Annotated in this window: 101 protein-coding genes, 1 other RNA gene and 7 pseudogenes (2 of these 109 only partly in view); 65 read left to right on the forward strand and 44 right to left on the reverse strand. The window is 60.0% G+C overall.

What is annotated here, in order from left to right:
- On the forward strand, positions 1-1,551 hold the 3' portion of the coding sequence (locus ACN19L_RS19600; protein WP_426491148.1) for a thiamine pyrophosphate-dependent enzyme. The gene continues 873 nt to the left of window position 1, outside the view; only the last 1,551 of its 2,424 coding nucleotides appear in the window; the start codon falls outside the window, past its left edge; its stop codon occupies positions 1,549-1,551.
- 82 nt (positions 1,552-1,633) lie between these two features.
- Here the strand turns inward: ACN19L_RS19600 and ACN19L_RS19605 are convergent, their stop codons facing one another.
- Positions 1,634-2,182 (reverse strand): hypothetical protein, encoded by a 549-nt coding sequence (locus ACN19L_RS19605; protein ID WP_426491149.1) that lies wholly within the window; start codon positions 2,180-2,182, stop codon positions 1,634-1,636.
- A gap of 117 nt (positions 2,183-2,299) precedes the next feature.
- On the opposite strand from ACN19L_RS19605, the gene ACN19L_RS19610 reads away from it, so the two are divergent.
- Positions 2,300-3,301, forward strand: coding sequence for an acyl transferase (locus tag ACN19L_RS19610; RefSeq protein ID WP_426491150.1), 1,002 nt, complete (start codon positions 2,300-2,302; stop codon positions 3,299-3,301).
- Positions 3,302-3,400: 99 nt separating this feature from the next.
- On the opposite strand, the gene ACN19L_RS19615 is transcribed toward ACN19L_RS19610, so the two are convergent.
- The 4 genes from ACN19L_RS19615 to rnpB form a co-directional block, all read right to left on the reverse strand.
- Positions 3,401-3,901, reverse strand: a complete 501-nt coding sequence (locus tag ACN19L_RS19615; RefSeq protein ID WP_426491151.1) for a YetF domain-containing protein — start codon at positions 3,899-3,901, stop codon at positions 3,401-3,403.
- Between the two features lie 69 nt (positions 3,902-3,970).
- Entirely contained in the window at positions 3,971-5,149 is a 1,179-nt protein-coding gene (locus tag ACN19L_RS19620; RefSeq protein ID WP_426491152.1) for a sigma-54-dependent transcriptional regulator, read from the reverse strand.
- Positions 5,150-5,364: 215 nt separating this feature from the next.
- Positions 5,365-8,001, reverse strand: coding sequence for a cellulase family glycosylhydrolase (locus ACN19L_RS19625; RefSeq protein WP_426491153.1), 2,637 nt, complete (start codon positions 7,999-8,001; stop codon positions 5,365-5,367).
- Between the two features lie 284 nt (positions 8,002-8,285).
- Positions 8,286-8,733: RNase P RNA component class A (gene rnpB / locus ACN19L_RS19630), an RNA gene on the reverse strand.
- 212 nt (positions 8,734-8,945) lie between these two features.
- Here rnpB and ACN19L_RS19635 point away from each other — a divergent pair.
- Positions 8,946-9,239 (forward strand): hypothetical protein, encoded by a 294-nt coding sequence (locus tag ACN19L_RS19635; RefSeq protein WP_426491154.1) that lies wholly within the window; start codon positions 8,946-8,948, stop codon positions 9,237-9,239.
- Here ACN19L_RS19635 and ACN19L_RS19640 read toward each other — a convergent pair whose 3' ends face one another.
- From ACN19L_RS19640 to ACN19L_RS19655, 4 genes are all read right to left on the reverse strand, one after another.
- Positions 9,240-11,102 carry a M1 family metallopeptidase gene (locus ACN19L_RS19640; RefSeq protein ID WP_426491155.1) on the reverse strand — a complete coding sequence of 621 codons (1,863 nt, stop codon included), beginning with the start codon at positions 11,100-11,102 and terminating at the stop codon, positions 9,240-9,242. It lies immediately after the preceding gene.
- 8 nt (positions 11,103-11,110) lie between these two features.
- A complete protein-coding gene (locus ACN19L_RS19645) occupies positions 11,111-11,614 on the reverse strand; it encodes a hypothetical protein (protein WP_426491156.1) in 504 nt (167 codons plus the stop codon).
- Between the two features lie 76 nt (positions 11,615-11,690).
- On the reverse strand, positions 11,691-12,806 hold the full coding sequence (locus ACN19L_RS19650; RefSeq protein WP_426491157.1) for a Smr/MutS family protein: 1,116 nt from the start codon (positions 12,804-12,806) through the stop codon (positions 11,691-11,693).
- 104 nt (positions 12,807-12,910) lie between these two features.
- Positions 12,911-13,855, reverse strand: coding sequence for a DUF2279 domain-containing protein (locus ACN19L_RS19655; protein ID WP_426491158.1), 945 nt, complete (start codon positions 13,853-13,855; stop codon positions 12,911-12,913).
- 233 nt (positions 13,856-14,088) lie between these two features.
- Here ACN19L_RS19655 and ACN19L_RS19660 point away from each other — a divergent pair, with 233 nt between their 5' ends.
- Positions 14,089-16,983: an alpha-amylase family glycosyl hydrolase gene (locus ACN19L_RS19660; protein ID WP_426491159.1), complete on the forward strand. Its 2,895-nt coding sequence runs from the start codon at positions 14,089-14,091 to the stop codon at positions 16,981-16,983.
- A 116-nt stretch (positions 16,984-17,099) separates the two neighbouring features.
- Here the strand turns inward: ACN19L_RS19660 and ACN19L_RS19665 are convergent, their stop codons facing one another.
- Positions 17,100-17,948 (reverse strand): N-acetylglucosamine kinase, encoded by an 849-nt coding sequence (locus tag ACN19L_RS19665; protein WP_426491160.1) that lies wholly within the window; start codon positions 17,946-17,948, stop codon positions 17,100-17,102.
- Between the two features lie 295 nt (positions 17,949-18,243).
- Here ACN19L_RS19665 and ACN19L_RS19670 point away from each other — a divergent pair, with 295 nt between their 5' ends.
- Positions 18,244-19,332, forward strand: a complete 1,089-nt coding sequence (locus tag ACN19L_RS19670) for a T9SS type A sorting domain-containing protein (RefSeq protein ID WP_426491161.1) — start codon at positions 18,244-18,246, stop codon at positions 19,330-19,332.
- Between the two features lie 303 nt (positions 19,333-19,635).
- On the opposite strand, the gene ACN19L_RS19675 is transcribed toward ACN19L_RS19670, so the two are convergent.
- The 3 genes from ACN19L_RS19675 to ACN19L_RS19685 all read right to left on the reverse strand — a co-directional run bounded on the left by ACN19L_RS19675 (position 19,636) and on the right by ACN19L_RS19685 (position 25,434).
- A complete protein-coding gene (locus ACN19L_RS19675; RefSeq protein ID WP_426491162.1) occupies positions 19,636-20,679 on the reverse strand; it encodes a SusE domain-containing protein in 1,044 nt (347 codons plus the stop codon).
- Positions 20,680-20,764: 85 nt separating this feature from the next.
- Complete coding sequence (locus ACN19L_RS19680; protein ID WP_426491163.1) at positions 20,765-22,408, reverse strand: RagB/SusD family nutrient uptake outer membrane protein; 1,644 nt, start codon at positions 22,406-22,408, stop codon at positions 20,765-20,767.
- An 11-nt stretch (positions 22,409-22,419) separates the two neighbouring features.
- Positions 22,420-25,434: a SusC/RagA family TonB-linked outer membrane protein gene (locus tag ACN19L_RS19685; protein WP_426491164.1), complete on the reverse strand. Its 3,015-nt coding sequence runs from the start codon at positions 25,432-25,434 to the stop codon at positions 22,420-22,422.
- Positions 25,435-26,380: 946 nt separating this feature from the next.
- On the opposite strand from ACN19L_RS19685, the gene ACN19L_RS19690 reads away from it, so the two are divergent.
- From ACN19L_RS19690 to phhA, 15 genes are all read left to right on the forward strand, one after another.
- A complete protein-coding gene (locus ACN19L_RS19690; protein WP_426491165.1) occupies positions 26,381-27,802 on the forward strand; it encodes an alpha/beta hydrolase-fold protein in 1,422 nt (473 codons plus the stop codon).
- 270 nt (positions 27,803-28,072) lie between these two features.
- Positions 28,073-29,488 (forward strand): anthranilate synthase component I family protein, encoded by a 1,416-nt coding sequence (locus ACN19L_RS19695; RefSeq protein ID WP_426491166.1) that lies wholly within the window; start codon positions 28,073-28,075, stop codon positions 29,486-29,488.
- A 115-nt stretch (positions 29,489-29,603) separates the two neighbouring features.
- The gene (locus ACN19L_RS19700; protein ID WP_426491167.1) at positions 29,604-30,170 is read left to right on the forward strand and encodes an anthranilate synthase component II; all 567 of its coding nucleotides are present in this window, start codon (positions 29,604-29,606) and stop codon (positions 30,168-30,170) included.
- A gap of 169 nt (positions 30,171-30,339) precedes the next feature.
- Complete coding sequence (gene trpD / locus ACN19L_RS19705; RefSeq protein WP_426491168.1) at positions 30,340-31,332, forward strand: anthranilate phosphoribosyltransferase; 993 nt, start codon at positions 30,340-30,342, stop codon at positions 31,330-31,332.
- Positions 31,333-31,440: 108 nt separating this feature from the next.
- Positions 31,441-32,253, forward strand: coding sequence for an indole-3-glycerol phosphate synthase TrpC (trpC, locus tag ACN19L_RS19710; protein ID WP_426491169.1), 813 nt, complete (start codon positions 31,441-31,443; stop codon positions 32,251-32,253).
- Between the two features lie 168 nt (positions 32,254-32,421).
- A complete protein-coding gene (locus ACN19L_RS19715) occupies positions 32,422-33,057 on the forward strand; it encodes a phosphoribosylanthranilate isomerase (protein WP_426491170.1) in 636 nt (211 codons plus the stop codon).
- 53 nt (positions 33,058-33,110) lie between these two features.
- On the forward strand, positions 33,111-34,019 hold the full coding sequence (locus ACN19L_RS19720) for an ABC transporter substrate-binding protein (protein ID WP_426491171.1): 909 nt from the start codon (positions 33,111-33,113) through the stop codon (positions 34,017-34,019).
- A gap of 84 nt (positions 34,020-34,103) precedes the next feature.
- The gene (gene trpB / locus ACN19L_RS19725; protein WP_426491172.1) at positions 34,104-35,300 is read left to right on the forward strand and encodes a tryptophan synthase subunit beta; all 1,197 of its coding nucleotides are present in this window, start codon (positions 34,104-34,106) and stop codon (positions 35,298-35,300) included.
- Between the two features lie 144 nt (positions 35,301-35,444).
- Positions 35,445-36,227: a tryptophan synthase subunit alpha gene (gene trpA / locus ACN19L_RS19730; RefSeq protein ID WP_426491173.1), complete on the forward strand. Its 783-nt coding sequence runs from the start codon at positions 35,445-35,447 to the stop codon at positions 36,225-36,227.
- Between the two features lie 104 nt (positions 36,228-36,331).
- Complete coding sequence (gene aroF, locus ACN19L_RS19735) at positions 36,332-37,345, forward strand: 3-deoxy-7-phosphoheptulonate synthase (RefSeq protein WP_426491174.1); 1,014 nt, start codon at positions 36,332-36,334, stop codon at positions 37,343-37,345.
- Positions 37,346-37,537: 192 nt separating this feature from the next.
- Complete coding sequence (locus ACN19L_RS19740) at positions 37,538-38,158, forward strand: hypothetical protein (protein WP_426491175.1); 621 nt, start codon at positions 37,538-37,540, stop codon at positions 38,156-38,158.
- Positions 38,044-38,901 (forward strand): helix-turn-helix domain-containing protein, encoded by an 858-nt coding sequence (locus ACN19L_RS19745; protein WP_426491176.1) that lies wholly within the window; start codon positions 38,044-38,046, stop codon positions 38,899-38,901. Before ACN19L_RS19740 ends, ACN19L_RS19745 begins: the two co-directional genes overlap by 115 nt.
- A 269-nt stretch (positions 38,902-39,170) precedes the next feature.
- Complete coding sequence (locus ACN19L_RS19750) at positions 39,171-39,557, forward strand: hypothetical protein (protein WP_426491177.1); 387 nt, start codon at positions 39,171-39,173, stop codon at positions 39,555-39,557.
- Positions 39,558-39,931: 374 nt separating this feature from the next.
- Positions 39,932-40,681, forward strand: coding sequence for a phenylalanine 4-monooxygenase (locus ACN19L_RS19755; RefSeq protein ID WP_426493604.1), 750 nt, complete (start codon positions 39,932-39,934; stop codon positions 40,679-40,681).
- A gap of 315 nt (positions 40,682-40,996) precedes the next feature.
- Positions 40,997-41,755 (forward strand): phenylalanine 4-monooxygenase, encoded by a 759-nt coding sequence (phhA, locus tag ACN19L_RS19760; RefSeq protein WP_426491178.1) that lies wholly within the window; start codon positions 40,997-40,999, stop codon positions 41,753-41,755.
- A gap of 76 nt (positions 41,756-41,831) precedes the next feature.
- Here phhA and ACN19L_RS19765 read toward each other — a convergent pair whose 3' ends face one another.
- The 4 genes from ACN19L_RS19765 to ACN19L_RS19780 all read right to left on the reverse strand — a co-directional run bounded on the left by ACN19L_RS19765 (position 41,832) and on the right by ACN19L_RS19780 (position 45,734).
- Positions 41,832-42,317: a DUF962 domain-containing protein gene (locus tag ACN19L_RS19765; protein WP_426491179.1), complete on the reverse strand. Its 486-nt coding sequence runs from the start codon at positions 42,315-42,317 to the stop codon at positions 41,832-41,834.
- Positions 42,318-42,636: 319 nt separating this feature from the next.
- Positions 42,637-43,500, reverse strand: coding sequence for a dienelactone hydrolase family protein (locus ACN19L_RS19770; protein WP_426491180.1), 864 nt, complete (start codon positions 43,498-43,500; stop codon positions 42,637-42,639).
- Between the two features lie 112 nt (positions 43,501-43,612).
- Positions 43,613-44,929 carry an ABC1 kinase family protein gene (locus ACN19L_RS19775; RefSeq protein WP_426491181.1) on the reverse strand — a complete coding sequence of 439 codons (1,317 nt, stop codon included), beginning with the start codon at positions 44,927-44,929 and terminating at the stop codon, positions 43,613-43,615.
- 139 nt (positions 44,930-45,068) lie between these two features.
- Positions 45,069-45,734: a TetR family transcriptional regulator C-terminal domain-containing protein gene (locus tag ACN19L_RS19780; protein WP_426491182.1), complete on the reverse strand. Its 666-nt coding sequence runs from the start codon at positions 45,732-45,734 to the stop codon at positions 45,069-45,071.
- Between the two features lie 214 nt (positions 45,735-45,948).
- On the opposite strand from ACN19L_RS19780, the gene ACN19L_RS19785 reads away from it, so the two are divergent.
- On the forward strand, positions 45,949-48,018 hold the full coding sequence (locus ACN19L_RS19785) for a T9SS type A sorting domain-containing protein (RefSeq protein WP_426491183.1): 2,070 nt from the start codon (positions 45,949-45,951) through the stop codon (positions 48,016-48,018).
- 103 nt (positions 48,019-48,121) lie between these two features.
- Here ACN19L_RS19785 and ACN19L_RS19790 read toward each other — a convergent pair whose 3' ends face one another.
- Positions 48,122-48,835 (reverse strand): SDR family NAD(P)-dependent oxidoreductase, encoded by a 714-nt coding sequence (locus ACN19L_RS19790; RefSeq protein ID WP_426491184.1) that lies wholly within the window; start codon positions 48,833-48,835, stop codon positions 48,122-48,124.
- 161 nt (positions 48,836-48,996) lie between these two features.
- Between ACN19L_RS19790 and rhuM the strand changes: the two genes are divergently transcribed.
- From rhuM to ACN19L_RS19805, 3 genes and pseudogenes are all read left to right on the forward strand, one after another.
- Entirely contained in the window at positions 48,997-49,911 is a 915-nt protein-coding gene (gene rhuM, locus ACN19L_RS19795; RefSeq protein WP_426491185.1) for a RhuM family protein, read from the forward strand.
- Positions 49,912-50,285: 374 nt separating this feature from the next.
- Positions 50,286-53,734, forward strand: a pseudogene (locus ACN19L_RS19800) (pyruvate carboxylase).
- 65 nt (positions 53,735-53,799) lie between these two features.
- Complete coding sequence (locus ACN19L_RS19805; protein WP_426491186.1) at positions 53,800-54,510, forward strand: hypothetical protein; 711 nt, start codon at positions 53,800-53,802, stop codon at positions 54,508-54,510.
- Between the two features lie 117 nt (positions 54,511-54,627).
- Here ACN19L_RS19805 and ACN19L_RS19810 read toward each other — a convergent pair whose 3' ends face one another.
- Positions 54,628-55,071 carry an META domain-containing protein gene (locus ACN19L_RS19810; protein ID WP_426491187.1) on the reverse strand — a complete coding sequence of 148 codons (444 nt, stop codon included), beginning with the start codon at positions 55,069-55,071 and terminating at the stop codon, positions 54,628-54,630.
- Between the two features lie 195 nt (positions 55,072-55,266).
- Between ACN19L_RS19810 and ACN19L_RS19815 the strand changes: the two genes are divergently transcribed.
- From ACN19L_RS19815 to ACN19L_RS19890, 16 genes and pseudogenes are all read left to right on the forward strand, one after another.
- The gene (locus ACN19L_RS19815; protein ID WP_426491188.1) at positions 55,267-56,100 is read left to right on the forward strand and encodes a M28 family peptidase; all 834 of its coding nucleotides are present in this window, start codon (positions 55,267-55,269) and stop codon (positions 56,098-56,100) included.
- 19 nt (positions 56,101-56,119) lie between these two features.
- Positions 56,120-56,509, forward strand: coding sequence for a M28 family peptidase (locus tag ACN19L_RS19820; protein ID WP_426491189.1), 390 nt, complete (start codon positions 56,120-56,122; stop codon positions 56,507-56,509).
- A 131-nt stretch (positions 56,510-56,640) separates the two neighbouring features.
- Positions 56,641-57,591 carry a formylglycine-generating enzyme family protein gene (locus tag ACN19L_RS19825; protein WP_426491190.1) on the forward strand — a complete coding sequence of 317 codons (951 nt, stop codon included), beginning with the start codon at positions 56,641-56,643 and terminating at the stop codon, positions 57,589-57,591.
- Between the two features lie 99 nt (positions 57,592-57,690).
- Positions 57,691-60,234 (forward strand): DNA topoisomerase 3, encoded by a 2,544-nt coding sequence (locus tag ACN19L_RS19830; protein ID WP_426491191.1) that lies wholly within the window; start codon positions 57,691-57,693, stop codon positions 60,232-60,234.
- 54 nt (positions 60,235-60,288) lie between these two features.
- Positions 60,289-61,254, forward strand: coding sequence for a hypothetical protein (locus ACN19L_RS19835; protein ID WP_426491192.1), 966 nt, complete (start codon positions 60,289-60,291; stop codon positions 61,252-61,254).
- A gap of 54 nt (positions 61,255-61,308) precedes the next feature.
- Positions 61,309-61,422 (forward strand): DUF2905 family protein, encoded by a 114-nt coding sequence (locus tag ACN19L_RS19840; RefSeq protein ID WP_426493605.1) that lies wholly within the window; start codon positions 61,309-61,311, stop codon positions 61,420-61,422.
- Positions 61,383-61,805, forward strand: a pseudogene (locus ACN19L_RS19845) (altronate dehydratase); the annotation flags it as partial. The gene ACN19L_RS19840 and the pseudogene ACN19L_RS19845, both read left to right, overlap by 40 nt.
- 181 nt (positions 61,806-61,986) lie before the next feature.
- Positions 61,987-62,541, forward strand: a pseudogene (locus tag ACN19L_RS19850) (glucuronate isomerase); the annotation flags it as partial.
- A gap of 54 nt (positions 62,542-62,595) precedes the next feature.
- Positions 62,596-63,129 carry a glucuronate isomerase gene (locus ACN19L_RS19855; protein ID WP_426493606.1) on the forward strand — a complete coding sequence of 178 codons (534 nt, stop codon included), beginning with the start codon at positions 62,596-62,598 and terminating at the stop codon, positions 63,127-63,129.
- A 135-nt stretch (positions 63,130-63,264) separates the two neighbouring features.
- A complete protein-coding gene (locus tag ACN19L_RS19860; protein WP_426491193.1) occupies positions 63,265-64,275 on the forward strand; it encodes a PfkB family carbohydrate kinase in 1,011 nt (336 codons plus the stop codon).
- Positions 64,276-64,374: 99 nt separating this feature from the next.
- Positions 64,375-65,034: a bifunctional 4-hydroxy-2-oxoglutarate aldolase/2-dehydro-3-deoxy-phosphogluconate aldolase gene (locus ACN19L_RS19865; protein ID WP_426491194.1), complete on the forward strand. Its 660-nt coding sequence runs from the start codon at positions 64,375-64,377 to the stop codon at positions 65,032-65,034.
- Positions 65,035-65,274: 240 nt separating this feature from the next.
- A complete protein-coding gene (locus tag ACN19L_RS19870; RefSeq protein ID WP_426491195.1) occupies positions 65,275-66,171 on the forward strand; it encodes an MFS transporter in 897 nt (298 codons plus the stop codon).
- Complete coding sequence (locus tag ACN19L_RS19875; protein ID WP_426491196.1) at positions 66,135-66,563, forward strand: hypothetical protein; 429 nt, start codon at positions 66,135-66,137, stop codon at positions 66,561-66,563. Before ACN19L_RS19870 ends, ACN19L_RS19875 begins: the two co-directional genes overlap by 37 nt.
- Before the next feature lie 303 nt (positions 66,564-66,866).
- Positions 66,867-67,914 (forward strand): annotated as a pseudogene (gene fbp, locus ACN19L_RS19880) (class 1 fructose-bisphosphatase).
- Between the two features lie 95 nt (positions 67,915-68,009).
- A complete protein-coding gene (locus ACN19L_RS19885; protein WP_426491197.1) occupies positions 68,010-68,285 on the forward strand; it encodes a hypothetical protein in 276 nt (91 codons plus the stop codon).
- A complete protein-coding gene (locus ACN19L_RS19890; RefSeq protein WP_426491198.1) occupies positions 68,266-69,549 on the forward strand; it encodes an aldehyde dehydrogenase family protein in 1,284 nt (427 codons plus the stop codon). Before ACN19L_RS19885 ends, ACN19L_RS19890 begins: the two co-directional genes overlap by 20 nt.
- Before the next feature lie 116 nt (positions 69,550-69,665).
- Here the strand turns inward: ACN19L_RS19890 and ACN19L_RS19895 are convergent, their stop codons facing one another.
- From ACN19L_RS19895 to ACN19L_RS19905, 3 genes are all read right to left on the reverse strand, one after another.
- The gene (locus tag ACN19L_RS19895) at positions 69,666-71,519 is read right to left on the reverse strand and encodes a prolipoprotein diacylglyceryl transferase family protein (protein ID WP_426491199.1); all 1,854 of its coding nucleotides are present in this window, start codon (positions 71,517-71,519) and stop codon (positions 69,666-69,668) included.
- A gap of 358 nt (positions 71,520-71,877) precedes the next feature.
- Positions 71,878-73,386, reverse strand: a complete 1,509-nt coding sequence (locus tag ACN19L_RS19900) for an SDR family oxidoreductase (RefSeq protein WP_426491200.1) — start codon at positions 73,384-73,386, stop codon at positions 71,878-71,880.
- A gap of 70 nt (positions 73,387-73,456) precedes the next feature.
- Positions 73,457-74,068: a sce7726 family protein gene (locus tag ACN19L_RS19905; protein WP_426491201.1), complete on the reverse strand. Its 612-nt coding sequence runs from the start codon at positions 74,066-74,068 to the stop codon at positions 73,457-73,459.
- A 372-nt stretch (positions 74,069-74,440) separates the two neighbouring features.
- Between ACN19L_RS19905 and ACN19L_RS19910 the strand changes: the two genes are divergently transcribed.
- Entirely contained in the window at positions 74,441-76,093 is a 1,653-nt protein-coding gene (locus ACN19L_RS19910; RefSeq protein WP_426491202.1) for an ArnT family glycosyltransferase, read from the forward strand.
- Between the two features lie 273 nt (positions 76,094-76,366).
- On the opposite strand, the gene lysA is transcribed toward ACN19L_RS19910, so the two are convergent.
- Together lysA and ACN19L_RS19920 are read right to left on the reverse strand one after the other, a co-directional pair.
- Positions 76,367-77,512, reverse strand: a complete 1,146-nt coding sequence (gene lysA, locus ACN19L_RS19915) for a diaminopimelate decarboxylase (protein WP_426493607.1) — start codon at positions 77,510-77,512, stop codon at positions 76,367-76,369.
- A 50-nt stretch (positions 77,513-77,562) separates the two neighbouring features.
- Positions 77,563-78,900 (reverse strand): aspartate kinase, encoded by a 1,338-nt coding sequence (locus ACN19L_RS19920; RefSeq protein ID WP_226267644.1) that lies wholly within the window; start codon positions 78,898-78,900, stop codon positions 77,563-77,565.
- 56 nt (positions 78,901-78,956) lie between these two features.
- Between ACN19L_RS19920 and ACN19L_RS19925 the strand changes: the two genes are divergently transcribed.
- On the forward strand, positions 78,957-79,313 hold the full coding sequence (locus ACN19L_RS19925; protein WP_426491203.1) for a hypothetical protein: 357 nt from the start codon (positions 78,957-78,959) through the stop codon (positions 79,311-79,313).
- Positions 79,314-79,355: 42 nt separating this feature from the next.
- Here ACN19L_RS19925 and ACN19L_RS19930 read toward each other — a convergent pair whose 3' ends face one another.
- The 17 genes and pseudogenes from ACN19L_RS19930 to yiaA all read right to left on the reverse strand — a co-directional run bounded on the left by ACN19L_RS19930 (position 79,356) and on the right by yiaA (position 93,559).
- Positions 79,356-79,865, reverse strand: coding sequence for a hypothetical protein (locus ACN19L_RS19930; protein WP_426491204.1), 510 nt, complete (start codon positions 79,863-79,865; stop codon positions 79,356-79,358).
- Positions 79,866-79,932: 67 nt separating this feature from the next.
- A complete protein-coding gene (locus tag ACN19L_RS19935) occupies positions 79,933-80,769 on the reverse strand; it encodes a slipin family protein (RefSeq protein ID WP_426491205.1) in 837 nt (278 codons plus the stop codon).
- A 169-nt stretch (positions 80,770-80,938) separates the two neighbouring features.
- Positions 80,939-81,354 (reverse strand): annotated as a pseudogene (locus ACN19L_RS19940) (DUF5958 family protein).
- Between the two features lie 12 nt (positions 81,355-81,366).
- Positions 81,367-81,846, reverse strand: coding sequence for a hypothetical protein (locus ACN19L_RS19945; RefSeq protein WP_426491206.1), 480 nt, complete (start codon positions 81,844-81,846; stop codon positions 81,367-81,369).
- A 414-nt stretch (positions 81,847-82,260) separates the two neighbouring features.
- Entirely contained in the window at positions 82,261-83,619 is a 1,359-nt protein-coding gene (locus ACN19L_RS19950) for a M28 family metallopeptidase (RefSeq protein ID WP_426491207.1), read from the reverse strand.
- A gap of 212 nt (positions 83,620-83,831) precedes the next feature.
- Positions 83,832-85,097: a beta-ketoacyl synthase N-terminal-like domain-containing protein gene (locus ACN19L_RS19955; RefSeq protein WP_426491208.1), complete on the reverse strand. Its 1,266-nt coding sequence runs from the start codon at positions 85,095-85,097 to the stop codon at positions 83,832-83,834.
- The gene (gene bioA / locus ACN19L_RS19960; RefSeq protein ID WP_426491209.1) at positions 85,090-86,214 is read right to left on the reverse strand and encodes an adenosylmethionine--8-amino-7-oxononanoate transaminase; all 1,125 of its coding nucleotides are present in this window, start codon (positions 86,212-86,214) and stop codon (positions 85,090-85,092) included. The genes ACN19L_RS19955 and bioA overlap by 8 nt, the downstream gene beginning before the upstream one ends.
- Positions 86,215-86,665: 451 nt before the next feature.
- Entirely contained in the window at positions 86,666-87,286 is a 621-nt protein-coding gene (gene bioD, locus ACN19L_RS19965; protein WP_426491210.1) for a dethiobiotin synthase, read from the reverse strand.
- Between the two features lie 118 nt (positions 87,287-87,404).
- Positions 87,405-88,196 (reverse strand): methyltransferase domain-containing protein, encoded by a 792-nt coding sequence (locus tag ACN19L_RS19970; RefSeq protein WP_426491211.1) that lies wholly within the window; start codon positions 88,194-88,196, stop codon positions 87,405-87,407.
- 250 nt (positions 88,197-88,446) lie between these two features.
- Entirely contained in the window at positions 88,447-88,932 is a 486-nt protein-coding gene (locus tag ACN19L_RS19975; protein ID WP_426491212.1) for an aminotransferase class I/II-fold pyridoxal phosphate-dependent enzyme, read from the reverse strand.
- A complete protein-coding gene (locus ACN19L_RS19980; RefSeq protein ID WP_426491213.1) occupies positions 88,842-89,585 on the reverse strand; it encodes an aminotransferase class I/II-fold pyridoxal phosphate-dependent enzyme in 744 nt (247 codons plus the stop codon). The genes ACN19L_RS19975 and ACN19L_RS19980 overlap by 91 nt, the downstream gene beginning before the upstream one ends.
- Complete coding sequence (locus ACN19L_RS19985; RefSeq protein ID WP_426491214.1) at positions 89,585-90,064, reverse strand: hypothetical protein; 480 nt, start codon at positions 90,062-90,064, stop codon at positions 89,585-89,587. The genes ACN19L_RS19980 and ACN19L_RS19985 overlap by 1 nt, the downstream gene beginning before the upstream one ends.
- Positions 90,065-90,306: 242 nt before the next feature.
- Positions 90,307-90,570 carry a hypothetical protein gene (locus ACN19L_RS19990; protein ID WP_426491215.1) on the reverse strand — a complete coding sequence of 88 codons (264 nt, stop codon included), beginning with the start codon at positions 90,568-90,570 and terminating at the stop codon, positions 90,307-90,309.
- Positions 90,571-90,579: 9 nt separating this feature from the next.
- Complete coding sequence (bioB, locus tag ACN19L_RS19995; protein ID WP_426491216.1) at positions 90,580-91,608, reverse strand: biotin synthase BioB; 1,029 nt, start codon at positions 91,606-91,608, stop codon at positions 90,580-90,582.
- Positions 91,609-91,727: 119 nt separating this feature from the next.
- Positions 91,728-92,471 (reverse strand): hypothetical protein, encoded by a 744-nt coding sequence (locus ACN19L_RS20000; protein ID WP_426491217.1) that lies wholly within the window; start codon positions 92,469-92,471, stop codon positions 91,728-91,730.
- A gap of 10 nt (positions 92,472-92,481) precedes the next feature.
- On the reverse strand, positions 92,482-93,012 hold the full coding sequence (locus ACN19L_RS20005) for a sugar O-acetyltransferase (protein WP_426491218.1): 531 nt from the start codon (positions 93,010-93,012) through the stop codon (positions 92,482-92,484).
- Positions 93,013-93,136: 124 nt separating this feature from the next.
- Positions 93,137-93,559 (reverse strand): inner membrane protein YiaA, encoded by a 423-nt coding sequence (gene yiaA / locus ACN19L_RS20010; protein ID WP_426491219.1) that lies wholly within the window; start codon positions 93,557-93,559, stop codon positions 93,137-93,139.
- 326 nt (positions 93,560-93,885) lie between these two features.
- Between yiaA and ACN19L_RS20015 the strand changes: the two genes are divergently transcribed.
- The 14 genes and pseudogenes from ACN19L_RS20015 to ACN19L_RS20080 all read left to right on the forward strand — a co-directional run bounded on the left by ACN19L_RS20015 (position 93,886) and on the right by ACN19L_RS20080 (position 103,882).
- Entirely contained in the window at positions 93,886-94,203 is a 318-nt protein-coding gene (locus ACN19L_RS20015; protein WP_073285643.1) for a DUF4134 domain-containing protein, read from the forward strand.
- An 88-nt stretch (positions 94,204-94,291) separates the two neighbouring features.
- Entirely contained in the window at positions 94,292-94,546 is a 255-nt protein-coding gene (locus tag ACN19L_RS20020; protein WP_426491220.1) for a DUF4133 domain-containing protein, read from the forward strand.
- Between the two features lie 58 nt (positions 94,547-94,604).
- Complete coding sequence (locus ACN19L_RS20025) at positions 94,605-95,117, forward strand: DUF3875 domain-containing protein (RefSeq protein WP_426493608.1); 513 nt, start codon at positions 94,605-94,607, stop codon at positions 95,115-95,117.
- Positions 95,065-95,790, forward strand: a pseudogene (locus ACN19L_RS20030) (TraG family conjugative transposon ATPase); the annotation flags it as partial. The gene ACN19L_RS20025 and the pseudogene ACN19L_RS20030, both read left to right, overlap by 53 nt.
- Before the next feature lie 82 nt (positions 95,791-95,872).
- Positions 95,873-97,052, forward strand: a pseudogene (locus ACN19L_RS20035) (TraG family conjugative transposon ATPase).
- 301 nt (positions 97,053-97,353) lie between these two features.
- The gene (locus ACN19L_RS20040; protein WP_426491221.1) at positions 97,354-97,731 is read left to right on the forward strand and encodes a hypothetical protein; all 378 of its coding nucleotides are present in this window, start codon (positions 97,354-97,356) and stop codon (positions 97,729-97,731) included.
- A gap of 29 nt (positions 97,732-97,760) precedes the next feature.
- Positions 97,761-98,402 (forward strand): hypothetical protein, encoded by a 642-nt coding sequence (locus tag ACN19L_RS20045; RefSeq protein ID WP_426491222.1) that lies wholly within the window; start codon positions 97,761-97,763, stop codon positions 98,400-98,402.
- Between the two features lie 36 nt (positions 98,403-98,438).
- Positions 98,439-98,768 (forward strand): hypothetical protein, encoded by a 330-nt coding sequence (locus ACN19L_RS20050; RefSeq protein ID WP_426491223.1) that lies wholly within the window; start codon positions 98,439-98,441, stop codon positions 98,766-98,768.
- Positions 98,769-98,798: 30 nt separating this feature from the next.
- Positions 98,799-99,887, forward strand: coding sequence for a hypothetical protein (locus ACN19L_RS20055; protein WP_426491224.1), 1,089 nt, complete (start codon positions 98,799-98,801; stop codon positions 99,885-99,887).
- 39 nt (positions 99,888-99,926) lie between these two features.
- Entirely contained in the window at positions 99,927-100,541 is a 615-nt protein-coding gene (traK, locus tag ACN19L_RS20060; protein WP_354580995.1) for a conjugative transposon protein TraK, read from the forward strand.
- A gap of 10 nt (positions 100,542-100,551) precedes the next feature.
- The gene (gene traM, locus ACN19L_RS20065) at positions 100,552-101,748 is read left to right on the forward strand and encodes a conjugative transposon protein TraM (RefSeq protein ID WP_426491225.1); all 1,197 of its coding nucleotides are present in this window, start codon (positions 100,552-100,554) and stop codon (positions 101,746-101,748) included.
- Between the two features lie 6 nt (positions 101,749-101,754).
- Entirely contained in the window at positions 101,755-102,234 is a 480-nt protein-coding gene (locus tag ACN19L_RS20070; protein WP_426491226.1) for a DUF4138 domain-containing protein, read from the forward strand.
- Positions 102,197-102,910, forward strand: coding sequence for a conjugative transposon protein TraN (traN, locus tag ACN19L_RS20075; RefSeq protein WP_426491227.1), 714 nt, complete (start codon positions 102,197-102,199; stop codon positions 102,908-102,910). Before ACN19L_RS20070 ends, traN begins: the two co-directional genes overlap by 38 nt.
- 222 nt (positions 102,911-103,132) lie before the next feature.
- Positions 103,133-103,882, forward strand: coding sequence for a type IV toxin-antitoxin system AbiEi family antitoxin domain-containing protein (locus ACN19L_RS20080; protein ID WP_426491228.1), 750 nt, complete (start codon positions 103,133-103,135; stop codon positions 103,880-103,882).
- A 69-nt stretch (positions 103,883-103,951) separates the two neighbouring features.
- Here ACN19L_RS20080 and ACN19L_RS20085 read toward each other — a convergent pair whose 3' ends face one another.
- From ACN19L_RS20085 to ACN19L_RS20095, 3 genes are all read right to left on the reverse strand, one after another.
- Positions 103,952-104,473 (reverse strand): hypothetical protein, encoded by a 522-nt coding sequence (locus tag ACN19L_RS20085; RefSeq protein WP_426491229.1) that lies wholly within the window; start codon positions 104,471-104,473, stop codon positions 103,952-103,954.
- Between the two features lie 167 nt (positions 104,474-104,640).
- Positions 104,641-105,165 carry a hypothetical protein gene (locus ACN19L_RS20090; protein WP_426491230.1) on the reverse strand — a complete coding sequence of 175 codons (525 nt, stop codon included), beginning with the start codon at positions 105,163-105,165 and terminating at the stop codon, positions 104,641-104,643.
- 157 nt (positions 105,166-105,322) lie between these two features.
- A complete protein-coding gene (locus tag ACN19L_RS20095; protein WP_426491231.1) occupies positions 105,323-105,460 on the reverse strand; it encodes a hypothetical protein in 138 nt (45 codons plus the stop codon).
- A gap of 706 nt (positions 105,461-106,166) precedes the next feature.
- On the opposite strand from ACN19L_RS20095, the gene ACN19L_RS20100 reads away from it, so the two are divergent.
- The 9 genes from ACN19L_RS20100 to ACN19L_RS20140 all read left to right on the forward strand — a co-directional run.
- Complete coding sequence (locus ACN19L_RS20100; protein WP_426491232.1) at positions 106,167-106,619, forward strand: helix-turn-helix domain-containing protein; 453 nt, start codon at positions 106,167-106,169, stop codon at positions 106,617-106,619.
- A gap of 2 nt (positions 106,620-106,621) precedes the next feature.
- Positions 106,622-107,179 carry a HipA N-terminal domain-containing protein gene (locus ACN19L_RS20105; protein ID WP_426491233.1) on the forward strand — a complete coding sequence of 186 codons (558 nt, stop codon included), beginning with the start codon at positions 106,622-106,624 and terminating at the stop codon, positions 107,177-107,179.
- Complete coding sequence (locus ACN19L_RS20110; RefSeq protein ID WP_426491234.1) at positions 107,176-107,934, forward strand: type II toxin-antitoxin system HipA family toxin; 759 nt, start codon at positions 107,176-107,178, stop codon at positions 107,932-107,934. The genes ACN19L_RS20105 and ACN19L_RS20110 overlap by 4 nt, the downstream gene beginning before the upstream one ends.
- A gap of 10 nt (positions 107,935-107,944) precedes the next feature.
- Positions 107,945-109,315: a DUF262 domain-containing protein gene (locus ACN19L_RS20115; RefSeq protein WP_426491235.1), complete on the forward strand. Its 1,371-nt coding sequence runs from the start codon at positions 107,945-107,947 to the stop codon at positions 109,313-109,315.
- Positions 109,316-109,323: 8 nt separating this feature from the next.
- On the forward strand, positions 109,324-111,249 hold the full coding sequence (locus tag ACN19L_RS20120; RefSeq protein WP_426491236.1) for a DUF262 domain-containing protein: 1,926 nt from the start codon (positions 109,324-109,326) through the stop codon (positions 111,247-111,249).
- 381 nt (positions 111,250-111,630) lie between these two features.
- Positions 111,631-111,900, forward strand: a complete 270-nt coding sequence (locus ACN19L_RS20125; RefSeq protein ID WP_426491237.1) for a hypothetical protein — start codon at positions 111,631-111,633, stop codon at positions 111,898-111,900.
- Positions 111,901-111,918: 18 nt separating this feature from the next.
- Complete coding sequence (locus ACN19L_RS20130; RefSeq protein ID WP_426491238.1) at positions 111,919-113,697, forward strand: hypothetical protein; 1,779 nt, start codon at positions 111,919-111,921, stop codon at positions 113,695-113,697.
- Between the two features lie 747 nt (positions 113,698-114,444).
- Entirely contained in the window at positions 114,445-114,909 is a 465-nt protein-coding gene (locus tag ACN19L_RS20135; RefSeq protein WP_426491239.1) for a hypothetical protein, read from the forward strand.
- Between the two features lie 81 nt (positions 114,910-114,990).
- Positions 114,991-115,343, forward strand: partial view of a hypothetical protein gene (locus ACN19L_RS20140; protein ID WP_426491240.1) — the 5' portion only. Its footprint extends 313 nt past the window's final position; the window shows 353 of its 666 coding nt (coding positions 1-353); its start codon is at positions 114,991-114,993; its stop codon lies beyond the right edge, outside the window.

Raw genomic sequence — 115,343 nt, forward strand, 5'->3', positions numbered from 1 at the left:
ACCCAGCCCCAGGGCCACAGCACCAGCGGCTCGCACGAGCGGTACAAAAGCAAAGACCGCCTGAGCTGGGAAGAGCAGCACGACTGCCTGCGCAAGCTGCGCGAGTGGCTGCTGGTGGAAGGCCACGCCGCCGAGCAGGAGCTCGACCAGATTGAAGCCGAAGCTAAAGAAACCGTGAAGCAGGCCCGCACCGCCGCCTGGAACGAGTTCTTCAACCCCATCAAGCAGGAAGCCGCCGAGGTAGTGGAGCTGCTGAACCGGTTAGTGAAGGAAAACGGGGGCGAAAACCAGCTGCACGAGTTGGTGGAGGCCCTGGCCCACAACCCGGCCCCCATCCGCGCCGATCTGGTACGCACCGTACGCCGCGCCCTGCGCCAGGTGCGCGGGCAGCGCAGCGGAGCCCGCCGTGAGCTGCAGAACTGGCTGGAGCAGGCCCTGGCCGAAAACGCCGACCGCTACAACTCCTACCTGTTCAGCCAAAGCGAAGAGGCCATTGGCAACATTGAAGAAGTGAAAGCCACCTTCGCTGCTGATGCTCCGCAGGTAGACGGCCGGGAGGTGCTGCAGGCCTGCTTCGACGCCAATTTCCAGCGCGACCCGCGCATTTTCGCCATTGGCGAGGACGTGGGCCGCATCGGCGACGTAAACCAGGCGTTTGCCGGCCTCCAGGAGAAATTCGGGGAGTTGCGCGTGACGGATACCGGCATCCGGGAGTGCACCATTGTGGGGCAGGGCATTGGGGCGGCCATGCGCGGGCTGCGCCCCATCACCGAAATCCAGTACCTCGACTACCTGCTGTACGCCATCCAGATTCTCTCTGACGACGTGGCCTGCCTGCAGTACCGCACCAAAGGCGGCCAGAAGGCGCCGCTGATTGTGCGCACCCGCGGCCACCGCCTCGAAGGCATCTGGCACTCAGGTTCTCCCATTCAGATGATTCTGGGCTCCATTCGGGGCATGCACCTGTGCGTACCCCGCAACATGACGCAGGCCGCTGGTTTCTACAACACGCTGCTGCGCTCCGATGAGCCGGCCATTGTGATTGAGTGCCTCAACGGCTACCGCCTCAAGGAGCGGATTCCGCAGAACGTGGGCGAGTTTACGCTGCCCCTGGGCCAGCCCGAAACCCTGAAAAAGGGCGACGACCTGACCATCGTTACCTACGGCTCCATGTGCCGCATTGTGCTGGACGCCGCCAAGCAGCTGGAGGAAGTAGGTATCAACGTGGAGGTAATCGACGTGCAGACCTTGCTCCCCTTCGACGTGGACCACGTAGTAGCCGACTCGCTGCAGCGCACCAACCGCGTGCTGTTTGCCGATGAGGACGTGCCCGGCGGTGCCACTGCCTACATGATGCAGCAGGTACTGGATGAGCAGCAGGCCTACCGCTTCCTCGATTCCCAGCCGCGTTGCCTTTCGGCCCAGGCTCACCGCCCGCCCTACGGCTCCGATGGGGATTACTTCAGCAAGCCTAACGCCGAGGACGTATTCGATGCCGTGTACGAAATCATGCAGGAAGCCGACCCCAAGCGGTTTCCGGCTATCTACTAGAGTAAGGCCGGGTACGGAAACGGGCAACGACTAATCAGAAACCTTGCTGATAAGTCGTTGCCCGTCCCTGTGCATGCGGTGGTTAGCGCGTCAGAACAAATGAGTTGGTGAATACCTCGTTGCTCTGCTGCAAAGCCCGGTCCTGAATCTTGATGCGGAAGCGCATTGTTGCGCCGGGTTGCAGAGACGGAACCTGGAGCCGGTAAAGGGCCAGGCCGTATTCAATGTTTCCTTCGATGGGGGCCTTCTTATCTCCCTGCTCGGCGGGTGCCAACCGCTTAAAACGGCCGCTCAGGCCGGGCAGTGAGGTAGTGAAGGGGTCGTCTACAAACTCGTTGTTTGCGTTGCGAATCTGAAGAATGCAGAAGTACGTGTAGTTGCGCAGATTTTGCGGGGAGTTGGGTATTTCCTCTTCCGGATTCAACCCCAGGTCCCCGTCGCCATCTTTGTAGCTAACGTTGATGACCAGCGAGTCGCGCGTACCGCGGGCATTATTGATGAACTGCTGCTTCAGCGTTTTGAACTCAATTTCGGGCGTTTCCGGGTAGTCGGGCGGAGAGATGCAGGAAGCCACGCCCACGCCAGCGGCCGCGAGCAATAAGGCGTAACGAAGCGTAGGAAGTATGGACATACAGTGCCAGATAAATCAGCCGGGCCAGTCAGCCCCAACAGTCGGGAAGGTACAACATCTGAACGAACGAAGCGCGGGCCGCATTGTTCTACCTTTCGCTAACCTTTACCGCCCCGAATGAGTTTCCGCGCCCTTCATCTGCAACAGCTCCCCTCGCTCACCTCTGCAACAGCCCCCGCGGCGGCTCTGGCCCTGTTCCGCTACCAGGCCCGGCGCTGCGCACCTTATGCGGCTTACCTGGCGGCGCTGGGCTGTCAGCCGGAGCGGGTGCAGCAGCTGACGGATATTCCGTTTCTGCCCATCGAGTTCTTTAAAACCCAGGACGTGCGCACCGATGCTGCCGAGTGGAGCCCGCAGGAAACGTTCCTGAGCAGCGGCACTACCCGCCAGAGCCGTAGCCAGCACCAGGTGCGCGACCGGCAGCTGTACCGGCAGCACGCGGCCCGCATCTTCGAGCAGTTCTATGGCCCGCTCACCGGCTGGACGTTTCTGGCGCTGCTGCCCTCGTATCTGGAGCAGGGCAACTCCTCCCTGGTGGCAATGGTGGAGTACTTTTCCCAACAATCAGGACAGAAGCAGCCGGCTTTTTTTCTGCGCGACCATGACGCTTTGCTGGCGGCACTGGCGCAGGCAAAACTGGAGTCCGGCCGCCGGGTGCTGCTGCTGGGCGTGAGCTACGCCTTGCTGGATTTTGCCGCCGCCTACGCCGGCTGGCCCGAGCTGCACGGCCTTACGGTGCTGGAAACCGGCGGCATGAAGGGCCGCCGCCGCGAGATGATCCGGGAGGAGCTGCACGCCGAGCTGCAGCAGGCCTTTGGGCCGGCCGGCATTCACTCCGAGTACGGCATGACGGAGCTGCTGGGCCAGGCCTACAGCTTCGGCGACGGGCGGTTTCACGCGCCGCCCCAGCTGCGGGTGCTGCTGCGCGACCCGTCCGACCCATTCTCGGTGTCAGAAACCCGCGCGGCCGGGGCCCTCAACGTCATTGACCTGGCCAATGTGGACAGCTGCGCCTTCATTGAAACCAAGGACCTGGCCCGCCTGCACCCCGACGGCTCCTTTGAAGTGCTGGGCCGGCTGGATAATTCCGACGTGCGCGGCTGCAACCAGATGGTATGAATCATGGAGGCAGATAAGAGGATGCTACCGATTCATTCTCTCAGCTAATCTGACATCAAGAAGGATCTGCGGTATCCACACCATCTGCATCATCTGTGCTTAGCTTTTCTTCACCACCGTAATCACGCCGTCGTGCTCCAGGCGTACTTTTTCCACTTGGCTGAGGTCGTCGGTACTGGCGGCGGCCCGGACGCCGGCGCGCAGCTCCGGCTCGCTCACGCTGGCCCGGCGCAGCTCGTGCTGGTGAATAGTAGTGCCCTCAGCCAGTACCGAGTCGGAGCCTTTCACCAGCCGGCGTAGGGTGGGTGAGAAGTACAGCGCGTAAGCTAGGGCCCGGTGCACGGCTACCAGCGCGGCGGCCGCCACAAAGGTGATACCCATAGGCGCATCGGCAATGATGACGCGGCTGAGCAATGCCCCGAACATAAACTTCACTACCATGTCCAGGGCACTGTTGCCGCCGAAGGTGCGTCGGCCCGAGAGCCGCAGCAGCACCAGGGCCACCAGAAATACCAGCACTGCCCGGGCGCAGGTCTGGGCTACCGTAATGGTGGCGGCCGTGGCCTGCATACCGAGTAATTTATCGAAGAATGCTTCCATAGATACGTAAAATGCCGGCCCGGGCGGGTCGGCATTTTACGTACGCAGGTGGCGGTGGTAGTGGCTGAATTACTTGCCGGCAAAGGCCCGGGCGTCGGACTCCGTAATGGTGTCGTCGCTCATAATCACGAGGCGCTCCACCACGTTGCGCAGCTCCCGGATGTTGCCGCGCCAGTCGAGGTTTTGCAGATACTTCAGGGCCGCGGCATCCACTTTCTTGGGTTTGTTGCCGTAGTCCTGGGCAATGTCTTTGAGGAACTTCTCGATGAGGGCCGGGATGTCGTCGCGCCGGTCGTTGAGGGCGGGCACCTGAATCAGGATGACGGACAGGCGGTGGTAGAGGTCCTCGCGGAAGTTTTTGTCGGCAATTTCCTGGAGCAGATTCTTGTTGGTGGCGGCCAGCACGCGCACGTTCACCGAAATTTCCTTTTCGCCGCCCACGCGGGTAATCTTGTTTTCCTGCAGGGCCCGCAGCACCTTGGCCTGGGCCGAGAGGCTCATGTCGCCGATTTCGTCCAGGAACAGCGTGCCGCCGTCGGCCTGCTCGAACTTGCCGATGCGCTGCTTCACGGCCGAGGTGAACGAGCCTTTCTCGTGCCCGAACAGCTCCGACTCAATCAGCTCCGAGGGAATGGCGGCGCAGTTCACTTCCACCAGCGGGCCACTGGCGCGGTTGCTGAGCTCGTGCAGCTGCCGGGCCACCATTTCCTTGCCCGCCCCGTTGGGCCCAGTGATGAGCACGCGGGCATCGGTGGGGGCTACCTTCTCAATGGCCTTGCGCACGGCCGACAGCGCCTCGGAGTCGCCAATCATTTCCGAGTTCTTGGCCAGCTTTTTCTTGAGCGTCTTGTTCTCGGTGCTGAGCTTGGTGGTTTCGGTGGCGAGCTTGCTGTGGTCGAGGGCGTTGCGCACGGTTACCAGCAGGCGGTTCAGGTCTGGGGGCTTTTGCAGGAAATCGTAGGCTCCCTTTTTGGTAGCGTCCACGGCCATTTCTACGTTGCCGTGGGCCGATACCATGATGAACGTGGCACCGGGGGCCAGAATCCTGGCCCGCTCCAGCACCTCAATGCCGTCCATCTTGGGCATTTTCACGTCGCAGAGCACCACGTCGTACTTATCCCTGATAAGCATATCCAGGCCGCTGGGGCCGTCCTCGGCCTGGTCTACCTGGTAGCTCTCGTATTCCAGAATTTCTTTCAGCGTGTGCCGAATGGCCTTTTCGTCGTCGATAATGAGAATGCGGGGCATAGAAAAGAGGGAGGTGTAGAATGCGAAAGGTACAAAACGTGCCGTCGAATTGCAGGGTTGAGTGAGCCGAGCATTCCGGCTAACGATACCCTGATGAACGTCCTGCTGAGCTTGCCGAAGCATCTCTACCGTTTCGTCTGATTTATTCAACGAAGCGGTAGAGATGCTTCGGCAAGCTCAGCAGGACGTGCTTTCTACATAGGTCCTCATTAAGCCTACCGCAGCTCCACCGATTCAACATCCAGATACGGCCGCTCCGAGGTGGCTGACGCGGCGGCGGGAGCCAGCAGAATCTGCAAGACCTCCGCCTGGGCCAGCGGCAGGGTGGCGGGGCCGTCGGCGCGGAACGTCATCGGCAGAAAGCTGGGGTAGGGGCGCGGCAGCAGCACCTGCTGCGCTGGCCGGAACGCCGTCAGCGGCACCCGAATCTCCTGCAGCTCCGGTCCGACGGTCACTTCCGTGGCGTAGGCCGCCGCGTCGCGGGTAGTAAGAACGAGGCGGACCGGGCCGGCCCCGCCGCCGCGGCGGGCGCGTAGTACCAGCTCCCGGAAGTTGCCGGTCTCAGTGGCCCGCGCCGCCAGCCGGTCGCCGAAGTAGGCCCGCAGAAAAGCCACCGGGGCCTGCGGATCGAAGAAGGCCGGGGGGCTGGCGGGCGTAGGCGCCTGGAGCAGGCGCAGGGCCAGCCGGCCGCTGCCAGTGGTCACGTAATCGGTCCAGCCAGAACCGTTGACGCCGCCGGTTTCTACCCGCTGCTGGTCCTGGGCCGCCTCAAACAAGGGCAATGGGGCTCCGGTCGGTACAATAGGGGTTTCCCAATGGTCCTGGGGCGCGTAGTCCCAGTCGCGGGGGCTACCGGCAAAGCCGCCGGGGAAGGTGGTGGTTTGTTGGCTATGCTTCACCACCACCCAGTAGCGCAGCAGCCCGGGGTAAAGCAGCTCGGCGGGCACGGTGGCCTCGGCGGAGGTGAGCGTGGGGCGGCGCATGGGTATCGTGCGCGTCGGGCCGTAAAAATGCTGGGCAATCAGCAGCACCGAATCGGTAGGTTCCGCGCCGGCCACGGTGGCCCGCAGCACAACGGGCCGGCCGGCGAGCAGCTGCGCGGGCGGCGTGTGCATCACCTGAGTAGGTAAATTCGTAGCGGCCGGGGCCACGAATTCGCCCAGCTTGATAGCGCCCAGCTGAGTTTGTGCCGTGTAGGCCGCCGTGCTTTTGCCCCGGGCTGCTACCACGTACGCGCCCGGCCGCAGCGCCACCGTGCCGCCGCTGGCCTGGCCCTGAAACGCGTTGCCCTCATTCAATCCGCGGACTGTGAAATCAGTGCCTAAGCCCGGCAGCGCGAGGCGCAGGGGCTGGGTGTTCCAGCTGATGCGCGTAACGGGCTGGCGCAGGGAGGTTTTGGCAAACGGGTCGCGCACCGGAATGGCATCGGGCATCACCTCCAGCCGCCACACGCCGGGGGCCAGCCGGTCGAGGAAATAAGCCCCCGTGCCCTGGTACTGCACCAGCGGGGAGGAGCCGGTGCCGGCCACGCGGCGCAAAGCGGCGGGCTTGCGCGGGGCGGTAGTGGTGGTGCTGGTATAGTAGAACTCCTCGGGCGTATTCAGCTCGCTCAGGCCGTTGCGGTAGCTCACCCGGAAGTCCTCGAAGGTGGAATCCTGGGGGTACGTGGCGAAGGGCTGATTGCGCTTTACCCGCCGGAACACCTGGCCCGCAATCAGCAGGCTGATGGCCTTGGCGGGCGTGTAGGCCATATTCAGGTAGTGCGTCTGGTATTCGGTGTTGGCGTAGGCCAGGGCCAGCGGGTCGTAGGCAAACTGGGTGGCCCACTGGAAGCCGGCGCTACGGAAGCTGCGGGCCATCAGCGGGTACATCACTGGCTGCAGAATATCAGCCGACTCAAACTCGTACACCAGCCGAGGCTTGCCGGCAAAGCGCGGGTCTTGGGCGTACGGAATCGGGTACTGCTGCACCAGTGGCAGCAGGTTGCCGCGCAACGTGTGCCCATTCACCAGCGCCGACGGGTACCACTGAAACGTAAAACCCTGCACCGGGCTGCCCAGAATGGCGTTGGCCACGGCCGGGCTTTCGGCCAGGTTGTAGAAGATGGGTTTCTTATAGCCCGTGGCGCGCATGGCCGCCACCATGCGTTGCACAAACTCGCTCACTTCGGCCTCGGGCTGGCGGTAGTGGGGCTCGTTGCACACCTCGTAGGCAATGATGTCAGGGTCGTCGCGCAGGAGCAGGCCTGTGTACTGGTTGCGGTGGTTGAGGAACTGGCGCAGGTAGTTTTCCTGGGCCCGCACGGCGCGCGGGTTATTGTAGGCCCGGGCCTTGGGGTAGATGGCCGAGAAGCCGGTCTGGGCCGTATCGGGCTCGGGGTAGCCGTTGCCCCAGTAGGCAATGGGCGTCAGCACGGTCTTGATGCCGCGCTGCTTGAGCCGCTGCAAGAGGTAATCGAGCAGGCGCAGGTGCTCATTCTCCAGCACGTTGCCCAAGGTGTCACTGATTTCCACGTCCCAGACGTGCACCCGGAACGCATCAATACCCAGCCGGGAGAGGTGGTACACGTCCTGGTCGATGCCCTGCTCGGGCGACACGCCCAAACGGCGGTGGGCCCGGTAGGAGTGAGCGAAGGGCGTGGTGTAGTTGACACCGAACAGGGCCACTTCTTCCTTCGAGCCCTGCCAGCGCAATACCCCGGCCGCATCCACGTACACGTCGGCGGTTTTGGGCAGGGCTTTCTGGGCGAAGGCGGGCAGGGAAATCAGCAGCGCCAGCAGCCAGCCGAAGCTAGCCAGTGCCAGCGGCCAGCGGCGGGGGGCGCTGGGTAACACTCGTGTCAGATCAGACATTATGCAAACGTTTGTGTATGCGAAATAACACTATTTAACCCGATTTTCGGGATACTATAAATTAGAGGTGGGTTTAATTCCCCTCCTTGGAAAGGAGGGGCTAGGGGTGGTTGATAGTCGTTGAACGGCGTTTAGGGCTAGCTCTAGAATCGTTCTGACACTCATCAACCACCCTTAGCCCCTCCTTTCCAAGGAGGGGAATTAAACCTGGCTTTAGCCTACAATCGGAAACCGGCAGCAACCGAAACGGCCGCCGCACCCGAAGATGCGGCGGCCGTTTGAAGTGGCGTGATGAGTCTGTAAGCCGGGTTTTGTCCGCCCGCCCGAAAGCACGCGGCCCCACCATTTATCTAGGCCCGAACTCGCGCGCGGGCTCCATCAACCTACCCGCCAGCGCCGGACGAGCCGCCCGGTGCGCCCCCGAAGGGCCGCGTACTGGCTTATTTGGTCTTTCAACCCCTGAGGTTTACCCAGCCGGCGTGGTCACCCAGCCGCTGGTGCGCTCTTACCGCACCTTTTCACCCTTACCAAAGGTGAAATTGTGAAGTGGTGAGATTGTGAAATTCACAACTTCACCTTTCACAACTTCGCCATCTGGCGGTACTTTTCTGTGGCACTGGCTGTCCTGAGAAGCTTTACGCCGCCCAGTCCTTCCCGTTAGGAAGCAGGGTGCTCTGCGTTGCCCGGACTTTCCTCGTCGCCTTGCAGCGCCGCGGTGGGGCGACCCATCACTGCGGGCAAAGGTAAGATTTTTGAAGTAGGGTGACAGGACTAATGATTGTATGTATCATATTCACATGAGACAGGATAGCACTTCATGATAAAGCTAAAGTGATATTAGCCTTTACTTATTTCTTTTGATATAGCTTAATAATAGAATTCTATCTGACCTTTGAAATGCTTGAAATATTTATCTTTTTTCAGCTGATAGACGGGTAAGCAGAATGGTTGACAAGCATGATTTAATAGAAGCTGCAAGTAAATTGGTGCAAGAGTTTCATGTTATTGAAGCGAATCTTGCCAAATCTCAGCAAGGCTCAGATGGTGTTATTCATTCAGTTACCATCACACTTAGCAAGTTGCTTTATGCAGTTAGCAACAATCTGGTTATAGACAGATCTATTAAAGATGGACTTGACCAATGTTGTGTAGTTGCAGTAAGAGTGTTTGAAGGATCGGGAATTGATGATGATTTGTTCAGGATAAGAGACTTGGCAAGCAAATATCAACCGAGCTAATTACTTCCCCTCCCACACATTATCCTTCGGGTAGCTGTCGGGTACGAGGGTGGCACCCAGCTTCATCTGCTTCACGGCTTTGGCGGTGGTTAGGGGCACGGTTACGGTTTTTGCGCCTTGCTCCCACACGGCTATGGTGCGGTGCAGCTTCTCGGTGGAGTTGTCCTGGTAGGTTACGGTGAGGTCCACGGGGACGGGTTTGGTGCCTTTGGCTTCTACTACTACATCATAGCCAACTGGCGTTTTGGTTACCTGCTGGATGGCCAGGTCGGGGTAGCCGCCGTCGAAGAACCAGCGCTGCCAGAACCAGTTGAGGTTGCGGCCGGCCCCGGCGTTCATCGAGTTGAAGAAGTCGTAGGGCATGGGGTGCTTGCCGTTCCACTGGCGGATGTAGGTGTGCAGGGCCTTCGTGAACAGCTCGTCGCCCAGCAAATCTTTCACGTAGAGGTAGCCCAGACCCGGCTTGGGGTAGGAGTTGAGGAAGAACGGCGTGCCCGTCTGCTGGGTGCTGAGCGTAACGATGGGCAGGTCCACCTCGGTATCGGCGGCGGCGGCGTAGGGGGCAATGCCGTAGTCATCGTCGAGCTTGGGGTCGATAATGCCCGAAATCAGCCACTCGCCGATGGTGGCCCAGCCCTCATCCATCCAGCCGTACTTGGTTTCGTTGATGCCCATGTAGAACGGGAACATCGTGTGGAAAATCTCGTGGTCGGTGAGCGTAATGGCGTCCTCGCGGGTGCTGGTGGGGTTGTCGTTCACCATCATCGGGTACTCCATCTGGTCCAGCCCGTCGAAGATGGTTTCGTGCGGGTAGGGGAAGGGCCATTTGGGGAAGGTGTAGCTCATGGCCTCCACCGTTTTGCGGGCGAAGTGAATTACCTCTTCGTAGTCCTTGTGCTCGGGGTTGTACACGGCATCCACGCGGGTGCGGCGCTTGGTGGCGGGGTCCACCACCAGGCTGCTGGCCTGCCACACGTAGTGGTCGGTGGTGGCGAAGGCGAAGTCCGTCACGTTTTTGGCCTCGAAGTGCCAGGTATTCTGGGCGGCGGGGGCCGTCAGGTCGCGGGCTTTGAGGTCGGCCGTGGTGATGATGGGGGTGATGCCGTCCTTGGTTTCGGCTTCGCGCAGGCGCTGGGCGTACTTCTTGCCCAGCACTTTGTCGGCGTTGGTCAGGTCGCCGGTGGCCCACACCACAAAGTGGCGGGGCACGGTTACGTCCACTGAAAAGTTGGCGAAGTCGTTGTAGAACTCCTGGCTGCCGATGTAGGGGTGGCGGTTCCAGCCGTCGATGTCGTCATAGACGGCCACGCGGGGGAAGAAATAGGCCACAAAATCAGCGCCCGGTTCTACCTCCCCGGTGCGCATGTGAGAGCCTTTGTTGAGTGTGTAGGAGTAGCTGACGGAAATCTGGGCGGTCTGCCTGGCCCCGATGGCCCGGCGCAGCGGCACCGTCAGATTAGTGAAATCGGCCTTGAGCTTGGCCACGTCCACGGGCTGGCCGTTGATGGTCAGCTTCTCCAGCTTCATGCCCTCGCCCACATCCTCGGGGCTCATGCCGCTGGCCCGGGGGGCACCTTTCTTGTAGAGGTTGGGGTAGAGCTTAAACCACAGCTGCCGCAGCGAATCGGGGCTTTGGTTGTGGTAGGCAATATCCACGGTGCCCTTCACCAGCCGCGTGGTGGGGTCGAAACTGACTTTGATGGCGTAATCGGCCGAGTTCTGCCAGTAGTTGGGGCCGGGCTGGCCGGTTTCCGAGCGGGTGCCTTTGGCATATGTGGCCTTCAGGTTGCGCGGTACGGGCAGCTGCTGAGCCGCTAAGACGAGGGGGAGGAGAGAAGCGGCGAGAAGCGCGGGGAATTTCATGCGGAAAGTTATTGCCAAAGATGTTGAAGTTTATGCCAGATGCGTTGCTGAAGACTGTCTGGCATTTCACGCGCGTGACGTCGCAAAGCGGCTTCAACTACTTGATATCTTCTGTGCTTTTCGGCCATAGTGTCAACAGACAGAACATAATCTGCTGGGCCACACCTTACCAATTTTAAGTCAAGCGGAGTAATACGGTGTTTGCCGTTTATGAAATACACAAAGGAACTATGAGAGCGGTTCTGTTGGTAAATAGAAACCAACCCTATAAGATTCGCGGATGTGGCTGTTGGGTAGAATCTGTAGGCCTTTATATAATTACCCTGTTTCCACTCGCCGCACCTGTCACTATTCTGCTGTCCTACAAATCGTTTGAGTCGCCAATGTTGAATCTGATTAAGCCCAAGCTGTCTTGGAGAAACTGCGGAACGATAATATCCATTTGTACATCCGGCAAGAGCATAACTCAACACTGCAAAAGATGCCAAGACGCATAAAAGACGAATAAACATGAGGGGATATTATTAACTCTGCCCCGGAAAGCTACTAACCAATAGCTTTCCGGGGCAGAGTTAATTTCAGCTAAATCTATTTCAACCGCACCAGCGTGGCGCCGTAGCCAAACTTCTCCTTGCGGGAGTCCTCGAAGAACTTGATGTCCCGGTTGCGGCTGAGCAGCTTGTGCAGCTCCTTGCGCAGGGTACCGTTGCCGGAGCCGTGGATGAAGATGATTTCGTGCATGTTGGTGGCCAAAGCGCGGCTCAGGGTGTCCTCGAAGGCTTCGAGCTGAAGCTTGAGGATGGCCGTGTTGCTCAGGCCCTCGGCTCCTTCCGGCATCAGGGCTTCCAGGTGCAGGTCCACCTCGTGGGGCGGGGCTACAATGGCTTTGGTGGGCTCGGGGGCCGGGGCCACGGCGGCAGGCTTGGCGGGGGCGTTGCCGCTGAGCTGGGCTTTGAGCGTTTCGGCCAGCTTTTCGGGGGCAATAACTGCCGGGGCAGCGGGCTTCTCGTCCAGCTGAAACAAATACGCCTCACGCTGCAGCACCGGCACGTTGGGCTGGCGGCTGGTGTAGAAGCTGGCCGCCTTGAATTGCAGCCGCTTGGTGAGCAGCTCGTAGGCTTCGGCGCCGTTCAGCTGGAAGGGCAGCAGCTGCACCACGGCCGCTGGCCACTGGTCGAAATCCTTGAGGTGCCAGTGGCCCAGCGGGGCGCTAACGGTTTTGGCGGCCAGCTTCTCGCCCTTCAACCCCCGGTATTTACCCTGACGCTCCTCCCCAAAGGTATAGAGCACGTCCCGGTCGGTATGGTTCACCAGGTGCAGGGCTAGCAGCTCCGGCGACTGGTGCGTAAGAGCCAGGTAAAGGCCTTTCTGCACCGGCGGAGCCACGGTTTTATCGGCTTTCACCGGGGCGGGGCCTTCGGTCTTGACGGGGGCAGGAGTGGGGGCCAGCTTGCCCGAGGCTTTGGCGGCCCGGGCCGCGTGGGCCGCGCCGGTAGCGGCAGCTTTCTTCTCGGAGGCTACGGCAGCGGCGCTCTGCCCAAAGGCTTTGGTTTCCTCGGCGGCTACTACCACCACTTCGCGGCGCAGCACCGGAATGGTGAAATCATTATCAATGGCTACTTCCACCAGCTCGTCGCTGAGCAGGCGGGTAACAATGCCTTCTTCGCGCCCGGTGAGCAGGCGTACACGGTCTCCAACGTTCATATCAACTAACTAAAAAATGCGGGTGGAAAGGAAAACAAAGGTAGCGGGCAAAACGGGCCCGCGCTGAAACAGGCTGTACGGGGTTTGCCGATGGGCGGATTAGGTTAGTAGTACAACCCGTGCGCCACAAAACCACGCCGCGGATTCCATTCCAGAGCGGGGGCGGGCAGGTGGAAGATGCTCGCCACGTAAAACACCCGTTTCAGCAGCTTGCTGCGGGTCGGGATGCGGCGCAGGTCCACATCGAAGCTGAGATAGTACTGCCGGTAGGGGCGCAGACCCAGGGCCGCGTTGGCGTCGACATCGTTATACACCATCTGCTGAGCGCCGTAACCGACGGCTGGCTGCAGCCAGCGGGGCCAGCGCGAAGTGGCGGGCAGCCAGGCCCCCACGTCGGCGCAGAGCCAGTAGGTCTGCCCATTGTAGTCCTTCAGGTGCTTTTCGGCCAGGCTGCGGCCCAGTACGTTGGGGCGCAGGGCCGAGTAGCGGGTAGTGTGAAAGGAGTATTTGGGCATGAGGCGGACCTCGCCCCAGGCCAGCTGCTGCCCGATTAAACCGGCCGAGCCCAGGAAGTTCGCGGCCAGATCGGTGGCTGAGGCTCCGTACTGCGGGTCGCGGCCGTCGAGCAATTCAATGGGGCTTTGCAGCAGAAAGCCCACGAAGCCTCCGTACCAGGTAGCGCGACGGTCGGGCACGCCGGCCCAGCGCAGCATGTCCACGGCACCCCGGCTTTCGTGAAACGCGCCCCAGAAGTGGCCCGCTTTATCCATCTGCTTCCACTCGTGCGAGTCATCAAACCAGTGAAACCGGCTTCGCTCCCCCGTGTACCAGCCCTGGCTGAGTAAGTACATCGTGGCTGAGTAGGATACTACCAGCCCACCCGCCAGCACCGGCAATCGGTGGTTGAAGCGGGAAGCCGGCAGTAGCGTATCGGTGGGAGCCAAGGCCGGCGTAGTGGAGGGCACGCCGGTAGCCCGCGCCACCGTAGGGGCCTGGGCCTGCGCGGTAGCCAGTGAAAGCAGCGTAGCCAGCAAAAAGCAAATACGCAACCCGGGCTGCCGTGCGGAAAAAAGAGGGCCAGACAACAAATCCACGCGGGAGGCTCAATGAAATTAAAACGCGCTTAAATCTACGAGAAAAGCCGCTATTGACTTGGCAGTACGTGAGTACTTACCGTATCTTTAATGCCCTCTTGCGCCCGTAACAGCTGTTCAGTTTGTGAAGCGGTCAATGGAGCATCAAAGATGAGTATCCATTTTTTAAATTCCCAACTTCTTTTTTCATGAAAGCACTTCGACTTATTCTGAGTCTGGTGGCAATACTGGCCGCAGGGCCGGTTTTGCGGGCGCAGGTGGTAACCACGCAGCCCTCGCCCTTCCAGGCCAGCCAAGCGGTTACTATCACCTATAACGCCACCCAGGGCAACGCAGCACTAGCCAACTTTACCGGCGACGTGTATATCTGGACCGGCGTAGTGACGGATAGCCCCACCGGCACGCAGTGGACCAGTGTCAAGAGCCCCAGCTTCAACCAAGCTGATCCCGCCGCGAAAATGACGCGGGTAAGTGCCAACGTGTACTCCATCACCTTTACGCCCAACACCTATTACCCCATTCCGGCGGGCGCTACCATCTACCGTCTGGCGATGATTTTCAAGAACGCCGATGGTAGCCTAGTAGGACGCGGACCTAACGGTGACATCTACGTGGATGTGGCCCAGAATCAGTTCGACCTGCGGTTTACCAGCCCCTCGGGCCCCGGTGCCACGTCGGTGCCGCTGAACACACCCACCACCGTTACCGGTACCTCAGCTGTGCCTGCCACGCTCACCCTGTCGTTGAACGGCACCCAAATTGCCCAGCAGACCAACACCACCAGCATCAGCACCAGCGTAACGCTCACTCAGGCCGGAGCCAATACGGTGCGCCTGACGGCTACCAATGGTACTGCCACGGCCTCCGCTGACCTCGTACTGCAAACCCGGGCGGCTGTGACGCTAGCTGCTCTGCCCGCTGGTGCCAAGCGCGACGGCGTAACGTACATCAATAACGGTACCTCGGCCATTCTCAGCCTCACGGCCCCCAACAAGCAGTTTATCCACGCCATTGGAGAGTTCAACAATTGGACGGCCAACGACGCTTCCTACATGAAGCGTACCCCCAACGCGGCCGGCACTGCTGCCGATAACTCGGTGGACGGCCGCTGGTGGATTCAGATTGATGGTCTGACGCCCGGGCAGGAATACGCCTACCAGTTTCAGGTAGAGGGTGGCCTGCGTGTGCCCGACCCCTTCACCGAAAAGGTGCTCGACCCTAACAACGACCAGTATATCACGGCGGCTACCTATCCAAACCTGAAGGCCTATCCCTCCGGGCGGACTACGGGCATTGTATCGGTACTGCAGAGCAATGCTCCGAGCTACACGTTCCAGACCACCAATTTCCAGCGTCCCAAGAAAGAGGACATGGTGGTGTACGAACTGCTCCCGCGTGACTTTATCGCCCGCCACGACTATAAAACGCTGGTGGATACGCTGGCCTATTTGCAGCGGCTGGGCGTAAATGTTATTGAACTGATGCCGGTGAATGAGTTTGAGGGCAACGAAAGCTGGGGCTACAATACCTCGTTCTATTTCGCTCCCGATAAATATTACGGCCCCAAAAACGACCTGAAGCGCTTTATTGACGAGTGCCACCGCCGGGGAATGGCCGTAGTGCTGGACATGGTGCTCAACCAATCATTCGGGCAGAGCCCCATGGTGCAGATGTACTTTGAGGATGGCAACCCCTCCACCGCCAACCCCTGGTTCAACCGCACCGCCACCCACCCCTTCAACGTGGGGTACGACTTCAACCACGAAAGCGCCTTCACCCGCTACTTCAGCAAGCGCGTAATGGAGTTTTGGTTGAAAGAGTACAACATTGACGGCTACCGCTTTGACCTCAGCAAAGGCTTTACCCAGAAAGTGACTACCGATGCCGGCGCCTGGAGCCAGTACGACCAGTCGCGCGTGAACATCTGGAAGGACTACCGGGACTTTTTGGTGAGCGTGGACCCTACTTCTTATTCCATTCTGGAGCACTTGGGCAACAACGACGAGGAAAAAGTACTGTCGGATATGGGCCTGATGCTGTGGGGCAAGATGACAGATGCCTACAACGAAGGCACTATGGGCTACAACGAGAACGGTAAATCAAACTTCAGCTACGGCTACTATGGCACCACAGCTCAGGGTGGCCGCGGCTGGAGCGCCCCCAACCTGATTACCTACATGGAAAGCCACGACGAGGAGCGGCTGATGTACAAGAACCTCGCCTTCGGCAACGTGGCCGGTAATTACTCAGTAAAAAGTCTGCCTACGGCTCTGGCCCGGCAGGAGCTGGCTGCCGCTTTCTTTTTCCCGGTGCCTGGCCCGAAAATGATCTGGCAGTTCGGTGAAGTGGGATACGATAAATCTATCTTCTCCTGCCCCGATGGCACTATTCCACAGCCGTACCCCAAGGATGACTGCAAGCTGAGCAACAAGGCCCCGGAGTGGACCTACTATCAGAACACCGGCCGCCGCCGCCTTTACGACGTGTACCGTAGCCTGATTACGCTCAAAACCCAGGAGCCCGCGTTTGAAAATCCAGCCAGCTTCACCCAGAATCTGGGCGGCGCGGTAAAGACTATGCACCTCACTGACCCCCGTCTGAACGTCACCATCGTGGGCAACTTTGGCGTGCAGACGGCTACGGTAGTACCCAACTTCCAGGCTGCCGGCACGTGGTATGACTATCTGACTGGCCAGACCCTCACCGTGGCAGACCCCGCCACTCCGCTCACACTGGCTCCCGGCCAGTATGCGGTGTACACCTCCCGCCGCATTGCTGTTCCGGCTGGCACCGTGCTGAGCAGCAAGGCTCGTCGCGAGGCTCTGGCTCTGCAGCTGGCCGCTGCGCCTAACCCAGCCGCCACCGCTGCCCAGCTGCGCTACACGCTGCCCCAGGCCGGCAACGTGCAGATTACGGTAACCAATCTGCTGGGGGCCACCGTGCAGACACTGCCCGCCACCCGCCAAACCGCCGGCGACAAACAGGTGGATCTGCCCCTTGGTAATCTGAGCAACGGCGTTTACCTCGTGCGCCTCACTGCCGGTGAACAGCAGCAAACCATTCGCCTGGTAGTGCAACACTAAGCTGAAGCTGTAACCAACGGCAAACAAAAGCGGCCGCCCCATGTGGGGCGGCCGCTTTTGTTTAGGCTGAAAATAAAGTAGAACCAATTACCTGGCTGCTTCAGTTGGTGTGATGCCTATTTCAGCTTGGTTTCGTGGTAGGAAACTAGGTCATCGATAGGGGAGCGGATGATTTTGCCCACTTCCATATTGTGGCTGCGGGCCACTTGGGTAAGCGCGTCGCGGAAGTTGTAGCCCACCGAGCCCACACAGTTGAATGTATAGTTCTGGTAGTCAGGATAGTGCCGCACAATGTTGTCAAAGAAGGTCTCGAACCCTTGCAGCACAATTTCGCGGCAGTAGCTGATATTGTTGTGGTCGTAGGTGAACTTGGCGAAGCTTGCCAAGAAGCGGTTGGGAAGGGGCTGGTTGTAGAGGCGGTCCAGAATTTCGTCGCGGGTGAACTTGAACTCCTCCTGGAAAATCTCCTGCAACCCATCAGGCAGCAGGCCGCGCAGATAGTCGCGCAACAGGCGCTTGCCAATGAAGGAGCCTGAGCCCTCATCACCGAGGAAGTAGCCCAACGAGTCTACATTGTAAGTAATCTTCTCCCCATCGTACAGGCAGGAGTTGGTACCGGTGCCTAAAATGGCGGCAAACCCAGGCTTATCGCCCAACAGCGCGTGCGCGGCCGCCAGCAGATCCTCGGCCACGAATACGTTGGCGTTCGGAAAAATCTCGCGCATGGCGGCAGCTACCCGCTCGGCTTTTTCGGCATTGTGCACGCCGGCCCCATAGTAGTACACCTTACTTACTTCCTGCCGGGGTAGGGTATCGGGCAGGTTCTTATCGAGCGAAGCGGCAATGGCTGCAGTTCCCATAAAATCGGGGTTGTAGCCTTCGGTATTAAAGTACACCCGGTTACCGGTGTCATCGAGCTGGCACCAGTTGCTCTTGGTCGAGCCGCCATCAGCAATTAGAATCATACGGAATCAGAAAAGAGAAAATGAAATGTTTCTTACCACTTGTGAGCGGCAGAGCACGCAAGATCCGGAGTTATCCGTAACCACGCACGAAAATTATCTAACAATATAAAGTACGACTCGGCTTCGTAACCATCATAGCGCAAAGTAGGATATGCTATGGTCGAAAAATGTGAGTGAGTGCTTAATATATTCATAACTACTGCTCGTTTCGCAACGTATATTTTGTACTTTGACTCAGCTGTAGACCTGTAGGTAATCAGCAGTATTTTTCACCCTATAATTTTTTTTCAGTCTTATGAAAAGACCCTTTACTCTGGCTGCCCTTGGCCTTCTAACTGCTGCCTCATTCTCGGCCAGTGCGCAGATTGTCCTTGATGGTAAAGTAGCTGCCACTGAAATTGGTACCGGTACCAACCGGTACCAGTTGGCCAGCACATACACCGGTACCCACTCGGTAACTGGTAAAGGCTTGCAGTCCTTGTATGTCGGTGCCAGTAGCACGAAGCTTTACGTGATGATTGTAGGTTCAGCCGAAACAGCGGCTGACTATCCAGGCTACGTCCTCTACCTGAACGTACCCGGTAAAAACGGCGTAGCTGCCGGCACGCAACTTAAAGGTGGTGCGGCTGGTGACAGCCCCCTGAAGCACACGCCAACGATGGACATGGAGACGGATTATGGTGTACGGGCTACTCTATCACCATCAGCTATGACTGATGTGTACTACAGCTTTGTAGATTACACTAATGGTAACGCAGCCCCGGTTGCGGATAGCTACCAGGGTGCCGGTAAGAAGGACGGCACGGTGCTTACTTTCTCGGCTACCACCGGACCTTTTGCCGGAGCCCGTGCAGCATTGGTAAAATCTGCTGATCTGACAGCGGCAACGGCCGCTGGTAGCGGATTGGAACTGGAGTTTGACTTGGCCGCTATGGGGCTGACCTCAACTAGCCAGATCAACCTGATGGTTGGCTATGTGAAAGACGGCGGTGCCTTCACCTCCGATGTGCTGCCCCAGGTAGTGGGTCAAACAACAGATTTGGGCTCCTCTCCTGATTTCTCAACCCTTGCAGGCCGGCAAAACATTACGTATAATCTGAGCACCGGCATTCTGGCCAGCCGCAGTGCTGTTGCCTCTGCCTTGAAATTCAATGTGTACCCAAACCCCAGTCCGGCAACCGCTACTATTGATTATGTAGTGAGCGGCAAGCAGGAAGTAGCTTTGGATGTGTTCAACTCCCTGGGACAGCGTGTACGCTCTATTGCCTCGGGTAGCCAAAGCGGTGCTCAAAGCTACTCACTGGATAACCTAGCTTCGGGTGCATACTTCGTGAAACTACGGGTAGGTGAAAATAACACTAGCCAGAAAATTGTGATTCAATAATCACTGGAACAAATAAGTAAAAGGGCACTCTTAGGAGTGCCCTTTTTTATTGCTGGCCATGCCATGTACCCTAAGCCTATAGATAGAGTCGGTTATCAGCAATGTGTGGATAGATGGCAGCGTGAATAGTATTTGCCACAACTGGCCGAAGTATAAAGTCTTTATGGTCGTTAGGCCAGTTGTAGATATGAAGCAGCTAGGAGCAATGATTAGATGTGAATAATAACTGATGGTACAACCTGTATACAAAAGAAGCGGCCCCCACATTAGTGGGGGCCGCTTCTTTTGTATACAGGCGTTGAGTTATTTACGGAAGCTATAGGTATAGTTTCCTTCACCTTTGCTCAGGTCCAACGTGATAGTGTAGGTACCAGCACCAGGAGATTTAATGTTTTCGCCTTTGTATTCAGGCTTGCCATCTGCGTTGTTATCGCCCATGTCAATATCCCAGGCGTTATTTGCACGAAACTTCAATTCTGCACCACTTTTGAGAGTGGTAGTAACTGTCCATACGCCGGTGGTGGCGTCGTAGGTCATCGGTGTTTCAGTGGACCAATCGCCAGGCGTCGCCGAGCCAATAATTGCCCAAGCCGTTTTGGTATACGTATATGTCAGGCCCTTCGTATCAACATTGAAACGGTAATAACCAGGGCCAGCTACTGAAATGTCCGAACCCTTGGCCTTCAGTTTACCGGTTTTCGTGCCGTCATCCCCGAAGTCATTGTCCCAGTTGCGGGCCGGGGTAAACTTGAACATTGTGGTTGCATCTGTGAAATTCAGATAGCCCTCATACTTTTCATCACTCTTAGAGGACGCTAAGAAAGGAGCCTTATCAGGAGCCCAGCCTTGGTAGCTGCCGGGTACGTAAATCTGCGGATACAGAATGAATTCTGAATAAGGAGTTGCCGTGATGGTGCTGGCTGCTGAATAAGTAGGGGAAACAGCCGAGCTAATGCTAGACTTAACCCGTACATCAACTTGGCCAGCATTGCCAGCGGCAAGCCCCAGTTTCAGCAATACGTTATTCAACTCCGACGTAGTGAAGGTCTTGGAAGTTGAGCTGCCGGTTTCTACTTCAATAGGAGAAGCAAACGTGCCACCTTTCTTGTCGAACTGCAACGTATAGTTAACAGCCGCCTGATATCCATAGGAAGTAGGAGTCCAAGTGTATGTTACGGCATTTTTAGCGGCATCAGCTTGCAATAATACTACCGAAGCAGTGCTGGCTGTTAGAGCCGAAGCCGAAGCCGGCTGCATAGTTACTTTTTCTTCGTCCTTTTCGCACGAGGCAAGCAGAACGGTAGCTGCCAAACCCAGGCCGGCCAATTTGGTAATGAATGTAGTCATGGTGAGCGGGAATGTGAAAGTGAAGTTGTATTGACGTAAACCGGGAACCAGTTGGGCTGGTTCCCGGAACATCATACGCGCTGCATTAGTAACCCGGATTTTGCTTCAGATTCTGATTTACAGACAGATCAGCAGCCGGAATAGGGTAGAGGTTGCGGAAGCTCTCCACGCCACGACCTGCGGCAACACCGCCTTTAAATGGCCACACATAAGTACCCTCCGTAAAGCGGTTGAAGCGAATCAAATCGGTGCGGCGGTAGCCTTCCCAGTACAACTCACGGCCCCGCTCATCAAGAATGAATTCAGGCGTCAACTGAGCTGCTGTAATGGCGCTGCCAGATTGGTTGTTGAAAGCCCGGGCCCGAATTTGATTTACATAGTTTAAGGCCAATGTACGGTCACCAGTACCACCGCGTACTACAGCTTCGGCATACGTGAGCATCACTTCCGACAAGCGGATCATGGGGAAATCAACACTGGAGAAGTTCTGTGAACCACCCTGTGCCTGACCGGCTGAGTTTACGTTGCGGTATTTCACTACACCATAGCCTTCCTCAAAGTTGTAGAGGTCGGAAATTTCAATCGGGCGAGCGGAGCCATCTGCTTTCTTCACCCAAAAACGGCCGCGCGTGTCACGGGCAGTATCTTGGAACAGGTTAAACAGATTCTTAGTAGTGCGCAGACCCTGCCAGCCAGTCGACATACCTACACGACCTTGCCATGCGCTAGAAGATCCAGTAGAGCCGTTTACCAAGAAGGTTGTGCCACCATAGCTCTGTGTAGTATTTACATCGAAAGCAATGGGCCAGATGATTTCGTTGCGAGCCGGAGCTTGGTTGTTATCCGCCAGGAACAGACGGCCATAGGCCGAGGCGGCGTTGCTGCCAGCAGTGTTCAGGGAGTATCCGGCGTCAATTACTTTCTTGGCTTGTGTGGCCGCATCCGTATAACGGGCAGTACCCGTGTATACTTGAGCATTGAGGTATAGTCGCGACAACATCGCCCAAGCGGCAGCTTTATCGACGTGCGCATACTCGTTGGTACGAGGCTCTGCAAAGTTGGCATCCGAACTCAGTGCCAACAGTTCTTTTTCTACATAATCAAACAGTTGCTGACGCGTAGCGTAAGCCGGCTTGGCGAAGCCTACAGCATCAGTTTCCGTTACAAACGGACCATTACCAAACAAATCCAAGGCGTGCATGTATGACACCGCGCGCAGGAACCGGGCTTCGGAGCGGTAACGCCGAACTGTGGCAGCATCGGCCGAAGAAAGGCGGGAAGATAACTTGTCATCCGATGATTCACGGATGAACTCGTTGCAGGCAGCAATTTCGAAATAGATGCGGCTATACAAACCCCGAATCAGCGGATTGCTGGAGTCCCAGTTCATATTGTGCCAGTCACGGATACCCAAGTCATTCCATACTACTGTGGCTTCATCGGTAGAAAGCTCTTGGGCGCTCCAGTACTGACGGAGGTAATCAGAAGTACCCTCATCGATACCGCCAATATCGCCGTTACCAGCCGGGCCGGTTTGGCCGGTCAGGGCAAAGCCACCGTACAACTTGGCCAACACCTTATTGTAGCCGTCCAAGTTTACGTACACCTTATCAGGCGTTACCTCGTAACGGGGCTCTTGGTCGAGCTCCTTCATGCAGGAAGTAGTACCTGTAGTCAAAGCGAGACCAGTTGCTACCGCAGCCAGTCCGCGAAATAGATTTTTATTCATGGGTGGGAATATTAGAAACCTACGTTAACACCGAAAGTGAACGTGCGTGCACGGGGGTAAAAGTTGTTGTCGATACCACCAGCAATTTCCGGATCAAGTCCGTTGTATTTGGTGATAAGGAATGCATTCTGAACAGCAGCTGACAAACGCAAGTTTGCTTTTTCCGTAAAAATTTTGCCCACGTTGTAGCCCAGCGTAATATTCTCACACCGTAGGAACGAACCATTCTCCAAATAGTAGTCTGAGAACAGTTGCTGCGTGTTAAAGCCCGTGTCGCGGATGCTGGAAGGCAGGTTCAGCAGGTAGTTAGTTGAGCCCTTAGCGTTGGAGAAGTTACCCAAGTTTGCCGCTACGGAGTTATACACGTAGTTGCCCACATTGCCGCGCAGCAGGAACGAGAGATTTACTTTCTGGTAAGCCAGATTAGAAGAGAAACCGAGCACGGCCAGCGGAGCGGGCTGCTTATAACGGTAGTTGTCCCGCTCATTAATTACACCGTTGCCATCACGATCCACGTACACACCTTCAACCGGGCGGCCGTTGGAGCCATACACTTGCTGGCGCACGTAAAATGCATTGTTCGGGTAGCCAACCGTATTAACCTGGATGGTGCTGCCAGTACCACCGGGAATACCACCCGTCAGGTAGCCTTCAAAACCGGGCTGCTGGTCGCCCAGCTCCGTGATTTTAGTTTTATTATAGGCGGCGTTGAAGTTTACATCCCAGTTCCAGTCCTGAGAGCGGACGGGCGCTACATTGAGGTTAAGTTCCAGACCTCGGTTGCGCAACGAGCCAATATTGGCATTAAGCTGGTTAGTAAGGTTAGCACCGGCCGATACGTTTACCAATGCCAACAGGTCATCAGAGGTCCGTTCGTAGGCATCGATAGATCCGGATACCCGGTTGTCCCAGAAGCCATAATCCAAACCAACGTTCCAGGTAGTTGTGGTTTCCCAGGTTAGGTCACGGTTGTAGCCTGAAGGACGCAAGGTGGTAACACCATTATACAGTGCGGCAGAGTTGCCCAGTACGTACCGGGGGAGGTAGTCATATACGCCCCCAATATCCTGTTGGCCAGTCCGGCCCCAGCCGGCCCGCAGTTTCAGTTCCGAGATGGTATTGTTGTTGGCCAGGAAGTCCTCGCCCTTCAGACGCCAGCCCAGACCTACAGCCGGGAAAATACCGCTGCGGTTGCCATCAGCAAAACGGGAAGTATTGTCGTTCCGCAGAGTCGCCGTCAGCAAGTAGCGGTCCTTCACGTTTACGGTAGCACGACCGAAGAAAGAGAGAAGAACCAACTTGGAGTAGTAACCGGGTACTGTGAGCACATCCGTAGGGTTAACTAAGGTAGTGCGGTTGAAACGGTAGGCCAGGAAGTTGTCTCCTTTATTCACGAAATCCTGGTAGGAGTGACCAGCCTGCACATCAAAGCGAGTACCGCCAATATTTTTGCCGTACGCCAGATAAGCTTCGAGCAGGCGCATGTCCTTCTTCTGGTTGTACTGCGTGTAGCGGCCGCTCAGATTGGGGTCCCGGTTGGGGTTTGTAACCGGATCAGCGTTGAAATTGCCAAAATCGAAGGGGTTGGTAGTGGCCGAGCCCTCGCCCCGGGAAATATCCGTGGCTAGGTTCAGATTAGCCCGTAGCCCTTCAACCCCGTGGATTTTATAATCAAACTGCACATTGCCAATCAGACGCTTTACCTCACTAACGTTGTTAGTGTTTTCCAGAGCGGCTACTGGGTTACCGATAGCCTGTCCCAGCGGGTTGCCGTTGGGTTGCAGGAACTGAAAATACCCGCCGTAAGGAGCATAGCGAGATTCAGAACTGCGTACCGGTTGAGTGGGGTCGAACAGAACAGCGTTACCAATCTGCCCCTGATCTATAAAGCGGTTATCAACTTGCGTGCCTTTGGCATTAATATCAATGCGCAGGTGATCATCAAACAGTATAGGCGTCAGGCTTACCGAGCCGCTGTTCCGCTTCAGCTTGTTGGTGATGACAATACCTTCCTGGTACAGATTGCCGTAGGAAACCCGGAATGGCAGCTTGCCGGCACTACCGGTCAGGCTGATGTTATTGTCGTAGGTAGCAGCTGTTCGGAAAATTTGGTCTTGCCAATCAGTTGAAGCGGAGCCCAAAGTAGCAATCTGCGAAGCGGAACCATTGGCCCGGATAATATCGGCAAACTCCTGTGCATTCAGCACATCATACGTCTTGGTGCGTTTCGACACAGAGGTCTGCGACGACAGGTTTACTGTCAGTTTCTCGCCCTGGATTCCTTTCTTAGTAGTTACCAGAATTACCCCGTTAGCAGCACGGTTACCGTAGATAGCTGTAGCCGAGGCATCCTTCAGAACCGTTACGCTCTCAATATCATTAGGGTTAATGAGTGTGAGCGGGTTAGAAGCACCCGAAATGCCATCTTTGTCAACCGGTACCCCGTCAATAACATACAAGGGGTCATTATTGGCGTTCAGCGACGAGTTACCCCGGATGCGCACGGAGGAAGGAGCACCTGGAGCACCACCACCAGTCGTAATACTTACACCGGCAATCTTACCCTGCACCAGTTGCTCGGGGTTAGTTACCTGGCCCTTTACGAATTCCTTTTCTGAAACGGAAACCACGGAGCCCGTTACATCCTGCTTGCGCTGGGTACCATAGCCAATAACCACAGCCTCGTTCAGCAGCGTTGTGTTTTCCGAGAGGGTGAAGTTAGAAACAGCCGTATTCTGGCCCGCCGTTACAGATATGCTCTGCCGCTGCGTGGTGTAACCCACGAAAGACATAACCAGCGTATGCGGCCCGGATGGTACATTCTGAATAGAAAAGGTGCCGTCCGAGTTGGTGGAGCCGCCAAGGGTAGTACCTTCAATAAGTACGGTTACGCCGGGCATGCCTTCGCCTTTCTCGTCCAGCACGCGGCCGCTTACCGTTCCAGTTCCCTGTGCGTAGGCACTGCTCACGCTCACACCTGCGCACAGGAGGGGCAGCGCCAGTTTCGCTAGATAGGGGTGTTTCATTGAAAAAGAGTTAGGGGGTTGAAATGGATTTTTCCGGACAAACCGGAGTGGGAATTCAGTGGTCCTAGGCCAGGAGAATAATCGTGGGGGTTGGTGAGTGATTCATTCTGCACCAGTGATTATCTCCCGAATTCAACATCACCAAATCATGAAGAAACAGCGCAAGTTAAATGGTTCGGCTACATAAAAACAATGGCTGACAAGCAGGAAGAAGGTTTCGTTATAATTGCATTTTCGACGGCCCGCTCGCTACAGTAGAGATTTACTGGCCTGCGTAAGCCGCGGAACTGGGTGAGCAATACGTGGTAAGGTGGGCGTCAAGGGGATGTAAAAGGGAGAAAACACCCGGTTCAGGCCAGTTGCTATAGTAAGTAGTGGTGAGCGTAAGTTGATTTTTATTGATGCTGAGTTGATGTATTTGGTGGTTGTTGGATTACTTGTTTTAATATCTGCAATTCTGTGGTTGATTTATCCAACCCTCGGCAAATGATAGTGTATTGACTAAGAAAACTCATAAAATGATTGATTCGAAGCGTTTCGGGCGTACCTAACCCACTGGAGCAACTACGGTGTCCGGTACTGCCGTGGCAAATAGAGTAACAGTGGAAGTTAATAAAGAACTAGTAGAGTTGATGGAAAATTGACCTATTGAAAGACGCTGTATTGTATAAAATGTAGTCGATGAGAAGCGGAAAGCAGCAGGAGGATTTTCCAGAATCATTATGTTTCGACGTGAATGCGAGGGTAGGTTCTTGTAAGGGCTTACTTACTGATGCTGTCCTAGGAGCAAAGCTAGGTGCGGGGTGTATTTTCCCGGAAAAATACAGGTTGGCTTTATCCAATAATCTGGTTGGGGCAGGTAGTAAGCCTCCATCCCTGCCAACCTGAGTAAGCACCTGTACATTTGTTTGGTAGCTTGCCCGCATATTCTCATTCCCTCTCACTTATGATGCGTTTTGTTTATGGCATTGTGCTAAGCTGCGTGCTAACCGGAGCCCAAGCACAAACCACTTTCCGTCTGACGGCCGTGCCGACGGCTACGCCGGCCACTGCTACCGTGTACATGGCGGGCTCATTCAATACCTGGAACCCCGGCAGTACTGCCCATGCTTTCACCAAGGCCGCCGATGGTACCTATCAACTCACCCTGCCGGCTACCGTAACCGGAGCCATCGAGTTCAAATTTACCCGCGGCTCCTGGGCCACTGTCGAGTCAGATGCGCAGGGCAGCGACATCGGCAACCGGCGCTACACCATTGGCAACGGGCCAGCCACCGTAGATATGCAGATTGCCGGTTGGAAAGACCTGGGGAGCGGGGGCAACAGCTGCCAGAGTACGGCATTGCAGCCCAACGTGCGCGTACCCAGCACTACGTTTCAACTACCTCAATTGAACCGTACACGCCGGGTTTGGATTTACTTGCCCAACGACTATGGTACAGCTACCACCAAACGTTACCCGGTACTGTACATGCACGATGGCCAGAACGTGTTTGACGCCTGCACCAGCTTCTCGGGGGAGTGGGGGGTAGATGAAACCCTGAGCCAGCTGCAGCAGCAGGGGGTGGATGCTACCGGCTCCATTGTGGTGGCCGTGGACAACGGCGGTGCCGACCGCCTCAACGAGTACTCACCCTGGAACAACCCGCAGTACGGTGGTGGCCAGGGCGACCAGTACGTGGACTTTTTGGTGCAAACGCTCAAGCCCTACCTCGACCAGAACTACCGCACCCTCACCGGCCGCGAGTTTACGGGCATTGCGGGCAGCAGCATGGGCGGGCTGATTTCTACCTACGCAGCCCTGAAATATCCGCAGGTGTTCAGCAAAGTGGGGGTGTTTTCGCCGGCGTTCTGGTTTGCTGAGAAGCCGCTGTTTCAGTACCTGCGCCAGCACCCGGCCAACCCCGCCACCCGGTTTTACTTCGTAAGCGGCAGCACGGAAAGCCAGACCATGGTGCCGTTGATGCAGGCCATGCGAGACTCGCTGGCGAAAGGCGGGGTGCCGGCGGCTAACCTGAGCTTCAACATCAAAGCCGACGGACAACATGCCGAGTGGTTCTGGAAACGGGAGTTTTCGGCGGCGTACCAGTGGTTACTGCAGCCGTCCGTGGTGACGGGTGCGCGTAAGGCACAAGTGTTGGCATTCAGTGCTTATCCCAACCCGGCCAAAAACCAGCTGACGGTACAGTTGCCCGCCGATGTGCGGGAAGCCCGGGCAGAAGTACTGGATATGGCTGGCCGCAGTGTGCTGCGGGAAAAAGTAAAGGCGGGAGCCATGCTCAACATCAGTGGACTGGCCAAAGGAACGTACCAGCTGCTGCTCACCGCCGGTGCCCGCCGAGGTTCCCAGATTCTGGTGAAAGAGTAAATCGTAAAAAAAGCGGGCGTTGGTTGCAAGTTTCACAACCCGGCGTACCTTTGCACCGTTCAACGCCCCAAACTGATTTTCGGCAATGACCCTTTCGATGAACCTGCAAGCATGGTGGTGGCCCTACGGAGAATCCGGACGGGACAGCCTGTGCGTGCGTTAAGGTATCGAACTACTTTCTTCGCAACAGCTCAAAAGCCCGGCCGACCAGCCGGGCTTTTTTTGTGCCCGGTGCTGGCCCTTCCTCTATCAACACAACCAGCTCCGTTTATGCAAACCTTCCAGCTCACCACCCGCTTCCTGCGCGTTCTGGCCGATACCGTGACGCCCGTGGGCCTGTACCTGCGCCTGCGCGACCGGTACCCTAATTGCCTGCTGCTGGAAAGCTCCGACTACCACGGCCAGCAAAACGCCTTCAGCTATTTGGCCTTCGACCCGTTGGCCCGGTTTGAGCTACGGGGCAAAGAGCTGACCCTGGAACTACCCGACGAAACCCAGCAGGAGGAAACCCTGGCGGACTCCCGTGATGCTTTGGCTAGGCTGCAGGAGTTTGCGGCCGCTTTCCAGACCGAGCCCACCGGCCATGACTTTATTACCGGCGGCCTATTTGGGTATATGGGGTATGAAGCGGTACAAGCGTTTGAAGAGCTTACCTTGGACCCGCAAAAGCAGCCAGCCGGCGAAATTCCGGACATTCTGTATTGCACGTACCGCTATGTTATTGCCATCAACCACTTCCGCAACGAGCTCTTTGTATTTGAGCACACACTAGCGGGGGAGCCGGAGGAAAACAGTGGCCTGACGCGGCTGGTTAACCTGATCCGGAACCCTTCGTTGCCTGATTTTAAATTCCAGCGGGTGGGAGAGGAGGGCACCAACCAAACCGACGAAGAGTTTATGCGGGTGCTCACGGCTGGCCAGCAGCACTGCCGGCGCGGCAATGTGTTCCAGATTGTATTGTCGCGGCGGTTCCAGCAGGGGTTCAGCGGCGACGAGTTCAATGTGTACCGGGCGCTGCGCTCCATCAACCCCTCGCCGTACCTGTTTTACTTCGATTACGGCTCGTTCAAAATCTTCGGCTCCTCGCCCGAAACCCAGTTGCTCATTAAAAACCGCCAGGCCAGCCTGTACCCCATTGCCGGCACGTTCCGCCGCACCGGCCACGACGCCGAAGATGCGGCCCTGGCCCAGAAGCTGGCCGACGACCCCAAGGAAAACGCCGAGCACGTGATGCTGGTGGATTTGGCCCGCAACGACCTGGCCCGCCACGGCGACGACGTGCAGGTGAAGGTGTTCCGGGAGATACAGTTTTACTCCCACGTAATTCACCTGGTAAGCGAAGTAACGGCCCGGCTGGCGCCCACGGCCAGCCCGCTGCAGGTGGTGGCCGATACTTTCCCGGCCGGTACGCTCTCGGGCGCGCCCAAGCACCGGGCCATGCAGCTCATCGACGAGCTGGAACCCACGGCCCGCGGCTACTACGGCGGGGCCATCGGCTACCTGGGCTTCAACGGCGACTTCAACCACGCCATCATGATTCGCTCGATGCTGAGCACCGGGGGGCAGCTGTACTTCCAGGCCGGGGCCGGCGTGGTGGCCGCCTCCAACCTGGATTCGGAGCTGAATGAAGTGCACCACAAGCTGGCGGCCCTGCGCAAAGCCCTGCAGGAAGCCGAGCAGGTGTAGCACCGGCGGCCGCCGCCGGGCTAAAGCCCGGGGCTACGGAGCCACTCCTTATCCGAAGTCATTTACCAGCCCCGGGTTTCAGCCCGGGAACCATCAGGCCCAATGGCCGAACCCCATGAATATTCTCGTTCTCGACAACTACGACTCCTTCACCTACAACCTGGTACAGGTGCTGCGGGAGTTGGGGCACACCAGCAACGTAACCGTGATTCGCAACGATAAGCTGCGGGTGGACGACGTGGCTGCCTACGACGCGGTGCTCCTGTCGCCCGGCCCCGGTGTGCCGTCGGAAGCAGGCCTGATGCCCGAAATCATCCGCCGCTACGCGCCCACCAAGCGGATTCTGGGTGTGTGCCTGGGCCACCAGGGGTTGGCGGAGAGTTTTGGCGGCGAGCTGTACAACTTGCCCACGGTGCTGCACGGCCTGGCCACCGACGCCCACCTCGCGGCCCCCGATAAGCTGTTCGCGGGCCTGCCCGATACCTTTAAAGTGGGGCGGTACCACAGCTGGAGCGTGCGGCCCGAAAGCGTGCCCGCCGAGCTGGAAGTAACCGCCCGCGACGCCGATGGCGAAGTACTGGCCTTCCGCCACCGCACCTACGACGTGCGCGGCGTGCAGTTCCACCCCGAGTCGATTCTGACGGAGCACGGCCACCAGATGCTGCGCAACTGGCTGAGCTGAAGTAGAACGTTATGCTGAGCGAAGCCGAAGCATCTCTACCTCTGACTAATCAACTGGCACTACAACGAAGCGGTAGAGATGCTTCGACTTCGCCTCCGGCTCCGCTCAGCATGACACAGAAACATCCATCAGCAAAATCCTTCTAATCCGCATCATCTGCGATTCACTTGTGAAACAGATTCTGAACAAACTACTGGAGCAGCAGCTGCTGAACCACGCCGAGGCCCGGGAGGCCATGCTGCGCATCGGGCAGGGGGAGGCCAACCCGGCTGAAATGGCGGCGTTTATGGCCGTGTACCGCATGCGGCCCATTTCGGTACCCGAGCTGGCCGGTTTTCGCGAGGCGCTGCTGAGCCTCAGCCGCAGCCCCGAGCTGGGCACGCACGATACGGTAGATATTGTGGGCACCGGCGGCGACGGCAAAGACACGCTCAACATTAGTACGCTGGCCTGTTTTGTGGTGGCCGGGGCCGGCTACAAGGTTACCAAGCACGGCAACATCGGGGTGTCGTCGGCCTGTGGTTCATCGGACGTGTTGCAGCAGCTGGGGGTGGAGTTCGGGGTAAGCAACGACGTGCTGCGGCGGCAGCTGGAGCGGGCCGGCATCTGTTTTCTGCACGCGCCGGCCTTCCACCCGGCTATGCGCCACGCCGGGCCGGTGCGCCGGGAACTGGGGGTGCGCACGTTCTTCAACATTCTGGGGCCGCTGGTGAACCCCGCCCGCCCGAAGTATCAGGTGGCCGGTACCTTCAGCCTGGAGCTGCTGCGCCTCTACCACTACCTGCTCCAGCAAACGGATACCCGCTACGCCGTGGTGCACGCTTTGGATGGCTACGATGAACTCTCGCTGACGGCCGCCGCCAAGCTGGCCACGCCCGAGGGCGAACAGCTGGTATCGGCGGCTGATTTGGGCCTGACCACTACCACGCCGGCGGAGTTGGCCGGGGGCAGAACGCCCGCCGAATCGGCCCGGCTGTTTCTGGCGGTGCTGGACGGTCAGGGCACCCGCGCCCAGCGCGACGTGGTAACGGCCAACGCGGCTCTGGCCATCGGCTGCCTGGAGCCCGCCTTCAGCTTCGCCGACAGCCTGGCCGCCGCCCGCGAGTCGCTGGATTCCGGCCGCGCCCGCCAGGCATTGCGGGAGCTGGTGGCAGCGCAGTAGCGCGAAGCCTTGGCTTCGCGTATCAGCCACACCGAGCGCCCATTTGTTACTCACTGATTTCGTTCAAGGAAACGCGAAGCAAAGGCTTCGCGCTACACGCAAAACCTCATGACCATTCTCGATACCATCATTGCTCATAAGCGCCAGGAAGTAGCCACCCGCCAGAGCCTGGTGCCGGTGAAACTGCTGGAGCAAAGCCAATATATGTCGGCCCAGCCGCTGAGTTTGCGCCGCTACCTGCTGCGCGACGACTTGAGCGGTATCATTGCCGAGTTCAAGCGCAAGTCGCCCAGCAAGGGCATCATCAACGCCCACGCCCCGGTGGAGCGCACCACGCTGGGCTACATGCAGGCCGGAGCCTCGGCGCTGTCGGTACTCACGGATTCGGAGTTTTTCGGCGGCAAGAACGAAGACCTGATTACGGCCCGGCGCTTCAATTTCTGCCCCATCCTGCGCAAGGATTTTGTGGTGGATGAATACCAGATTCTGGAAGCCAAGAGCATCGGCGCCGACGCCGTGCTACTGATTGCGGCCGTGCTCAGCGGCGAGGAAGTGCTGCGCCTGGGTCGGTTGGCCAAAAGCCTGGGGATGGAAGTGCTGCTCGAAATCCACAACGCCGAGGAACTGGACAAGACCCTGCACCCCGACGCCGTGAGCCTGGTAGGCGTGAACAACCGCAACCTGCACGACTTCTCGGTCAGCCTCGACACGTCCGGCGAACTGGCCCAGCGCATCCCCGACGAGTACGTGAAGGTGACGGAAAGCGGCCTGAGCACCGCCGCCGACATCGAAGCCCTGCGCGCCGTGGGCTACCGCGGCTTCCTGATGGGCGAATCCTTCATGCGCCACTCCCGCCCCGAAAAAGCCTGCGCCGCCTTGGTGCAGCAGCTCCGCGCTACGGAGGCGGTGACGTTGTTGTAGTTCGCCTCACCCCCTAGCCCCCTCTTCGAAAAGGAGAGGGGGGACTAGCCTAGATTTTTAAAATTTTAACAGACTAGTTCAGTTGTTTCTAGCTCTAGTTCCCCCTCTCCTTTTCGGAGAGGGGGCTAGGGGGTGAGGCGAACTATAGCTAGAGCACCTTTCAACCTGATGTCAACTCAACCTCACCTCAAAGTCTGCGGGATGGCCGATGCCGACAGCCTGCGGGCGGTGGCGGCGCTGCAGCCCGATTTTCTGGGGTTCATCTTCTACCCGAAGTCGAAGCGGTACGTGGGGGAGCGGCTGCCGGCGGCGGCGGTGCGGGCGTTGCCGGCAGCCATCCGTAAGGTGGGCGTGTTCGTGGATGACGACGCGGCTACAGTGTTGGCGCGGGTGCGGGAGTTTGATTTGCAGCTGGCCCAGCTCCACGGCCATGAAACGCCCGACACCTGCGCCGCGGTGCGGGCCGGCGGCGTGCCGGTGGTGAAGGCATTTGCGGTGGGCGAGGGGTTCGACTTCGCCCAGCTCCAGCCCTACGTGGGCAGTGTGGACTATTTCCTCTTCGACACGGCCGGCCCCCAGCCCGGCGGCAACGGCACCGCCTTCGACTGGACGCTGCTGCAGGACTACAACCTGCCGGTGCCGTACTTTCTGGCCGGCGGCATCGGGCCGGAGCACGCGGCGGCGTTGCGGAACCTTCAGTTGCCCGGGCTGTTTGCCCTGGACCTGAACAGCCGCTTCGAAACCGCCCCGGGTACCAAGGATGCCGGCCGGCTGGAGGCTTTTTTTCAGGCGTTGAAAGCGTAACAAGCCAGCATCATACACAGGCAGACCGCAGTAAACGTGGTTATACAAAAGCTATGAGAGAAATAAAGATTGCGCTGGACTGGACGGTAAACACTAACCACACGGGCTTCGTGGTGGCCCAGGAGCTGGGCTGGTACGCGCAGCACGGGCTGGAGGTGGAGCTGCTGACCCCGGAGGCCGACAACTACGCCCTGACTCCGGCCAAGAAGGTAGAGCTGGGCCAAGCCGATTTTGCGCTTTGCCCGCTGGAAAGCATCATCAGCTACCGCACCAAGGCCCGGCCGTTCGATGCCATAGCCGTGGCCGCCCTGCTCACGGAAGACCTGAGCAGCATCGTCACGCTCAAGCGCCCGGATGTTCAGTCGCCCAAAGATTTGGCCGGCAAAGTCTACGCCTCGTACCAAGCCCGTTACGAGGACCAGATAGTGGCGAAGATGCTGGAAAACGACGGTGCTACCAGCCCGCTGACCATTACCTACCCCGAGAAGCTAGGCATCTGGAACACGCTGCTGCAGCAGCAGGCCGACGCCACCTGGATTTTCGATAACTGGGAAGGCGTACAGGCCCGGCAGCAGGGCGTGGAGCTGACCAGCTTCCGCCTGGCCGATTATGGGATTCCGTACGGCTATTCGCCCGTCATCATGGCGTCGGAAAAGCGGGTGCTGGAAAACGGGGAGGCCTACCGGAAGTTTCTGCGGGTGTCCGGGCAGGGCTTCCTGCACGCCAAAGACCACCCGGAGAAGGCGGTGGCGCTGCTGCAAAAGCTGGTGCCGGCCCCAGACCGCAACCCCAGTTTCCTGCTCGAAAGCCAGCAGTACACGGCAGAATACTACGGCAGCGGCCCCGGCTGGGGCCACATGAGCCCCGCCAGGGTGCAGCGCTACCTGGACTGGCTGGCCGAACATGGCCTGGAAACCCGGAAGCTGCCGTTGTCGGAAGTCATGACCAACGACTTGTTATAAGAACTCTTTTTTGCGTCTGATTTCGCGGGGTAATCCACCGCGAGACCCTGCGCCACCCACCCCGAGACCCTGCGAGAAACCATCATGAAACCAACCTACCAACAACCCACGGAGCGCGGCTACTACGGCCAGTTTGGGGGCGCGTTCATTCCCGAAATGCTCTACCCCAACGTGGAGGAGCTGCGCCAGCAGTACCTGAGCATCATGGCCGAGCCGGAGTTCCAGCAGCAGTACCAGCAGCTGCTACGCGACTACGTGGGCCGGCCCACGCCGCTGTTTGAGGCCAAGCGGCTGTCGGAGAAGTATAACACCCGCATTTACCTCAAGCGCGAGGACCTCTGCCACACCGGTGCCCATAAGGTGAACAATACCGTGGGGCAGATTCTGCTGGCCAAGCGCCTGGGCAAAACGCGCATCATTGCCGAAACCGGCGCCGGCCAGCACGGCGTGGCCACCGCCACGGTGTGCGCCCTGATGGGCATGGAGTGCATCGTGTACATGGGCGAAATCGACATGGAGCGGCAGAAGCCCAACGTGTACCGCATGCGCCTGCTGGGGGCCGAGGTGCGGGCGGCCATGAGCGGCAGCCGCACCCTCAAGGATGCCACCAACGAGGCCATCCGCGACTGGATCAGCAACCCCGTGGATACGCACTACATCATCGGCTCGGTGGTGGGCCCGCACCCGTACCCCGATCTGGTGGCGCGTCTGCAGGCCGTTATCAGCGAGGAAATGCGCCAGCAGCTGCTGGAGAAAACCGGCTCTGAGCTGCCCAACTACGTGGTGGCTTGCGTGGGCGGCGGCTCTAACGCGGCCGGCGCGTTCTACCACTTCCTGGAGGAGCCCTCGGTGCAGTTGGTGGCCGTGGAAGCCGCCGGCCACGGCGTGCACTCGGGGCACTCGGCCGCCACGTCGGTGCTGGGTACGCCGGGCATCATTCACGGCAGCCGCACGCTGCTGATGCAGGATGAGGACGGCCAGATTACCGAGCCCTACTCTATTTCCGCGGGCCTCGATTACCCCGGCATCGGCCCGCTGCACGCCTTCCTGGCCGATTCTAAGCGCGCCCGCTTCATCAGCATCGAAGACGAAGCGGCCCTGAAAGCCGTGGCCGAATGCAGCCGCCTCGAAGGCATCATCCCGGCCCTGGAAACCGCCCACGCCCTGGCCGCCCTCGACCAGCTCGGCGCCGGCCCCGACGACGTGGTGGTCATCAACCTCTCCGGCCGCGGCGACAAGGACCTGGAAACCTACATCAAGTACGCTGACGCTATTATGTAAGGCAATGGCATTGTCATGCTTGATCTGGCGTCCGCTTGTCGAAGCATCTCTACCTCTGGCTAATTTCTACTTGTAGACCAAGCGGTAGAGATGCTTCGACTGCGGCTCCGCCTTCGCTCAGCATGACAGACAATATCACGTGACATGACCAACCGAATAAAAGACGCCTTCGATAAAAAGCAGAAGAACCTGCTGAACATGTACTTCACGGCCGGCTACCCGCGCCTGCACGACACCGTACCGCTGATCAAAGCCTTGAGCGAAGCCGGGGCCGACCTCATCGAAATCGGGATGCCGTTTTCGGATCCGCTGGCCGATGGGCCGGTGATTCAGGCCAGCAGCACCGTGGCCCTGGCCAATGGCATGAACCTGCGGGTGCTGTTCGAGCAACTAAAGGATATCCGCCTGGAAGTGCCCGAAACGCCGATTCTGCTGATGGGCTACCTTAACCCGGTGATGCAGTTCGGGGTAGACAACTTCTGCCGCGAAGCCGCCGCCGCCGGGGCCGACGGCATCATCCTGCCCGACCTGCCCCTCGACGATTACGTGGCCGAGTACCAGGATATCTTCCGCCGCCACAACCTGCGGCCGGTGTTCCTCATCACCCCGCAAACCGCCCCGGAGCGCATTCGACGCATCGACGAGCTGACGGATTCGTTCCTGTACCTCGTGTCGGGACCCGGCACCACGGGCGGGGCCAACACCCAGGCCGAGGGCGTACAGGAAGCCTATTTCCAGCGAATCGAGGCCATGAACCTGCGCAACCCCCGCCTCATCGGCTTCGGCATCGGCGACAAAACCTCATTCAAGAACGCCTGCCAATACGCCGAGGGCGCCATCATCGGCTCCGCCCTGATCCGGGCCCTGGAAGGCGTGGACGATGCTCCGGCCGCGGCGAAGCGGTTTGTTTCTTCTGTACTCAACTAACGTTTCCCGCAGAGGACGCAGAGGTTTCCGCAGAGGACGCGGAGGTCGTTCTTCTGCGCCCTCTGCGAAACCCTCTGCGTCCTCTGCGGAAACCCCGAAAGAACATGATCATCCAACTCGACCCTCACATCACCGAAGCCGATAAGGCCGCCATTGAAGCCCGCATTCAGGAGCTGAAATACAAGGCCACGGAGGTGAAAACCCAGCGCGCCCACTACCTGGTGGCCATCGGCAAGGCCGATGTGGATCTGCGCACCATCGGCCAATTGCCCGGCATCCTCGACATCCATCGGGTTTCCGACGACTATAAGCTGGTGAGCCGCAAGTGGCGCGTGCGCCCTACGGTGCTCGACCTCGGCGACGGGGTGCGCATCGGGGAAGGCTCGCTCACACTGGCCGCCGGCCCGTGCAGCATCGAGAGCGAGAAGCAGATGGAGCTGATTATGCAGCACCTCGTGGACAACGACGTGCGCATCATGCGCGGGGGCGTGTTCAAGCCCCGCTCGTCGCCGTACGCCTTCCGCGGGCTGGGCATGGAAGGCCTGAAAGACTTCCACCGCATGGCCCGGGAGCGGGGCATCAAGATTGTGACCGAGGTAATGCAGGTGTCGCAGGTGGAGGAAATGCACGATTACGTGGACGTGTTCCAGGTGGGCGCGCGCAACACCCAGAATTTCAACCTGCTCGATGCCCTGGGCGGCGTGGATAAGCCGGTGATGATCAAGCGCGGCATTTCGGGCACTATTGAGGAGCTGCTGTCGTCGGCCGAGTACGTGTTTTCGGGCGGCAATGAAAAGCTGATTCTCTGCGAGCGGGGCATCCGGACCTTCGAAACCGCCTCGCGCAACACGCTGGATTTGAACGCCGTGCCCATCCTGAAGGAGAAAACCCACCTGCCCGTCATCGTGGACCCCTCGCACGGCATCGGCATCCGCGAGTACGTGCCCACGATGGCCCTGGCCGGCGTCATGGCCGGCGCCGACGGCATCATCTACGAAGCCCACGAGAAGCCCGAAGAAGCCGCCTCCGACGGTGCCCAAACCCTGAATTTCGCCGAGTCGGAGCGCCTGATCCGCAACCTGCGCAAAGTGTACGACCTGCGCCAGGAGCTGGAGTAGAAGGTAAACTAAAAGCTAGTTCCCCTCCTTGGAAAGGAGGGGCTAGGGTGGTTGATGAACGTTAGAACGCTGCTAGAGCTAGTTCTATAAACCGTTCTAACGCAAGGTCAACCACCCTAGCCCCTCCTTTCCAAGGAGGGGAACTACCTTCTTAAACATAGCGGAAGTCCGATCTACTGTTACCTTGCCGGTATGTTCTTCGGCTTCAACCTGTACAGCGGCTTGCTGCTGCCGTTTTTCCTGCAAGGCGTCATTGTGGCGGCGGTGCTGTGGGCGCGGCGGCGGCGCGAGGATACGGCGGCCGATGGCTGGCTGGCGCTGCTGCTGCTGCTGTTTGCCATGCGGCTGGCCCAATGGATGCTGGGCTTTGCCGGCTGGTACGACTCGCACGACGCCCGCACGACGTTTATGTTCTACTGGCCGTTCAGCAACTGGCTGGCGGTGGGGCCCGCGCTGTACTTCTACTTCCGCAGCCTCACCAACCAGGAGTTTCGGCTGCAGCGGCAACACTGGTGGCACTTCGCGCCTGCGCTGGCCTTCGGGGCGTGGCTGCTGGTAGTGTTCGGCTATGATATAGGGTGGTGGCATGGGGTGCAGGGCCGGCCGCTGCCCGCCCACTTCGGCACCAAAGGCCCCTGGCCAACTGGGCCGACTACCAGCCCATCGGGCTGCTGGCCGATACGCTGGGCTACCTCTCGGTGCTGGCCTACGCGGTGCACACCCTGCGCGCCTACCGCGCCTACGCCCGCTACCTCAACGACAACTTCTCCGATACCGAGCAGCTCCGGTTTCGGTGGCTGCGCAACGTACTGATGGCCGTGGTGGTGGGCACCGGCGTCACGCTGGTATTCGGCCTGATTAACTTCTTCGTTGTGCCCCTGAACTACGTGCAGAACTGGTACGACTACCTGTTTACCGGCCTGCTAATCTACTACCTCAGCATCTCGGGCCTGCTGACGGGTTACCGCCTGGCCGCCTTGCGCTTCCAGCCGGCCCCCGCCGCCGAGGTTTCGTCGGTAATCTTACCATCCAGGGTAGAAGCTGCCGAAGCGCCTAGTACCGTTGCACCAGCGGCAGATGAAAGACCAGTTGCCGCTACGGTTCCCAATCTGCCTGAAGTACCTGTCTCGTCAGCCGCAGCGGCTGCCACCGTGCCGTTGGTGGTCGATGTCCCGGTCCAGGTGCCAGCCGAACCAGCCCCCGCCGAGCCCGACGCGGAATTGGCCCGCTGGACGGCCCGGCTGCTGGCCCACATGCAGGCAGCCCGGCCCTACCTGGAGCCCGAGCTGACGCTGGGCGAGCTGGCCGCCCAGCTGCGCACCAACACGTCCTGGCTGTCGCGGGTCATCAACTCCGGCTGCGGCCAGAACTTCAACGACTTCGTAAACGAGTACCGGGTGCGCGAGGCCGAGCGCCGCCTCCGCGACCCGCAGTTCCGGCACTACACGCTACTGGCGGTGGCCCTGGAGGCCGGCTTCAACTCCAAGTCCACCTTCAACCGCGTCTTCAAAAAGCTCCGCGGCCAGACGCCCAGCGAAGCTGCCCGGCAGCTGTAGAGACGCGACACTTCGCGTTTCCTCGTTGAACGGCCGGCCCTGTACCAGCAGCACGTTGTAGAGACGCAATAGTTGGAGTGTCGGCTTTGAACGACCCGGAACCGCGCCAAGCAAACAAATTCAGCAGCGGCGAGACGCGGAGCGTTGCATCCCTACGCCTGCCCAGTGTCAAACTATAAGTTGAGGCGTCCCAGGCTGTAAACTAGGGCGTTTGGCGGCAGCGGGGGCAGTTTCTTTGGGACATCGTTTCACTTCAAGTCCCACTTGTCATGCGTATTTCCCTTGCCCCACGTTCGGCCGCTATTGCCATTTTCGCTTTTCTGCTCCTGCTCGCTACGGCCTGCTGGGCGGGAATCACCTCCAATCTGCTCATTGAGCCGGGTAAGCAGTTTGCGTTGGGCGGCGGCCAGCTGGGTGGCTTCAAAGTAGAGGCCCACAACGTGGGCAAAGTACCCGTCGAGTTTAAGGAGCGGCCCCGGGGCGGCGGTATCTTCGGCAAGACGACGCTGGCGCCCGGCGAGCGGGGTACGCTACGGTTTATGGCCGGCTCCACGGCGCTGCTGCTCAACCCATCAGCCCAGCAGGCTAGAATAGACCTCAAAATTACCGGCGACACCCGACTGAGCATGACTTACGAGCCCAACGGCAAGCCATAACTGAATACCCTGTCTGATAGCTGATTCATAAAGCCTCAGCAGCTAGGTACTGTCAATATGAAGGGGGTGAAGTGTAAAATTAGGCTGTTATTTCAAAAAAGACCCATAAATTATAGGCTGTTTGTTCATGAATGATAGATATTGTTGTCAAGAGGGGTTGAATAATAAGGCTGCTGAAAATTTGTTTATTCCAGAAGTCTTCTATATTTGCATCATCATGCTGACCCTAAACGCGAAACGCTTTATGACCATTAATCGTCCTGTCCAGGACGAGGTCGGGCGCTTTTGCGGGTACGAAAGGTAGAACACAGCATGCTTCTCCTTCTCTGAAATCCACTTAAGAGCCCGACTCCCGCCAGGAGCCGGGCTTTTTTCTGCCCTGTACGCATATGATACAGCAACACTACGACCGGTACACCACGCAGGATCAGCTGGTATGGAAGGTATTGTTTGACCGCCAGACGGCCTTGCTGCATAAGCGGGCCTGCTCGGCATTTGGCCGGGGGCTGGAGGCCGTGGGCTTCCACCGCAATGCCATTCCTAACTTCCAGGAAGTAAGCCAGCGTCTGCAGAAAGCTACTGGCTGGCAGCTGGAACCAGTGCAGGGTATGCTCAATGATGCCGAGTTCTTTGGGTTGCTGGCCCAGCGCAAATTCCCGGCTACCGTCTGGATCCGGAGTATGGCGCAGTTCGATTTCATCGAGGAGCCCGACCTGTTTCACGGCGTGTTTGGCCACGTTCCCTTGCTCATGGACCAGGCCTTCGCCGATTTCCTGCACTTCCTGGGCCAGGTAGCCGCCCAGCACCTCGACGATGCCGTGGCCCTGGCCCGTCTCGAGCGGCTTTACGGCTTCACGGTGCAGTTCGGGCTGGTGGAGGAGCACGGCCAGACGCGCATGTACGGGGCCGGCCTGCTCTCGTCGTCGGGCGAAATCCACCACTGCATCGGTGACGTGTCGCGCCGCTTTCCCTTCGACCTGGCCACCGTGCTGCACACGCCTTACAGCGAGGCGCACCTGCAGGACCAATACTTCGTGCTCACCAGCTGGGACCAGCTCACCGAAAGCGTAGCCGAACTGGCCGCCCTGCTGTCGTCGGGCTGGGAGCTGCAGCCGGTGGAGTAGCCAAGCTGTCATCCTGAGCGAAGGACCTTGTCACATCAGCACGAGTCGTTGCAACGTAATAAGGTCCTTCGCTCCGCTCAGGATGACAGCGTGAAATCCACGTAATTCAAAAACTCTCTTACCTTTGCCGCACATGCTGCTGTTCACGTCCCGCTATTATTACGCTGCTACCTATTACGCTCCCCTTCGGAGCGGAGCGGCCGCGGCGTATGCGAGGACCTGAGACTAGCCCATCATCCTCCCAACGTCTTTTCAAGCCTGCTTCCGCTCTCTGCGGAGGCAGGCTTTTCTTTTTCCACCATTTCCGTTTTCGTTATGCAGTCTGTTTCTGCCGCCCCCGTTGCTCCCGTTGCCCTGCCGCTGCTTACCCAGGTATATGCCGATTACACTGCCGCCGACCAGCACGTGTGGCAACTGCTCTTCGACCGCCAGATGGCCCTGCTGCCCGGCCGCGCCGCCGAGGCGTTTCTGGAAGGCGTGCGGCGCGTGGGCTTCACCCGCGACGCCATCCCCGATTTTCGGGAGGTGAACCCCCGCCTACGGGAGCTGACCGGCTGGGAGCTGGTAGTAGTGCCCGGCATCGTGGACGACGCCGTGTTCTTCCAGCTGTTGGCCGACCGCAAGTTTCCCGCCACCACCTGGCTGCGCACCCTCGAGCAGCTCGACTACCTCGAGGAGCCCGATATGTTCCACGACGTATTCGGCCACGTGCCGCTGCTGACGGATGATGGTTTCGCTGATTTTCTGCAGACGCTGGGTGCGGCGGCCGTGCACCACGGCCAGCGCTGGCCCGGCACGCTGGAGCAGTTCACGCGCCTGTACTGGTTCACGGCCGAGTTCGGCCTGATTCAGCAGCCTGACGGGCTGCGCATTTACGGGGCCGGGCTTTTGTCGTCGCACGGCGAGGTAAAGTTCAGCCTCAGCGACGCGCCCACCCGCCTGCCTTTCACCCTCGACGGCGTGTTGGATACCCCCTTCGAGAAGGATAAATTCCAGGACCTCTACTTCGTACTCACCGACATGCAACAACTCCCCGAAAGCCTGGCCCAGTTGCAGGCACGGCTGCTGGAATAAGCTGCGGTGATAGACAAAGTGAAACGTCATGCAGAGGCGCAGCCGAAGCATGACGCTTCATTTTTTCCATAACCCATCAATACTGCCAGCCCAGCCGGCGGTAGATGAAATGAAGCAGCCACAGCGGGCCGATGAGCAGGAACTGCAGGTCTTTGAGGAAGCTGGGCTTTTTGCCCTCTACCTTATGGCCCCAGAACTGCCCAATCCAGGCCAGCACAAAAATAATCAGACATATGGCCCAGAGTGGTAGGGCCGCCTGAGCTTGCACCACGCGCAGTGTCAGTGCCATCAGCAGCCATACCAGCAGCATGCCCACCGCCAGCCGGGAACTCAGGCGCACATAGTACCCGAGGGCCAGCACCATCACCACCGTGCCCCAGTTCAGCCACGGACTAACGGCACTTACCACCGCCGGCACCGGTACCGACCATAGCAACCCCAGAATGGCGAACATAATCAGCGGCACGCACACCCAATGCACCAGCTTGTTGGTAGGGTTCTGGTGGCTTTCGGCATACTCGTTCAGCAGTTGCTGAACCGGGGAAACGAAGGCGGTAGACATGACGTGTGACTTGTTGGGAGCTATAAGGTAGCAGCTTCCTTCCATTGGGGAAATTCCGGACGACTGTAGAGACGCGATACTTCGCGTCTCGGCGCGTGCTGACGTTATTCAGGTCTGCAAGTCGTTTGGGCAATACATGCCGACGTGTGCTGACGTTGTGCCGGTGGCGCGGTTCTGGCTGTTCTGGCGGGAGACGCGAAGTGTCGCGTCTCTACAGCCGTTTGTGCTACCATAAAAAAAGAGGCAACCCGGACGGGCTGCCTCTTTTCGTTGGTGTGGTCAGTAGCGCAAACTTTGCTGTTTGCGCTACTGCGGAACGCTATTTCACCTTCAGGTTCTTCTTCAGGTAGGCAACCGAGGCGGCGTGGGCGTCGGCGGCGAACTGCTTGTTGTACTTGGGGTTGGAAGGGTTGGCGAAGGCGTGGTCGGCATCGTAGGTTTTCACCGTGAGGCCTTTTTTGGCGGCGGCCATATCCTTGCGGAACTGGTCTACCACTTCCTGGTTGATCCACTTATCCTGCTTGGCGAAGACGAACAGCACGTCGGTGTTCAGCGTCTTGAGCTTGGCTACGTCCTTCTCGGGCATGCCGTAGTAGGCCACGCAGGCTTTGGCTTTGGGACCGGCCAGCAGGGCCGTCTGGATGCTCCAGCCGCCGCCGAAGCACCAGCCGATGCTGCCGATTTTGGCGTTGGGGCCGGCGTAGGCGAGGGCACCGTTGATGATGGCCTGGGCCCGCTCGGTTTTCACGCCCTGCATCAATTTGCCGGCCTGGTCGGCGTCGGTGGCAATCTGGCCGTCGTAGAGGTCGAGGGCCAGCACGTTCACGCCGGGCAGCTCCTGGGCGAAGCGGGCGGCTTCCTGCTTGATGTAGTCGTTGAGGCCCCACCACTCATGAATCACCAGCAGATACTTATCCGACTTGGTTTTGCTTTTGATTTCGAAGGCTTTGCCCATCTGGCCGTCGGTGGTTTTGAACTCAATCATGCCACCCTCGCCGGCGTAGGTGAAGGGCAGCGGAGCATCGTGGCCGCCCGAGAAATCCTCATTGGAAGCCAGCATGGCAAATACCTCGGTGGCAGCCTGGCCGGTGGCGGGTTTGGTGCAGCAGCTCATCGTCGATTGCGCCGAGGCCATCGTTACCGCGCTCAGCAAGGCGGCACACAGGGTCCAGAATCTTTTCATGGAAAAAGGGGAGGTGAGAAAAGAGAAAAGAAGCATCCCGGCATACTCATGTACTTACACGAGTGCCCTGGGATGCTTAAACTCAAGCCCGGTAGTTTGGTTTTAAAAAATCTTATTGCGTTGGGCTGGTGCGGATGGATGCGCCCAACTCGGTGAGGAGGGCATAGAGGCCCACGTAGGTACGGTTGAGGTAAATAAAGTGCTCCGAGCCGCGGGGCTCACGCTGCTGGCGTAGCTCAGGCTGCTGCATCAGGTCGTCGCCGAGGGCATAGAGGCTCTGCATGTAGGCCGGGTCGCCGAAATCGAAGGTGGGCTGGCGGAAGGGGCGGCCTACCAGCTCCAGCGAGGCGCGCATGGTATCTACGTAAAACGCCTGCCGGGCGGGCGTATCCTCGGGACGCACTATACCAGCCTCGGTAAGCAACTGGGTGAGGCGGGCTGAATCCGCTAGGGTCTCGGGGGCCAATAGCGCCGTGAACAGATGATGCACATCGGCCGGCACTTCCTTCACGCAGCCAAAATCCAGCACACCCACGGTGCCGCCGTTGGTATCTGAGAGCAGGAAATTACCGGGGTGCGGGTCGGCGTGCACCTGGCGCAGCTCGTTCAGCTGAAACATATAGAAGCCCCAGAGGGTCTGGCCGAGCTGATTGCGTACTTCTTGGCTGGGGTTGGTGGCCAGAAACTCCTTCAGGTGCCGGCCGGGCAGCCAGTCCATAGTCAGGATGCGGGGGGCCGACAGCTCGGGGTAGTACTGCGGAAACTGCAGGTGCGCGAAGCCGGCGCAGGCCCGGGCAATGTGCTGGCCGCGGCGCAGCTCCAAAGCGTAGTCAGTTTCCTCGAGCAGGCGGGTTTCCACTTCCTGCAGGTAGGGGCGCACGGTGGCTTCGTCGAGGCCCAGTACGCGCAGGGCAATAGGCTTCACCAACCGGATATCGGAGCGGATGCTGTCGGCCACGCCGGGGTACTGCACCTTCACGGCCAACGTCCGACCATCCTTACGCGCGGCGTGCACCTGCCCGATACTGGCCGCCTGCCGCGCCTCGATGTCGAACGCATCGAACACCTCAAACGGCGACTTGCCGAATGCCTCCCGGAACGTCTTCACCACCAGCGGGCCCGAGAGGGGCGGGGTCTGGTACTGGGCCTGGGCAAACTGGTCGGCGTAGGCGGTGGGCAGCAGGTTTTTCTCCATGGCCAGCATCTGGGCCACTTTCAGCACCGAGCCTTTCATCTCGCTAAGTGTGCCGTACAGCTCGGCCGCATTGGCCGCGTGCAGGTCGTCGGTGGGGCTGTCGGCACCCACAGCTCGCTTGGCGTAGTGCTTCACGTAGTTGGCGCCCACGTTGAGGCCGGTTTTGGCGAACCGCGCCGCCCGGGCCACCTTGGTGGTGGGCAGGGAGGTAAGCGACTTGGGAGTATCGTCCATGAGTGGGGTAGTATAAACCGAAAACGGTCATGCTGAGCTTGCCGAAGCATCTCTGCCGCTTCGTTGCCTAGCCACAATAACAAAGCGGTAGAGATGCTTCGGCAAGCTCAGCATGACCGTTCTGCTGTAACTTAAAACCTTACCGCCGCACCAGAAACCGCACGAAATCCACGGCCGAGTCGAGGGAGTTGCGGCCTACCAAATCGAAGCTCAGGGTAACGGCTTTTTCCACGGCGGCGTCGGTGCGCTCAAAGTCCAGGCTGTCGTCTTTGGCGAAGAAGCCGAGCACGAACAGCATCTGTTGCCAGAAGGCGCGCGGGTACTGGTTCTGCACCAGCGGGCGGGTAGCTACTTCCTCGGTGCGGCGGCCGTCGCGCAGGATTTCCGCTACGAAGGCCTCAAACTCCTGGCGGAAATCGTCGAGCACGCGGGGCGAGAGGCCGGGCATGCGGTGCAGCGAGCGGCGCAGGCTTTGCAGGGCGTAGCTGCGGTTGCGTTTCAGAATTTCGAGCAGGGTATAGTAGAAGCCCAGCAGCTTTTCGCGGCTGCCGTACTGCTCCCAAACCGGCTCGGCTGCGGCAGTGGTGCGGGCTTCCCGGCCAAAATCGGCCCAGATTTCCCGGTCGATGACCTCGAAGGTGGCGTAGTAGCGGTAGAATTCCTGCTCGGCAATTCCCAGCTTTTGTGTCAGCTTAAACACCGAAATAGGTGGCGTGCCTTTGCGCAGCACATAGTCGAGGTAGGCCTGCTTGATGCGGGCTTTGGGCGAAGCTGCCGTCTCAGCGGCGGTGGATTGCTGTTCCATAGCAGTATAACCCGGATATCCGGCATTAAGTTGTATAACCTAGCCGCTAACGTTGCTGATGAAAGCAGGTAAATAAGATGTCCGACTATAAAAAAATAATGCAAAATTTCGTGGGTTAACTAACTAGTCGGCAACTTGGCCGGCCTGTTACAAGTAGCCTGACTCGAATACTCACTCTTAATTTATTATGAAGACATATCTACACCGAATAGCTGTGCTACAGCTGGCTCTCATTGCGTTGTGCAGTGCCGAAACAGCCAGCGCGCAAAGTTTGCAGAAGGTGACCAGCGTTACCACCAGTGGCGGGCCCACCGGTCTGGATAGCAAAGCCAACTATCTGTATCTAGCCAATTTCGGCTCAAGTAGCCTCGAAACGCTGGACATTACGAACCCGGAGTCGCCGGTGTCCAAAAGCACAGTTTCTACCACCGCTTTTAACCGGATTCGTCAGGTAACCGTTGGTGGTGACAGGCTGTACGGTACCCATTTCGGAACGGGTTCCAGCAGTAGCAGTCAACTCACTGGGTTCAGCCTGCAGAATCCCGCTACGCCAGGTGCTCCGGCGGGTACCACCATTACCGGCAATCCGCTGAATGTGGGGGCCAGCGCCACGGTGGTGTGCATCACCACCAGCACCACCAGTACGCCACCCGTTACGTACTTCCAGCCGTTTTCCCCCGATCTGACTCCCGGCGCAAAAGTTACGCTCGATGCTTATCAAATCAGCAAACCCGCCGTGAATGGAAACATTGCGTACGTGCGGGACGGAAGCGTGCTGAAAGTGTTTGACGTAAGCAACCCGCAGCAACCCATCCTTCGCCAGTCAACTACCGGGTACATCCAAGCCATCAATGGCAACAAAGGATATGGGGTATTGAACGGAGTTCTGCAGGTGTATGACCTGAGCACGCCCGAAATTCCGGTTGCGCAGGGCTCGGTAGCCATTCCCAGCGGTACTACCCTCAGCGACATTGCCGTGAGTGGCACGATGGTATACGGCTATTTTGCCGCCAGCGGCGGCGCGTCTAGTTTCACCCTGCAGGCCTTTGATGTAAGTAACCCGGCATCTCCCACGGTAAAAGGAACCCTAACCGGTACGGGTACCGCCTATGACATTGCCGGGGTAGGCAATTACGCCTACGTGCTGACGGATGGTTCCGCCCTGCAGATTTTTCGCTACCAGAATGTTGCTGCCGCTACCGTTGCTTCGGTAGCCCCGGCCAGCGGTAGCCCAGGCACCACCGTTACCATTACGGGGAGCGAGTTTACGGGCGCTACGGCTGTAAAATTCAATGGTAAGGATGCGGCTTCATTTACCGTTATATCATCCAACTCCATTACTGCGGTGGTACCGGCCGGCGCTACTACCGGCCCGGTTACTGTTACCACGCCCAGTGGTACCGCCTCATCGTCGGGTAGTTTTGTGGTAACAGTAGCCGCCATCAGCAACAATACCATTGCCGGCCCTTCGCCCGATGCCTTCTGCGGTAGCGGCGACCCTGGGGTAATAACCGGGCAGGTCCCCGCCGGCGGCGACGGTACCTACACCTACCAGTGGCAATCTTCCTCTGATAATACTGCCTTCGCAAACCTTGCCGGGGCAACCGCTGCCAGCTACGACCCGCCAACCCTCAGCCAGACTATCTACTACCGGCGCACGGTAAGCTCGGGTGGGCAGACTTCCACCAGTAACACGATAACGGTAGCAGTGCAGCCCGTACTGGCAGGAAACTCGCTGACGGCACCTCAGCCGGCCGTGTTTACCGGCCCCGCTGATCCAGGCGTTATTTCTGGAAGCCAGCCCACTGGTGGCAACAACCAATACAGCTACCAGTGGCAAAGCTCGGCTGATAACAGCACGTTCATTTCCATTGCGGGAGCCGTGAGCCAAAGCTACGACCCGCCTTTGCTGAGCCAGACGACTTACTTCCGCCGTTTGGTGGTATCGGGGGCCTGTCAGGCATTCAATATCAGCAATACCATTACAGTGACTATTCAAACGGTTACCACAAGTGCCTCAGCAGCTTTGGCTGGGCAGGTAGAGCTGGTGCCGAACCCCGCCCGCGAAAATGTGCACGTATCAATGCCCTTAATAGGAGCCGGCGGCGTTATTCGGTGTGACATTGTGAACGGGCTGGGCCAAGTGGTACAGCAACGCACGCTCACGATGAGCAGCACCGGCCTCAAAACCACGCTGGACATGCATCGGCTGCCGGCTGGATTGTACTTCGTGCAGCTCCGCGGTAACGGCCTCTACGTGAACAAGCGGCTGCAGATTGAGTAGCAGGTTTCCCGGATAACTGTAAAAGGCCTCGTCTACTCTTAAGCGAGCAGAGACGAGGCCTTTTACAGTTATCCGGGAAACCTGCTACTCAATCTGCTACGCCCTACTTCAACCGGCCCATGCCGCCATCCACGGGCAGCACCTGGCCGGTGATAAAGGAGCCGTGGTCGGAGAGGAGGAAGGAGGCCATGTAGGCCAGGTCCTCGGGCTCACCAATGCGCTGCAGCGGGTGGCGCTTGGCGCTGGCTTCGGCTTTTTCGGGGGTATTGAGTAAAGCGGCGGCCAGGGGCGTGTTGGTGAGCGACGGAGCCACGGCATTTACCCGCACGCCACTGGCGGCGTACTCGGCGGCCAGGGCGCGGGTGAGGCCTTCCACGGCGGCCTTGGAAGTAGCAATGCTGGCGTGGAAGGCCATGCCCGTATCGGCGGCCACGGTGCTGAACAGCACCACAGAGGCCCCGCCGGCCTTCTTCAGCCGCTTCATGCTGGCCTGCAGCACCTGCACAGCACCCAGCACGTTCAACTCAAAATCCCCGCGGAAATCCTCCACCGGAATCCGCTCGAAGGGCCGCAGCTTGATGTTGCCGGGGCAGTACACCACGCCGTGCAGCACCTCGGGCAGGGCATCCAGCGCCGTGCCGAAGGGGTGCGTCACGTCGAGGGGCAGAAAGGTGGTGCTGAGTTCGGCCAGCTCGGCCGACTGGTGGCGGGAGGCGGTGTACAGGCTAGCGCCCAGGCCGTGCAGCAGCCGGGCCGTGGCCAGGCCAATGCCCGAGGAAGCGCCCACGATAAGGATGTTCTTGCCGGAGAATTGCATGCGGATAAAGTCAGAGGTAGGGAAGTGGGTTCAGAACTGAACCGTGGCAGGAAAGTTTTGGACGCTGGCTTTCGTAGCCGTGGTGGCCTCCGGCTTGGCTTCCCGGCGCTGATTCTGCATATTGCTGAGTTGCTGCCTGTTTTACTTTTTATCCTCTGCTTATGGAGTCCACTCCGGATATCCTTCTCTATCAATCGGCCGACGGCCACGCCCGGCTGGAAGTGCACCTGCAGAACGAAACCGTCTGGCTCACCCAGGCTCAGATGGTGACGCTCTTTGGCCGGGACCAAAGTGTGATTAGCAGACACTTGCGGGCTGTTTTTAACTCCGGCGAACTGGACGAAGAAAGCAATATGCAAAAAATGCATATTGCTTTTTCCGACAAGCCCGTGACCTACTACAACCTTGACGTTATCATCTCCGTCGGGTACCGGGTGAACTCCCGGCAGGGCACGCAGTTCCGGCAGTGGGCCACGCAGGTGCTGCGGCAGTACCTGGTGCAGGGTTTCGTGCTGAACGAGGAGCGGCTGCGCGAAAACGCCCGCCAGCTCACCGAACTCAAGCGGCTGCTGCGGCTGCAGGGCGAGCTGCTGGAAAACCAGGAGCTGACGCCCGCCCAAACTACGGCCCTGCTGCGGGTGCTCAGCGACTACGCCCGCGCCCTCGACGTGCTCGACCAGTACGACCACCAGCGCCTGCGCATCACGGCCACCTCGCCCGATACACCCTTCGAGCTCACCTACGAAGCCGCCCTACAGGCCGTGGATGGCCTGCGCCAGCAGTTCGGGGGGAGCGTGCTGTTCGGGCGGGAGAAGGATGAGTCGTTCCAGAGCTCGGTGCGCACGATTTACCAGAGTTTTGACGGCGTAGAGCTGTACCCCAGCGCGGAGGAAAAAGCGGCCCACCTGCTCTACTTCGTGGTGAAAAACCATTCCTTTTCCGATGGCAATAAGCGCATTGCAGCCTTTAGCTTCGCTGACCTCCGGTTCTGTTCGTGTGGTTCATGGATAAGAATCACTGCCTCTACAAACCCGACGGCTCTCGCCGCCTCGCCGATAATGCCCTGGTGGCCCTGACCCTGCTCATTGCAGAAAGAAAACCGGAGGACAAGGACGTAATGGTGAAGTTGGTGGTCAACCTCATCAACCAGGAGAACTGAGTGTAGAGACGCAATATTTTGCGTCTCCCCGTCGAACAGCTCTGCCTGGACTTCCCTTCGTGCGACGTCGTTACGCCTTTCGACAGGAAAGCCCAATCCGCTCTTAATAAGCAACATCAGCAACGACGAGACGCAAGATGTTGCGTCTCTACAACCTCCCGGAATCTACCCATCCCAAATAGTCTGCTTCTGCGAAAAATAAACTTTCAGCAAAAATTCGCTAACGAATCCCGCCCCGTTGCGTAGCTTGCACCGCTTCCCTGTTCCACCTTTCACCTTCTCCTGAAACCGATGAACATCCGCAAACTGCTGGTCGCCAACCGGGGCGAAATTGCCATTCGCGTGCTGCGCGCCGCCACCGAGCTGGGCATCCAGACCGTTGCCATCTACACCTACGAGGACCGCTACTCCCTGCACCGCTACAAGGCCGACGAGGCCTACCAGGTGGGCCGCGACGATGAGCCGCTCAAGCCCTACCTTGATATTGAGGCCATCCTGCGCGTGGCCAGGGAGAACGGGGCCGACGCCATTCACCCCGGCTACGGCTTCCTGAGCGAAAACGCCACCCTGGCCCGGCGCTGCCGCGAGGAGGGCATCATCTTCGTGGGCCCGCGGCCGGAAGTGATGGAAGCCCTGGGCGACAAGGTGGCCGCCAAGCGGGTAGCCGTGGAGTGCCAGGTGCCCATCATCGAAAGCAGCGAGCAGGACCTGACCGACCTCGACGTGGCGCTGGCGGAAGCCCACCGCATTGGCTACCCCGTGATGCTGAAAGCGGCCAGCGGGGGCGGGGGCCGGGGCATGCGCGTAATCCGCGACGATGAGCAGCTGGAAAAAGGCTTCTTCGAGGCCCGTAACGAGGCCCTGAAAGCCTTCGGCGACGATACCGTGTTCCTGGAGAAGTTTGTGGAGCGGCCCAAGCACATTGAGGTGCAGCTGGTGGCCGACAACTTCGGCGGCCTCACGCACCTGTACGAGCGCGACTGCTCGGTGCAGCGCCGCTACCAGAAAGTGGTGGAAGTGGCCCCGTCCCTGCACCTGCCCGACCACCTGCGCCACCTGCTGTACGAGTACGCGCTGCGCCTGGGCCGGGCCGTGAACTACAACAACGTGGGCACCGTGGAATTCCTGGTGAACCCCGAGCAGGACCGCATCTACTTCATCGAGGTGAACCCGCGCATTCAGGTGGAGCACACCGTGACGGAGATGATAACCGGCGTGGACCTCATCAAAACCCAGCTGCATATTGCCGACGGCCGCCGCCTCACCGACGCCGAAATTGGGCTGGGGCCGGATAGTACGCCCTTGAAGATGGGCTACGCCATCCAGTGCCGCATTACCACCGAGGACCCCGAGCAGGATTTCAAGCCCGATTACGGCACCATTACGGCCTACCGCTCGGCGGGCGGCTTCGGTATCCGCCTCGACCAGGGCTCGGTGTACCAGGGCGTGAAAGTGTCGCCGTTCTTTGACTCGTTGCTGGTGAAGGTGTCGGCCCACGCGCCCACGCTGGAAGGCGCGGCCCAGAAGATGGCCCGCTCCCTCGACGAGTTCCGGGTGCGGGGGGTAAGCACCAACATCCAGTTTCTGCAGAATATCATTGCCCACCCTGTATTCATGGCGGGGGAGGCCAACGTAGACTTCATCAAAGACCACCAGGAACTGTTCAAGTTCAAACCCCGCCAGGACCGGGCCACCAAGGTGCTCAGCTTCCTCGGCGACGTGATTGTGAACGGCAACCCCGACGTGCGCGGCCTCGTGGACCCCAAGCGCGACCTGCGCAAGCCCCGCCTGCCGCACTACGACCCCGCCGCCCCGCTGCAGCCCGGCACCAAGGACAAGCTCACCGAGCTGGGCCCCGACGAGTTTGCCAAGTGGCTGCGGGCCGAGCGCCAGATTCACTACACCGATACCACCCTGCGCGACGCCCACCAGAGCCTGCTGGCCACTCGCATGCGCACCTTCGATATGCTGAAGGTGGCCGAGCGCTACGCCCGCCAGCACCCGCAAACCTTCTCGCTGGAGTGCTGGGGCGGGGCTACGTTTGATGTGGCCCTGCGCTTCCTGCACGAAGACCCCTGGGAGCGGCTGGCCAAGCTGCGCGCCGCCGTGCCCAACATCCTGCTCCAGATGCTCATCCGCGGGGCCAACGGCGTGGGCTACAAAGCCTACCCCGACAACCTGACGGAGCGGTTTGTGGAGCAGGCCGCCGAAACCGGCATCGACGTGTTCCGCATCTTCGACTCCCTGAACTGGATGAAGGGGATGGAGGCCTGCATCGGGTTCGTGCGCAACCGCACCGACCGGCTGGCCGAAGCCTGCATCTGCTACACCGGCGACATTCTGGACCCCCGGCGCAACCAGAAGTACAACCTCGACTACTACCTGCGCCTGGCCCGGCAGATTGAGGACGCCGGGGCCCACATCCTGTGCATCAAGGACATGGCCGGGCTGCTGAAACCCTATGCCGCCACCGAGCTGATTACGGCCCTGCGCGACACCGTGAGCCTGCCCATCCACCTGCACACCCACGACACCAGCTCCTGCAGCCCGCCACCTACCTGAAGGCCGTGGAAGCCGGCGTAGATGTGATTGACGTGGCTCTGGGCGCGCTGTCGGGCCTTACCTCGCAGCCCAACTTCAACGCCGTGGTGGAGATGCTGCGCGGCCAGGAGCGCCACCGGGAGTTCGACCAGGAGTCGCTCAATGAGTTCAGCAACTACTGGGAAACCGTGCGCGAGTATTACTACCCCTTCGAGTCGGGGCTGAAGGCGGGCACCTCGGAGGTGTTCCAGCACGAAATTCCGGGCGGGCAGTACTCCAACCTGCGGCCCCAGGCGGCTTCGCTGGGCTTGCTGGACAAGTTCGAAACCGTGAAAACCACCTTTGCAGAAGTGAACCAGCTGTTTGGGGATATCGTGAAGGTGACGCCCTCCTCGAAAGTAGTCGGCGACATGGCCCTGTTCCTGGTCAGCAACAACCTCACCACCCGCGACGTGCTGGAAAAAGGCCACACGCTCAACTTCCCTGAGTCGGTGCGCGACCTGTTCCGCGGCGACATCGGGCAGCCCGAGGGCGGCTGGCCCCACGAGGTGCAGCAGGTGATTCTCAAAGACGAGCAGCCCTTCACCGACCGCCCCAACGAGCACCTGGCCCCCATTGATTTCGGGGCCGAGGAAGCCCGGTTTGCCGAGAAATTCGGCCGCCGTGGGAAGTTCACCGATGTGCTGTCGTGGCTGTTGTACCCGAAGGTATTCGAGCAGTACTGGCAGCACCGCGAGGAGTACGGCGACGTGGCCGTAGTACCCACGCGGGTGTTCTACTACGGCCTGCAGCCCGGCGAGGAAACCATCATCGACATTGCCCGGGGCAAAAGCATTATTGTGGGCCTGCAAAGCATCGGGCCGGTAAATGAGGACGGCTGCCGCACCATCTTCTTCACCCTCAACGGCCAGACGCGCAACCTCGAAATCCGGGACACCTCGGTGGAAGTGAAGCGCGTGCAGAACCCCAAGGCCGACAAAGGCAACCCCCGCCAGCTGGGCGCGCCGCTGCAGGGCCTGCTGAGCCGGGTGCTGGTAGAGAGCGGTCAGCCCGTGCGCAAAAACGAACCCCTGTTCATCATCGAGGCTATGAAAATGGAAACCACCATCACTGCCCCCGCCGATACCACCGTGCAGGTCGTGAGCCTCTCCGAAGGCAGCCTGGTAAACGCCGATGATCTGGTGCTGACGCTGGGGTAAGGACTGCAGATAGTCGGCAAAACCGGTATATTAGACTAATAATAGCCCTTTTACTTGATCTTTCTATGATTCTTCGGATTTCTCTGGCCCTAGCGGCCGCTCTATTGACTACCAGCGCGTGGGCACAACAAGGGTCAATAAGTCAGGCAGGTACGGCTGCTCAGGCTAATGTGGATGCCTTGGTGAATGGAGCCGCTGCGGTGCTGCCCCGGGGCGAAGCCTACGGCACCATCGGCACCCCGTACGCCGACAACCGCTGGCTGCCCGGACATCTGCACATGACCACTGGCGTTCCACTGGCGCCCATTCCGCTGAAGTACGATGTGCTGAACCGGCGGCTGCTGATGATGCCCCTCAACCGTAAAGACTCGCTGCTGCTGGATGACCGACGGGTGACGAGTTTTGAGCTGGATGTGCCAGCTGGGCTGCAGCCCGCGCACCAGCGCGTTTTTCGCCGTTTTCTGGAAGCCCCGGAGCCCAGCCAGCGCACTGAGTACGTAGAGGTACTACACGCCGGAAACTACACCCTGCTCAAACGCTTCGGGAAAAAGCTCATTAAAGCCGATTACCAGGGAGCGTATAGCAGCGGGGAGCGGTACGACAAGATTGACGATAAAGTGACCTATTACCTGCTGCGCCCCGATAAGAAGCTGGAGCCGGTGAAGCTGAACCTGAAAGAACTGCAGGCCGCCGCCCCCGAGCTGAAACTGAAAGGTGCCCCGGGGCCAGCCAGGCCAAATCGGAAGCCGAATGGGCGGCGTGCTAGCCGCCGTTGATACAAAAGCGGCTAATACAAAATAGGAGAACAGGAGTAGGCTACCAGTACAACCCACGTCCGGCCTTGGCTACCTTCATTCAGGGTAGCCGGGGCCGGACGTAGGTTTTACCGGATTTTAGCGGCCCTGGTGTAGCTCGGCCAGCGGGCCAGCGGCAGGCTCCCCGTACAGCCGCAGCGTATCCCGGCTGATTTGGTACGTGCGCGTGTTGGTAAGCGCATTGGTGAAGCCAGTCTCAACAGCCAGGTCCGGACAGGCCATGCGCGTCGATAGCAATGCGCCGAACCGGAGCTGCTGTGCGGCGGGCAGTTCCACCGACGCTCTGAACCGGTTGCAGGAGGCCTGACCTTCCGCCTGCAGCTGCTCCGGGCTGATTTGCAGGTACAGCTCCTTGGGCGAGGTCACCTGCAGTGGCTGCCCGGCCAGCGCGTGCAATACCCAGCGCGTGCCGCGCAGCTCGGTGGCCGGGGCCGCCTCGGTGGCGGTAGTATTGTCAGTGGTGGGAGCGGTAGTCTGGCAGGCGGCCATCGGAAGAAGCAACAACAGGCTGTAACGAAGCATAGGAAGAAGAGACAAGCGGACGGATGAAAGGCGCAAAACCTAAATTTTTTGCGGCCAACAAATTGTACCCCGTAAAGAACAAAATGGTTATTTTGCGGTATGCGAAAATCCCCCCCGTTCGTTCTCTTCCTCGCGCTGTTTGCTACTCAGGTCTTTGCCCAAAAAAAGTCCGCACCTGTTCCCGCAAGTCCTGGTGTGCCCCAGGCAACCGTTGAGCGCATCATCCGTACCCTGGCTGCCGACGATATGCAGGGCCGCGCTACCGGCAAGCCCGGCAGCGTAAAAGCCGCCGAGTTTCTGGCCGCTGAATTTCAGCGTATCGGCCTCACACCGCTACCTGGTCTGCAAAATTTCATGCAGACGTTTCCGGCCTACGAAACCCGCACAGCCGCCGCTTTCGTCACTATCAACGGTGCCAAAGTAGCCCCCGACAAGATGCTGCTGATTTCGGGTCAGCCCCACCTCAACTGGACGGAAGCCGACGAACCGGCCCCGCGGGTTGTTACCGTGGGCCCACAGGATAACCTGATGCAGCAAATCCGCCCGCTGCTGGACCCCAGGGAGAACACCATTGTATTCATTGACCCCGTGCAGGCGGCGGCCTTCAACCGCGTGGTCGGCTACGTAAAGCGTGGCGGCCTGCGGCCCGAAAAACCCGCTCCGTTTACCACGCTGCTCATTCTGGCTCCGCCGGCCGCTACACCGCTGAAGTTTCAGGTGGCCGCCACCACCACCATCCGAACCGTGGAGCTGCGCAACGTGGTGGGCGTGTTGCCCGGTAAGGATGCCGCCCGCGCCACCGAGCAGGTAGTGTTCAGCGGCCACTACGACCACCTGGGCTTCCTGCCCGCCGTGGCCGGCGACTCCATTGCCAACGGGGCCGACGACGACGCCAGCGGCACCACCGCCGTGGTGGCCCTGGCCGAGTACTTCAAGAAGAAAACGACAACGCCCGCCCGCTGGTGTTTGTGGCCTTCACGGCCGAGGAAATCGGGGCTTTGGCGCGCGCCATTTCTCCAAGCAGCTTGACCCGAAGAACGTGGTGGCCATGTTCAACATCGAAATGATTGGCAAGCAGGCCAAGTTCGGCCCCAACACGGCCTTTATCACCGGCTTTGATCGGTCCGACTTCGGCAAAATGCTGCAGGATAACGCCAAGGGCACGGTGTTCCGCTTCGAGCCCGACCCGTACCCCGAGCAAAACCTGTTCTACCGCTCCGACAACGCCACATTGGCCCGCCTGGGCGTCCCGGCCCACACCATCAGCACCGACCAGATTCCAACCGATAAGAAGTACCACTCGGTGGACGACGAGGTGGAAAGCCTGGACCTAGCCAACATGACGGCCGTTATTACGGCCATCGGCCGCGCCGCCAGCGGCATCATCAGCGGCCAGCAGACGCCCACCCGCATTGCGCCGGAAACGGTGAAGCAGTAGCGCGGCTACAACGGGCCTTAGCGCTCAAAAACGGGGAGAAGAGTCCAGTGCACCGGACTTTTCTCCCCGTTAGATTTGCTACTCTATAGACGGTTATAGATTGTGTGCTTGTTCTTATCCGAAGTATGTCCATGCGTAGTTTGTCAGTAGTACTATTATGCTTGCTGTATTGTACTTGGGCGGAGGCCCAGTATAAAGCAAGGGCATTGCCTGAACCTCCAGGGTGTGTGCAAGTATCAGATAGCCTATATATGGATGAAGCAGAGGTAGTTAACATTCATTGGCTTGAGTATATACATCACATCCGGCAGGACTCCTCAAATGCTTTCTATAGAAGTCAAATTCCTGATTCTACTGTGTGGAATACAACTGTCAGAGGAACTGATGGTCACGTATCAGACCCATTTACAGCTTACTATTTCAGGTACCCAGGCTTTCGGTACTACCCATTAGCAGGCGTGAGTTACGAGCAGGCCGTAGCGTATTGCCGTTGGCGGAGCAACATGGTCAACGCCGGCTATTTCCAGTCAGCGGAGTTCCAGCGGAAGCACCCGGAGTTGCGCAATTTTACTGTATTGGCCGAATATCGCCTGCCCACGGAAGCCGAATGGGAGCAGGCTGCGGCTGGTGGCTTGCCAATCGGTATTGAACCGTTACAGCTGGTGCCACCGTCTTCCAAATCCCGCTTCAAACCGCTGCAACTGCGCAAGGAAAAGGCCTTGGATTCCTGCCTGACTGCTCTGGTTTTACCCAAGGGTAAGGCTGTATTTCGGCTTCCCTACACGTTGCTGGAAAACTTCATTTCAGAGGAGAATGGCCAGCCATTCTTCTGTGCCGCGTATCGGCAGTTTTTCACGGAATACATCTACAATCATCCGCCAACTGCAAACAAACTGTACAACGTTATTGGCAACGTGGCTGAGCTAACGGCGGTCAAAGGAGTAGCAAAAGGCGGCTCGTTTCGGTCGTCGGTGCGGCAGATTACGGTGCGTTCCCGGCAGTTGTATCAAGGTCCGCAATGCTGGCTAGGGTTTCGGTGCGTAGCTACGGTGCGGCTGGTGCCCAAAACTGCCGCACGGTAGGGCATATCCTCGCTGCATTCCGACCTTTCTGCGCTGTATCTTTGTTGATTCTCCACTGGCTTTATTCCAGTAGTATCATCCACTTGAGAGAAACAACGAGTGAAAGTTTGCATTGCCGAAAAGCCCAGCGTGGCCCGCGAAATTGCCCAGGTGCTGGGTGCCAACCGCAAAATGGACGGCTACTTCGAGGGCAACGGCTACCAGGTAACCTGGACGTTCGGCCACTTCTGCCAGCTGCGCGAGCCCGAGGACTACCGCCCCGAGTGGAAGCGCTGGAGCATTCACGATTTGCCCATGCTGCCCGAGCAGTTCGGCATCAAGCTCATGCGCCGCGACGACGGCGTAGTGCGGCAGTTCAACGTAATTAAGAGCCTGCTGGCCTCCGCCGAGGAAGTTATTAACTGCGGCGACGCCGGGCAGGAAGGAGAGGTGATTCAGCGCTGGGTGCTGCTGGAGGCCAAGTACCGTAAGCCCACCAAGCGCCTCTGGATTTCCTCGCTCACCGAAGAGGCCATCCGCCAGGGCTTCCAGAACCTGCGCGAGGGCTCGGAGTTCGACTCGCTCTACCAGGCCGGTAAGAGCCGCGCCGTGGGCGACTGGCTGCTGGGCCTGAACGCCACTAGGTTGTTTACACTCAAGTACGCGCCCGGGCAGCGGCAGGTGCTCAGCATCGGGCGGGTGCAGACGCCCACGCTGGCCCTGCTGGTAGACCGGTACCACGAAATCCAGAACTTCCGGCCCGAGCCCTACTGGGTGCTGCGCACCGAGTACCGGGGCACCATGTTCAGCCACGTAGCCGTGGTGAAAAAGGGCAAGGACGACGACGAGCCCGACGAAAAAGCCCGCCTAAAAGCCCGCGGCTACTTCGTGACCCAGGAGGAAGCCGACGCGGCCCTGGCCCAGGTAACCGGCCAGCCGCTCACGGTGACGAACGTGGAAATCAAGAAGGCGCTGGAGAGTCCGCCTGCGCTGTTCGACCTGACCTCCCTGCAGGTGCAGTGCAACAACCAGCTGGGCCTCTCGGCTGAGGATACGCTCAAAACCGTGCAGGGCCTCTACGAGAAAAAAGTGGTGAGCTACCCCCGCGTGGATACCACCTTCCTGCCCGACGACCAGTACCCCAAAATCCCTGGCATCCTGCGCGGGCTGGGCGGCGTGCACGCGGCCCTGGTGGCCCCGCTGCTGGCGGGCGGCAAAATCCGCAAGAGCACCAAGGTGTTCAACAACCAGAAGGTGACGGACCACCACGCCATCATCCCCACCGGGGCCAGCGCGGGCAGCCTGCACGGCACCGAGCAGCGGGTGTACGACATCATCACGCGCCGCTTCCTGGCCGCGTTTTACCCCGATTGCGAAGTCTCAAACACCACCGTAACTGCCGATGTGGCCGGGCGCACCTTCCGGGTGCGGGGCCGGCAGATCCTGAGCCCCGGCTGGCGCGAGGTGTACGGTGACCCGGAGAAGCAACAGGCTCCCTCGGCCCCTAAAGCGGCCGGTGAAGGCGACGACGATGTGGTGAGTACCGTGCTGCCCAGCTTCCAGAAAGACGAAACCGGCCCCCACAAGCCCCGCCTCGACGCCAAGCAAACCCAGCCCCCGCGCGAGTACTCGGAGGCCATGCTGCTGCGGGGCATGGAAACCGCGGGCCGCAACGTGGACGATGAGGAGCTGCGCCAGGCCATGAAGGAAAACGGTATCGGCCGCCCTTCGACCCGCGCTGCCATCATCGAAACCCTGTTTAAGCGCGGCTACATCCGCCGCGACCGGAAAAAGATTGTGCCCACGCCCACCGGGGTAGAGCTCATCGGCCTCATCCGAAACCCCACGCTGAAGTCGGCGGAGTTGACGGGGCAGTGGGAGCGGAAGCTGCGCCAGATTGAAGGCGGTCAGCTCGACCAGGAGCAGTTTCTGGGCGAGCTGAAGCAGCTGGTGCGCGAAATGGTGCTGGAAGTAAAGCACGATGGCTCCGGCCGCGCCGTAACGGTAGCTAATGGTGGACAACCCGCGTCGGCGGTCGGTAAATCCGCACCTACTCGCCTAATAACCAACAACCAACAACCACAAACCAACCTAGGCTTAGGCCCGTGCCCGGCCTGCAGCAGTGGCCACGTGCTGCGCGGGAAATCAGCCATGGGCTGCTCCCGCTGGAAGGAAGGGTGTCAGTTCCGGCTACCGGTGGAGTTCGAGGGTAAGAAATTCACCGACAAGCAGGTGGGCGACCTGCTCAAAAAAGGCCGCACCCAGGTAATGCAGGGCTTCCTGGACGATGCCGGCAACAAGTTCGGGGCCGCCATCCGGCTCACGCCCGCCCGGACGCTGGAGTTGGTGCGCGCCGCCGAAAGCAAGCCCACCACCCCCCAGGACCCCGGCCAGATACCCTGCCCGGTGTGCCGCCTGGGCCAGATGCTGAAGGGCAAAAGTGCCTGGGGCTGCTCCCGCTTCCGCGAGGACTGCCAGTTCCGGGCCCCATTCGAGTGGGGCGGTAAAACCCTCACCGACGCCCAGATGAACCAGCTTCTGCGCAAAGGCAAAACTGGCGTCATCCGCGGCTTCATCTCCAGCAAAACCGGTAACCGCTACGAAGCCGCCCTGCAGGTAGGGGCTGATGGGCGCATTGAGCCGGTGTTTGACAACAAGGGGTGATGAGCGGTAGGAACATGCTGATTGAAGTCGAATTATGGCATAGGTTAACTATATATGATACAAGTGTCTGTTTATGAGTGCTTTGTCAGGTGTCTTTTCCTGACTAGCCTAATTCTGTTAGTGCTTGGGGCAGCACCAGATACTTTTTGCCAGGTAGCGGCGCATAAGTATGTGCCCGGCCGGATTGCTGCCATAAAAACGGATGAGCAGGTGCTGGAGCTGATTCGGCCGTTCGGGTGGGAATTCGAAGAGGCTGTGCTGGGAGATTCAGCCGCAGCAGCGTACCGGCCTTATCGTTTCACCCGGTTTGCAGTGCGGGGAGCACAGACGTGGTTCAAAGCCGATTTCGACCACAACGGGTTACCCGATTTGCTGGTGCTGGCCCGGCGTAAGGATATTCCGTTTGTGTTTTGCGTGCTGGATATGGGAAGCAAGTTTCAGGTAGCGCGCAATTTCGCTAATGGTGTGCGCCGTCGTCAGCCTGTAGCTCGGGTGGTTGTACGAAATGGTCAAGACTTACTGGAATACGCTGATTTTGCCAGGTGGAGAGGGCGAGGGGGAAAGTTGACAGACCGCCGTACCTCGCTGTTATCCTTCGTCGCGGGTGGATTCGTGGAGTATAATCACCGACCTGTCCTTTGTCAGGTTAGACAGCTTACGTACGAAAGCTTTTACGCTTACCACCAAACTGTACGCACCCGCATTGCAGTAAAAGGAGACTCAATTCAGTTCTGGGAGCAATGTACGGATAGACTCGACAGCACCCGGAATTCACAAGCTCAACAGCGGAAACTACTGATGCCCGCGCAACGGCAGCAACTAGTTCAATTGCTGTCTTATATCAATTATTCCGCCCTCCGGAATAACTATGGTAGTATTCATGTTAATCATACTACCCACGTTGAGTTGACGGTAGAGAATGAACATGGGGAAAAGAAGAGTATTGATGATTTAAATGGATACGGAACGATGGGTTTGGGACGGTTGTATGCCTTACTCCGTGAATTAGCCAGCCCGTAACTTCCCATGCCTCCCCACCTCGATAAAACGCTGTTCCTGCTCGGCCTAGGCCTGATGGTGCTGGGGACGCTGCTGTGGCTGGGCGGCGGTAATCTGCTGGCCTGGTTCGGGCGGCTGCCGGGCGATGTGCGGGTGGAGCGGCCCGCAAGGGCGGTTCCTCGCCGGTAGTGGCCGTGCTCGATTACCCCGAACTGGTGACGCAGTCTGGCCTGAATCTGCTCTGCACCCCCGGCAACGACGTAGAATCAACCACGGCCGAGGTGGGCTCGGGGGCCACGGTAGTACTATTTACCACCGGCCTCCTGGGCACGCCCACCGGCAACTCCATTGCCCCGGCGGTCAAAATCAGCAGCAACACGGCTTTGGCCCGGCGCATGCCCGACATCATCGACCTGAATACCGGCACCGTCATCGACGGGGAAGAAACCATTGAGCAGGCCGGCGCCCGCATCCTCGACTACGTGGTGCGCGTGGCCAGCGGTGAGGAAGTAGTCGCCGTGCGCCACGACCAGACCGATTTCATCCCCTGGAAGCGCGGGGTGAGTTTATAAGCTGATTTCTATCTGTCATCCTGAGCTTGCGAAGGACCTCATCACGCCTGGATTGTGCCTGAGTGAATTGTGCATGAGGGATAAGCTCCTTCGCGCTGCTCAGGATGACAGGAGTATAAAATCCCCACCCATGAAGCCTTTTCTCAACGACGACTTTCTGCTGCAAACCGCCACGGCCCGCATGCTCTATCACGGGTACGCCCGGCCGATGCCCATCATCGACTACCACAACCACCTGCTGCCCGAGCAGATTGCCGAGGACCGGCAGTTTGACGCCATCACCCAGGTATGGCTCTAAGGCGACCATTACAAGTGGCGGGTCATGCGCACCAACGGCGTGCCCGAGCACTACATCACCGGCGACGCTTCGGACTGGGAAAAGTTTGAGAAATGGGCCGAAACCGTGCCCCAGACGGTGCGCAACCCTCTCTACCACTGGACGCACCTGGAGCTGCAGCGCTACTTCGGCATCACGGAGCTGCTGAATCCAGCCTCGGCCCGCCGCATCTACGAGCAGTGCAACGCCCTGCTGCAAACCCCCGCGTACTCGGTGCGTAACCTGCTGCGCCGCATAAACGTGGAGGCCCTCTGCACCACCGACGACCCGGCCGATTCCCTGGAGCACCACCGTGCCCTGCAGGCCGGCGGCTTCGAAATTCAGGTGCTGCCCACGTTCCGCCCCGATAAGGCCATGGCCGTGGAGGATGCCGCCACCTACAACGCCTACCTCGACAAGCTGGGCCAGTCGGCGGCCGTAGACATCCAGACCTACCACGACCTGCAAGCGTCCCTGCGCAACAACAACAACTCCCGCATGCTGCGCCAGCTCGGCCCCGATACCGGCTGGGACTCCATCGGCGACTTCTCGCAGGCCCGCGCCCTGGCCCGCTTCCTCGACTCGCAGGACAAGCTGGCCAAAACCATCCTCTACAACCTCAACCCCGCCGACAACGAGCTGCTGGCCACCATGGTAGGCAACTTCAACGACGGCTCGGTGGCCGGCAAGGTGCAGTTCGGCTCGGGCTGGTGGTTTCTGGATCAGAAGGAGGGCATGGAAAAGCAGCTCAACGCTCTGAGCAACATGGGCCTGCTGAGTCGTTTTGTGGGCATGCGCACCGATTCGCGCAGCTTCCTCTCGTACCCCCGGCACGAGTATTTCTGCCGGGTACTCTGCAACCTGCTGGGCGAGAACGTGGAGAACGGCGAGCTGCCCGCTGATCTGGACCTGCTGGGCGGCATCGTGCAGAATATTTGCTACCACAACGCGAAAGCCTATTTTGGCTTCGCGAATGCACCGGCAAACGCCTCATCAGTGGCGGTTTAAGTAAAAAAAGAAGCGAAAAAACTGGGCTACTACCTAAAGTCCAAGCATCTTTACCAACTTATCACAATCGATTGTGTAAGCAAAGGCTAATTTCGGAGCTTAAAGTGCTGAACCAGTTAATAGAAGCCACGGAACATGAAGCAAGTTGTCACCTTTGGTGAAATTATGATGCGGTTGTCGCCCCCACAGTGCCAGCGGTTGTCGCAGGCGGCTTCGCTGGACGTAACCTACGGTGGGGGAGATGCCAACGTGGCCGCCGGGCTGGCCTACCTGGGCGTACCGGCCGCCCACGCCGGCTGCTTCCCCGATAACGCCGTGGGCCGCGCCGCCGCGCAGCATTTTCAGCACCACGGGGTAGATATGCAGCACTGCGTGTTCCGGGGCCACCGGCTGGGGCTGTATTTCCTGGAGGTAGGAGCCTCGCTGCGGGCCAGCCGCATCGTGTACGACCGGTACGACTCGGCCTTTGCCAACCTGAAGCCGGAGTGGTTTAACTGGGACGCGGTATTCAGTAATGCCCAGTGGCTGCACTGGACGGGTATCACGCCCGCCATTTCGTCCACGGCCGCGCAGGCTACCCGGGAGGCCATTGCTGCCGCCCGCCGCCTCGGCCTCACCGTATCGGCCGACGTGAACTACCGCCGCAACCTCTGGCAGTACGGCCAGCGCGCCCAGGACGTGATGTCCGAGCTGGTAGCCGGCTGCGACCTGGTGGTGTGCACGGAAGGCGACGCCGAAGACCTGTTCGGCATCAAACCCGAAGCCGGGGCCGAAAACAGCTTCATATCGATGAGCCAACAGCTGATGGCGCGGTTCCCGCAGATCAAGCAGGTTATTGCTACCCGTCGCAATACCCAAAGTGCCTCCCACGAGCGAATCCGGGGCCTGGCCTACAGCGGCGGCGAGTACTTCGAAACCGAGGACTTCGACATCAACCCCGTGGTGGACCGCATCGGTGGGGGCGACGCCTTTATTTCCGGCTTCATCTACGGCCAGCTGACCTATCCCATGGTGCCGCAGGCCCTCACGTTTGCCACCGCCGCCTCCGCCCTCAAGCACACCATCCCCGGCGACATCAACTTGGTAACCGCCGCCGAAGTCGAACACATTGTAGCCGGCAACACCACCGGCCGCCTGCTCAGGTAGCGGCGGTTTTAGTGGGTGGTTTTTGGTTGGTGGCTCATTGAGTCAAAATCAGAAAACAGAAAGCCACCAACCAAAAACCATCAACCAAAAACCAACAACATGTCCCGCTTTTCCGCCGACCAACTTCTCGAAACCGTGCTGCGCTACCCGGTGGTGCCGGTGTTCTTCCACGCCGATGCGGCGTATGCCAAGCGGATCCTGGAGGTGTGCTATGCCGGCGGACTGCGGGTATTTGAGTTTACAAACCGCGGGACCAATGCTTTTGAAGTATTTACAGAGCTGGTAGCCCACGTGCAGGCCAATTGCCCCGATATGGTGCTGGGTATCGGCACCGTATACACCGCCGAAGATGCCGAGCGGTTTATTGAGGCCGGGGCCGATTTTGTAGTGCAGCCCTGCCTTACGGAAGAAGTGGCCAGCGTGTGCCGCCGCCGCGGAACGCCCTGGCTGCCTGGCACCATGACGGTTTCGGAAGTGTACCACGCTACCCGCCTGGGGGCGGCCGTGGTGAAGATTTTCCCTGGCAACGTGCTGGGGCCGGGCTTCATCAAAAGCCTGCGCGGGCCCATGCCTACCGTGCCCTTAATGGTAACCGGCGGAGTAGAGCCCACCGAGGAAAGCCTGCGCGAGTGGTTTGACGCGGGCGTGAATGTGGTGGGCATGGGCTCCCAGCTGTTCAAAAACGCCGATGAACCCGAAGCCCTGCAGCAGCTGATTGCCCGTCTGCTGGCCTTCACGCAATCTGCCGTGTCATCCTGAGCGAAGGGAAGGACCTTGTCGCGCTAGACCGAGCTGTTCGTTCGTTAGCATGGCACACGTGGTAAGGTCCTTCGCTCCGCTCAGGATGACAAAACGGAATGTCTTGTCAGTGCCGCCTTTGGGTGGCTTCTCCATCTGAGTACTTCCCACCGAATTCCCGAACTCGATGATACAAACTCCCACTGCTCCTGCCACTGCCGCTCCGGCCGCCACGGCGGTTGGCCGGTACCGCTGGACGATTTGTGCGCTGGTGTTCTTCGCCACCACCATCAACTACCTCGACCGGGCCGTTATTTCCCTGCTCAAACCCACCTTGAAAAGGCGTTCAGCTGGAGTGCCGGCGACTACGCCAACATCGAGCTGTCCTTTAAAGTGGCCTACGCCGTGGGCATGATGGGCGTGGGCCGCGTGATTGACCGGCTGGGCACCAAAACCGGCTACGCCCTCTCCACGCTGCTGTGGAGCCTGGCGGCCATGGGCCACGCCCTGGTGAGCAGCACGGTGGGCTTCTCGGTGGCGCGGGCGTTTCTGGGCGTTACCGAGGCCGGCAATTTCCCGGCGGCCATCAAAACCACGGCCGAGTGGTTTCCGCAGCGGGAGCGGGCCCTGGCAACCGGTATTTTCAACTCGGGCTCCAACGTGGGCGCCATTCTGGCCCCGCTCACGGTGCCGTTTATTGCCGCCGCCAGCGCCAATGGCTGGAAATGGGCTTTCCTGATTACCGGGGGACTGGGCTTTATCTGGCTGGTGCTGTGGTATGCGTATTACGAGGTGCCCGCCCGCCACGCCCGCCTCACCAAAGCCGAGTTCGACTACATCCACAGCGACGTGAACGACATGGCGGCCGTAGCCGTGGAAACCCAGCCCAAAATTTCCTGGGGCCAGCTACTGCGGGTGCGCCAGACTTACGCCTTCATCTTCGGTAAGTTCCTGACCGACCCCATCTGGTGGTTCTACCTATTCTGGCTGCCCGATTTCCTGAACAAGCAATACGGCCTGCAAAACACCGCTGTGGCCCTGCCCGTGGCCCTGGTGTATATCCTGTCCAGCGTGGGCAGCATTGGTGGGGGCTGGATTCCGCTGCGCCTCATCAAAGGGGCATGCCCGCTTTCCAGGCCCGCAAGATTTCCATGCTGATTATTGCCCTGTGCGTGCTGCCCATCGTGTTTGCCCAGTACCTGGGGCAGCTGAACATGTGGCTGGCCGTGCTGGTGATTGGTATTGCCGCCGCCGCCCACCAAGCCTGGAGCGCCAACATCTTCTCCACCGCCTCCGATATGTTCCCGAAGCGGGCCGTGGCCTCCGTAACCGGCCTGGGCGGCATGGCCGGCGGGCTGGGCGGTATCCTGCTCACGGCCCTGGTGCAGAAGCGCATGTTTGTGTACTACGAAAGCATCGGGCAGCTGAATAAGGCCTACTTCATCATGTTCCTGATTTGTGGCGGCGCGTACCTATTGGCCTGGGTGCTGATGCAGGTGTTTGCCCCCCGCATGCAAATGATTCGCTTCGACGAACCCGCCGCCAAGTAAACGAGGCGGCTGTAAGCAAACTCTCCAACAAACCCGATGGCACTTCCAACCTGGCCCACCTCAAGTACGTGGTGGTACAAATCAAAGACGCTAAAAAAGGCTGGCAGGTGGTGCTCTGGCAAAGCCCGAAACAGCCCGATAAAGGCCTGTAGCGCGAAGCCTTTGCTTCGCGCCTGCCCGGCAACTTGAATAGCCAAATCCTCAAAATTGCCTGACAATACGCGAAGCAAAGGCTTCGCGCTACATGCCCATCCGGAATGCACCCGTGCGCATTCTGCGGGCTCCTCTGGCCCTATTCGTGCTATGAATTTGTCCGTTGAAAACCGCATTGCCCAGCCGGTGGGCACCACCCTGGAGCGCTACATCATGCGCAAGCAGGCCGAGTTTCCGTTTGCCACCGGCGAGCTAAGTCAGCTGCTGCGCGACATTGCGTTGGCGGGCAAAATCGTGAACCGGGAGGTGAACCGGGAGGTGAACCGGGCGGGCCTCACCAGCATCATCGGCAGCATGGGCCAGCAGAACGTGCAGGGCGAGGCTCAGCAGAAGCTCGTTGTGGAAACCAATATCTGGTTCATCAGGGCGCTTACCAACGGGGCGAGGCCTGCGCCGTGCTCAGCGAGGAGGAGGACGACATCATCCATACCGGCAACTGCCAGGGCAAGTACGTGGTAGCCATCGACCCGCTCGACGGCTCCAGCAACATCGATGTCAACATCAGTATCGGCACCATTTTCAGCATCTACCGGCGCGTGTCGGCGGTGGGGCAGCCGGCTGGTCCTGAGGATTTTTTGCAGGGCGGGCGCACTCAGGTAGCGGCGGGCTACATCCTGTACGGCTCCAGCACCATGCTCGTGTACACCACCGGCCACGGCGTGGCGGGCTTCACCTACGAGCAGTCGTTGGGCGAATTTTTCCTCTCGCACCCCAGCATCACCATCCCGGCCAGCGGCACCGTGTTCAGCTGCAACGAGGGTTACTGGTTTGATTACCCCGAATACGTGCGGGAGTACCTCACCGAATGCAAGCGCCGGGGCCAGAGCGGGCGGTACGTGGGCTCGTTGGTGGCCGACTACCACCGCAACCTGCTCACGGGCGGTATCTACCTGTATCCGCCCACCGGCAAGAATCCCCAGGGCAAGCTGCGCATCCTCTACAAATGCTTCCCGCTGGCCTACCTGATTGAGCAGGCGGGGGGCGGGCCGAAACCGGCACCGGGCCCGTGCTCGATGTGCAGCCCACCGATTTTCACCAGCGCAGTCCATTATTTGTGGGCTCTCCGGAGCTGGTAGCCAGCCTGTTGGCCGCCGCAGAAGTGGCTGCTGAAAACCTGTGGAAATTCCAGCTAGTTTAAGCATGTGGTTTAGGCAGATTGCCCGAACCGTGTACCTTGACGCGCAATGCCCCGGCTGCGGCCGGCGCCCTGTGCAACCCTACACCTTCTCCCTCATGGCAAAAATTGTTTCCCCGCAGGTAGCGTTTGACTTCCTGCTGCAGCAAACCAAAAACGTTACGCCCGAAATCTTCACGGCCGATGGCAACGGCTACCTGAACCTGCTGGAAGGCCGCTGGCAGGAGCCCGGCACGCCCCGCCCGTTCACGTCGCCCATTGATGGCTCCGAAATCGGCAGCCTGCCCATGCTCAGCCGGGAAGTAGCCCTGCGCGCCGCAGGCCGCCAAAAAAGAAGCCGCCGACTGGGCCCGCGTGGACCTGGACGAGCGTAAGCGCCGGGTGCAGGACTGCCTCAACCAGCTGCGCGACAACGTGGAGCTGATTGGCAAGCTGCTGATGTGGGAAATCGGCAAAACCTACAAGCTGGGCTTCACCGACATCGACCGCGCCATTGAAGGCGTGCAGTGGTACGTGGATAATATTGAGGGCATGCTGGGCCAGCGTAAGCCGCTGGGTTTGGTAAGCAACATTGCTTCCTGGAACTATCCCATGTCGGTGCTGCTGCACGCGGTGCTGGTGCAGGCGCTGTGCGGCAACTCGGTTATTGCCAAAACACCCACCGACGGTGGCTTTATTTCGCTGAGCCTTACGTTTGCCATTGCCCGCCGCTGCGGCTTGCCCGTAACGCTGGTGAGCGGCTCGGGCGGCGAGCTGAGCGACGTGCTGGTGAAAAACGAAGCCGTGGATTGCCTCTCGTTTGTGGGCGGGCGCTACAACGGCCGCAACATTGCCGATGCCCTCTCGCAGGAGCACAAGCGTTACATGCTGGAAATGGAAGGCGTGAACACCTACGGCATCTGGAATTTCTCCGACTGGAACGGCCTCGCCGACCAGCTCAAGAAAGGCTACGACTACGGCAAGCAGCGCTGCACAGCCTACGTGCGCTTTGTGGTGGAGCGGCGGCTGTTTCCGCAGTTTGTGGAAACCTACTGGAACACCATCAAGGACCTCAAAATCGGCAACCCCACGCTGGTGGATTCGCCCGACGATAAGCTGCCCGACCTAGCCTTTGGTCCCGTTATCAACCGGGCCCAGGCCGAAGACCTGGACCGCCTCTACCAGGACGCGCTGAAAACCGGAGCCACGCCCATCTACGAGGGCAAGCTCGACGACGCGCTGTTCCTGCCCGGCCAGGACCGCTCGGCCTACCGCGCCCCGCGGGCCCTGGTGAACCTGCCCCGCCAGAGCGAGCTATACTTCAAGGAGCCCTTCGGCCCCATCGACAGCATTGTGCTGGTGGACCGCGTGGAGGAGCTGGTGGGCGAAATGAACATCAGCAACGGGGCCCTGGTAGGAGCTCTGGCTTCGGATGATGAGAAGTGGGCTGCTCGTACGGCTAAAGAGGTGCGCGCCTTTAAAATGGGCATCAACAAGCTCCGCAGCCGCGGCGACCGGGAAGAAGTATTCGGTGGCCTGGGTGAATCGTGGAAAGGGGCCTTCGTGGGCGGCAACCTGCTGGTAGAAGCCGTAACCGAGGGCTCCACGCCCGTACTGGGCAACTTCCCCGAGGCCACGCTGCTGCCGGAGAAAATCTAGGCGTAACGTTCCGTGCTTAAAATCTAAGTAAAGGCAAAGTGAGACGTTCGTTCCGGCGGCACGCTGCCGGAACGAACGTCTCACTTTGCCCTTATAACCAGCTTACCGTCGGCGGATCAGCGTTGGGTGGATTTATTTGGTAATCGGTAGCCGAGCCGGAGCCCGATCTGCTGCTGTGTGGGGTTGCCCAGCGTTACAAAACTGCTGGCCTGCCACTGCGGCGTAATGGTGCCCCGGGCTTCCACAAACCCCGACCACCGGCTCTGGCCCTCGGCAATATCGTAGTCTTTAGCCCGCGCCGCGCCGCCCACCAGTTGCCAGCGCGTACCCCCAAAGCCGGTGCCCAAACCCAGGCGGTGCTGGGGGTTGGCCACGCCGTAGCCGAGGAAGTTGTAATCGGCCAGGGCAAACAGTTGGGGGCGGGGCCCAACCCGCAATGAGGCCTGCCCATCGAGTACGCTCTGCTCGTCGCCGTACAGGATGCGGTGGTAGCCCAGGCTGCCCGCCATCAGCCCTACACCCACACCCAGCCATTTGCGGTCCAGCTGCACATAGGGATTAACAGCTATGATGGAGTTCCGCTGGGAGGATTCGGAAGGGCCGCCGGGGGGAATGTACAGAGGCGTTTGGCGGTCGGAACCGGCGTGCAGCCGGATGCCCCAGGTGGCCTCGGCTTTATGCAGGCGGCCTTTCTCATCGGTGCCCGGCAAGCGGGTGTGGGCAAACCCCACGGTGCCGGTGGTGTAGCGGTGGCGGTATTCCAGCAGCTGGGATGACCCGTTGCACCCCCCGCCCGTATTCTGTTCCCGCTCAAACGAGCCGGTGCTCAGGCTAAAGTCAACTGTATTGTACGCTTCGCGGCCCGTGTGAGCCGAGTCGACGGGTACCTGACTGGTGAGCATGAATACCACCGTGGCCAGGCCCAGCGGCAGGGCCGCCCGGGCTGGTTGCAACAGGCCGGCGGCCCCCAGCAGCAGCGCCCCGCCTTCCAGCAACAGTACGCCCAGCAGCAGTGCCTTCACCACCAGCACCTCGGGCAGCGTAAGGGCCTGCTGGCCCAGCCAGGCCGTAAGCAGCAATAGCGCCGCCACGGCCAGCAGGTTGCGCACAGAATTCTGAGTAGGCTGCCGCTCGGGCTGTGGGGCCTGCCGCAGCCGCCAAACCCAGAGGCCCAGCACGGCCGGTCCCAGCAGCAGCAGCACCCACTGCACCTGTTTCAGGGCCACGCCCAGGTGCACGTGCGTGGCGGCACCTACCTGCTCGCCGGCCGGGTCGCGCCAGCACTCAATCAGCAGCCGGCCCGTGAGCAGTAGCCCCAGGTGCAGCAACCGCCGACTGCCGCCGGGCCAGGGCTTATGGCGGGTGAGCACCAACACCAGAGCCACGCCCGCGCACAGCAGCAACGAATACAGCTGCGTGGGGTGCACCGGTAAGGAGTGGGCCGCGTGCAGCGGAATGGTGCCCCGCACCGCCTGCACCAGGTAAGGCAGCGTGTCGGGCGGGTAGGTGAGGCCCCAGCCGCCGGCCGTGGCCTCGCCGAAGCAGCAGCCCGTGAGCACGCAGCCTATGCACTGCACCATCAGGGCCGCGCACATGGGCAGCGTGAAGGCATCGAATACGTGCCAACTGAACCCGAATGGCCGCCGCAGTGCCAGCAGCGTGAGCGTGCCCGCCAACGCCCCGCCCAGCACGGTGCGGGCCTCCGAGCCGGGCCAGCGGCCGGTGCTGAGCAGGCCGCGCCACTCCGGGCCACTGAGAGCCAGTAGCTTGGTGCCCAGGATAAACGCCAGGGTGGTGCAGGCCAACAGCACCAGCCAGGGCCGCATAGCATACCCCCGGCGGTGGCCCTCCCACACCAGCAATACCAGGTTCAGGGCAAAGGCCAGCACGTAGAAAATCGAATAGAAGTCGTAGCCGGCATCAGCCGGTACGGCCCACGTGTAGGGTGCGGTAAGTAACAGACAGCTCATAGGAATGGGAAAAGTAAACCGGTTTTCCGGCTGCGCTGGGGCACTAAAAAGGCCGCCTCCGCTTCCTCAACATAAGGCGACAGAAGGCGGCCGGGATGCGCCAATAAAAACCAGTCGGCTAAAGGCGGGCAGTGTGACCCAACACAAAGGAATAGGGAGGATGAATAACTGCTTGAAAGGTAGCAGGCTGCCTGATCAGCCTTCAACCACTTTTCCGCCACATCAGACTTTATAAGCGAATTAAATAAGGATTATATAAATGATATATAGATAGTTATGTTGGGTGGCAAAGGATTTTCTGACCTGCTGGTAAGCAGGAGACAGACAGGAGCTGTTTAGCTGCGCACACTGGGGCCTGCTACCGCGGGAGCACTCCGGATTCGGCCGTTTCGGGGCGGGGGGCGGGCAGGGGCCTAGTTTCGCCGTAGTGCACAATGTTTTCGATCATGCCCTTGAAAATAATGAAGTGAAACGGCACCAGCGAGTACCAGTATAGCCGGCCCAGCAGCCCGTGGGGGCGGAACGCGGCCAACTGCTCCAGGGTGTACGAGCCATCCTCATTGGGCAGAATGCGGAACTGCAGCCAGGCCTCGCCGGGCAGCTTCATTTCGGCGTACAGCAGCAGACGGCGGCCGGCGCGGTCGGCTACCAGCACCCGCCAGAAGTCCAGCGGGTCGCCGGCCCGCAGGTCGGTAGGGGAGCGGCGACCCCGGCGCAGCCCCACGCCGCCCACCAGCTTGTCCAGCAGCCCCCGGATGCGCCACAGCCAATCTACCTTGTACCAGCCCCGCTCGCCCCCGATGCTCCACACGTTCTGGAGCACCTCTCGGGGCGGGCGGGTGAAGCGCAGCGTCTGGCGGTCGGTGAGCAGGCCATGCTGCGGAATCTGAATGTGGTCCATGTAGTTGCGGGGCATCACGCCGCTGCTTAGCGCGTCGCTCCAGCTGCTGACCACTTCGTTCTGCTCAATGCGCTGGAAGGCCAGCTCCACGGCGGCGCGGTAGGGCATGCAGGCGTGCGGCACAGCCTCGGCAATGCTGCGGCGCGGGTCGGCCACAGTATCGTTGCGCAGGCTTTCCACCAGGCTCTGGGCCAGCGAAAACGTGGTGCTGGTAACCAGATACAGCCACCACGACGACAGCCGGGGCGTGAGCACCGGTACCGTGATGATGTACCGCTTGAGCCCACGCGCGGCGGCCAGTTCCAGCAGCATTTCGCGGTAGGTCAGCACATCGGGCCCGCCAATGTCAAACGACTGACCCAGGCAGGCGGGGTTATCGAGCACGTGGGTGAGGTAGTGCATCACGTCGCGGATACCGATGGGCTGGCAGCGCGAGTTCAGCCAACGGGGCGTCACCATCACCGGCAGCTTCTCTACCAAATCCCGGATAATCTCAAACGAGGCCGACCCCGACCCGATGATGATGCTGGCCCGCAGTACCGTGAGCTGGGCGTGGGTGGCTTTGCGCAGTACTTTTTCCACGGCTTTGCGGGAGCGAAGGTGCACGCTTAGGGCCCGGTCGTTGGCGATGCCCGAGAGGTAAATGACCTGCCGGCAGCCGGTGCGGTTGAGGTACTGCGTGAAGTTGCGGGCCGACTCCTGCTCCAGCCGGAAAAAGTCCTTGTCGTGGCCGCTCATGGAATGCACCAGGTAGTAGGCTGCGTCAATATCCAGGGGCAAATCAGCCAGCGAATCGGGCTTGAGCAGGTCGCCCTCGGCCACGGTGATGCGGCTGCGCAGGCTTTCGGGCAGCTCGAAGCGGCGGGCGTCGCGCACGAGGCAGGTAACGTGGTGGCCGGCCTCCACCAGCAGCGGTAGCAGGCGCTGGCCAATGTAGCCATTGGCCCCGGTGAGCAGAATCTTCATGGCAGCTTCCAGACAGTGTACTTTTGTCTAACTGCTCAGGTAGCAAGGAGGTTGTGCCCGCTGCCAGACGTTACCGTTTCTGCCGCTTGCCGGGACGCTTGCGGCGCACCCGGGCCAGCCGTTCCCGCTCGGCTTTGCGCTCGGCCCGCATCAGCAGCCGCTCGTCCATGCGGCCCATCAGTTGCCGCCGTACAAAGTGGGCCAGGTCGGAGAGGGGTACCAGGCGGGTGGTGCGCAGAAAGCTCAGGATGTCGCGGCGGCGCAGGGTGCTCACGCCGGGCAGGCCCCGGGCCAGCAGGTATTGCTTGATTTCCTCCACCCGAAGCAAAGCCGCCACGGCGGGCCGCTCCACAGTGGCGTTGTAGAGGGCCGGGCGGTGCAGGTGCAGGTTCCCTGGCGAGGCCACCAGCACGCCCACCCACTCGGGTACTTGGGTAAGCAGCTTGGGCAGATGCTTTTCGGTGACAACGAACGTGACGAAATCATAGGCCTGGCTGTAGCAGGGCAACTGCCGGGCCACGCGTTGCAACGTGTCAGCGTCGCCTTTCAGCTCGTAGCCGTGCATGAACTGCTCCGTAATGTGCACCACATCGGCGCGGGTGGTACCGGTGGGCAGCTCATCCACGTACACCCCGCCTAGCAGCAACGGGTACAGTAAGGTTCGAATTTCGGGGTCATTCATGGGCACAACAGGATACCGGACTTTAAAACTACACCTTAATCCGGCTCAATGCTGCTATATTCGGTACTGTCGGTACCTATCTACCGGCTTCTGACAATGGCAGCAACTTCCCGTTTCCGCCCAACCCCATTTCTGGCAGTGGGCTTAATGTGGCTGATTATCGGCATAACAACTCCAAAATTGCGGGCCTTTATCGGAGTAGGGGCCGCTTTCATTGCGCTAGGCATCATGCGGAAGCCCACAGACCCAGCGCCGCCCAAAACCGACTCGCCACCTGCGGGAACTACGGAAGCTACGGCGGAATAATACGCCGGGCGGGCTTTGTGGCTACCTTCGCGGCAGCTTACCTCGTTGCCGCTGAATTTTGCTGCTATGCCGTTTCCCATGACCTCGCGCCGCTGGCTCTGGATATTTGTACTGGTGCTGGGCGCCGCCTTCCTGACGCAGCTGGGCAGCTGGGGGCCGCTGGAAAGCAGTGAGGCCCGCTACTCCGAAATCGGGCGGGAAATGCTTGCCGGCCAGGACTGGCTGCACCCGCAGCTGCTGGGCATCTACCACTTCCATAAACCCCCGCTCACGTACTGGCTCACGGCGGCCGGGCTGGGCCTTTTCGGCGAGAATACGCTGGGCGTGCGGGTGCTGCCGGTGCTGGCGGTGCTGCTGCAGGTGGTGCTGGTGTATGGGCTGGGGCTGCTGCTGTTCCGGCAGGATCGGGCCCGGGCCCTGGCGGCGGCGGTCATCTACGGCACGCTGCCGGTGGTACTCATTTCGGCCCTGAATGTTACGACCGATGCGTACCTGGCCACCCTGGAACTGGCCGCCACCTACGGCATTCTGCGCTATTACCACCAGGGCGGGGCGCGGTGGCTGTACTTGTTCTGGGTGGGGCTGGGGCTGGCCTTCCTGACGAAGGGGCCGGTAGGCTTCATTTTGCCGCTGATGGCGGTTATCGGCCACTATTTCCGGCAGGGCCAGCCGCGCCGGCCGTTCACGGTGCATCATTGGCTGGGCTTTGGGCTGTTTGTACTGGTAGGCCTGAGCTGGTACCTGTACCTGATGGCCGAAAACCCCGCCTTCGTGCGGTATTTCCTGGTGGAGCACACCGTAGAGCGGTTTGCCAACGCGGCTACCTTCAACCGCAGCAAGCCGTGGTGGTTTTACCTGGTGCTGGCCCCGGCTACCAGTCTGCCCTGGGCCGTGGCGTTGGTGGTGCGGGCCGTGCGCACGCCCTGGAACTCGGTGCCGCGGGAGTGGCGCAACGTGCTTGTTTTCTGGGTGCTGGTGCCGCTGCTGTTCTTCTCCCTGTCCAAATCCAAGCTGCTGCTGTACGTGCTGCCCATTTTCCCGGGCGTGGTGCTGCTCACAGTGTACTATCTGGGCCGCTGCACCGAGGCCGTGCTGCACCGTTGGTACGTGGGCATGGTGGCATTTTATGGGCTGTTGCTGGGCGCTTTGTGCCTGCTGCCCATTTTCGCCACGGTGTTGCCGTTGGGTATTGAGGTGAAGCCGCTCACCGCCATTTGGCCGGCGGCCGGGGTAATTACGCTGGTGCTCACGCTCACGCTCTGGAACCAGGTGCGCATTGCGCCGCGGCTGCTGGTGGCTACCGCGTTGTTTACGGCGTTTCTGCTGCTCTCGGCCAAGCCCATCATGCAGCAGAATGAGCTGGCCTTCAACGGCAGCCGTCCGCTGGCCGGGTTTATCCGGAGTCAGCACCTCACGGGCCGGCCAGTGCTGGTGTACAATGAGTTGCTGCCCTCATTGGCCTTTGAACTGAGCCAAGTGCCGGTTTCTCTGAATGATGGTAATGCCAGCCTGAACCGGGAAACGCAGTTTCAGCCCAACGATGCCTGGCGGCGGCAGCTTATTTACCTGCAGGACCCCGCGCAGGAGCCCACACTGGGGGCACTGTTGCTGCAACACCCGGTGTTGCTGGCTAAAGGCGAGCTGAAACCCGAGCGGCGCTGGATGCTGCGGTATTTCCGGCAGCAGCGGCAGCTGGGTAAGTGGACCATTTGGTGGTAACCAGCCGGAACTGAAAACAGAAAAGCCGCTGCCAGAGGCAGCGGCTTTTTCTCAACGGGGTTGCGGTGAGCAATCTTTATAATATCCACCCTACTCCTGCGTCAACCGCAACGCTTCACTGCGAAAGATGTTCCTTTCCAATTCATCTTTCCAGCGCCGTATGATATTGAAACAAAGATAGGGGAGCCGCCTGCTGCCGTGCCGGAAGTTTTGCCCAACGGATGCTTCTGCCAAGCCAATGCGGCTTTTCAACCGGTGAAGGATACGTGCTGCTTACCGGTACACGGCCGCCGCCTTCTCGCGCAGGTTGTAGCCCGAAGCCATTACCTCCCCGTACGCCCCCGCCGAGCGGATAGCCACCAGGTCGCCGCGCTGGGTTTCGGGCAGCAGCACGCCCTTGGCAAACGTGTCCGACGACTCGCAGATGGGGCCTACCACGTCGTAGGGCCGGAACTCGCCCTGGCTGCTCAGGTTCTGGATGTGGTGGTGGCTGCCGTACAGGGCGGGCCGGATCAGCTCCGTCATGCCCGCATCCAGAATGGCGAAACGCACCTGCTGGCTCTCCTTCACATACAGCACCCGGCTCACCAGGGTACCACACTGCGCCACCACGGCCCGGCCCAGCTCCACGTGCACCTGTTGGCCCGGTCGCCGCTGCAGGTGTTGCTCAAACATACCGAAGTAGGCCGCGAAATCCGGCACCAGATGCCCGTCGGGGTCCTGGTAGTTGATGCCCAGGCCGCCGCCCACGTTAAGGTGGGGCAGGTGGTGGCCCCGGCCTTCCAGCCAGGTTTGCAGCTCGTTGAGTTTGCGGCTAAGGTCGGCAAACACCGCCAGGTTGGTAATCTGGGAGCCGATGTGGGCGTGCAGTCCAATCAACTCCACGTGCGGCAGGCTGTCGAGGCTGTCGATAACGCCACCCAAATCCTGCAGGCTGATACCAAACTTGTTGGCTTCCAGGCCGGTGGTGATGTAGGCGTGGGTATGGGCATCCACGTTGGGGTTGATGCGCAGCGCCACCCGGGCCGTGCGGCCCTGGGCCCCAGCCAGCTCGTTCAGCACCCGCAGCTCCGGCACCGATTCAGCATTGAAGCAGAAAATATCGGCGGCCAGGGCCCGGTTAATCTCCGCATCCGACTTGCCCACGCCGGCAAATACCACGTGGTCGGCGGCAAACCCGGCTTCGAGGGCTCGTTGTACTTCGCCCCCGCTCACGCAGTCGGCCCCCAGGCCAGCAGCCTGAATGCGCTGCAAAATGGGCAGATTGGAGTTGGCCTTGAGGGCATAGTGCACCTGAAAGTTGCCGGGCCGGGCTGCTGCCGTCAGGGCCGCCAGCGTCTGGTCCAGCAGCTGCAGGTCGTAGTAGTAAAAGGTGTCGGCTGCTGGGCAAGCTCGGCCGGTAGTTGAAAAGACATGAATTGGAAAGCGGTTGGCTGCTAATGGGTTGAACGAAAGTTAATAGCCAACAGCTATTGGTTATTAGCTGAAGTAAACAGGCCTTCGTTCAGGGCCTGGAGCGCGCGGGTCTTGTCGTCGGTACTCACCAGAATGCTGATGTTGTTGGGCGAGCCGCCGTAGCTGATCATGCGCACCGGAATGTCCTTGAGAGCGGCAAAGGCGCGGTTGGCGGCCCCATGCGAATCCTGCTCCAGATTACCTACCAGGCAGATGATGCTCTGATTTTCATCCACGGCTACCGAGCCGAAGCGGCCTAATTCCGCCAGAATCTGCGGGAGGCGGGTGGCATCGTCGATGGTCAGGGACACGGCTACCTCGGAGGTGGTAATCATGTCGATGGAGGTGCGGTACCGCTCGAAAATCTCAAACAGGCTGCGCAGGAAGCCGTGGGCCAGCAGCATGCGGCTGGATTTCACGTTGATGGCCGTAATACCATCCTTGGCGGCCACGGCCTTGATGGCCTCGGCTCCGGTGCGGCTGGAAATGATGGTGCCGGGTGCTTCGGGCTGCATGGTGTTGAGCAGGCGCACCGGAATACCGTGCTTGGCCGCCGGCAGAATGGAGCTGGGGTGCAGAATTTTTGCCCCGAAGTAGGCCAGCTCCGCCGCCTCATCGAACGACAGCTCCCGGATAGGATAAGTACCCTTTACCACCCGCGGGTCGTTGTTGTGCAGCCCGTCAATATCGGTCCAGATCTGAATTTCCTCGGCCCGCACGGCGGCCCCAATCAGCGAGGCAGAGTAGTCGGAGCCCCCGCGCTTGAGGTTGTCGATGGAGCCCTGGGCGCTGCGGCAGATATAACCCTGGGTGATGAATAGCTGTTGGGCGGCGTGCGGAGCCAGCGTGGCGGCCAGGTGCTCCTGAATGTAGTCCGCGTCGGGTTCTTCGTCCACGTCGAGGCGCATAAAATCGAGGGCGGGTAGCAGCACGGCCGGGCGGCCCAGCACCTGGGTTACGTAGCGGTGCACCAGCAGGGTGCTCAGCAGCTCGCCCTGGGCCAGAATCACCCGCTCCCCGTCGCCGGACAGGGGGGCCGCCGTTAGGCCCTGCAGGGTGTCAAAGTTCTGGTTGAGGTCCTGGATAGCCTGCTCGGCTACGGCTGGCTCGGGCAGTAGCTCGCGGGCTACTTCGTGGTAGCGTTGGCGCAGGGCCTCGATGCGGGCCGTGGCGGTGGCCGCGTCGTCGGCGTACAGCAGCTGGCTGATTTCCACCAGCGCATTGGTAGTGCCGCTCATGGCCGACAGCACCACGATGCGCCGCTGCAGGTGGGGGGCGTGAATAAGCTCGGCTACTTCGCGCATCCGTTGCGCCGACCCGACGGACGTACCGCCAAACTTGAGAACTTTCATAGTGCTGGAAACCGAATCGGAGAGTCGGGAAATGCGCCCGCCAGGTTGCGGGCAACGTGAAACATCAGGTCAAAAAAGAAGCGCCGACCCTTGGCAGGACCGGCGCTTGGAAGTTCAGTGGTAGAGGTACGACGAACGGTTGCGACGGTCAGGTCGGGTTGCGTTTCTTCGATTTCTTGCTCATCAGCAGGCCCAGGGTCAGGCCAGCCCGTTTGCCACTGTTCGGCATGTGGCACACCATCTCCGCACCGGCCCAAGCCAGTGAAGCAGAAGAAGAATACGAAACAGCCGAAACGAGCATAGCAGATGAGAGCAATGGCGGAAAAGAAAGTATTCCGCCGTTTTGCGGCCGCAAGTACGGATGCAGAAAACAATATTCCAAGCGCGGCTACTTTGGTAAGTCCAATTTTTGAGCTTGCAATACTTCGACAGCAGCCTGTTTTATACTTGGCTGGTTAGCCGGCCAGTTGCTTTTTCACCCAACCTGGCAGGCTGCCAGCCGCGTCCATTTTCAGCAATTCATCCAGCTGTTTGTTCTTTTTGAAGCCACCCGCTTGATAGGCACGCAGCATTGTGCGGACGCCCTCCGTGTTCAGGGCGGTTGCATCCTTTACCTCGGGGTGCTGCAGCTGGTAGCGGGCCCAGCCACCCATAAACAGAATCAGCAGCTCCGACTCCCGGCCCGCCAGGTCGGCCACGTACTTCTGTAGTTGCACCGATACCGAGGAGCTGCCGCTGATCCACTGAAACAGAAACTGGTCGGCTTGCTTGCGTACTTCAGGTTGCTGGCTAAGCGGCGTTTTCTCCAGCCAGTTCACCGTGGCAATAACCTGGGGCTCATACTCGGCGTAGTCGTCGGGCGTCTGGAAGGCGTAGTTGACAGGTGGCTGGTAGCTGGTCTGGGCCTGGGTAATGGAGGCTGTTGCGAGGAAAAGTAACGCCGAGAATAGAAGGGGTTTTCTCATGAAAGTCAATGGGATAGGGTAATATGAAGACTGCGCTAAACCTATCGAAAAAGTAGCTCGTTGTTCGCTAGGTCGCGCATAAAAAGCCCGGCGCAACACTGTCGTTGCATCGGGCTTTTTCGCAGAACTCGCCGCCGCTTACGATACCGCAGTGGCCGACTGCCCCTGGCGAAGCCGCGGGCCAGATTGGTGAACTCAGAGGGGATGAGCACCACGGTAGTCGTGTTGTTGTCGATGCCGATTTCGGAGAGCATCTGCATGCGGCGCAGCTCCAGGGCCATGGGGCTTTCTTCCATCTGGCGGGCCCCTGAGTGAGCTTTTTGGAGGCTTCCAGCTCGGCTTCGGCTTTGATGATGCGGGCCCGCTTCTCGCGGATGGCCTCGGCCTCCCGGGCCATGGCGCGCTGCATGGATTCCGGGATTTCCACGTCCTTGATTTCCACCATCTCAATTTTCACGCCCCAGGTTTCGGTAGCGGCATCTACCAGCTGCTGCAGGGTGGCGTTGATTTGCTGGCGCTCCTTCAGCACCTCATCCAGCTGGTGCTGGCCGATGATATTGCGCAGGGCCGTAACGGAGAGCTGGTACACGGCCTGGTTGAAGTTGGCCACTTTGATAATGGCGTCCTCAGGGTTCACCACCCGAAACCAGAGTACGGCATTTACCTTAATAGTTACCGAGTCCTTGGTAATGGTTTCCTGCTGCTCCAGATCCACGGTTTTGGTGCGGATATCTACGGTGGTGCGGCGCTCAATGAAGGGGATAATCCAGTACAGCCCCGGCCCGCGCCGCCCGGCGTAGCGCCCCAGCCGAAACACAAGGGCCCGCTCGTATTCCTGGGCCACGCACAGGCCCATACACAGCAGAATCAATCCCAAACCCAGTAATACAACCAGCGTCGTCATGGTAACAGTGGCCTCCGGCCGCAACAAGTGAAACAGTTGCCGTTACCGGTACACAGGCCGTGCCAGGCGGGTAAGCCAGTTCGATAAAGGGCCTCTGCGGCCCTTTGCGGGCGGTTTTCGGTTCGAGGCCGATGCCTTCGGGGCCGGATGTCTTACCATTTTGGTAGGGTCAGGCGGTCGGAATGGTAGGGGGTAGGGGCGGCAGGTTATGCCAGTCGTGGGAGCAGCCGTGCTGGCACTGGGTGCGGCGGCGGTGGTCGTCGGCCACGCGGAACACGCTCAGCAGCGCCCGGAATGCGTTGGGGTATTCGGTAGCCGGTAGCTGCTGAATGCGGGTGAGAGCCTGCGGGAGCGGGTACACTCGCAGCAGCACCAGCGGGTGGAAGTTGGCTTCACGGGGGCTTCGGCCACAGCCTGCTGCACCAGTGCCGGAGTGGGGTGTGTCTGCTGAATGTAGCTCACTAACTCCGCCAGCCAGGGCAGCTGCGCCGCCGCGGGCAGTGTGGCAAACCACGCCCAGGCCCATCCCCACGGCAGCTGTTGCTGCGCCAGGCGGTCTAGCAGATGGTCGGGTAAGGGCTGCATAGCGGGCGGAGTTTATCGGTAAGATGCCGGGCGCGGCGGAGCCTGGAAGGGCACTGGGCGGCCCGTTGGCCGGCTGCGGTTGCCGGCGGCATCTATGGCTTCAAACAGTACGGTGCATTCTTCCCCAAAGGCAAACCGGAAGTCGCCGCCGCAGGTAAACCAGCCAATATCCAGTTGATCCTGCCAGGGAATAAGGTAGCTCACCACCGGAGCCGTCAGCCGCGCCGACTGTATAATGGCCCGCACCAGCACCGGCGAGGCATCCTCTAATGGGCTGGAGAAGGATACGTAATTGTTGATTCCTTCACTGTTTTCGGAGTATTCCTGGTGGACCACGGCAGGTGTAGCCGTCCAGTGCGGAGCTTCAGTATCAGGCTTGGCAGCCACACGCCAGCGGTACACGGATACCAGTTGCTTGCTCCCGGGGCGGGCCCGTTGCATTCGAAACAAGTCGTACTGCAAACTATCGGGGGCGTAGCGCAGAGCGTACACTGTATCCGACAAAAGTGGCCGAACAGGCTGTAGCAGGAGTTGTGGGTCGGTGCCGTAGAGGTTATTAGGCCGCTCCAATATCCGTAGCGGAACCGAGTCGTGGGCTGACCGCAGGTAAAGCGAAATCTGCTGGCCTAGCTTTCGAAAATTGTATCGGGTATGGCTTAAACTTCCCGGGGATAGTAAGAAAACCTGCCGGGGCTGGATAGTAGCCACCCGCTCATCGGGCCACACAGTTATCCAAGGTGATTCCATACACTGGCCACGTGCTGGGCGATGGTTCAGAAGGTGAAATAAGAGGAAAAGACAATAGAAAGGATACGCTGAATTACGCCACATACAGTTGCAAAGTACACGTAAAAGCCCACCATGCAACGCACAGCGGGCTTTCGATTACCTGGTATCCCAGGAGTATTACCGCACTGGTTTCGGAATCACCGGCAGGCTCTCGTGGCCCTCGGCGTCCACCGAAACTACCCCGAAGATGTAGTTGTCCTTGCTGTGGGGCAGGTCGGCTTTGAGGTCGGTTACGAAGAACTTCTGCTGCCACTCCGGGGCGCTGGTTTCGCGCATGAGCACGTAGTAGCCGGCCGGCCGCTCGCCGGTTTTGGGGGCTTCCCACTTCAGCTGGGTGCGGTTGGTGAGCTCGGCCGTGAGCACACCCACGTTTTCGGGGGCGGCGGGGGCCAGGGCTAGGGCAGCCAGGGTAGCCAGGTTCACGCCGGTGTTTTTGCGCAGGTAGGCGAAGTCCATGAATTTAGCGTAGTCGCCGTACTCGGTGCCGTTGTCGGTGCGCAGGTCCTGGTGCTGGTGGCGGAAGTCCTCGTTCATCTCCGAAAAGCGCACTGCCGTGAAGCCCTGCTGGTTGAAGGGCGTGTGGTCGCCGCCGCGCAGGAACCGGTCGGGGCGGTACTCCAGCACCACCTCGTGACCGGGTACGTACTGCTGGCAGGCCACGCGGGTGTAGCGGGCCAGGTTGCGGCTGGGCGAGTCGTTTTCCGACGACAACGTGCGGCGCACCCGGGCTTCGTCGGCGGTTTCGGTGGCGGGCACGCCCTCGCTGAACACGCGCAGGCGCTTGTCGTCCTTGATTTCCGGGTCGTGGCCCGTGGAGCTGCCCATGATGTCGTTGTTGAGCATGGCTACCAGCTGCCAGCCTTCTTTCTTGGCCCGCTTGGCCAGGTGGGTGGAGCCGTAGAGGCCCTGTTCCTCGCCCTGCACCGCCACGAAGATGATGGTGGCCGGAAACTGCTGCTGCGACATCACGCGGGCCAGCTCCATCACGGCTACCGTGCCCGAGCCGTCGTCGTTGGCCCCGGGGGCGTCGGCGGTGGCGTTCATCACGTCGGTCACCCGCGAATCAATGTGGCCGCTCACGATGAATACGCGCTTGTCGGTAGGGTCGGTGCCGGGCAGGGTGGCCATTACGTTGGCCATCAGTACGGGCCGGTCGATGCGGCGGCCGTCGGGCTTGATGGTGAACGTGTCCTGCTCCACTTTCAGCCGGCCGCCGCTGGCCTTGCTGTACTTGCGAAACTCGCCTTCCACCCAGTTGCGGGCTGCCCCGATGCCGCGCTTCTTGCTTTTGGTGTCGCTGAGGGTGTGGCGGGTGCCGAAGCTCACGAGCTTGTCAATGTCCTCGCGCAGGTTCTTTTCCGACACCTCCTGCACCATGCGGGTGATGAGCGGATCGGGGGTGGTAGCGGGCTTGGTTTGGGCAAAAGCCGGCGCGGACATACCGAGGGCCAGCAGCAGCGGGGAAAAACGACGCATAGGTTGGTTGTGGTTGGGAAGGCTATAGACGCAGGATTTCCGCCAGCGTTGCGGGAAGGCGGTGTCATTGCGAGGCGCAGCCGAAGCAATCCTTCCTTGTTTATAGCACAAAGCCCAGACCTATTTCGAACGCCCGCCACCAGGGCGTTGCATTTATCAGGGATTCGCGCCTTGAAAAGGAAGGATTGCTTCGGCTGCGCCTCGCAATGACGTTACCGCAGCTCCACCACGGCGCTGGCCGCGTTGCCGCCAAAACCCGCCGCATTCACCAGAATCCGCCGGATAGGTTTATTACCATAAGAAGCCAGATCAGTAACAAATGGAACCGAAGACCATTGCTGGGTTTCCAGCACGTGGCAGGCGAAATCGAGGCTGAGCGCAGCGGAGGCTCCCAGGGTGTGGCCCACGAGCCATTTGTTGGACAGGAGCGCCGGCAGCGTGGGCCCGAACACGGCGCGCAGGGCGGCCCGCTCGGCCGCGTCGCCGGCCGGGGTACCGGGGCTGTGCAGCACCACCGCGTCGATGTCAGCGGGGGAGAGGCTGGCCTGGGCCAGGGCTTCGCGCATGGCCTGCTGGAAGTGCTGGCCCTCGGGCGAGAGGCCGGTTTTGCTGCCGATGGCCTCGAACCCGAAGCCCACCCCGGCCAGCACCAGCAGCGGCCCGGTCTCGGCCGCAACCTGGGCGGCGGAAAGCTGCTCCAAAGCAAACACGGCCGCGCCTTCGCCCAGCACAAACGTGGAAGGCCGGCCCGCGCCCGGCCGGCAGGGCCAGTCGGCGGCAGCCAGGGGAGAGTAAATGCCAATGGCGCGCATCTGGGCCAGGGTGAAATCGGTGAGCGGAGCCTCGGTGCCGCCGGCCAGAAACCGGGTGGCCATGCCGGCTTTCAGCCAAGCCCGGGCGTTGCCCAGGGCCTGAAACGCGCTGCTGCAGGTGCTGGAGTGGCTCAGAGCCGCCCCGCCGTGCTGGCCGGCGTCGTAGGCCACCCAGCTGGCCACGTTGCCCAGCGTGGTCAGCGGTGAAGCCGCCACCGGCACGCTGCCTTCAGCCAGAAACCCGGCGTGAAACTCCTCCAGCCGCCCCGTAGCGCCCCGGCTGCTGCCGATGCTAACGGCCAGCGGTGAAATGGTGAAATGGTGAGTTGGTGAGTTGAGAAGGTGATATTCTTGAACATCACTCACCAACTCACCACTCACCATTTCATCATTTTTCCATCCGGCCTGGGCGGTGGCCTGGCGGGCGGCCAGCAGGGCCAGCAGTACGGTGCGGTCGAGCTGGCGGTAGCTGGGGTGGCGGCGCAGCTCGGCTACGGCCGCTTCAGCGGGGGCGGGCAGGGCGGCTACGGGTACGCCGGTGGCATGGGTGATGAAGGAGGAAGCGGGGGCCTCGCTAGCCGTCGGCAGCGCCAGGCCTAGCGCCGATACCCGGCCCCGGCCCCGGATAACAGTAACGGCCTCGGCCCCGGTGCGGGAGTTAGTCATGCAGGATTTCGGGCAGGTTGGGGGCGGGAGTGAAGTCGAGTACCAGCTCGCGCATGCGGCGCAGCACGTCGTAGAGCAGGCCCAGCTCCTCGTCGGTGGTGCAGTAGGGCGGCAGCAGGTACACCACGTTACCCAGGGGGCGCAGCACCACGCGGTGGTCGAGGGCGAGCTGGTAGAAGGCGTCGCGGAGACGGCTGAAGTAGCTGGTGCCCTCGCCGGGGTCGTACTCCACAGCCAGGATGGTGCCCCGGTGCCGCACCGCCCGCACGCCCGACTGGCCCTCAATTTCCTGGCGGAACGCGGCGTGGGCGGCCTCGATGCGCTGGCGCTGGTGGGTGCACTCGTCAGCCCGCGTCAGCTCCAGACTCGCCAGGGCGGCGGCGCAGGCCACGGGGTTGGCCGTGTAGGAGTGGCCGTGGAACAGGGCCCGCATCTTGTCGTGGCTCAGAAACGCCTCGTACACCGGCGCGGCGCAGGTGGTCAGGCCCATGGCCAGGGTGCCGCCGGTGAGGCCCTTGGAAAAGCACATGATGTCGGGTTGTTCTGTCAGCAGCTCGGAGGCAAACAGCGGCCCGGTGCGGCCGAAGCCGGTCATCACTTCATCCGAGATGCACAGCACCCCAGCCTGGTGGCAGCGGCGCAGCATTTCGCTCAGCACTTCGGGCTCGTACATCACCATGCCCGCCGTGCCCAGCACCAGCGGCTCGAAGATGAAGCCGGCCACATCGGGGCGGAGCAGCAGGGCATCGAGCTGGGTTAGCGTGGCGGCCTCGTGGCCCGGCACTGGCACGTCGAGGAATTCCACGTCGAACAGCAGCGGCCAGAAGGGCTCGGTGAAGGCCCCGCGGGCACTTACGGCCATGGCCCCGAAGGTGTCGCCGTGGTAGGAATTACGGAAGCAGAGAAAGGTGCGGCGCGCGGGCTGGCCCTGGTTGTGGAAGTATTGCAGCACCATTTTCAGGGCCACTTCCACGGCCGTCGAGCCGTTGTCGGAGTAGAACACGCGGGCCTGGTTGGCGGGCAGCAACGCCAGCAGCTGCTCGGCCAGCTCCACGGCCGTGGGGTGGGTGAAGCCGGCAAACAGCACGTGCTCCAGGGTGCGCAGCTGCTCGCTCACGCGCTCGGCAATGGCGGGGTGACTGTGGCCGCAAATTCACCCACCACGAGGAAATAGCGTCGAGGTAGCGGGTGCCGTCTTCGGCAATGAGCCAGCTGCCTTCGCCCCGCACCACGGGGATGGGCAGCGGGGCGGTTTGCATCTGGGTGTAAGGGTGCCACAGCACGGCGGCGTCGCGGAGGGCAAGGGAAGTAGGTTGAGGCATTGCGGGTGGGGCCGGAGGTACCGGCCGCTGCAAAGCTACAACCGCCCGCGCTGGCGGTGGTTTGGGCTACGTATTGTGCTGGCGGGAGCCTCACCCCCTGACCCCCTCTCCGGAAGAGAGGGGGCACCGGTTCTGCTGCGGGCGTTAAATTTGTTCTGGAAGAAAGGGCGCAACAATTACAGCACCGACGTTAGGCTCGCCCTCTCTTCCGGAGAGGGGGCTGGGGGAGGCGCCCGGTAGAACGATTTACAACCCAAACCACGCCCGGAACTCGGCGGTGTAGCGGCTCACCACGGCGGGGATTACTTCCGGCTCCTGCAGCACGCGGGGCATAACGGGCACGCCGGTGTGCGCGGTAATGAACTCCTCGGTGGCGGGCGTGGGCTCCCCGTTGAACACGAGGCCCCGCACGCGCAGGCCGCGGGTCTGCAGGGCTTCCAGCGTGAGCAGGGTGTGGTTGATGCTGCCGAGGTAGTTGCGCGACACCACCACCACATCGAGGGCCAGCTGCTGGGCCAGGTCGGCTAGGAGGAAGCCGGGGGCCAGGGGCACCAGCAGGCCGCCCGCGCCTTCTACCAGCAGGTGGTTGTCGGTGGCGGGAAGCTGAAAATCCTCAGGGTGCAGGGTAATGCCTTCGGCGGCGGCGGCGGCGTGGGGCGAGGCCGGCAGCTGCAGCCGGTGCCGCTCGGGCCAGAAGTGGCTGACGGGGTTCTGCACCAGCTCGCGCACGGTGGCCGCGTCGGTGGTGGGGGTGAGGCCGGCCTGCACGGGCTTCCAGTAATCGGCTTGCAGGGCTTCGGTGAGAATGGCCGAGACGAAGGTCTTGCCCACGTCGGTGCCAATGCCGGTAATGAAGAGTCGTTCCAAGGAAAGGAATTAAATGGGTTCAGAGCAAATTGTCATTCCGAGCGAAGCGCGGAATCTGAGCTGGACCGCTGGATGGCTAACCCCGATTCCTCGCTGTGCTCGGAATGACAGCTGAAATTTAAAATACGGGTCTGCGGCAGCGCAGGTGCAGGAAGTACGGCACCACCCGGGCCTTGCGCAAAAACGGGTGGGCCGCCAGCTGCTCGTCGGTGGGGCAGGGCTCCTGCAGGCCTTCCAGCACGAAGCCCGCCGAAACCACGGCCGCCACCCACTGGCTTAGGGTGAGGTTGAATACCGGCACCCGGAACGGCGCGTGGCGCGCCTGCTCCTGGGCCGGGGCGGCATGAAACATCCACTCCTCGGGCTGGCCGTGCTGGTAGTCGAAGTAGCCGCCCACCTCCACGGCGTAGGGCTGGCCCTGGGCATCGCGCAGGTTGCGGCGGTGGGGCGTGGTGAAGCAGGGGTGACTGATGGAAAACTGCAGAAACCCGCCCGGCCGCAGCACCCGGAAGGCCTCGCGCAAAGCCAATGCTGGGTCGGGCACGTCCATCAAACACATGAAGGAGGTGGCGAAATCAAACGTCTCGGCCGCAAACGGCAACGCGGCGGCGCTGCCCACCAGGTACCGGATGCCCAGCGGCTCGGCAGCCTCGGTCTGCTGCGCTGCCTCTACGAAGGCGGGCGCAATATCAAGGGCCGTAACGTGGGCTCCCTGCCGGGCCAGCAGGCGCGTGTTGTACCCCTCGCCGCACCCGATATCCAGGCCCGTGCGGCCGGCCACCGGGGGCAGCCAGGCGAAGAAGGCGGGCGTGTTCAGCAGGTTGCGGTACACGTCGTAGCCGGCGCGGACCAGGGTGGTCCAGGCCGGGGCGTTGCGGTTCCAGTATTCACCTACTTCCTGGTCGTTCATAAGCGGTTTGAGTTGGTGATGAACGGGGTGTTAAATGATTAGGGACGAGTCGCTAGGATATATTTTTCGCTTAGTTCATTAGCTCAGGATTTAACCCCTGGACTATGGAGCGGTTGTTGTCGGCACAGCCGTGACTGAAGTTGCGGAGCGGAATGTAGCGCGAACTTCGCGCCCCAGGTAGAAAACCGCCCGAACGGCGCGGCGGCGCGAAGTTCGCGCTACATCATTGACGAGAAGTCAATATGCATTTCTACGCTACTTCGCTGGCCAGCACAGCGGCCAGCCCGTCAATATCCGCTTCCGAATTATCCGAATGCACAATGAGCCGTAACCGCTCCGTCCCTGCCGGCACCGTCGGTGATACGATGGCGCGCACGTCGAAACCAGCGGCCCGAGCAGCAGCGGCCACGGTGCGGACGTGGGCGGGGCCGGGGTTGCTGCTGAAGAACACGGGGTGAATGACGTGGCTTTCGGCCGGCACGTGCAGGCCGGGCACCGCGTTCAGGCGGGCTTTCAGGTAGTCGGAGAGGGCAAACAGCCGGGCGCGCTCCGGGCCGAGGTCGGGCAGCAGGGCGTAGGCGGCGGTGAGGGCGGCTACCGTGAGCGGGGGCAAAGCGGTGGTATAGATGAAGGGCCGGCTGAAGCTCAGCAGGTAGTCGCGCAGCACGGCCGGGCCGGCCACCGCCGCGCCCTGGTTGCCCAGGGCCTTGCCGAAGGTGAGGATGCGGGCAAACACGGCGTCTTCGAGGCCCAGCTCCGTAACCAGCCCTTCGCCCCGGGGCCGTAAAGGCCGTTGGTGTGGGCCTCATCCACCACCAGGTACAGGGCCTGCTCCCGGCACAGGGCGGCCAGCTCGGGCAGCGGGGCCACGTCGCCGTCCATCGAGTACAACGCCTCCACGGCCACGAATACGCTGCCGGTGGCGCGGGCCAGCTTGCGGCGCAGGTCGGCCACCTCATTATGCCGGAAGCTCCAGGCGGTGGCAAAGGAGCCCCGGATACCATCCTTTACGGAGGCGTGGGAAGCGTCATCATAGAGAATTGTATCGCCGCGCTTAGGCACGGCCGCGAAGAATCCCATATTGGCGGCGTAACCGGAGTTAAACAACAGCGCCGCCTGGGCCCCGTGAAACTGCGCCAGCGTAGTTTCCAGCGCCTCGGCGGCGGCGGAATTACCGGTAAGCAGGCGCGAGCCGGTACTGCCAGCGGGCAGTTGGGCCGCCTCCTGCACGGCCGCCCGTACCTGCGGGTGCCGGCTCAGGCCCAGATAATCGTTGGAGCTGAAATCGACCAAACCTGCGGTGGGGGGTGTAGGCAGGCGGCGGCGGGTGCCGGCTGCTTCGCGCTTAGCCAGCTCGGCGGCCAGCCGGTTGTGAAGAGGGGAAACCATTATTGCTTCTTTTTCTCGCCGGGCAGCGGGAACTGGCGCGACAACCCCAGAGAATCGGGCTGCCACCCCAGCCGCTGCCGCGCTTCCTGCCGTACGGCCGTTTCAATTACCTGCTCATTGAGCATCCTCAGGCTGGCTACGTGCAGGGACACATCGGGCAACGCATCTTCGTACAGGATATACGTGCGCTGCCCCAGCCAGTACCACATACCCGCCACATTGCCCGCCTGGGGCGGCCCGTAACGGCGGGTGAGCTGCTGCAGGACAAAGCGGGTTTTCTTCTCCTTTTTGAGTTGATAGGTGACGCCGATAAACTGCCCGCCCCGAAACCAGAACTCCGGCTGCACCGGCTGGCCCGCTAAAGTCATGGTATCAACTTGGGGAAGCAGACCATACACCCGGCTGGTTTTCCAGCGCTTGCCGGTGCCCGAAAAGTGGGGCTTCAGGTAAGGTATCGTTGCTTCGGCTGAACCAAACATAATTCCATGCACTGCATAAGCAGAATCAAGCGGCTGGAGTGGCTCGGTACTGCGGCGTTGAGCCCGACTGAAAAACGGTAGTGTCAGCAACAGCCAAAAGAGTGTCTTGCTCACGGGCAGAAAGTAGGTCAGCTATAAAAAACGCTCCTTCGGAGCAAAAAGCGTGGCCGAAGGAGCGTTGTAGCAATAAACATGAGGTTAGCATACGCCGCAGTCATGCAGACGTCAGGGCGTATGCCGGGCTACACCTCGAAGCGCTTCACTGAGAGCCAGACGCTGCCGTTCTGCCCGAAAGTGCGGGCGTTGATAACCATCCACTCCGAATCCACTTCCACCCGGTCGCCAACGCCCGGCAGCACGCCGTGCCGCTGCATGATGAGGCTCAGGGCAGCCCCGATTTTGTCTTCCAGTTCCAGAATCAGCTCGTGCGCCTCGCGGGACTCGTGCTGTTGGCGGAAGGTTTCGGCGAAGGCGTGGTCCAGGTTAAGGTCGAAGGCAATATCCATGCGGGAAAGCTATAAAATGGGTTTGGTGATGAACTCTACGCCTCCACTGCCGCGGCCGAGCACCGTGGCACCCTCGGGCACGTCCTTGAACGACTTGCGGGGCTTGAGGCCGAGCAGGGCGAACATCTGCTTGTCGGCGTCGAAGTCGGGGTTGGGCGTGGTCAGCAGCTTCTCGCCCGAGAAGATGGAGTTGGCTCCGGCCAGGAAGCACAACGCCTGCTCCGTTACGGGCATTTCCTGGCGGCCGGCCGAGAGGCGCACCATGGTGTGGGGCATCAGGATGCGGGCCGTGGCAATCATGCGCAGCATTTCCCACACGCTCACGCGGGGCTGGGCAGCCAGGGGCGTACCTTCCACGGGCACGAGGGCGTTTACGGGTACGCTCTCGGGGTGGGCGGGCAGGGTAGCCAGCGTGTGCAGCATGGCAATGCGGTCCTCATCGGTTTCGCCCAGGCCGATGATGCCGCCCGAGCACACCGAAATACCGGCCTTGCGCACGTGCTCCAGCGTGTTCAGCCGGTCGTCGTAGGTACGGGTCGTGATGATGTCGTCGTACTTCTCGCGGCTGGTGTCGAGGTTGTGGTTGTAGGCGTAGAGGCCGGCCTGCTTGAGGCGCTCGGCCTGGTACTCGTTCAGCATGCCCAAGGTGCAGCACACTTCCAGGCCCATACCGTTCACCTGCTCCACCATGCCCAGCACCCGGTCAAAGTCCTTATTGTCGCGGATTTCGCGCCAGGCGGCCCCCATGCAGAAGCGGGTAGAGCCGGAGTCTTTGGCGCGCTGGGCCGAGGCCAGCACTTCGGCGTCGGGCAGTAGCTTGTGGGCCTGCACGCCGGTGTGGTAGCGGGCGGCCTGGGGGCAGTAAGCGCAGTCTTCGGGGCAGCCGCCGGTTTTCACGCTCAGCAGGGTGCACACCTGCACTTCGCCGGTAGCCTGGGTCTGGGCGTGGATGGCGGCGGCCTGGGTGACCAGTTCCATCACGGGCTGGTTATAGATGGCTTGTACTTCGTCGAGGGTCCAGTCGGTACGGAGGGTCATGGGTGGGATGCGTTTCGGTGGTTGATAGTCGTCGGGCGAGGGGGCCAAACGGGGCGGGTCGCCGGCGCCGAAGCGGCCAGCGGCCCGCAAGATACAGGAGAAGCGGATTTGTCGGGCAGTTACAGCGGTGTTCCGGGGGCAGGAAGGGCCGCAACCAGGGTGTGAGCCAGAGAAATTGCCTGAGCAAATTCCTTATTGCGAGTTTCTTCCTGGAAAAATCCCGCCTCCAGAATCGGGAGTTGCTGCTTTAGCCACTGCCGTAACAGGGCATTCTGGTGAGTCGCATCGGTTGGAGTAAGTGTACGGATATGCTGCTCCAACGAGTCAAGATTCGATACCATGCGCACCAGATTTTCGAAGGCCCAGCCCGATGCGGCGGGTGCCCAAGCCAGCAGCAGTGGGCTGATGGATCTGAGCAGCCGTATCAGCCAGGCCAATACTTCCTCCTCAAAAAAGCACTCATGCTGGATGTGATGGGCCCACCAGGTCAACAGTGCTTCCCGGATGGCGGCCTGTTCCGCTGCCGGCCAGGAAGTCCAACCGGCAAGCTCCAGCTTACAAAACACAGTCTCTTTCTCAATGTCCGCATCCGGCCGCAACGATAGTTCCAGGAGGCGAGGAAGAAAGTAGCGGAAATCGGTAGTGTTTCCCCAAGTTGTCATAGCCTTGAACGCATAGCGCTGAAGTTGCGCTTCCGACAGGTCGGCCAGGGGCACCGTACATAAAACTATGTTTTCGGCGGCCGTGATGCAGCAGGGGCAAGCTTCTGGCAGCTGTGACAGCCGCGGATGAGAAAATATGGCGTACAGCGCCGACAGTGCTTCCGGAAACGACCGGCTGGCAGCAGTTGAAGCCCCGTTCATAGCGTCCGAATTACCCGGCAGGGTTGCCCACGGCCACCACGCCGGCCGGAATGTCGCGCGTGACCACGCTGCCGGCCCCGATGGTTGTGCCCGCGCCAATCGTCACGCCCGGCAGCACCAGCACGCCCGCGCCCAGCCACACGTTGTCCCCGATGGTGATAGGGCGGGCAAACTCCCAGCCGGCAATGCGCGGCTCCACTTCCACCGGATGCCCGGCCGTGCTCAGCACCACGTTGGGCGCCACAAACACGTTGTCGCCGATAGTGACCGGGGCGCAGTCGAGCACTGTGAGGTTATAGTTGGCGTAGAAATTCCGGCCCAATTGGATGTTGTAGCCGTAGTCGCAGCGGAACGGGGCTTCGATGTGGGCGTCGGTTTCCCGGCCCAGCAGCTCGGCCAGCACCGGCCGGTTGAGGTCCACGGGCTCCTGGTTGTAGCGGTGGCAGAGCTGCTTGGTGCGCCGGCGCTCGGCTACCAGCTCGGGGTCGTTGGCGAGGTACGGCTCGCCGGCCAGCATCTGTTGTTTCGGGGTCAGGCTCATGGCTAAAAGTAGCGCGAACTTTGTAGTTCGCGTCTCCGCGCCAGCGGAATCGTTCGAGCGGCGTGAGGACGCAAATCGAACGGCGCGGGGACGCGAACTACAAAGTTCGCGCTACTGCCGGCTGCTAGTTATGAAACGTTGTTTCCGGTTCCGATGCAGGAGCCGCCTTGGCGTCGCGGGTGTTTTTCTGCACGGCAATGGCCCCGAACAGACTCAGCAGGAAGGCCATGGCGTAGAAGCCCTTTTCGCTCAACAGCAGCGTGGCGTTCCAGAGGCCCACCGTCAGCAGACCGATGGCCAAAATGGTGGAAAACCAGCTTAGCCCATAGTAGATGCCCGTTACGGGAATGCCCTCCAGCTGGTCGCGCACCGACTTCTGGAGGGAGATTCCCGAAAACAGCCCGTACATCAGCACCGTGAAGTAGTAGCCCTTCTCGTTGAGCGCCATCTGCGCGTTCCAGAGGCCGATGACGAAGGCAGCCATTCCGGCCAGCAAAGCAAACCAGGAAGCGGCAATGAAGGCGTTGGACGGTTTGGTGGTGTTCATGATGGTAAACGCTACAGGGTTAAAACGTGAATCGGACGTTTCCTCGTCCAACGCCTCAAACATGCCAGGTCCGCCGCGTTTTCAGGATGCCAGCATTTCGACTAATCAGACTTTTACGGATTACGTATTTTCCCCGGGAAGCGCGCAAAACGTGCCTGGGTTGAAGGAAAAATGTTCTTGATATGGATTTAAAGGATGTTTTGATAGTCTGTCGGGTAGGAGAGGAAGCGAATGGAATACCTGAAAAATCAGACCTCGAAAAAGAATAAATCATTGGTGTAGTGCCCGGCCCGCCCATCCCTTACGTCTCATTCTTTCCCCTTCGTATGAACCAGAAGCGTTTTAGTACCTCGCTGGCCATCCTGGCCCTGCTCCTTAGCTCGCACCTGCTCTATGCCCAGACCGGGGGCGGCAACGGCACGGCCGGTATCCAGGATGCTACTACCCAGGTCACCAGTTACTTCGACCCGCTCACCAAGCTCATGTACGCCATTGGGGCGGTGCTGGGCCTGGTCGGCGCCATCAAGGTGTACAGCAAATGGAACTCCGGCGACCAGGACACCCAGAAAACGGCCGTGTCGTGGTTTGGCTCGATGATTTTCTTGGTCATCGTGGCCACGGTGGTGCGCTCCTTCTTCCTGTAAGCCCCTAGGACATGCCCGTCTACGACCTGAACCGGGGCATCAACAAACCCGTCGAATTCAAGGGGCTGGTGGGCAGCAACATCTACTTTTGGTGGCCGGCACCGGGCTGGTGTTTGCCCTGTTCGTGACCTGCTACCTGGCGGGCGTGCCGCTGGTACCCACCGTGCTGCTCACCTTTTTGGCCGGGGGCGGCATGTGGGCCGGGGTTTTCGCCCTAAACCGCCGCTTCGGCGAGCATGGGCTGATGAAAGCTGCCGCCCGCCGCGCCGCGCCCCGCTACATCACCAACCGGCACAGCCGCCTTTTCCAACGCCTCAACCAGGACCCGCCCGGCCGCGCGTAGCGGCCGGTGCGAGTGCTTTTCCCCTGCCCATGAGCAATAAGGTTCTGCCCTCCGTTTCCTGGAATCCAAGCAGCCCATCTACAAGGTGGAAAAGGACTGCCTCGTCTCGAAAAACGCGGACGTGACGGTGGCGTTCCGCCTGGAGCTGCCGGAAATCTTCACCCTCTCGCGCGAGGACTACGCCCAGCTGCAGGCGGCTTTTGTGAAGGCTGTGCGCCTGCTGCCCGACCACTGCGTGGTGCACAAGCAGGACTGGTACGTGGAAGACAAGTACGCCCCGGGCTTCGAGGCCGAGCGCACGCTGCTTTCCGCTGCCTACGAGCGGCACTTCAACGAGCGTCCGTTCCTGAACCACTTCTGCTACCTCTACATCACCAAAACCTCGTCGGAGCGGCCCAACTGGGGCAGCACCTCGGGGCTGCTGGCCCGCCGCCACATCGTGCCCAAGGACATGCTCGACACGAAGGTGCTGGAAAGCTTCCTGGACAGCGTGGGCCAGTTCGTGCGCACGCTGGAAGGTGGGGCCTACCAACGCCCCCTTTATCCGCTCGCACCGGCTTACCTCCGATGAGCTGGCCGGCACCCAGGAAAAGGCCGGGCTGCTGGAAAAGTACCTCTCGCTGGACCTCTCCGACCAGGCCCTGCAGGTGGACCTGGATTTGACCAATGGGCTGAAGGTAGGGCAGGAGTTCTGCCAGATGTTCTCGGTGGCCAACCTCGATGACCTGCCCACCGCGGTGGAAACCGACATCCGCTACGAGGCCTACAGCACCGAGTACTCGGATTTTCCCATCTCGTTTGCCGCACCGCTGGGGCTGCTGCTGGGTACCAGTCACATCCTGAACCAGTACGTGTTTCTGGATAACACCCAGAAAACGGTGAAAACCTTCGAGCAGAAGAAGGACCGGCTCACCTCCCTCTCGCTCTACTCCCGGCAGAACGCCATCAACGTGGAGTACTACCACGCCTTTCTCAACGAGCTACTAACCCACAAGCGCCGCCCGGTGCGGGTGCATTGCAACGTGCTGACCTGGGGTAGGAGCGAGGAGGAACTGACGGAGGTGCGCAAGCTGGTCAATGCTGCCTTCAACCAGATGAACTGCAAGCCCCGGCAGAACACCGTGGACATTGCCGCGCTCTACTGGGGCGGCATTCCGGGCAATGCCGGCGACTTTCCCGCGGAGGAAACCTTCTACACTTTCATTGAGCAAGCCGTCTGCTTCTGGGCTTCGGAAACCAACTACCGCTCCACCGGCGCCACCAAGGGCATCAAGCTCTCCGACCGCCTCACCGGCAAGCCCGCTGGTGGACATCTCCGACGAGCCGATGAAGCGGCAGGTCATCTTCAACCGCAACAAGTTTGTGCTGGGTCCCTCGGGCTCGGGCAAGTCGTTTTTCACCAACCACATGGTGCGCCAGTACTACGAGCAGGGCGCCCACGTGCTGCTGGTGGATACCGGCAACTCCTACAAAGGCCTCTGCGAGCTGGGCGGGGTGTACTTCACCTACGAGGAGGATGCCCCCATTGCCTTCAACCCCTTCCTGATTTCGGGCAAGCTCGACGTGGAGAAGAAGGAAAGCATCAAAACGCTGCTGCAGGCGCTCTGGAAGAAAGACGACGAAGCGGTCAGTCAGTCCGAGTACGTGTCGCTCTCCACGGCCGTGAGCCTGTATTACGTGATGCTTGAAGCCAACCCGGCTATTCAGCCCAGCTTCAACACGTTCTACGAGTTTGTGAAGGGCACCTACCGCAGGGTGCTGGAGGAGGAGAAGGTGCGCGAGAAGGACTTCGACATCGACAACTTCCTCTACGTGCTCGGGCCCTACTACCGGGGCGGCGAGTACGATTACCTGCTCAACTCCGATAAGGAGCTGGACCTGGTGCAGGCCCCGTTCATCGTCTTCGAGCTCGATAACATCAAGGACCACCCCATCCTGTTTCCGGTGGTCACGCTCATTATCATGGAAACCTTCATCTCCAAGATGCGCAAGCTCAAGGGGGTACGGAAGATGATTCTGATTGAGGAGGCCTGGAAGGCGCTAACCACGCCCGGCATGGCCGCCTACATCAAGTACCTCTTTAAGACGGTGCGCAAGTTCTTCGGCGAGGCCATCGTGGTCACGCAGGAAATCGACGACATCATCGGCAACGAGATTGTCAAGGACGCCATCATCAACAACTCGGACTGCAAGATTCTGCTCGACCAGCGCAAGTTCATCAACCGCTTCGAGGAGATTCAGGCTGCTCTCGCTCACGCCCAAGGAAAAAGACCTGGTGCTGAGCATCAACCGCGACAACCAGCCCGCGCGCGGCCGCTACACCGAGGTGTTCATCTCGCTGGGCGGGGTCGTGTCGAAGGTGTACGCCATCGAGGTGTCGAAGGAAGAATACGTGACCTACACCACCGAGGAAACCGAGAAAGTGCGGCTGTTCGAGAAGCTGCGCCAGACCGGCGACATGCCCACGGCCATCAAGCTCTTCGCGGCCGAGCTGCGCGAAGGGTAGGGGGCTTCACCATCAACAAAAGGGAAAAAACGATGAAAGCGAAAGTCACCATCCTGGGCCTAGCCATCCTCTCTTTCGGTGCCACAAAGGCCTCTGCTCAACTCGTGGTAACGGCCCCGGTGCTGGAAGTACAGTCCGGCGTCCAGACCGGCCTGCAAAATACCATGAAGGGACTGTCCAAAGCCGCTAACGTACTGGTAAAGGCCGGCGTGAAGGAGCAGGAGCTAACCAAGGTATTCTCGGAGAAAACCTGCAGCTGGCCAAGACCTGGTACGACGGCCTGCAGCAGGTCAGCACGACTGTGCGCACGTATCGGCGCGTGCAGTCCGTGTTTGAGAAGCAGGGCCAAATCATCCAGACCTATGCTACGGCCATTGAAACCCTGCGGCAGTCACCCTTTGTGCAGCCGGAGCAGCTTTCCACTATGACCAGCGTGTACTCGAAAATGCTGACGGAGGGCGCCAACACCGTTTCGGACCTGCAAACCATCGTCAGCCCGGCCATGCTCAAGATGACGGATGCCGAACGGATGCGCTTCATCGACAAGCTGGACGCGAAGATTTCCGACCAGTTGAGCCTCATCAACTACTACACGCAGCGCAACTACGTGCAGATGCACTTAGCCGAGCAGAAGGCTCAGGATACGCAGGCCCTCAACGCGCTGATGAGCGCCCGCTAACCGCCGACTCACCCCTGACTTGCTCCTCTATGAAAGCAATTTCCAAAATGCTCACCCTGGTCCTGACCCTGCTGGCGGGCCCAGCCTGCGCGCAGGCCGTTATATCGGCTCCAGTAGCCGAGCAAAGCTCACGCAAGCAGATTTTCCACCAGGGCGTGTCTACTACCCTGATGGGGCAGGGCAAGAAGCTGGCCGGCGACATGAAAGCTGTGAGCGGCCAGATTAAAGGCATCGTCGACAAGACCCAGCAGCTGCACGACCAATGGTACAGCAGCCTGCTCCAAATCAGCGCTGGGGTCCGCAACTATCGCCGGGTACGGGAGATTTATACGCACCAGGGCGAAATGATTAACCAGTTCGCCGGTGCCATTCCGGAGCTGCGGGCCCAGCGGCTCACGCCCGCGCAGCTCAGCGAAGCCTCTACAGTCTACCAAACCATCCTGCAGGAAAACGTGGCCCTGCTTGGGGAGCTGGCCGGGGTGCTCAGCGCGAACAAGGCGAAGATGACCGACCCGGAGCGCATTGAGTTTATCGACAACATCGCCGACCGCATCAGCAAGCAGCACGATTTGATGAATTACTTCAGCAACAAGTGTCGGGCCATCGCGCAGCACCAGGCGCAGCAGGTGCGGGACCGGGAAGCGGTAAATGCTTTTATGACTGCCCGCTAGGGGGTACACTTTCCTTTCACTTCCACTTTCGATCCGATGAAAAGCAAGCTAAATCAATTGCTCACAGCAGTTGCCGCCCTGACAATGGTGCTGCTCACCTCGTGTTCCTCCAACAGCGAAACAGCCCAGTTTCTGGGTGAATGGCAATCATTAGATAGCCCCGAGCGGCCGCATATGACTATCCAGGAGCGCGGAGATAATCTGACGCTGCTGGAAGGTAAAAAAGAATACCCGCTCACCTATGACAAGGACAATCACAAGCTCACCGTCAACACCGGATTCGGAGCTATGGACATCATCTACCTGGGTGAGAAAAACCACCTCCTGATTTCCGGGGAAGGGGAATATGCCCAAGTAGCTAAGTAAATCTCTCGCTCCGCTTCTAACACTGCCCGCATGGACCCGACCGCAATTGATTTGAACATGGCCGTGTACGAGCAGAAGCTCGACGCCATTTACACCGAAATGCTCTCGTTCACCTCCCTGTTCATCAACCTGGGACGGGCCATCGGGGGCATCGGAGCCCTGTTATACATCAGCAGCAAGGTGTGGGGCAACATTGCCCGGGCCGAGCCTATCGACCTGTTTCCGCTGCTGCGGCCGTTTGCTATCGGTCTGGCCATCCTGCTGTTCGTGCCCCTGTGCGGTGCATTGCGCGGCATCACCATGTCCGTAGCCCATGGCACCGATGCTATCCGGATGGGGCAATTGGCGGAAGTAAACCGGCTCACGGCAGAGCGCGACCGTCTGGCCGCCGATGCGAAAGCCAAAGCCGACATGCAAATCAACGAAGACTACGAAAAGGAGCTGGGCAAGCTTGGGGCGCTGGACGTGGGCCGCAAGGCCAGTCTGGCGTTCAATCAGGTCCAGTACAGCGTGGGCCAGAATTTCCGGGAGTGGACTAAATCTATTCTTGAGTTGGGGGCACTGGCCGCCAAGCTAGCCATTAGCCTCATTTCCACTTTCCTGTTGGTGTTGCTCAGCGTCGCCGGTCCGCTAGCCTTTGGCATTGCTATCATTCCGGGCTTTGGCGGGGGACTCCTGAAGTGGTTCGGCTATTTCCTCACGATTTCGCTCTGGGTGCCGGTAGCCAACATTTATGCGGCGGTACTGGCCCACGTCCAAGTAACAATGCTCAATGAGAACATCCGCCAGCTCAGCGCCGGCGGAAGTGTGGAGTCGGCTGACATTGCCTACCTGTGTATGCTCGTGCTGGCCATCGTCGGGTACATCTGCGTCCCCAAGGCGGCGGATATGCTGATTGACGGCTCGGGTGTGGGTGGAGCGGCCACTTCGTTTATCACTACCACCACGGCCACCACCGCCGCCATAGCGGGCGCAGCCAGCGGGGCCGGCCTTCGGACCAGCGCGGGCGTGGCTCAGGGCGCAGCCGGCTGGGCCACCACCCAAAACATGTCGCGCAGTGAGGAGCTCGGCCACCGGGCCGGCATGGCCTTGCGCGAACGATTCAGCCGCAAAAGCTGAGTGACCCGCTCCCTATCCTCTCACTAGCCCTCCCTAGTCATGTTCGCATCCCTGAAAACTATTGATTCCGCCTTCCAGCAGGTCAAGACTCTGGCCTTGCTCTTCATTGTGGCGGTGCTGGTGCTGGCCGGCACCATTGCCTACTTCGCGTTTCAGACCACCACCGCGGCCGCCAATCGCATCTACGTGCTGGAAGGCGGGCAGCTGCTCACGGCCGGCGCCCGGGATGCGCGGGCCAACCGGCCGGTGGAGGCCCGCGCCCACGTCACGCGCTTCCACGAGCTGTTTTTCACCCTGGACCCCGACCAGAAGGCCATTGACAGCAACGTGAACAAGGCGCTGTACCTGGCCGATAACTCCGCGAAGCGGCAGTACGAGAACTTCAAGGAGAAGGGCTTCTACAACGACCTGATTGCCGCCAACATCAGCCTGGAAATGAGCGTGGACAGCGTGGTGATAACCAACGCGCGCCCCCTGGTGGCGCGGTGCTACGGGCACCAGCGGGTCATCCGGGCCACTTCGGTGACCACCCGCAACTTCCTCTCGGAATGCTCCCTGCGCGACGTGACGCGCTCGGAGAACAACCCGCACGGCTTCCTGATGGAGAACTGGCGGGTTTTGCGCAACGAAGACCTCAGCACCCAGCCCCGCTAAGCCCTACCCGATGGAAACCAAACCGCATGACGCGCACTTTCTGCGCACCCGCAAGATGGCCACCTTCCTGCCGGTGGTGGGCGTCCCCTTCCTGGCCGTTATGTTCTACCTGGGCGGCGGCGGGCAGGGCGCGCCCGCCGAGGCCCAGAACGTACCGTCCGGCTTTAACACCACCCTGCCCACGGCCGAAAAAGGCTCCATCACCGCCAGCAAGCTCGAAGCCTACGCCAGCCCGGTGGATACCCTGCGCAACCGGGGCCTGGTCGACGCCCGCCTCGATACGGCGGCCGGCTCGGGCCTGTCCTACTCCATCGGTGCCGACGGCAAGCCCGGGCCCAACGGGTCGGTGGACAAGTCCGTGGTGGCAGCCCAGCAGCAGCTCATTGCCGCCCAGCAGGCCCAGTTGAACGGTGGGACTGCGCCCGGCACTGCAGCAGCCCCGACGGCAGCGCCCGGCGCCCTCACGCCCCAGGAGCAGCTGGAGCTGATGCGCAGCCAGCACGAGCGGGAGCTGGCCGAGAAGGATGCTCAGCTGCAGATGGCCCAGCTGCTGGCGCAAAGCAACAGCGGTGGGGGAGGGGTAGCCCGCCCGGCCGCGCCGGTGGTGGCCAAAGCCAGGAAAAAAGCCCGCACCCGGGCTAACGTGGTCGATGAGGATGCCGTCGTTTCCCGGTTGGGTGGGGGCGGCGCGGGCAGACGGCGCACGGCCTCGTTTACCGGTTTGGATGACGGCCATGCGGCTACCGAAGATGCCAACACCCTGCCGGCCGTCATTCACGAATCGCAGGAAGTGGTCAGCGGCTCACTGGTGAAAATGCGCCTGACGGAATCGGCCGTGGTCAATGGTCGCACCCTATCGGCCAACACCTTCATCTACGGCAAGTGCAGCCTGGCCGGGGAGCGGCTGAACATCAGCATCGAAACGCTGAAAACCGGTAACCGGGTCTTTCCGGTGGCCCTCGAAGTCTACGACGTGGACGGGCTGGAAGGCCTGCACATTCCGGGCGCCATCACCCGGGACGCGGCCAAGCAGGCCGGCGCCGATGGCCTGAACGCCGCCGACGCCATGACCATGAGCGCCGATCCCACCCTGGCCGCGGCCGGCGTCGCGGTTACTGCCGTCAAGGGCCTCGGCCAGAAGAAAATCCGCCTGGTCAAAGTGCGCCTGAAAGCCGGCTACCAGGTCATGTTGAAGATTGATAAATAAGCTACTATGAGAATCGCCCTTGCCCTCTGCACCCTGCCCCTCAGCCTGGCCGTGGCGCCCACCCTCGCTCAATCCACGACGCTGGCCAGCACCCGGCCCGTAGCGCCGGCGCCGGCGAAGCTCGCGACGTATCCGCTGTTCGTGTCGGAGCAAAAAACCACCCACCTGGTTTTCCCGTCCCCGGTCACGTATGTTGATTTGGGCAGTTCCGGATTGATTGCGGCCAAGGCCACGGGCTCGGAAAACATCGTGCGGGTTAAGGCGGCTGGCAGCGGCTTCAGCGAAACCAACATGACCGTGCTCACGGCCAGCGGCAAGCTTTACTCCTTCGTGGTGGGCTACCAGCGCAACCCGCGTCAGTTGGGGCTGGACCTGGGCGCGCCCAGCGCGGCCCGGCCAGGCTGCCCGTACTCCCCTCTACGTCTCGGACCAGAAAACCACGCACCTCGTGTTTCCCTACCCGGTCACCTACGTCGATCTGGGTAACTCGGGCATTCTGGCCGCCAAGGCCACGGGTGCCGACAACATCGTGCGCGTGAAAGCGGCCAGCAACCGCCTGACCGAAACCAACATGACCGTGCTGACCTCCGGTGGCAAGCTGTACATGTTCGTTGTCAACTACCAGCACGACCCCAAGGTGCTGAGCCTGGACCTGAGCACGATGACCAGCGCCACTGCCCGGGCCAGCAGTGGCAGCGAGGCCATCCTGTCGAACACGCCCATTCCGCAGGGCAACCTGGATGCCTATTCCAAGCAGGCGCTGGCACGCGGCGGCTCGGCGGCCAGCGACACGAAAGACCAGCTCAGCGTGCGCGCGGGCAGCGTGGGCTACCAGCAGGAAACCCTGTTTTTCCCGCTGCACCTGCGCAATCGCTCCAATGTGACGTATGACGTGGATTTCGTCAAGTTCTACATCCAGGATAAGAAGGTGGCCAAGCGCACGGCCGAGCAGGCCATTGAACTGACGCCCACCTACGTCTATAACGGTAACCTGAAAAAGATTGAAGCCGCCGGCAAGCTCCAGCAGGTATTCGTGTTCAGGAAGTTCACCATTCCTGACCAGAAAAACCTGGTTATCGAGGTGTACGAAAAGGGGGGCGGACGTAATGTTAAGCTCAAGCTGTCCAACCGCGACCTGCTCCGCGCCCGCGGCTTCCGGTAGCCTTAACAGGACCGCTACGCCCCTCACAACCATTAGCATCTCCACGCCGTGTGGCACTTCGCAAACACCCTCCCGTTGTCTTTAACAAGGTAGCAGGCGGGTGTTTCGGTTTTTTGCGTAGTACTACCTGAGTCTGCTACTCACCGGAATACAACGTGTGCTTTGTAATGTTTTGCAGTAAAAAAACTTTACAATTAGTATATCTTTATCAGCCCCATGCAGATGGAAAAAGTGACCAAATCCACGACCGCCCGCCAGAAAATCATCAACCGCTTGCAACAGCTGGAGCCGGGTGCCCTCGTGCGCTACCAGGACTTTGCCAGCCTGGACATCGCGCCGGGCACGGTGGCCGTGAACCTGAGCCGGCTGCGCCAGGAAGGCGTGGTGCAGCAGGTCACCAAAGGCACGTACCGCCTCCCCCTGCAGAGCCGGTTCGGCCCGGTACCGGTTTCCGAGCAGCAGGTGTTGCAGGTGCTGCTGCAAACCTCCAGCAAAAAGCTGCGGGGCTACCCCACCGGCGTAGCGGCCTTCAACCGTCTGAGGCTGACCACGCAGGTGCCCCAGGAAATTCTGATTGCCACCTCCCGGCCGGGGCGGCCGAAGAAAGTCGGCAACGTGCGCGTGCGCTTCGTGCGCAGCCGGGCCGATGTGCAGCCAGAGGAGGTTCCGCTCTGCCAATTGCTCGACGCCCTGCGGCAGATTAAGCGCCTGCCCGATACCTCGCCGGCCGCGGCCCTGCTCCGCCTGCGCGAGCAGATAAAGCAACTGCCATCACTTGAGCAGGCCGCCTTGGTTCGCCTGGCACAGGACTACAACCCGGCCACACGCGCTCTGCTGGGAGCTCTGCTGGAAGGGATGGGTGAAGTCACGCTGGCTACCAAGCTGAAAGCCAGCCTGAATCCCTTATCCACTTATAAGCTTGGTTTATCCGAGCAGGCCTTACCTAACCGCGCGCAATGGCACATCCAATGACTCTGCACACCCACGAGCAGGACTAACTATATGCCGAGGAACATTCCCTCAGGTTCATTTACTTGTTCACTACTGCCCAACGGAGGTCAGGGTCTGAAGCCGCCGCTCGATAATAAACTTTCGTTCGTCACCAGACCCGTACGGTAGTTGACAATCGATAGCTTCGCGCAATTCCGGATGCAGCAGCAGTCGGCTGACTTCCGCAGCGATGTAGGCGCGTACGGCAGGCGATGCGGCTGCTACCTCTGCACCCAGTGCCGGGCGATTATCCAGCACGTACACGATGTCCTCCAGATCACTGCTCAGGCGGATGTCGCTCATGCCGCGGCTGCGCAGTGCCGCCAGCTTCGTGGCGATAAAATACACCGCTGGCATAATCTGGATCGTGGTTTCGTCGGGCAGCACGTAAGGAATAGCGTGGGCAAAGCCTTCGGGATACCACGGATTCGAGAACCCCAGGATATTGTCTTCCCCGACCGGCATTACATCGACCACCAGCCCCGCGACCCGCCAGCGGCAAATGACATTTGACTCCTGGTCATGCCGAAACCCGAGGGCCCGTAGCTCTTCCTCCAGCACGTAGTAGGCCATGCGGGGCATGACCTCAATAATACAATCCACATCCATGGTCGGGCGGGACTCGGCGGCGCGGGCGGCAGTGCTGTACAGACCGGCGGTGCTGCCGCCGACGAAAACGACCCGTTCCCGCAAGGCCCAGCGCCCGGGCCACGGCCTGCAGCGCGGCCAGGTTGGCCGTATTAGACATGAGCCGGCAACAGAAAGGCTTTCAATAAATTCCCAGCCAGTTTTCGCTCCCGGGGGCGGCCCACCCGCACCGCGTCAACCAACGCCAGCAGCTCATAGAGGCGCGTATCGGCTTTGGCCGCTTGCGGCACGCGCGGGTACAAGGGCTCGATGGCGCTACCCCAGCAGTCGCTTTCTGCGTCGGGCCACACGTACAGCTGCTCGGCTACCAGCTGCTCCCGCAACGGGGCGGCGCTGTGGGCAGTGGGGAGGCCCCGTACCTGGGCGCCCGGCTGCGTGGGAAACACCACCGGTAAACCGTAGAGTAGAAACTCCAGAAAGGTTCGCCGAGCCACGCGCCGGTCAGCGCCCTCCAGCAGCCGGGCGTATTGGCACCGCTTCAGGCTAAACGATATTTCGGTGGGGCTTAAGAACAAGGCAGTGGCCAAGTCCTTGCCTTGCCAGATGGTATCCTCCAGCAACAGCACCTTCAGCAGAACGACTACATCCTGCGGGCGCATGCCATTATGTTGTCGCATTACGGTCAGCTGATTTTTGGTTTGCAATTTGCAAATTGATAATCAACATTCCTATTCGATAGCTGCTTCTATCGTCACCCTATCGAGACCAATAAGGACTGCTCATACTTACTTGTCAGTCCTGGCCACAGGTTCCGATAACTAACAAATGGGGACGTTAGGCGAGGGAGCCTACAAAGAGCGCGGGGCGCTGCTGAATGGGCAGCGGCTGCCGGTGCACCCCGCCCAGCCGGTTGGTAGGGCTGGGTGCTAACCGGAGGCGACGATGCAAATCGGTAAGTTTTAAGGCCTGCATGCGCTACGGCGATAACTGCTTAGGGCGGCAAAGCTAGCCAATAAGAGCAATACCGGTAGCACTCTTGCATTGAGCCAACAATCCTTCCGGTGATCAAACCCCGGCCCTACTGGTACTTGTAGGGCTGTTCACGCTCGTAAGTAAGTCTATTGTTGAACTCTGCTACTTGGTCGTATCAAACCTTAGGTAGATGAAACGCTACCGCATGAGCCAATAATGAGCCAATTCAGTTGCTCAAAAAATAACGAATCTGGCTTGAATTCAAGGATTACGACCACGTGCCGGTAGGGGGTGAGCCCATAAATCGGTACTACTTTTTAGCCTTAGGGGCCCAGCCTACTACCGACGACTCTCTTGGCGCAGCAGAGTGTCATCACTAAGTTGTAGAATAGGCAAGTACTGGAGAGCTCCCGTTTGTTTTTACAGCTTCTTCCTACTCACAGCAAACCAGCTCCGAGAGTTCTTTATGAGCCTATTGCGAGCCCATTTGCGGAGGGGTACCCAGCAGAGTTGACTGGGATACGCCCGAAATCTCTCTAGTTCCAGTGTTCTGGCCACAGCTTCGCTACCTGCACTCCTTGACATGGCTTCCCAACCATTCCCTTGTCAGAAGACAGGTACTTCCTCTTCTAATCTGACTCCTGTACAATCGTATGTGTTTTCGACCGACATTTCATGCATTAAGTCTATATTTAATCTTTGTTGCATGATTTATCAATCATTATTACAATACATCACTAATAAATATATCTTGCATGATAAGCCATCCAAAAACTACCCCTTTCCGGCTCTTATGACTGATATATCCTACAATAAATGGTCAGCCATGAGTGATGATGCTTTGGCAGCACACATTGGGGCCTTTGTGAAGCACCACCGACTGGCCCGCAACAAATCGCAAGAGGCCATTGCTCACGCTGCCGGTATCAGTCGATCAACCCTGAGTTTATTGGAGCGGGGACAAACGGTCACCGTTGCCACTCTGATTCAGGTACTGCGGGTGCTCGATTTGCTCTATACCATGGAGGCGTTCACGGTCCCCACACTAATCAGCCCGCTAGCCATTGCCAAGCTAGAACAAACCAAGCGCATTAGAGCAAGGCCAAGCGACACAGGCAGTAAAGCGCCGCAGGGCAAGAAACGCAACACCGATTGGTAACGATGCAAGCAGCTAGAATCCATATTTGGGGAGAGTTCGTGGGGGCCGTTATCTGGGACGAAGCGACCGGTCTCGCCACCTTTGAGTACGATCCAACCTTTAAAAGACGAGGGGTGGATCTGGCGCCGCTCAAGATGCCCATTACCTCGTCGCAGACCATTTTCTCCTTCCCTGAACTACGCCAGAAACCTGATAGCGGACTTGATGCCTTTAAGGGCTTACCCGGGCTGCTCGCTGATGTGCTGCCCGACCGCTACGGCCATGAGCTCATCAATCTGTGGCTAGCACAGCAGGGCCGCCCAACGGATAGCATGAATCCGGTGGAGATGCTCTGCTTTATCGGCCAACGGGGCATGGGGGCACTGGAATTTGAGCCTACCTCGCTAAAGGAAAACAAGAATACGTTTTCCGTCGAAATCGACAGCTTGGTAACGGTGGCGCAAAAGATGCTTGCCGCTAAACAGGAGTTTCTGGCCCACATGAATCAGGGCGAGGAAAAGGCCTTGATGGAAATCCTGAAAATCGGTACTTCCGCCGGGGCGCTCGGCCCAAAGCGGTGATTGCCTACAACGAAAAAACGGGCGAGGTAAAGTCCGGGCAAACCAAAGCGCCCCAGGGTTTTGAACACTGGCTGCTCAAACTCGACGGCGTGAGTGATGTGCAGCTGGGAGCTACCCACGGCTACGGGCGGGTGGAGATGGCCTACTACAACATGGCCCGCGCCTGTGGCATTGAGATGATGCCCTCCCGCCTGCTGGAAGAGAATGGCCGGGCGCATTTTATGACCAAGCGCTTCGACCGGGAAGGCGGCAGCACCAAGCACCACGTGCAGACCCTGTGCGCCACCAAGCACTTCGACTACAATGCCGTGACTAGCTTTAGCTACGAGCAGTTGTTTCAAACGATGCGGGAGCTTACGCTTACCTATCCCGAAGCGGAGCAGATGTTCCGGCGGATGGTCTTTAATGTGATGGCGCGCAACTGTGACGATCACACGAAGAACTTCGCCTTTCGGCTGAGACAAGGCCACGCGTGGGAATTAGCCCCTGCCTACGACGTGTGCCACGCCTACCGCCCCGGTAGCCCCTGGGTAAGCCAGCACGCGTTGAGTGTAAACGGCAAGCGGCAGGGTATTTCCCGCGATGACTTGCTCACTATCGGACGCTCCATTCGGTCGAGAAGCGCAGGCGATAAAGCCCAAAGTATCATTACGCAAATCAGCGAGACCGTTAACCAGTGGCCCACCTTCGCCGAAGAAGTAAACGTGGACCCGAAGCTTCGCGACGCCATTACTGCAACCTTATTACGCTTGTGAACCACCATTGATGCATAAAAAGATCAGTAATCTGCAGACACTCCTTTTTTCCCAGGAGCGGTTAAGAATTCCTCCCTATCAACGCCCGTATAAATGGTCGACCAGACAAGTAAATCAGCTTATCGATGATATCCTTTACCACCGCGAGCGCGACAAGAGTGCATACCGCCTAGGAACTGTGGTGGTGCACTACGACCGAGGGCACTCTAACCAAGCGCGCGACGTCGTAGATGGCCAACAGCGACTGTATACCCTCAGCCTATTGGCGGCAGCATTACTACGCAGGCACCCGGCAGCTACTCCAGCAGGTAAGCAAGCCGCTGATCTCTGCCTGGCCCAATCCTGCATCAGTAATCCAATCAGCCAGGCCAATCTGCGCCGCAACGCGCAGCTGATCCAACAACGCGTGGAGGAATTTCAGCGCGAGGATGCTGACTTCTTCTTTCAACGCTGTGAGCTGGTTTATCTCGAATTGGAGCACATTGCCGAGGCCTTTCAGTTCTTTGATTCCCAGAACACGCGTGGCAAAGATCTAGCGCCCCACGACCTACTCAAAGCCTACCATCTTCGTGAGATGGAGAGTAACACGGAGGCCGAGCGCATTGCCAGTGCCGGGCAGTGGGAGCAGCTAACGGAGGACTTGCCCCGGTACTTCAGTAGCTACCTGTTTAAGATTCGGGCTTGGTCCAAGGGCCGATCCGGGCTACACTTCACTAAGGAACGCATCGATACATTCAAGGGTCTCACGATTGGTTCTGCACCAGTCTTGCCTTTTGCCGAGGCGGCCCGCATGTGCCACTTAACCGTTCAGGGCTACAACCAGGATCACGCCCGGGTGCTTGACCGGCAGCGTATGCCCTATCCCTGCCAATTGGATCAGGTAATACTCAACGGCGCGCGCTTTTTTGAGTACGTTGGGCAGTACGCAGCTCGCATTCGTGAGCTGGAAGCCAGGGTGGGAGATCCCAGGAGCAGCGTGCCGGCGTGGCAGGGTGGGGGAATGGCCAAGCGGATCTTGCACGAGCTGGCGCACTACTGGGGCCGCGGCCGGCAAGGTGACCAGTACGTGCGTAATCTGTTTGATTGCTGCCTACTCTACTACTGGGATAAATTTGGTGACCATAAGGAAGAAGAGGCCGTCGTCCGAATTTTTCTCTGGGCATATGCTCTACGGCTCGAAAACAAAGCAGTTCGGGCAGTTACTGTCGACAACTACGCTAAAGCCCAGGATGGGCTGATCCGCCTGATCCGGGAGGCCACGGACCCGCGGGAGTTCTTTGCCAAGTCGCTGACCCCGGTAAACCACAAAGGAAGTGAAGGTACGGTCGCTCACCTAGACGGGATTATGCAGCTATTCCGCGACCTGAAAGCAATCGAGTAACCGTGACCATGGAACTACTAGAAGAACTATCCATCGAGCAGCTGTTCAGCCGCTACAACTACACCGTGCCACTCTATCAACGTAGCTATGCCTGGGACGAGGCGCAGGTAACACAACTGGTCCGGGACATTTGGGAAGTGACCGGCGCAACAACCACGTACTATATCGGCAACCTGATTGTGCACCACCGGCCTGCTGCCGGACAAGATGAACTGGCCGTTATTGATGGCCAGCAGCGACTCACCACGCTCAACATCCTATTAAGTGTGTTGCAGAATGAGTTCGGACTTTCCGTACCCGAAGCGCACGCCTCCCGACTGCGCTTCGACAGCCGGCCTAATTCATCAGCCACGCTTCACCGGCTGGCGGATCGCGACCCTAGCGTGCGAAGCACGGCAAAGGACCGACGCATGCAGCAGGCGTATCTGGATATGACCCGGGAGCTGAAACAGCTCCAGCAGAGACATGCGGGAAGCGACGCCAACCACAGTCCGGATCAATTCCATACCTGCTTGCTTAAGCGGGTGAAGATTCTGCAGGTACAGGTGCCCGCCGATACCGACCTCAATCATTACTTTGAAATTATGAACAGCCGGGGTGAGCAGCTCGAAAAACACGAGGTGCTTAAGGCCCAGCTACTTGGTCACCTGCAAGGGGAGTCCGCGAGCCTGCAGGCTGGTGCCCGGATCTGGGATGCCTGCTCCATCATGGACCAGCACATGGTTAAAGCCTTTGATTCGCAGCTACGGACACAACTGTTTACCAGCAGTTCCGGGGCTCTGGATCGCGTGCCGGACTCTTTTGACCACATCAGGGAGGTAGTAGTGGGCTCGGTGGCGGATAACACGCCGCAGACATCGGGGGCCAAGTTGCTCGACCTGCTCGACAGCCCGGAACAGGTAGGCGCCTCGAACAGTGAGGCAGAAACAAGCGAGCCGCGCCTGGGCTCGGTAGTGAGCTTTCCGAACTTTCTGCTGCTCACGCTCAAGGTCTATACTGCCCGTGACCTTGCACTGGATGACAACCAGTTGATTGATTCATTTGGAAAAGTACTCCAGAACACTCCTGACAAAGCTGCTTTCGTGAAGGGGTTTCTGCATTGCCTGTTGAAATGCCGACTGCTGCTGGATCGATACGTCATCAAGCGTGAGTATACTCACGATCAGTATAAGTGGCGCTTACGGAGCCTTAAGCCAGAATCATCCTCCGACAGCGAGCGTTTTGGCAACACCTTTGAGAGCGAGGCCGACACCCGGCAAGCAGTGATGTTGTTGGCCATGTTTCACGTTTCCTTCCCCCAAGCAACGTACAAGCACTGGCTGGCCGGAGTACTGCGCTTTTTGCACGCCACGGGGCCCGGGTTGGTCGCCAAAGACTATATCCGGTATTTGGAGCAACTCTCCGATGCCTTTTATTACGACCGGTTCGCGACGACTCCCCTTAGTTATCACACCATCATCTTTACAAACGAAGCGGTACCGGTCAACCACACCGTGAACGAAGATGTGCTGCACCAGGGTACGCACGTCCCGAACTTCATCTTTAACCGGCTGGACTACCTGATCTGGAAAACATCACGGGTTGAGTTGCGCAAGGATTACCAGATTCCTCGCATCGAGGAGTTTGAGTTCACGTTCCGTAGCTCAGTAGAGCATTTTTACCCGCAGAATCCCAAAGGCGAGATCAGCAATCCGCTAGATCAGAAAATCCTCAATTCATTCGGCAACCTGTGTTTGATCAGCGCCAGCAAAAACTCGGAGCTAAGCAACTATTCGCCAAAAGCCAAGGCGGAGCATTATAACAAGTCTTCCGCAATAGAAAGCCTGAAGCAACAACTCATGATGCAGCAGTGCAACACGTGGGATCTTACAGCTATTGAAGCGCACCAGCAGGAAATGATCGGTCTGCTCGCCACGCGCTCTACCTTGCCATGACATCTAATCATAACTAGCAATTTGGCTGTAAGCCAAGAGCAGGTAAAGGTTATGTAAGAACCCTGGACAGGCGTGCTCGATACCCGTATCCTGCATCCGGGCTACGCTGTTACCTTGAGGCGGCGTGCGCCCCTATTATCTACCCGTTAATTTCTTTTTCTGATGTCAAAATCCAAGCCTCCCGTAGCGCTGGCTCAGTGGTACAGCTTCCCGGCTGACCCACTTACTCGGGCGTTCATCACGCCGCATATCACCCGCTTGCGCTTGGTCGCGGAACCGGAAAATGTTACGATTATTACCCGCTGTACCAGTTATGTACAATCCGGTGGAGAGCACCGCTACTCATTTCCTGCGGCCGAACCCGTCTGCCACGCCATTGGGATGCAACGTGCCAATGGCAGCCACCTACTATTGCAGGAGGGAGCGATCCTGCAGTTTGCGGAAGGCGTACTCGCCCGCCTCGATGCCATCAATAACCCGTATTGGCGGCGGTTGACTACGCCCCTGATCAGTGCTGGCCCCAGTCCGGAAGCGAGAAGTATGTTGCTCAGCTACCTCCAGCTTACGTTTCTGGAGCCAGACCAGCTGGCCGACTACGAGCAGCAGGCCAACGTCCACGTGCTACATCCCGTCGATACGCTGTTTGATTAATCAGCCTTTCTATCTGTCATGCCGAAATTTCCGGAGCCTGTTCAAACCCTGTACGAAACCGCACTGCAGCACGAGCAGATGCAGAACTGGGGCGCGGCGGCGGCCTGCTACGAGCAGGCCGTGGTGCTGGTGACCGACTCCGCCGAGCTGTGGGCCCGCTACGGCCTGCTGCTGAACAGGAAAGGAGTCAGCAACACGGACGGGCACATCGACCTCTCGGCCGGCAGCCAGGCAACCCGCAGCCCAGCCACCACGGCCGACGAGCTGTACTGGCGTGGAATCGGGGCCATGCTGAGCGACGGCGACGGCGACGCCCGGCACGACCTGGCCGCCTCCCTGGCGCTCGACCCCAGCCGGGCTGACGCCTGGTATCGCTACGCCGAGGCCCTAGCTTTTCCGGCCGCCTATTACGGCTACAACGACTACGCTGTTTCCCGCGAGGGGCAGGCCCAGCGGCTGCAGGCCTACGACCAGGCCTTGGTGCTGGAACCGGCCAACGCGCGGTACCTAGCTGGCCGGGGTGAATTTCACTTGGCCCACGACCGACTCGACAAGGCCCTGGCCGATCTAGACGCTGCCCTGGCACTCGACCCGGCGCTGCTGTGGGCGGCAGGAAGCCGCGCCGTTATCCGTTTCCTGGCGCACGATTTTCGGGGAGCTCTGCAGGATCTAAAGGCCGGTACATCGTTGCGGGGTAACTGGCGGGCTACGCGGGTAGAGCAATATATTCTATTTCCCAACCCGGATCTGGAGCCACCAGCCGAGCGCTGGATTTCCGCGCTAGCGTTGTTCGAGCGGTCTGGCCTCAGGGAGCCGGACACTGCGGAGTACTTAGCTGAACGGGCAGACTATTATCTGGCTCACGGCCTGCCGGAAAAGGCCCTGGCGGATGCTTTGGTAATAGTAGCCCGACAATCCCTGCATGCCCCTTACCGGGAGCTGCTCGTGCGGTGCCTGCTGGCACAGGGGAAGCTAGATTTTAACGCCCTGCTGGCTGAGTACGAACGGCTGGCTGCCCGTTCGCTACCCCGGGTATCGACCAAACGAGACGGTCCGGTTGAAAAGGAGCTGTACCTGGCACAGTTCAAATGGAACCAGACCCGCTGGCGGCATCACGCGGCCTGGGCGGCCTACCGGCTGCGCCGGCCCGAGGCGGCACAAACGCACTTCGGGGAAGCCTGCGGGTTCTTCTTCACCGAGCAGCCCTATCAGGTGAAGCGGGATGCCTTCTTTCGGCTGTACTCGTCCGACGACCTGCAGGAGCAGGAGCAGAGCGCTTGGGTGCCTTTCCGAATGGTGGAGGTCACGGTAGACGAGCGGCCATATCCGCTGGGTGACGTGGCCAATCTTCTGCCGCCGCTGCCGGATCCGGAGTATCTGCGCTGGCAGTTCACGCAACAGTTGCAGCAGGAGCCGGCCGGCCTGGGCACGCAGCGGGCCGCCGCGCAGTGGCTAAGCCAGGCGGCCTGGCAGCTGGCTGGCCCGGCCCTGGGGGAGGCTTGCGAAGCCTGTCTGGAACTGCTGCTACCGGCCGGCTACCATTTTATCCAGCCCCAGGAAACTGCGGTGTTTGAGGCTGCCCGGGAGCTATGCCGGGCCGGGTTGGCACAGTGCCCGGCCTACGCGGCGGAGTTCGGGCTGTTGCGTCGTGCCCTGCTGCGGGCAGAGCTACGCGCTGCCCAGAACCAACAGGATGCTACCCCGCCGCCATCCAAGCCGCTTTGGATGCCTACGACGCCGGCCTGGCTGCATTGGCGGCGGAGTAGCAAAACGAGTGTCTTTCCCTGTTCAATCTGATAACCCTATACCACGTGACTTGGATTCCCAACAAACTAACCGAGAGCCAACTCCCTTACATACCGCAAGTCACTGTCAACACCGTAGGGGAGTTGTACGATACGTTCATCAAACCGCAGTTGCCATCCGCCGACGTAGTGCGGCACTGGCATCGTTTGCTGCTAAATTACGTGACCCAACCTGACGCCATCTTGTTTGTGCGTCGCTACGCTTCCGCCGACAAGACGGAGTATCATCGGTTGCGCCGTGGGTTTCTCACGCTTGATCCGACCGGTTTTGGCTATGCCTACTGCGACAATTACTTACCGCAACTAATATTCGCACAGGTACTAGCCGGCAACAAGCCAACATTGGCTGAGTTGCAAGAAGCGGTTGCAAATAGGCGGTTTCCGGTTTCTGTCCGTCTAGCAAAACCGGAAAGGGCTCAATCGGCGTTCGGATGGACTACAGCGCCTCCTTTTGGGGAACGGGGCTGGAAGTTGTCCCATCTGCATCACGTCAATGCGCACTACTCGTTTGACTATCGCCGTACAGTGGATGAATTGTTTCCCCGGGGAGAGTACAACTGGTGGGGTAACCCGGACAAGGTTTATCGGCTAACCCAGGCTGTGAGTTCTGACCACCGCCAAAAGATGGTGGCACATTTCCTGCGCGCCGCATCCGGCAAACTACTTCCTGAGCCCGGCCAAAAAGTGGCAGGCATCGGGTGGGCAGGATGTTGGGGAAAACCTTCTGCTGCTGACCTACGTGCAACAGCGTTTTCAGGAAATATACGGGGATGTGCTGCTGGAACTGGAGCCATTGCTGTTGGCAACGGAGTTGCAGGGCGAATGGACAGCTCCCGAAACCCCGCTGGAGCTGGTGGTGCGGCGGCCGGTGAAAGGCAAGAAAACAGGGGTGATTAAGCCAGAAAACTCTGAAAGTGCAAAGACCCGGCGGACGGTGAGAATGAAACCATACCCCATCACATATTCTATCGGTGACGGGCCGGAAGTTGATGAACAGGCGTTTCTGCAGCAAGTTTTGGTGACTAAATATGCTACCATCACCCGCCACTTTCATGACGGGACAGCCAGTATCGAACTGCCCTGGAATGCACGTGACCTAACGCCCTCCTCAAACCTGACAAATAATCTGCGCGGCCGTTTCCGCACGGTGGCACAGAAGGCAAACATTGCTCGGCTCCACGTAGCAGTACGGGCAGTGGACTGAAATTGTCCTGCGGCCGTACTCTCCCCAATTTTCTCCGCGCAAACAGGCTGCTGCCTAGTGAGTCACTTCCCTCTTCTACCCATGAGCGACCCCATTAGCCCCGACCAAATTCAGCTGCCCGATACACCTGCCGAGAAGCGGGCGGCCCTGCAGCAGCTGCTGGTTCTCTTCCCCGACACACTACCGGATCATGAGATGGAGGAGTTGATACGACGGGCGGTGTCCGTGATTCAGCCCGGCTGCCGCTCGGCAGCGGAGCTCAACTCCCGGGCCACGGTGCTGAGTGAGGAATTCGGCTACGTCCTCACCCCAGCCCAACTGACCACGGCTCTGCTGAGCTTGCTGTTCGCCCGCGTGCCCGTTTCGGTTGAGGATGAGCAGCAACTCACTGCACTGCTGGTCAAGGAATCGGGAGGAGTGGTTGGCTATGATGC

Origin of the sequence: Hymenobacter sp. 102, from assembly GCF_049949205.1 — a bacterium.
Lineage (GTDB): Bacteria > Bacteroidota > Bacteroidia > Cytophagales > Hymenobacteraceae > Hymenobacter.

Coding starts and splice junctions, on each gene's coding strand:
- ACN19L_RS19605 (WP_426491149.1), bottom strand. CDS start 2,182: ATGTCCATACTTCCTACGCTTCGTTACGCCTTATTGCTCGCGGCCGCT.
- ACN19L_RS19610 (WP_426491150.1), top strand. CDS start 2,300: ATGAGTTTCCGCGCCCTTCATCTGCAACAGCTCCCCTCGCTCACCTCT.
- ACN19L_RS19615 (WP_426491151.1), bottom strand. CDS start 3,901: ATGGAAGCATTCTTCGATAAATTACTCGGTATGCAGGCCACGGCCGCC.
- ACN19L_RS19620 (WP_426491152.1), bottom strand. CDS start 5,149: ATGCCCCGCATTCTCATTATCGACGACGAAAAGGCCATTCGGCACACG.
- ACN19L_RS19625 (WP_426491153.1), bottom strand. CDS start 8,001: ATGTCTGATCTGACACGAGTGTTACCCAGCGCCCCCCGCCGCTGGCCG.
- ACN19L_RS19635 (WP_426491154.1), top strand. CDS start 8,946: ATGGTTGACAAGCATGATTTAATAGAAGCTGCAAGTAAATTGGTGCAA.
- ACN19L_RS19640 (WP_426491155.1), bottom strand. CDS start 11,102: ATGAAATTCCCCGCGCTTCTCGCCGCTTCTCTCCTCCCCCTCGTCTTA.
- ACN19L_RS19645 (WP_426491156.1), bottom strand. CDS start 11,614: ATGTTTATTCGTCTTTTATGCGTCTTGGCATCTTTTGCAGTGTTGAGT.
- ACN19L_RS19650 (WP_426491157.1), bottom strand. CDS start 12,806: ATGAACGTTGGAGACCGTGTACGCCTGCTCACCGGGCGCGAAGAAGGC.
- ACN19L_RS19660 (WP_426491159.1), top strand. CDS start 14,089: ATGAAAGCACTTCGACTTATTCTGAGTCTGGTGGCAATACTGGCCGCA.
- ACN19L_RS19665 (WP_426491160.1), bottom strand. CDS start 17,948: ATGATTCTAATTGCTGATGGCGGCTCGACCAAGAGCAACTGGTGCCAG.
- ACN19L_RS19670 (WP_426491161.1), top strand. CDS start 18,244: ATGAAAAGACCCTTTACTCTGGCTGCCCTTGGCCTTCTAACTGCTGCC.
- ACN19L_RS19675 (WP_426491162.1), bottom strand. CDS start 20,679: ATGACTACATTCATTACCAAATTGGCCGGCCTGGGTTTGGCAGCTACC.
- ACN19L_RS19680 (WP_426491163.1), bottom strand. CDS start 22,408: ATGAATAAAAATCTATTTCGCGGACTGGCTGCGGTAGCAACTGGTCTC.
- ACN19L_RS19685 (WP_426491164.1), bottom strand. CDS start 25,434: ATGAAACACCCCTATCTAGCGAAACTGGCGCTGCCCCTCCTGTGCGCA.
- ACN19L_RS19690 (WP_426491165.1), top strand. CDS start 26,381: ATGATGCGTTTTGTTTATGGCATTGTGCTAAGCTGCGTGCTAACCGGA.
- ACN19L_RS19695 (WP_426491166.1), top strand. CDS start 28,073: ATGCAAACCTTCCAGCTCACCACCCGCTTCCTGCGCGTTCTGGCCGAT.
- ACN19L_RS19700 (WP_426491167.1), top strand. CDS start 29,604: ATGAATATTCTCGTTCTCGACAACTACGACTCCTTCACCTACAACCTG.
- trpC (WP_426491169.1), top strand. CDS start 31,441: ATGACCATTCTCGATACCATCATTGCTCATAAGCGCCAGGAAGTAGCC.
- ACN19L_RS19715 (WP_426491170.1), top strand. CDS start 32,422: ATGTCAACTCAACCTCACCTCAAAGTCTGCGGGATGGCCGATGCCGAC.
- ACN19L_RS19720 (WP_426491171.1), top strand. CDS start 33,111: ATGAGAGAAATAAAGATTGCGCTGGACTGGACGGTAAACACTAACCAC.
- trpB (WP_426491172.1), top strand. CDS start 34,104: ATGAAACCAACCTACCAACAACCCACGGAGCGCGGCTACTACGGCCAG.
- trpA (WP_426491173.1), top strand. CDS start 35,445: ATGACCAACCGAATAAAAGACGCCTTCGATAAAAAGCAGAAGAACCTG.
- aroF (WP_426491174.1), top strand. CDS start 36,332: ATGATCATCCAACTCGACCCTCACATCACCGAAGCCGATAAGGCCGCC.
- ACN19L_RS19740 (WP_426491175.1), top strand. CDS start 37,538: ATGTTCTTCGGCTTCAACCTGTACAGCGGCTTGCTGCTGCCGTTTTTC.
- ACN19L_RS19750 (WP_426491177.1), top strand. CDS start 39,171: ATGCGTATTTCCCTTGCCCCACGTTCGGCCGCTATTGCCATTTTCGCT.
- phhA (WP_426491178.1), top strand. CDS start 40,997: ATGCAGTCTGTTTCTGCCGCCCCCGTTGCTCCCGTTGCCCTGCCGCTG.
- ACN19L_RS19765 (WP_426491179.1), bottom strand. CDS start 42,317: ATGTCTACCGCCTTCGTTTCCCCGGTTCAGCAACTGCTGAACGAGTAT.
- ACN19L_RS19770 (WP_426491180.1), bottom strand. CDS start 43,500: ATGAAAAGATTCTGGACCCTGTGTGCCGCCTTGCTGAGCGCGGTAACG.
- ACN19L_RS19775 (WP_426491181.1), bottom strand. CDS start 44,929: ATGGACGATACTCCCAAGTCGCTTACCTCCCTGCCCACCACCAAGGTG.
- ACN19L_RS19780 (WP_426491182.1), bottom strand. CDS start 45,734: ATGGAACAGCAATCCACCGCCGCTGAGACGGCAGCTTCGCCCAAAGCC.
- ACN19L_RS19790 (WP_426491184.1), bottom strand. CDS start 48,835: ATGCAATTCTCCGGCAAGAACATCCTTATCGTGGGCGCTTCCTCGGGC.
- rhuM (WP_426491185.1), top strand. CDS start 48,997: ATGGAGTCCACTCCGGATATCCTTCTCTATCAATCGGCCGACGGCCAC.
- ACN19L_RS19805 (WP_426491186.1), top strand. CDS start 53,800: ATGATTCTTCGGATTTCTCTGGCCCTAGCGGCCGCTCTATTGACTACC.
- ACN19L_RS19810 (WP_426491187.1), bottom strand. CDS start 55,071: ATGCTTCGTTACAGCCTGTTGTTGCTTCTTCCGATGGCCGCCTGCCAG.
- ACN19L_RS19820 (WP_426491189.1), top strand. CDS start 56,120: ATGTTCAACATCGAAATGATTGGCAAGCAGGCCAAGTTCGGCCCCAAC.
- ACN19L_RS19825 (WP_426491190.1), top strand. CDS start 56,641: ATGCGTAGTTTGTCAGTAGTACTATTATGCTTGCTGTATTGTACTTGG.
- ACN19L_RS19835 (WP_426491192.1), top strand. CDS start 60,289: ATGATACAAGTGTCTGTTTATGAGTGCTTTGTCAGGTGTCTTTTCCTG.
- ACN19L_RS19840 (WP_426493605.1), top strand. CDS start 61,309: ATGGTGCTGGGGACGCTGCTGTGGCTGGGCGGCGGTAATCTGCTGGCC.
- ACN19L_RS19860 (WP_426491193.1), top strand. CDS start 63,265: ATGAAGCAAGTTGTCACCTTTGGTGAAATTATGATGCGGTTGTCGCCC.
- ACN19L_RS19865 (WP_426491194.1), top strand. CDS start 64,375: ATGTCCCGCTTTTCCGCCGACCAACTTCTCGAAACCGTGCTGCGCTAC.
- ACN19L_RS19875 (WP_426491196.1), top strand. CDS start 66,135: ATGCCCGCTTTCCAGGCCCGCAAGATTTCCATGCTGATTATTGCCCTG.
- ACN19L_RS19885 (WP_426491197.1), top strand. CDS start 68,010: ATGGCAAAAATTGTTTCCCCGCAGGTAGCGTTTGACTTCCTGCTGCAG.
- ACN19L_RS19895 (WP_426491199.1), bottom strand. CDS start 71,519: ATGAGCTGTCTGTTACTTACCGCACCCTACACGTGGGCCGTACCGGCT.
- ACN19L_RS19900 (WP_426491200.1), bottom strand. CDS start 73,386: ATGAAGATTCTGCTCACCGGGGCCAATGGCTACATTGGCCAGCGCCTG.
- ACN19L_RS19905 (WP_426491201.1), bottom strand. CDS start 74,068: ATGAATGACCCCGAAATTCGAACCTTACTGTACCCGTTGCTGCTAGGC.
- ACN19L_RS19910 (WP_426491202.1), top strand. CDS start 74,441: ATGCCGTTTCCCATGACCTCGCGCCGCTGGCTCTGGATATTTGTACTG.
- ACN19L_RS19920 (WP_226267644.1), bottom strand. CDS start 78,900: ATGAAAGTTCTCAAGTTTGGCGGTACGTCCGTCGGGTCGGCGCAACGG.
- ACN19L_RS19930 (WP_426491204.1), bottom strand. CDS start 79,865: ATGAGAAAACCCCTTCTATTCTCGGCGTTACTTTTCCTCGCAACAGCC.
- ACN19L_RS19935 (WP_426491205.1), bottom strand. CDS start 80,769: ATGACGACGCTGGTTGTATTACTGGGTTTGGGATTGATTCTGCTGTGT.
- ACN19L_RS19950 (WP_426491207.1), bottom strand. CDS start 83,619: ATGCGTCGTTTTTCCCCGCTGCTGCTGGCCCTCGGTATGTCCGCGCCG.
- ACN19L_RS19955 (WP_426491208.1), bottom strand. CDS start 85,097: ATGACTAACTCCCGCACCGGGGCCGAGGCCGTTACTGTTATCCGGGGC.
- ACN19L_RS19970 (WP_426491211.1), bottom strand. CDS start 88,196: ATGAACGACCAGGAAGTAGGTGAATACTGGAACCGCAACGCCCCGGCC.
- ACN19L_RS19980 (WP_426491213.1), bottom strand. CDS start 89,585: ATGGTTTCCCCTCTTCACAACCGGCTGGCCGCCGAGCTGGCTAAGCGC.
- ACN19L_RS19985 (WP_426491214.1), bottom strand. CDS start 90,064: ATGTTTGGTTCAGCCGAAGCAACGATACCTTACCTGAAGCCCCACTTT.
- ACN19L_RS19990 (WP_426491215.1), bottom strand. CDS start 90,570: ATGGATATTGCCTTCGACCTTAACCTGGACCACGCCTTCGCCGAAACC.
- bioB (WP_426491216.1), bottom strand. CDS start 91,608: ATGACCCTCCGTACCGACTGGACCCTCGACGAAGTACAAGCCATCTAT.
- ACN19L_RS20000 (WP_426491217.1), bottom strand. CDS start 92,471: ATGAACGGGGCTTCAACTGCTGCCAGCCGGTCGTTTCCGGAAGCACTG.
- ACN19L_RS20005 (WP_426491218.1), bottom strand. CDS start 93,012: ATGAGCCTGACCCCGAAACAACAGATGCTGGCCGGCGAGCCGTACCTC.
- yiaA (WP_426491219.1), bottom strand. CDS start 93,559: ATGAACACCACCAAACCGTCCAACGCCTTCATTGCCGCTTCCTGGTTT.
- ACN19L_RS20015 (WP_073285643.1), top strand. CDS start 93,886: ATGAACCAGAAGCGTTTTAGTACCTCGCTGGCCATCCTGGCCCTGCTC.
- ACN19L_RS20045 (WP_426491222.1), top strand. CDS start 97,761: ATGAAAGCAATTTCCAAAATGCTCACCCTGGTCCTGACCCTGCTGGCG.
- ACN19L_RS20050 (WP_426491223.1), top strand. CDS start 98,439: ATGAAAAGCAAGCTAAATCAATTGCTCACAGCAGTTGCCGCCCTGACA.
- ACN19L_RS20055 (WP_426491224.1), top strand. CDS start 98,799: ATGGACCCGACCGCAATTGATTTGAACATGGCCGTGTACGAGCAGAAG.
- traK (WP_354580995.1), top strand. CDS start 99,927: ATGTTCGCATCCCTGAAAACTATTGATTCCGCCTTCCAGCAGGTCAAG.
- traM (WP_426491225.1), top strand. CDS start 100,552: ATGGAAACCAAACCGCATGACGCGCACTTTCTGCGCACCCGCAAGATG.
- ACN19L_RS20070 (WP_426491226.1), top strand. CDS start 101,755: ATGAGAATCGCCCTTGCCCTCTGCACCCTGCCCCTCAGCCTGGCCGTG.
- ACN19L_RS20080 (WP_426491228.1), top strand. CDS start 103,133: ATGGAAAAAGTGACCAAATCCACGACCGCCCGCCAGAAAATCATCAAC.
- ACN19L_RS20085 (WP_426491229.1), bottom strand. CDS start 104,473: ATGGCCTACTACGTGCTGGAGGAAGAGCTACGGGCCCTCGGGTTTCGG.
- ACN19L_RS20090 (WP_426491230.1), bottom strand. CDS start 105,165: ATGCGACAACATAATGGCATGCGCCCGCAGGATGTAGTCGTTCTGCTG.
- ACN19L_RS20095 (WP_426491231.1), bottom strand. CDS start 105,460: ATGCAGGCCTTAAAACTTACCGATTTGCATCGTCGCCTCCGGTTAGCA.
- ACN19L_RS20100 (WP_426491232.1), top strand. CDS start 106,167: ATGATTTATCAATCATTATTACAATACATCACTAATAAATATATCTTG.
- ACN19L_RS20105 (WP_426491233.1), top strand. CDS start 106,622: ATGCAAGCAGCTAGAATCCATATTTGGGGAGAGTTCGTGGGGGCCGTT.
- ACN19L_RS20115 (WP_426491235.1), top strand. CDS start 107,945: ATGCATAAAAAGATCAGTAATCTGCAGACACTCCTTTTTTCCCAGGAG.
- ACN19L_RS20120 (WP_426491236.1), top strand. CDS start 109,324: ATGGAACTACTAGAAGAACTATCCATCGAGCAGCTGTTCAGCCGCTAC.
- ACN19L_RS20125 (WP_426491237.1), top strand. CDS start 111,631: ATGCAACGTGCCAATGGCAGCCACCTACTATTGCAGGAGGGAGCGATC.
- ACN19L_RS20130 (WP_426491238.1), top strand. CDS start 111,919: ATGCCGAAATTTCCGGAGCCTGTTCAAACCCTGTACGAAACCGCACTG.